The following is a 90,037-nucleotide window of genomic DNA, read 5'->3' as shown; positions in this document are numbered from 1 at the left end:
AGCGTGGGACATGAGGGCCTCCGGTCGGGTGAAGCGGTTCCTAGACAGCTCCACTTCACAACCGGAGGCCTTCGTCTGTCAGACAGGCTCACCGATGCCGGGCGGTACAACCTCCCTGGACATCACACCTAGCCAGCCCGGCCCGCTGTCTGGGGCAGCTTGCGCAGCGTGGGCTTGTCGATCTTGCCGACCGGGTTCTTCGGGATCTCGTCCAGGACCAGGACCTCGACGGGCAGCTTGAACTTCCCGAGCTTGCCGGCCAGCTCCGCCAGCAGGCTCTCCGGGGTGGTCGTGGCGCCCTCGTTGAACGCGACGTACGCCAGCGGCACCTCGCCGAGGACGTCGTGCGGCCGGGCGACCACCGCGGTCTCGAAGACGTCGGGGTTCTCGTAGATCGCCGCCTCGATCTCCTTGGGGTAGATGTTCTCCCCGCCGCGGATGATCATGTCCTTCACCCGGTCGACCAGCACGAGGTAGCCGTCCTCGTCGAACCGGCCGACGTCACCGGTGTGCAGCCAGCCGTCGACGAGCACCTTCGCGGTGTCCTCGGGCCGGTTGAGGTAGCCCTGCATCACGACCGGGCCCTTGATCAGCACCTCGCCCGCCTCGCCCGGTGCCGCCTCGGCGCCGTTCTCGGCCGCGATCTTGATCTGCTGGCCGGGCAGCACCGTGCCGACGGTCCCCGGCTTCCGCAGGCCCTCGACCGGGTTGATCGAGGAGGCGGTGGTGGTCTCGGAGAGGCCGTAGCCCTCGACGAGCGGTACGCCGTACCGCTGCTCGAACTTCGCGATCAGCTCGGCGGGCATCGGCGCCGCGCCACAGACGACCAGACGCAGCGAGCTGGTGTCGGGCTTCACCTCCGCTGGGAGCGCGGTGAGCATGGCGTAGATCGCCGGCACCGCGGAGAAGTACGTCGGCCGGTGCTTCTCCACCGCGGCGAAGAAGGTGTCGGCCTTGAAGCGCCCCACGATGGTCGCCTGGCCGCCGGCGCGCAGCGGGGTGAGCGTGCCGAGCACGACGCCGTTGGCGTGGAAGAGCGGCAGCACCAGCAGGCTGTGGTCGTCGGCGGTGAAGGAGAAGTGCTCGATGAACGACTCCGTCATCGCGTCGATGTTGCCGTGGCTGGTCATCACCCCCTTGGGCTTGCCCGTCGTACCGGCGGTGTAGATCAGCAGCGCCAGGTCGGTGGGCGCGACGTCGACGGCGGGCGGCGGGTCGGCCGGTGCCGGGCCGCCGATGCCGAGGTCGTCGACGCCGACCCCGGCGATGCCCTCGACCGGGGAGCCGCCGTCGGCGGTGACGAGCACCGTGGCGCCGGCGTCGGTGGCCTGGTGGGCGACCTCGGCGTCGGTGAGCACCGGGTTGATCGGCGTCACGGCCGCGCCCAGCCGCCATGACGCGAGCAGGGCGATGATCAGCGCGGCCCGGTTGGGCAGCAGCAGGCCGACGACGTCCCCACGGCCGACGCCCTGGTCGCGGAGCCGGGCGGCCGCCGCGGTGACGGCGGCGTCGAGGCCGGCGTTGTCGAGCTCGAGCTCGTCGTCACGCAGGGCCGGCGCGTGCGGCGCCTCGGCGGCGCGGGTGGCGGGAAGAGAGGCAACAATCACGGTGACACCTTCGAATCTGTTGTGGGATGGGCGATCGGCGCTCAGAACATGTAGCCGCCGCTGCACACGACGGTCTGCGCGCTGATGTAGTCCGACTCGGGCAGGCAGAGCAGGTAGACGGCACCGGCCGCCTCGGCAGGCGTCCCGGCGCGGCCGAGCGGGATGCCGGCCTCCAGCGAGGCGAGCACGTCGGGGTTCACACCGACCTTGATCTCCTTCTCCCCGACCGCGATCGATCCGGCACCGGCGGCCGCCTCGGTCAGCCGGGTCCGGATCAGGCCGAAGGCGACGGCGTTCACGTTGACCTTGTAGCGCCCCCACTCCTTGGCCAGGACCCGTGTGAGACCGGTGATCCCGGCCTTGGCGGCGCCGTACCCGGCCTGGCCGGCGTTGCCGCCGACGCCGGCGAGGGAGGAGACGTTGACGACCTTGCGGAAGACCTCGCGGCCCTCGGCCGCCTCCTGCCGGACCGCGTCCCGGAGGTACGGCGCCGCGGCCCGCAGCACCCGGAAGGGGGCCGTCATGTGCACGTCGAGCATCGCGTACCACTGCTCGTCGGTCGTCTTCTGGATGACGTTGTCCCAGGTGTAGCCGGCGTTGTTGACGACGATGTCGATCCCGCCGAAGGCGTCGACGGCCGTCGTCACGAAACGCTCGCCGAAGTCCTCGTCGGTGACGCTGCCGACGCAGGCGACCGCGTCGGCGCCCGCCGCCCTGAGGCCGGCGACGGTCTCGTCGGCGAGCTGGTCGTCGAGGTCGTTGACCACGACGCGGGCACCGTCCGCGGCGAGCCGCAGCGCGATCTCGCGCCCGATGCCGCGCCCGGACCCGGAGACCAGCGCGACCTTCCCCTCGAGCCTGCTCATGACGTCCCTGCTTCCGTGGTGGTGGGGGCCAGGAAGGTGCCGACCAGGTCGGCGGTCTCCCGGGCCGAGGCGATGATGAAGAGATGGCCGTCGTCCAGCACGTGCAGCCGGGCGTCGGGCAGCAGCGCGGCGATCAACCGCAGGTTGGCGGGCCGCACCACGCGGTCGTCGCGGCCGGCGAGGACGAGGGTGGGCTGACGGACCAGCGGCAGCCAGGGCGCGCTCGTCCAGCCCCACAGCGCCATCTGCTGCAGCAGGTAGCCACGCCGGCTGGTCCCGCCGAAGCCCTCCAGCACGCCGGGCTCGACCGCCTTGCCGCCGTAGATCCTCCCCGCGACCTGGTGCAGGTACGCCGGGTCGTTGTGCCGTCGCGGGGTCAGGAACGCCTTCAGCACCGACCAGCGCGGCGGCAGCATCACCATCCCCGCGGTGGTCGCGGCGAGGACCAGGCGTCGGCAGCGGTGCGGGTTCTGCAGGGCGAACTGCTGCGCGGCGGCGCCGCCCCAGGACACCCCGAGCACGTCGACCCGGTCGACCTCCAGCTCGTCGAGGACGCGGCCCACGACCACGCCGAGCATCCACAGCCGGTACGGCACCGGGGGCGCCTCCGACTCCCCCGCCCCCGGTACGTCGAAGGCGATCACCGTCGTGCCGCTCATCTCGTCGGCGAAGGGCGCCAGCATCTCCAGCCCGGCGCCGATCCCGTTGAAGACCAGCAGCGGGGGCTGAGGGCGCTCGCCCCGCCACACCGCGACCCGGATGCTGAGGCCGAGCACGTCGACGACCCGGATCTCGACGTCGCGGGCTCCCAGCCGTCGTACCGGTCCGGTCATGGGTGCCGCGCTCATGCCCGCTCGTGCACGTAGGTGCCCGGCGCGTCGCCCAGGGGCGGGTGGTCGGCGTCGCCGGGCTCGGACGGGCTCCCGACCTCCGGGCCGGAGCGCTCGGTGACCCACGCGACGTAGTGCGGCCACCAGCTGCCCTGGTGGGCCTCGGACGCGGCGAGCCACTCCTCGGGGGTGCCGGTCGGTGCCGGCCCGGTCGAGTAGCTGGCCTTGGGGCTGTCGAGCGGGCTGACGATGGTCTGGATGTGGCCGCTGTTGCCGAGCACGAACTCGGTCGAGGGCCCCAGCAGCTGGGCGCTGCGGTGGACGCCCTGCCAGATGCAGAGGTGGTCGTTCCTCGCGCCGAGGACGAAGCTGTCGAAGCCCAGCGCACCGATGTCGGCGATCGGCTCGCCACGGACCGTCATCGCGCCCGGGGTGACGAAGGGGTTGTCCTCGACGAAGGCGCTGAAGTCGCGGTTGAAGCCGGCGGTCATGCCGGTGCCGTCGGCGTTCCAGTAGAGGACGTCGAAGGCGGGTGGCTTCTTGCCGAGCAGGTAGCCGTTGACCCAGGCGCTCCAGATCATCTCGTTGGAGCGCAGCATCGCGAACAGGAGCGTGAAGTCGCGGGCGCTCATCCGCCGGCCCGCGGCCGCCTTGCCGAGCGCCTCGGGCACGGCGGGCTCGTCCTTGTCGATGAACGCGCCGATGCCCGGGGCGTGCGACATCGCCTCGGTGTCCAGCGGCGAGACGACCAGCAGCAACGAGCTGATCCGGTCGGCGCCGCGCGCCGCGTCGTACGCCGCCAGGGAGACCACGACCGGCCCGGCACCGCAGACCGCCCACAGGTTCACCTTGTCGGCCCCGGTGATGGCCCGTGCCGCGTCGATGCCGGTGTCGACCGCGTCCTGGTACTGCGCCATCCCCCAGCGGTCGTGCCGCTTCTGCGGGTTGCGCCAGACCAGGACGAGGACGGTGAGGCCCTGCTGGACCATGTGCTCGACGACGCTGCGGCCCGGGGCGAGGTCGAAGACGTAGTACTTGTTGACGATCGAGGGCACCAGGAGCACCGGCCGGGCGCGCACCGTCGGCGTCTGTGCGGCGTACTGGATCAGCTCGAACATCTCGGTGCGCAGCACCACCGCCCCCGGCGTGACGGCCAGGTTGCCGCCGACCTCGAACTCGCTCTCGTCGACCGTCGAGGGCAGTGGCCGCCGGTGCCAGGCGTCGCCGAGCAGGTTGCGGCCGCCGCGGAGCAGGCTCAGCCCGCGGGTGTCGAGGGCGGTGCGGATCGCCTGGGGGTTGCCGAGCAGGAAGTTGGTCGGCGCGACGGCGTTGCCGACCTGGTCCAGCAGGAACCGCCGGCGCTCCTGCTCGCGCTCGCTGCCGCCCGAGCGCAGGGCGTACTCGTGCAGCGAGCCCTGGAGCGAGAGGTAGCCCAGCAGCAGCCGGCGGTAGAAGGGGTTGTCCTGCCAGGCCGGGTCCGCGAAGCGGCGGTCGCCGTGCGCGGGGGTCCGGTCCGACGTGCCGGCGAGGACGGCGGGGAGCTCGGCGAGGAAGCCCGCCGTCGTCGCGGCGGCCACCCCCGGCCGGCGGATCCCCTGCGCGAGCAGCGACCTCGCCGTGCCGAAGAGGTCCGAGGGCCGGAAGTCGCCCATCACCTGCTGGCCGAGCACGTTGTCGACCGTGCTCTCGGCGCTGGCTCCCACCTGGGTCGTCATGCGTCCTCCCTCACCCGGTCCGTGCTCAGGTCGGGACGCTACCTGTCTTTGGACAGTTGTCAAGGATTTTCTTGACGACTGTCCAGATTCGGCGAATCCGCGATCGATGGCAACCGATGCACCCCCCGACTGCGTCTGACCGGGCATGTGGTCCCGATCGAGCGAGCACGACGGCCCGTCCTCGGACTCCCCCGGGCGGCCGCCGCGGGACCGGCGCGCCCTGACCCTGCTCCTGATCGCCACCTGCCTGGCCGTCGTCGCCGTCGCGCTCAGCCCCACGCTCGGCCGGGCCGTGCCGTCAGGTCGCTACCGCCCGACGCTGCCGCCGGACACGATCGCGCTCGGCTGCTACCCGCTGCCGGCCGGGCTGACCCTCGACTTCCCCTACCAGGTGCGCTCCGACGGCGACCTGCACGGGCAGCGGGTGCTCGTGCTGCAGTGGGACGAGCTCGACGCGGCCGAGGTACGACGCCTGCTCGACGCCGCGCTCGCCCGCGCCGGGCTGCCGCGCCGGACCGCAGCCGTCACGTCGTACCCGGATGCCGGACCGGGGACGATCGTGCGCGGCACCGTGGTGCTCCGGCTGCCGGTGGTGCGGCTGGCCAGCGACGACCCGGCCTGCCGCGACCCCGCGACGAGCAAGAGGTTCCCGGCCGACTGGGCTCCGTCGACGGAGTACGGATGACGGCAGCCGTGGTCCGCGCGCTGCGCAGGGATCCCCTGCTGAGCGCGCTCGTCGTGCTCGCCCTCCTCGCCAAGGTCGCGTTGTTCGCGCGCGTCGCGGACCTGCCGCTGCGTGGCGACGAGGTCGCCTACCGCGACGCCGGGTGCGCGCTCGCCAACCTCGTGCGCGACCTGGCCGCCCTGCACGGGCCGGACGGCGCCGAGCTGTCCCGCAACGTGGTGGGCAGCGGCTGGTTCATGCCCGGCATGGGCCTGGTCCTCGCCCCGCTCTACCTGGTCGCGCCACACGCCGACGACACCACGGCGCGGGCCTGGCTGGGCCTCGTCTCCGGGGTCGTCTTCGTGCTCGCGGTGCTCGCCGCGCGTCGTTCCCTGGGCCGGCCGTTCGCTATCGCGCTGAGCCTCTTCCCCGCGCTCGTGCCCGTCTGGGTGCTGCTCTCCCTGACGGCGTACGGCGACCTGCTGGCCGGCCTGGTGCTGGTCCTCCTGGTGTGCCGGCTCGTCGACGCGGTCCGGGCCAGCCGGCAGGGCACCCCGCCCACGCTGCGCGAGGGCGCCCGGCTCGGGCTGCTCGCGATCACCGTCGTCTACCTGCGCTCCAGCGCCGTGCTGGCCGTCGTGGCGATCGCGGTCACCGCTGTCGCCGTCCTGCTCCCCGCGCTGCACCGGCGCGCGCACTGGCCCGCCGTACGACGGGCCGGCCCGGCGCTGGTCGCGGCGGCCGCCGTGTTCGCCGGCGTGCTGCTGCCGTGGTCGGTCGCGGCCTCCGTCGTGCTCGAGAGCCGGGTCGTCACGACCACGTCGGTGCCCACCGCCCTGGCGAACACCTTCGGGGACCGCGGCCAGGTCTGCTACGGCCCCTGCGACCCGGGCAGCACCGTGTGGTTCGCGCCGGTCCGCTACGCCCGGGAGGTCTCCCGGGCCACCGGCGAGGGCGAGGTGGCGGTGCTCGACCAGATGTCCGGCCACGCCCGGGAGGACGTGACCCCGCACGGCTACGCCCGCGACGTGGTGGCCAACGTCGGCCGCTACCTGTCGGTCGACGGCTTCGGCTCGCTGCTCAAGCCGCCGGGCACGCCGCACGACCGGGGCTTCGCGCAGTGGGTCGCGCGCGACCTCAGCCGCGGGATCTTCCTGCCCGTCGCGGCCCTCGTGCTGGCCGCGCTGCTGGTCGTCAGCCGCCGCCGCTTCAGCGACCAGGTGGTCGCCGTCCTGGTCAAGGTGGGCCTGCTCGCGCTGCTCACCCAGCCCTTCGTGCACCTCGCCGGGTCGCGCTACTGGACCACCGCCGGCACGCTCGCCGGGCTGGCGCTCGTCGTGCTGGGCCGGGTCGTGGCCGGTGCCGTGCGTCCCGGTCCACCCGACGCGGGCGACGAGCCGTCCCGGTGGCTCACCGGCGTCCAGTGGGCCCTGTCCGGAGCCACCGTCGCGGCCGTGGCCACGGTGGCGGCGCTGGCCGCCTGACTACGTGCGCAGGCGGCGGTTGGCCCGGCCGCCGGCGCGCGCGACGACGTCCTCGCCGCGGCAGACCCGGACCACGAAGAGGTCCTCCTTCGGCATCCGTTCGGCCACCTCGGCCGTCGCGACCAGCTCGTCGCCGGCCCGCGCCGGGCTGAGGTAGTCGATGTGCACCGAGCTGACCACGCCGGAGTGCTCCGCGTCGTTGGCCGCCGCGGCGAGCGCGACGCCGGCCAGCGAGAACAGGAACGAGCCGTGCGCCGTCCCGTGCGGGTTGAGGTGGTCCTCGCCCACCCGGACCCGGGCGGTGGCCCGGCCGCCGCCGTGGCCGGTGACGTCGACGCCGAGCAGGGCGGCGTAGGCGTCGGCGCGCGGGGCGCTCATCGCGGGTCCACGAAGATGTCGAGCTCCAGGTCGTCCCCGCCGCCGTACGACGACAGGTCGGTCACGCCCGCCTGCCGCAGCACGTCCACGTCGAGCAGCGCCTCGCCGGTCTGCTCGCGCGAGGGCCGGGTGAGGATCTCGATCGCCGCGTCGGCGACGATCTCGGGGGTGCGCGCCCGGGCGACCGCCTCGTCGCCGCCGAGCAGGTTCTGCACCGCGGCGGTCGCGATGAGCGTCTCGGGCCACAGGCAGTTGGCGGCGACGCCGTCCTCGGCGTACTCCGCGGCCCAGCCCAGGGTGAGCAGGGACATGCCGTACTTCGCGAGGGTGTACGCCGGGTGCTTGCCCAACCACTCCGGGGAGAGGTTGAGCGGCGGGCTGAGCGAGAGGATGTGCGGGTTCGTGCCCTCCCGCAGGTGCGGCAGGCAGGCCCGGGTCAGCAGGTAGGTGCCGCGCAGCTGGATCTGGGTCATCAGGTCGAAGCGCTTGACGGGCAGCTCGGCAGTGGGGGCGAGCGCGATCGCGGAGGCGTTGTTGACGCAGATGTCGATGCCCCCGAAGCGCTCGACGGCCTGCGCGACCGCGCCGTCGACCGACGCCTCGTCGCGGACGTCGCCGACGACGGCCAGCGCCTGTCCGCCCGCGGCCTCGATCTCGGCCGCTGCCGTGTGGACCGTGCCGGGCAGCCGGGGGTCGGGCGTGTCGGTCTTGGCGAGGAGGACGACGTTCGCGCCCTCCCGGGCGGCCGCGAGGCCGATGGCCAGGCCGATCCCCCGGCTGCCGCCGGACATCATGAGCGTGCGCCCGACGAGGCGGGCGGTGGGCGTGGTCGTCATGGCGTCACTATTACGGAACGTCGACGGCCGAGCCAAGAGTGTTAGACATAGGTCACAACAGTTTCCCGCCAGCCGTCCGCGACGCGTAACATCACGCACGCCATGCCGACGCTCAAGCCCGTCACCACCCGCTCCGCCCTGCTCACCCTGATGCTGGCCGCGGAGGTGCCGAGCCTGACCACCCGCGAGATGGTCGCCGCGGCCTCGGTGGTCGGCTTCGCCGAGCCCGCCGTGCGGGTCGCACTCTCCCGGATGAGCGCCGGCGGCGACGTGGTCCGCGACGAGGACGGGCGCTACCGGCTCGCCGACCGGCTGCTCGAGCGCCAGCGCCGGCAGGAGCAGGCGACCCACCCGCGGCGCAGGGCGTGGGACGGGGACTGGGAGCTCGTCGCGGTCACCACCGCCGGGCGCACCGCCGCCGAGCGCGCCGACCTGCGCGCCACCCTCACCGGGCTGCGCCTCGCCGAGCTGCGCGAGGGCGTGTGGACCCGGCCGGCCAACCTCGACCTCACCTGGCCCGCCGCGGTCGACGAGGTGTGCGAGCGCTTCACCGCCACCCCGGAGACCCGGCCCGAGCAGCTCGCCGCCCGGCTGTGGGACCTCGACGCCTGGGCACGTACGGCGCGCGACCTGCTCGCCGCGACGCACACCGACGACCCCGTGCTGCGGTTCACCGCGTGCGCGACCTCGGGCCGCCACCTGCTCACCGACCCCGTGCTCCCCGCCGCGCTGCTGCCCGACGACTGGCCCGGCGAGGAGCTCCGTGCCGAGCACGTGGCCTACAAGGCGTGGATCAACGAGGTGCGCCGCGCGCACGGCGCGAAATGAGAAGAACCGGCAGGTCGGGGTCGACCTGCCGGTTCTTCTCTGCGCTGGTGGAGCTGAGGGGATTCGAACCCCTGACCTTCTCATTGCGAACGAGACGCGCTACCAACTGCGCCACAGCCCCAAGCGAGGGGAAACGTTAGCACCCGCGTCCGAGCCGCACCCAATCCGGGTGCGCCCGCTCATTCCGCGTCGTCGAGGGTCTCGGGGCGCTCGCCGTAGCCCGTCGTGGGCGGCTCGGCGTCCTCGTCGGGCTCGTCGAAGACGGTAGACTCACCGCGGGCGGACTCCGCGCTGGAGGTCGCCCCGTCGGCGGCGGCACGGGGGTCCGCACGCTGGGTGTCGGGGCTGACGGCGCTCGCGGAGTCGCCGTACTTCTTCTCCTGCTCGCGGGCCTGCTGGGCGGCCTGGCGGTCGGCTGCGCTCTCTTCGGTCATGACCGGGCGTTACCCGGCGCGGAGCGCGTCAGTCAGGAGCCGGAGGCGCGGCGCTCGACGTCGGCGTCCGCCTCGGTCTGGGCGCGCTGGGCGTCGGCCTCGCGGGCGAGCTGGGAGTCGGCCTCGTTGCGGCCCGAGCTCCAGACCCCGGTGGAGTCGAGGTCGATGGTGCGCACGGTGCGGCCGGCGGGCGCCTTCGCGACGTACGTCGGCAGGGTGACCGGCACCGGCGTCCAGCCCTCGACGACCGGGCCGGCGACGGGCTCCTCGTCGATCACCTCGGCCACCACGACCGGGATCTCGTCGGTGTCGTCGCTGAGGGCCAGGGGCTCCTCGGCGACGTCCTCGGCCTCGATCACCTCGTCGGCGAGGGTACGACGGCGCTTGCGCACCGCCGCGACGCGCGCGGCCCGCTCACGGCGGACCATCAGCCGGCACGCGACCAGCCAGGCCACCAGCAGGGTCGCGGGCACGGCCACCAGGGCGACCGGGGCGATCTTGCCGACGGCGAGGGCGACGAGCACGACGTTCGCGAGCAGCAGGACGCTCAGCACGCGGCGGCGGCGCTGGGCCGCGCTGGTGGTCCGCGCCGGACGCGGGGCACGCGGCGCAGGGGTGGGCGCCGCGGGCTCCTCGTCGGCCACGGCTGGCATCTCGCCGGACACCAGCACGGACTCCGACGCCGAGACGGCGTCGCGCCGCGCCAGCACCCGGAGCCGGTCGGAGAAGCCCTCGACCGAGCGGCTGTCGGTCTCCTCCTCGTGGCTGCGCAGCGCCTTGGGAACGAGGTAGACCGCCCACGCCACGAAGAGTGCGACGAAGATCAGGCTGCTCAGGTCCACACCGAGAGGTTAGGAGCGCTAGCGCACGGTGGGGCGCATGTCCATCGGTGTGTCACAGATTGATTGCTGTGACGCATGTGATCTCAGGTCGACGGGTCGAGCCGGGCCAGCATCCCGCGGGGTGCCTCCTCGCGGGTCACCGCGAAGATCCGGTGGTCGCGCCACTCCCCGTCGATGTGCAGGAACAGCGGCGCGTAGCCGACCTCGCGCAGCTCCAGCTTCTCCACCACCCGCAGCGAGTTGGTGTTCTCCGGACGGATGCAGATCTCGATGCGGTGCAGGCCGGCGACGAAGAAGCAGTGGTCGATGACCATCGCGACGGCACGCGGGATCACCCCGCGCCCCGCGAACTCCTGGTCGATCCAGTAGCCCACCGAGGCGAACTGCGCCGAGCCGCGGACGATGTTGTTGACGCTCACCTGACCGGCGAAGCGACCGTCCACCTCCACCACGAAGGGGTACGTCGTCCCCTGCCGGGCCGCCCGGCGCAGCCGCGTGACGAGGGCCCGGAAGGACGCCGGACGGGCGTCGGCACCGGGCGGCGCGGTGGCGTCCCAGCGGGCCAGCCAGAGCGCGTTGCGGCGCCGGGCCGAGCGCCACGCGCGGGCGTCACGCCGGCTGATCGGGCGCAGCCGCACCACCGGGTCGGTGCCGGAGGTGAGGTGGTTGGGCCAGGCCCGGCCGGGGACGCCGACGAGCATCCGCTCCCGCGCCGGCGGGGTGGTGCCGCTCAATGGTCGCTCCCGACGACCTGCTCCACCGCGTGCCCGAGGACCGGCTCGAGGACGCCGAGCGCGTCCTTCACCCCGCCGCGCGAGCCCGGCAGGTTGACGACCAGCGCCCGGCCGGCCACCCCGGCGAGGCCGCGCGAGAGCACGGCGGTGGGGACGCCCTGGGCCACACCGGCGGCCCGGATCGCCTCGGCGATGCCGGGGACCTCGCGGTCCAGCAGCGGCCGGGTCACCTCGGGCGTGCGGTCGGTCGGGGTGAGCCCGGTGCCGCCGGTGGTGAGCACGACCCGGGCACCGCCGTCGACGGCCGCCGCGATCGCGAGACCGACCGGCTCGCCGTCCGGACACACGACGGGGTCGCCGACGGCGAAGCCCCACGCGCGCAGGGCCTCGACGATGAGCGGGCCGGTCGTGTCGTCGTAGACCCCGGCGGCGGCGCGGTTCGACGCGACCACGACGGTGGCGGGCAGGCCCGTCATCGCTGCCAGTCCCCGGACTTGCCGCCGGACTTGGCCTCGACCCGGACGTCGGTGATCACGGCCGCCTTGTCGACGGCCTTGACCATGTCGACGACCGTGAGCGCGGCGACGGACACGGCGGTGAGCGCCTCCATCTCGACACCGGTGCGGTCGGTGGTCTTGACGGTCGCGGCGATCTCGACGGCGTCGTCGGCGACCGCGAGGTCGACCGTCACGCCGGAGACGGCCAGCGGGTGGCACAGCGGGATCAGCGCCGGGGTCTGCTTGGCGCCCATGATCCCCGCGATCCGCGCGACCGCGAGCGCGTCGCCCTTGGGCACGCCCTCGCCGCGCAGCAGCGCGACCACCTCCGCCGAGACGAGCACGCGTCCCGACGCCCGGGCGACCCGGGCGGTGACGTCCTTCGCCGAGACGTCGACCATCCGCGCGGCGCCGCTCTCGTCGACGTGCGTCAGTCGATCAGCCATGTCCGTCCTCCTCCGGGTGCAGCGCGAGCACCTCGACCTCCTCGCCCTCGGGGACCACCCTGTCCGATGCCGGTACGACGAGCAACGCGTCGGCTCGCGCCAGCAGCCCCTGGGCGTGCCCCACGTGCCCCGGCAGGGGCGCGATCCGGCCCCGCCCGTCGTACCGCCCGGGCAGCAGGACGGTCCGGTCCCCCGCTTGCACGGGCGCGGCGAGCACCGCCGTCCGGGTCCGCGGCGGCAGGCCGGCGAGCGCACGGACGGCGGGCAGGACGTAGAGCAGGAAGGAGGCGTACGCCGCGACCGGCGTGCCGGGCAGGGTGACCACGGGCACCCGTCGCCCCGCCACGTCGAGGGCGCCGCAGCCCTGGGGCCGGCCGGGCTTCATCGCGACCGGGCCGAACCAGAAGCCCGGCTCGGCGCGCAGCACCGCCTTGACCACGTCGTGGTCGCCCGCGGAGACGCCACCGGTGGTGACGACGAGGTCGGACGCCGCCGCGGCGTCGTGCAGTGCGGCGCGGAAGGCGTCCGGGTCGTCGGCGACCGGGCCGAACCGGCGTACCGCCGCGCCGGCGGCCTCCCCCGCGGCCAGCAGCGTCGCGCTGTTGCTGTCGGGCACGTGCCCGGCGACCAGCTCGGCACCGGTCGAGAGCACGCCCAGCCGCGGGCGGGGGTGCACCGGCACGGTCGCCGCACCGACGGAGGTGAGCAGACCCAGGTGCACCGGGCCGAGCCGGGTGCCGGCGGACACCGCCACCGCGCCGGCGGCCACGTCCTCGCCGGTGCGCCGGACGTGCCGGCCGGAGGCCGCCGTGCGGAGCACCCGCACCGGGTCGGTGCCGCTCGTCCACTCGAAGGGCACCACCAGGTCCGCACCCGGGGGCAGCTCGGCGCCGGTCATGATCCGGATCGCGGAGCCGGGCTCCAGCCGCGGCACGGCGTCGCCGGCCGCGACCACGCCCGCCACCGGCAGCTCGACCGGGACGTCCGCGACGTCGGCGGCACGCACCGCGAAGCCGTCCATGGCCGCGTGGTCGAAGGGTGGTACGGCGAGGCGGCCCACCACGTCCGCCGCGAGCACCCGCCCGCGCGCCTCGGCGAGGGGCACCTCGACCGGCGCGAGGGCGGTGACCTCCGCGAGGACCCGGCGCCGGTGCTCGGCGACCGAGGGGTCAGTCATCCCCGGAGAGCACCTCGCCGGCCGGGACCCGCTGGGCGCCCTTGCCGTCGAGCGCGACGTCGCCCACGACCTGCACGCCGTGGCCGAACGTCCAGTCGCCGCCGACCTTCAGCGAGGTCGCCTTGGCGAGCGAGGGAGCGCCCTCGGGGAAGCGCTTGTCGAACTCACCGACGACCTTGTAGTGGTCGGTGTCCAGGTCGACGTACGGCACGTCGCTCGCGACCTGGGTGAGCGCGAAGTCCTCGCCGATCTCGTAGACGTCCGAGCGCAGCACCAGCAGGTCGTTGGTGGTCTTCACCGGGATGAACCGGTCGCGGCCGACCTCGATCAGCCGGGCCCCCTCGAAGACCTCGATCGCCGCTCCCATCGCGGTCTCCACCTGGATCACCTTCGGGCTGCTCGGGTCGGCGGGGTCGACGGTCTTCTCGTTGCGGATCAGCGGCAGCCCGAGCACGCCGTCGCGCTCGTCGAGCTTCGCCTTCATCGCGACCAGGTCGAACCACAGGTTGTTGGTCGAGCAGAACCTGTGCCGGCTCAGGTCCGCCAGCGCCTCGCGGTCCTCGGGCAGGGTCTGCGCGGTCTCGCGGAGCACGATCCGGCCGTCGGCCTTGCGCCGCGCGAAGTGACCGCCCTTCTTGTCCGAGGGGGTGCGCCGCACCGCCTCGATCGCGAAGGGCGCCCCCGAGGCCGCGAACCACCCGGCCACCCGCGGCGCCGGCACGGCACCCAGGTTGTCGGAGTTTGAGACGAACGCGTAGCGGTAGCCCTCCGCGATCAGCCGGTCGAGCAGGCCGGTGCCGCGCAGCGCGGTGTAGATGTCGCCGTGCCCGGGCGGACACCACTCCAGGTCAGGCTCCTTGGGCCACTCCACCGGCTTGAGGCTGTCGGCGAGGAGCTTGGGCTCCTTGTTCTGCAGGAACTCGATCGGCAGGTCACCCGCCGCCAGCTCGTCGTAGCGGCCCAGGGCGTGGAGCGTGTCGGCCGAGGTGCGGAAGGAGTTCATGAAGATCAGCGGCAGCCGGGCGTCGTACGCCGTGCGCAGGTGCAGCGCCTGCCGCGCGATGATGTCGAGGAAGTTCAGCCCGCGCCGCACGCACAGCAGCGACTTCGCGCGCTCCATGCCCATCGAGGTGCCGAGGCCGCCGTTCAGCTTGATCGCGACCGTCTTGCCGATCGCGTCCGCGGCCACGTCGTCGGGCACGTCGGCGTCGGCCAGGCTCTCGATGTCGACCGGGTCGATCGAGGCCTCCGGGATCATCCCGGTCTCGCCGTGCTCGAGGAGCCGGTAGTAGTGCGCGAACGTCTCGATCGCCACCGGGTCGACCCCGGCGTCGGCCATCTTGGCGCGCGCCATCTCCAGGCCGCTGCTCCGGCCACTCATACCCATGCTCCCGATCGTAGGCTTGTCAGGTGACCGGTCCGCAACCGCACCAAGGCGCGGGCGGCAAGCTCGCCGTCCGCGACCAGCTGCTGACGGCCCGCCGGCGCCGTCCGCTGGCCGAGGTCGGCGCGGCCGCGCGCGACCTGGCCGAGGTGGTCCTGGCGGTCCCGGAGGTGCGCCGCGCCGCCACCGTCGCCTGCTACGTCTCGGCCGGCACCGAGCCCGGCAGCACCCTGCTGCTCGACCGCCTGCGCGCCGCGGGCAAGCGGGTCATCGTGCCCGTCCTGCTCCCTGACGACGACCTCGACTGGGCGGCCTACGACGGCGACCTGGTCCCCGCCCGGCGTGGCCTGCTCGAGCCCGTCGGACCGGCGCTGGGGGTCGCGGCGGTCGCGACCGCCGACGCGGTGCTGGTGCCCGGGCTGGCCGCCGGCGCCGACGGCACCCGCCTGGGCCGCGGCGGCGGCTCCTACGACCGGGCGCTCGGCCGGGTGCCGGTCGGCACCTTCACCTGCGTCCTGCTCTACGACGACGAGCTGCTCCCCGTCGTACCGACCGAGCCGCACGACCGGCCGGTCACCGCCGCGGCGACCCCCACCGGGCTCACCCGCTTCCGTTGACTTGGGGTTTCCCACCGTCGAGTTGTGGGTTCCCACCGTTGAGTTGTGAGTTCCCACCGACGACGGGGTGACGCGCCCCCGCAGCTCGACGGTGGGAAACCCCAACTCGTGGGTGGGAAACCCCAACTCGCGGGTGGGAAACCCCAAGTCAACGGGCGGGGGTGAGGGTCAGCACGTCCTCGCCGGCCTTGTCGACCGCGTCCTCGGAGAACGCCCAGGCCAGCGTCCCGCCCTCGGCCCACAGGTCGGTCTGGTCGGTGTAGTGCGCGTTGAAGGCGTGCCCGGAGGCGCCGGTCAGGTTGACCCAGCGGGCCCGGTCGAGGTCGTCCATCGGCACGACCATCCGCATCGAGGGAGCGGTCTCGACGGTGTACCCCTCGCGGGCGTCCCAGCCGGTCGCGTCGACCAGCGACCCGCCGCCGCCGACCTTCCACGGGCCCCGGTTGAAGAGCCACTCGATCGGCGCGATGCCGGACTCGCCGAGGGTCGCCGAGCGCAGGTCGAGCCGGTGCAGGGCGCCCCAGGTCCACTCGTCGGCGTTGGGCGACTGCTTCGCGGTGAGCTCGTCGCGCGCGGCGATCATCGCCTCGCGCAGGATGTCGTCACGACGCTCGACCGTCTCCTCCGACTCCACGTCGTCCCACCAGTGGTCGGCCGCGCGCGGCAGGATCGAGGAGACCACCGAGAACCACCGGTCGCCGCCGTCGGGCTCCAGCACGTCGGGCAGCTCGTCGGCGAAGGTCCGCTGCAGCAGCTGGCGCCACACCACGTTGAAGTACGCCGCCGCGGCGCTGTCGGCGCCCTGCCGGTAGTTCCACGAGCGGAGCAGCCGCTGGCCGTCGGAGTAGTAGCCCTTCGGCAGCTCCACCCGCAGCAGGTACGGCGTGAGCGCCTCCGCGATCGCGCTCCAGTTGTCGAGCTGGATGGATCCCATGTCGTCGACGCTGAGCTCGTCGTCGGCCGCGAGCAGCTCGTTGATCCGGGTGGAGCGGTAGCCCTGGTCCCAGTCGTCGGTGAGGAAGGGCGGGTAGCGCCGCGGGTCGATCACCGCCTGGTTGGCGGTGGCGATGATCCCGGACTCCGGGTCGAGGACGTGCGGCAGCGCGTCGTAGGGCACGAAGCGACCGGTCCAGCCGGTGTCCGGCAGCCAGCCCGCGGCCGGCGTCCGGCCGTCGTTGCCGCGACCGCGGATCGGCACCAGGCCGGTGGCCTGGTAGCCGATGTGGCCGCGGGTGTCGGCGTAGACGACGTTCTGCCCGGGTGCGGCGAAGTCGCTGAGCGCGGCCCGGAAGGACTTCCAGTCGGTGGCGAGGTCCAGGGCGAGCAGCGCGTCGGCCGTGGGGTGCGGCTGGAGCGCGGTCCAGGAGAGCGAGACGCCCACGTCCCAGGGGTCACCGGCGGCGCCCTCGTCGGCGTCCCCGACCGCGGCCAGCTGGTCGACCAGCCCGTCGTCGGTCAGGTCGACCGCGTCGAGCCGGTCGTCGACCGCCGCGAGGTCCGAGAGCAGCGGGCCGTGGTCGGTCGAGCGCACGGTGATCTCGACCGGGTCGCCGCCGCGGACCTTGATCGTCTCGTCCCGCTTGAGCAGCGGGCGGGTCTTCCCGTCGTACTGCCACCCGTCGTCGGTGACCCGCTCGACGTACAGGTCGGTGACGTCGGGGCCGAGGTTGGTGAAGCCCCAGGCGATGTCGCGGTTGTGGCCGATCACCACCCCGGGCACGCCGGAGAAGCTGAAGCCGGCGACGTCCATCGGGCACTCGGCGGAGATGGTGCGGCAGTGCAGGCCCACCTGGGTCCACACGCCGGGCAGGGAGACGCCCAGGTGCGGGTCGTTGGCGAGGATCGGCGCGCCGGTGCTGGTGTGGTCGCCGTCGACGACCCAGCTGTTGCTGCCGAGTCCGTCGCCCTTCCCGAGCAGCGCCGGTACGCCGGCCAGCGCCCCCTTGACCGCGGCGAGCGCCGCGAGCGTGCGGTGACCGCCGGGAGCGGGCCGCCGCAGCGGCGCGGAGCCGGTGCCGTCGGCGTCCTGGTCGAACTGCTTGCCGACCAGGCCACCCTGCTGGACGATCGGCGGGTGCCGCTGGAAGGGGTACGCCGGGTAGAGCTCCGCGGCGTCCTCCTCCCCCACGGCAGCCGTCGTCAGCGCCCGGCCGATCTCCTCCTCGAGGTTGCCGCGCAGGTCCCAGGCCATCGCCTTGAGCCAGGCGATGGAGTCGACGGCCGTCCACTTCTCCGGCGTGTAGTCGAGCCCGGTCACACCGAGCAGGGTGTACTCCAGCGCCATCTCGGAGGTGGAGCGATCGGCGAGGTAGGCGTTGACACCCTCGGCGTAGGCGTCGAGCGCGCTGCGGGTCGCCGGCCGGAGCATGGTCAGCTCCTGCTCGGCCACCCGGCGCCAGCCCAGGGTGCGCACCACGAGGTCGCTCTCCAGGCCGGCCTCGCCGAACAGCTCGGAGAGCCGGCCCGCGGTGGCGTGGCGGCGGACGTCCATCTCGAAGAACCGGTCCTGGGCGGCCACGAAGCCCTGGGCCATCATCAGGTCGTGCATCGAGTCGGCGTAGATCTGCGGGATGCCGGCGCCGTCGCGGACCACCCGCGCCTCGCCCTCGAGGCCGGAGAGCTCCAGCGTGCCGCTGGTCTGCGGCCACGGCCGGCGGACGACGACGACCGCGGTGACCAGGCCGGCGACGAGCACCAGCACCAGGAGCACGGCGAGGCCGGCCATCCAGCGCAGCGGTCGTGACCACGCACGGAACCCCCGCCGCGAGCGGTCCGCCGGCGCCGCGACGGGCGTGTCCTCGTTGCTGCTGCTTCCCTCCACCATGGTGGCGCCATTGTGCCGGGTGGGTCCGGCACGATGCCCACGGACTCCCGGGCGTGCCGTACCATTGGCACTCGAAAGTCGAGAGTGCCAACACGGAGTTCGCCGATGCCCACCTATCAGTACCTCTGCACCGCGTGCGGTCACGCGTTCGAGCAGTTCCAGAGCTTCAGCGACGACGCCCTCACGGTCTGCCCGGAGTGCGACGGCCGGCTGCGCAAGGTCTTCAACTCGGTCGGCGTGGTCTTCAAGGGCTCCGGCTTCTACAAGACCGACAGCCGCTCCTCGAGCTCGTCCACCGAGACCAGCAGCACCAGCAGCACCGGCTCGTCGACCTCGGCGACCCCCTCGACGCCGGCCGCGAGCTCCTCGGACAGCTCCTCGGCCAAGCCGGCCAGCACCTCGTCGAGCAGCTCCTCCAGCACCGGCGCGGCGGCTTCCTCCGCCTGAGGTCCGGGGGCCTGTGGATGAGGCCCGCACGCCCACGCTGACCGGCCTAGCGTGCCGGGCATGGACACCTCCCGGCGCCGTGCCGCCACCGCCCTGACCGAGCTCCGCCGCCGCGTGCTGCGCCGGCGCCGCCCGCTCGCCGCCCTGCTCGCCGCCGGCGCCGTCGCCGCGGGCCTCCACGCGCTCGCCCCGCCCGACCCGCCGAGCGTCGGCGTGCTGGTCGCCGGCCACGACCTGCCCGCCGGCCACGTGCTCGCCAGCGGCGACCTCACCGAGGTGACGGTGCCCGCGGGCGTCGTCCCGGCGGGCGCGGTGGGCCGCCCCGAGGGCCGGACGCTGGCGGCGCCGCTGCGTGCGGGCGAGCCGGTCACCGACGTACGCCTGGTGGGTGCGGGACTGGCCGACGCCCAGCCCGCCGGGACCGTCGCGGCACCGGTCCGGCTCTCCGACCCGGGCCAGGCGACGCTGCTCACGGTGGGCGACCGGATCGACCTCCTGGCCACCGACCCGCGCGGCGGGAACGCCCGCCCGCTGGCCGCCGACGCCCTGGTGCTGGCCCTCCCCGAGGCCGGTACGACGAGCGACGGCGCCCTGCCGGGACGGCTCGTCGTGCTCGCCCTGCCCGTCGCGGACGTGGAGGAGGTCACCTCGGCCTCGGTCGCGTCGTACGTGACTTATACGTGGCGTCGCAGATAGGTTGCCATGCTGAGTAGCACCACCACCGCCATATGTCTCGGAATTGAGGAGAAACCCATGTCCGGCTTCAAGAAGTTCCTGCTCCAGGGCAACTTGGTCGACCTGGCCGTTGCGTTCATCATCGGCACCGCGTTCGCCGCCGTCGTCACCACCTTCACGGCGACGCTGCTCGGCTTCATCGGCAAGGTCTTCGACCAGCCCGACTTCAGCTCGGCCACGATCGCCGACGTCAACGTCGGCCTCTTCATCAACGCCGTGATCGCCTTCGTGATCATGGCGGCCGTCGTCTACTTCCTGGTGGTCACGCCCTACACCAAGGCGAAGGAGAAGTTTTTCCCCGACCAGCCCGAGGCCGAGGCCCCCGACATCGTGCTGCTCACCCAGATCCGGGACGCGCTCACCACCCGCTGACCGTCCGTACGACCGACAGGTGCCGTCTCACCCTCCGTGGTGGGGCGGCACCTGGTCCTTGAGCCACTTCTCCGCGGCCGGCTCCGCGCCCGGCGCGGACTCGTCCTTCTCGTCGCGGGTCACCGAGGGCTCGACGTCGCCGAAGATCTCGGCGAGGCGCTGCTTGCGCTTCCAGTCGGGCTCGTCGGCGCCGGCCATCAGCACAGACCGGCCGCCGCGCGGCCTTCCTCGGACAGGCCGCCGTCGTCGGTGGCGCCGTCGGTCGGCGTGCCGGTGGCCCCGTCGGTGGCCTTGCCCGTCGCCGAGCCGCTGGGGGTGCCGGAGGACGAGGGCGCACCGGCGGAGGACGAGCCACCAGCGGACGGCGTGCCGTCCGGCTTGTCGCCGGCGCTGAGCGCGTCCTTGAGGAACTCCGCCGTCAGCGGCTTGTCCCGGCGGACCAGGCGCCACAGCTTCTGCACCTCGGGCGTCCACTCGATGCCGGCGCTCACCTTGTCGGAGTAGACCCATGGGGTGGTGACGAACTTGATGTTGTCGGCGCCGATGCCGCGCGCGGTGTTGGCGATGTCGGCGATGTCGGCGATGTCGAGGTCCGACTGCAGCGAGGACGTCGCGGCGTTCATGAACCGGATCAGCCGGTCCGGGCGGGCCAGCATGCCGGCGGTGAGCGCCTTGTTGATCATCGAGCCGATGAACGCCTGCTGGCGGCGGGTGCGGTTGGGGTCGGTGCCGTCGCCGATCCGGTATCGGGCGCGGACGTAGGTCAGCGCCTCCTTGCCCTTGATCTCGCGCGTGCCCGCCTTGAGGTGGACGTCGTGGTTGGGGTCGTCGATGTCCTGGGGGATGCAGACCTCGACGCCGTCGAGCGCGTTGACCATGTCCTTGAACTGGTTGAAGTCGACGACGACGTAGTGGTCGATCCGGACCCGGGTCAGCTGCTCGACCTGGCGCGCGGTGCACGCGGGGCCACCGGAGGCGAACGCCTCGTTCCACTTCACGTAGCCGCCGCTGCCGGGGATCTCCGCGCCGTTCTCGCGGTAGCAGACCGGGCGGACGACGGCGGTGTCGCGCGGGATCGAGATGCCGTAGGCGAACTCGCGGTCGGCAGAGAGGTGGAACAGGATCGTGGTGTCGGACAGCCCGCCGCCGGACTCGCCGTCGATGCCGTTGCCCTCACCCGAGCGGCTGTCGGAGCCCATCACGAGGACGTTGAGCGGCTCCTCGGAGCCCCCGACCTCCTCCTTCTCCGGCCGGTCGTCGCCGAGCTGGGCGGCGATCTCCTTGTGGTCGATGTTGCCGTCGAGGTTGTTGTAGAGCACGACGACGCCCACGCCGGTGAGCAGGGCCAGGCCGAGCAGGCTCGACACGATCACCTTGAAGACGAGCTTGCCGGGCTGCGGCGCCTTGCGGCGGCCGCCGCCGCGCGAGCCCCGCGGACGTCGTACGGCGCGGGAGGTCGAGACTCGGCGGGCCCGGCTGCCGGGCTCGCTCGGTCCTCCCGGTCGCGGCCGGGACGGGTTGTCCTGCGTCATCGATCACCTGGTCGTGCGGCCGCCTCGGGGCGGGGTTGCGTGGTCTTGCCGTTCGCCTTGCCGAGTCAGCGACCGTACGACGCTCGCGCGTCGCCCCCACCGTACGGACCCGGGCAAGCCCGGCGGGTCCCACGTCCGTGACCAGTGGTATGAGCGTCATTGTTCCCGCTCACCCCGCCCTGCGCCGAATCCTGTGGCGCGCACCTGACAAGATGGACCGCCGTACGCCCCCGTAGCTCAGTGGATAGAGCAGCCGCCTCCTAAGCGAAAGGTCGTAGGTTCGACTCCTACCGGGGGCACTCCTCAGCCGTCGTGCCGAGCAGCGTGGCGGTGACGAAGTCGGCGGCCGCGCGCTCGAAGGTGCGGTGCTCGGCGAGCATCGCGTGCTTCCCGCCGGGTACGTCGACGAAGTCGACCTGGTTGCGCCGGGCCAGCCGCGCGGCGAGGCCGCGGGCCCGCTGCACCGGGGCGATCCGGTCGCGCAGGCCGTGCACGAAGAGGATCCGGCGATCGCGCAGCGCGAGCCGGTCGGCGTCGTTCGGGTAGACGAAGGCGGCCAGGGCGACGACGCCCCGGACCGAGGACCGGCCGGCGGCGAGGATCGCGGCCCGCCCGCCGAGGGAGTGGCCCACCAGGCAGACCGGCACGTCGCCGTACCGCTCGGCGACCTGGTCGAGCGCCCAGTGCGCGTCCTCGACCGGGGTGTGCCGGGTGTCCCAGCCGCGGTAGGAGTTGAGCACCCGGTAGACCGCGATCCGGCGCCGGCCGGCGCGCGCGATCCGGCGGGCGACGGGGATCATCCGCAGCACCGAGAGCTGGGCGGGGCTGACCATCATCTCGCCACGGCGGGCCGCCCCGCCGTGCAGGACGACCACGACGCCCTCGGCGCCGAGCGGCTGCCGGACCGGGACCAGGCGGGGCTTGCTCACGCTACGCGCGGTACCCGCGGGAGGAGACTTCGATTCGGAGGCAACCGATCGGTCCTGCGCCGCGTCTGTAGTGACGTGATCTGGATCGCCGCTGCCGCCATGTGGACCTTCGTGCTGCTCACCCTCGCCGTGGCGATGGCTCGTCGTACGCCCCGCTGACGCGGGGTGGCTCAGGCCGGCGTGCGGCCGGCCCGCAGCCTCGCCAGCAGGATGAGCGCGCAGGCCGGGGTGATCAACAGGTTCGGGATCGCGATGGGGAGCAGGTCGTTGGCGAAGCCGTAGACGATCCACGCGGCACCTTGGATCGTCGCGATGGTCCAGGTCCACACGCTCAGCCCGCGCAGCGCGGCGTGGTCGTGGCGGCGGCCGAGGGTGTGCCGGGTCTGCGGGAGGAACTGGCCGACGTCGATGATCCCGACCAGCCAGCCGAGCGCCGCGGTCACGTCGCCGCCCCACGGCGGGTGCCGGTGACGATGGCCCAGAGGATCACGCTGGCGCACACCAGGTTGACCACGCCGGCCAGCACGACGGGGCGGGCGTGCTCCAGCGAGCCGTACGTCGCGAGCAGGATGTTGAACACGATCGCGACCGTGTACGTCGTCCGGCTCAGCGAGGCGAGGGCGCCCGGGTCGGCGCGGTGCCGGACCGCCCGCACCGCCTGCGGCAGCCACATGGTGGCGGCGCCGGCGCTGCCGACGTAGCCGATCGCCTCGATCACGGCCGGGGTCGACCGAGGAGGGCGACGGCGGCGCCGTAGCCCTCGGGGACGCGGACGTCGTGCACGGCCCAACCGGCGATGCTCCGGCCGGGTGCCTCGTCGGTGCCGAGGTAGTCGAGGTGGGGGTCGCGGCCCAGGCCGATCCCGATGCCCTTGAGGTAGGCCTCGGTGCGCGACCAGGCGCGGGTGAAGCGGACGGTGGCGCGACCGCCGTCGAGGGTGCCGTGGGCGGCGGCGGTGATCTCCTCGGTCTCGCGCGGGTGCAGCAGGCCGGAGAGCGCGACCGGGTCGTCGGGGTGACGCTCCACGTCCACCCCCACCGGTCCGTCGGCGACGGCGATCAGCACCTGGCCGGGCGTGTGCGACAGCGAGAACTCCACCGGCGCACCCTCCGCCCGCGGCCGGCCGTGCCGCTCCCCGCAGCCCGGGCACGCGTGGCGACCCCACACGACGTCCGCGGGCGCGACGCCGGTCGCGGCGCCGAGCACCAGCCGGGCGGCGGCGTGGGCGAGGACGTAGGCGCGGCGCAGCTCGGCCCGCACGTACGACGAGGCCTGCCGGCGCTCCGCCTCGTCGAGCCAGGTCGCGCCGAGGTCGAGCTCGTCGTCGCCGAAGCGCTCGGTCTCCATCCGCCACACGCCGAGCGAGCCGTCGGCACGGGCCTCGGGCACGGCCTGCAGGGATGCGAGCGTCACGGGCTCGACCGGGACCGCCGACCGATCCGGCACCGCCTCCGCAACGTCTCGACTCATCAACGCTGAGGCTAACAAGGTGCTGGTCAGCCGGCTCCGTCGGTGCGGGCCGCCTTCGCGACGGCGTTCTCGACGACGGAATTGAACCGCGAGCCGTTGGGCCAGCCGTCGTAGTGGCAGGCCAGGATGACCAGCTCGCGCAACGCCGTCGCGTCGAGCTCGCCGTTCGCGAGCGCGGCGGGCACCTGGATGCCGAGCACGTCGTCGGCACGCTGGCCGACGAGCAGGCCGATCAGGAACAGCCTCCGGTCACGGTCGCTCAGCCCCGGTCGCTGCCAGATGTCGCCGAACACGTGCTCGGCGGTGTAGCGGAAGAAGTCGCCGTCGCCGTCGGTCATGTCGAAGCCGTAGACCTGCTCCATCTTCTCCAGGCCGCGCCGCCGCGCCTCCGGGAGGTCGTCGAACTTGCCCATCAGGTCCCCAGTCCCTTCCGCAGGCGCGGGAGCGCCTCGCGTGCCAGTGGTACGTCGACCCCGAGCTCGTCCGCGAGCGCGACCGCGAAGCCCAGGTCCTTCTCCCCCAGCGCGGCGACGTGGGAGAAGACGCCGTGCCAGAAGTCGTCGGCCGCGATCGGCGCCGCCGTCGCGCGGTGCATGATCGCGCCGGGGCCCCCGGTGATCGCGTCGGTGTGCCGCACGACCTCGCCGAGCGCGACGAGGTCGAGGCCCGCCGCCTCGGCCAGGCGCTGCGCCTCGGTGACGGCGGTGAAGGCGACGAAGTGGATCAGGTTGCGGGCCAGCTTCATCCGGGTGCCGGAGCCGAGCGGGCCGGCGTGGACGACCCTGGTGCCCATCGCCTCCAGCGCCGGACGGGCCGTGGCGAAGGCGTCCTCGTCGCCGCCGACCATGATCGCCAGGCTGCCGTCGGCGGCGCCCATCGGTCCGCCGCTGACCGGTGCGTCGAGGACCCGGCGGCCGCTCGCCGCCAAGTCCGCGGGAGTGCTCGGGGCGACGGTCGAGTGGACGACGAGCACCGGGCCCCGCGGTCCCTGAGCCTGTCGAAGGGCATCCGCCACGTCGCGGACCTGCTCGTCGTCGCGGACCATCACGCAGACCACCTCGGCGTCGATCTCGGCGATCGAGCCGACGGCGGTGGCGCCCGCGGCGACCAGCTCGGCGACGGGATCGGGCGCGACGTCGTACACCTGGAGGTCGACGGCCTCGGCGGCGGCGAGCTGGAGCGCCATCGGCTTGCCGATGTTGCCGAGCCCGACGAAGCCCACCCGGAGCGCGGCCATCACAGGCGGAAGGTCTGGCCGCCGTCGACCGCCAGGATCTGGCCGGTCACCCAGGAGGCGTCGTCGGAGAGCAGGAAGAGCAGCGCGCCGACCATGTCGTCCACGGCGCCCATCCGCTTGATGGCGAGGCTGTTGCGGACGATGTCCTTGGCCGCGTCGCCCGCCTGCGTGCGGGTGGCCTCGGTGTCGGTCGGGCCCGGCGCGATCGCGTTGACCCGGATCCGCTGGCCGCCGAGCTCGTGCGCGAGCTGCTGGGTGAGGCTGTTGATGCCGGCCTTGGCGAGGCCGTAGAAGCCGGAGTAGAGGTACGCCGCCGTCGAGCTCTGGTTGACGACGGCACCGCCGCCGCGCTTGGCGATCTCGGGGTAGACGGCCCGGGTCATCACGAGCGCGCCGTCGAGGTTCACGCTCATGAACTTCCGGTAGTAGTCCCAGTCGACGGAGATCAGCAGGTTGAACTCCATGTCGCCGTAGATGGCGGCGTTGTTGACCAGGTGGTCGATGCCGCCGAGCTCCTCGACGGTCCGCGCGACCAGCGCCTCGGCCGACTCCGCCGAGGAGACGTCGCAGGCGACGAAGATCGCGCGGCCGCCGTCCTCCTCGATGCCGGCAGCCACCTTCGCCCCGGCTTCCTCGTTCAGGTCGGCGACGACGACCGCCGCGCCCTCCTTCGCCAGCGCCCGCGCGTAGGCCTCGCCGATGCCCTGCGCCGCGCCGGTGACGACGACGACCTTGTCCTCGAATCTCATGTTGCTTCCTCCCTGTCGTTGATCGAGTAGCCGCGAGGAACGAGCGGCGTGTCGAGATCACTCGGTTTCGACGCGCGCTTGCTCAACCCGCTGGCCCTGTTCCCGGCGTTCGCAGGCTCACGCCGGGAACGCCAGCGTCTTGGTCTCCAGGTACTCCTCGAACCCGGCGACACCCATCTCCCGGCCGATGCCGGACTGCTTGTAGCCCCCGAACGGGGCGTCGGGGCTGAACCACACGCCCCCGTTGACCGCGAGCGTCCCGGTCCGGATCCGCGCGGCCACCGCCTTGGCCCGCTCCAGGTCGCCCGAGTCGACGGAGCCGGAGAGCCCGTACGCCGAGTCGTTGGCGATCCGGACCGCGTCGTCGTCGCCGTCGTGCGGGATCACCACGAGCACGGGGCCGAAGATCTCCTCCTGCGCCAGGCGCGAGGAGTTGTCGAGGCCCGCCACCACGGTCGGCTCGACCCAGAAGCCGTCCTGGTCGATCACCGTGCCGCCGGTCGCGAACGTCCCGCCCTCCTCCCGCGCCACCGAGAAGTAGGAGGCGACCCGGTCCCGCTGGACCGCCGAGATCACCGGCCCGCAGATGGCGCCGGGGTCGGCGGGGTCCTTGGCGCCGATCGACTCCATCGTCTGCGCGGCGACCTGGACCGCCTCGTCGTACCGGTCACGCGGGACGATCAGCCGGGTCGTGATCGCGCAGCCCTGGCCGGCGTGGATGCAGGCGGCGAAGGCGGTGCCGCCCGCGACCGCGGCCACGTCGGCGTCGTCGAGGGCGATCGCGGCGGACTTGCCGCCGAGCTCCAGGAAGACCTTCTTCAGCGTGGGCGCGGCCGCCGCCATGATCGCCCGTCCCACCGCGGTCGAGCCGGTGAAGGACACCATGTCGATCCGCGGGTCGGTCGAGAGCACGGACGCGACCTCGTTGGACCGCGGCGTGACGACGTTGAAGACACCGGCGGGGATGTCGGTGTGCTCGGCGACGAGCCGACCCAGCTCGGCCGCCACCCACGGGGTGTCCGGGGCCGGCTTGAGCACCACGGTGCAGCCGGCCGCGAGGGCCGGGCCGACCTTGGCGAGGTTGATCTGGGTCGGCACGTTCCACGGCGTGATCGCGGCGACGACGCCGACCGGCTCGCGTCGCACCGTGCGCCGGGAGGGGATCCCCATCGGCGAGGCGACCCCGAGGTCGGTCTCGAAGGCGTAGGACTCCAGCAGGTCGGTCACCCACCTCAGCCCGTCCACCGGCACGTCGAAGCCGGCCGCGCCCATCATGAAGCCCGGCATCCCGACCTCGGCCGTGGTGAGCGCGCGGAAGGCGTCGGCGTCCTCCAGCAGCGCGGCGTGGAGCTGCCGCAGGCAGCGCACGCGCAGGTCCCGGTCGGTCGACCAGCCCGACTCGTCGAAGGCCCGGCGGGCGGCTGCGATCGCGGCGTCCACGTCGTCGGCGGTGCCGTCGGGTGCGACCCCGATCTCCCGCCCGTTCGCCGGGTTCAGGACCGGGTACGTCGCGCCGTCGGAGGCCGCGACCAGCTTGCCGTCGACCAGCTGCTGGGCCGGCGGCGGGAGCGCGGTCACCGGGCGGGCTCCTGGGTGACGTACCGCCCGGCCTCGACCGGCGGCGGCCACACCGTGGAGGGCAGCTCGTCGTGGTGGTAGTGCCCGGGCACGCCGTGCCCGGAGACCGACATCCGCTTCAGCAGGGTGTCCGGCGCCTTCCCGGCCTGGATGATCTCCAGGAAGGTGTGCGCGGTCGAGGGCATGTCGAACCAGTCGCGCTGCCACACGATCTTGACGCCCTCGTCGGTGCGCCCGACGCCGAACCAGGAGCCGCCGAGACCGAGGATCTCGTACTCCTTGCCGGCGTCGTCGAGGATCCCCGAGCGCTGCTTCCAGAAGCCGACGATCATCGCCTTCTGCTCGTCGATCACGGTGCACACGTAGTCGTAGTGCCAGCCGTCGAGGCCGTCCATCTCGATGCCGATCGCCCAGTCCCGGATCTGCTCGCGGCCCACGGCCATGAAGTGCTCGTCGGGGGCGTACATCCAGCCGTACGTCGCGTCCACGGCGTACCACTCGGCCATCACCCGCCAGTCGCCGCTCTGCTCGGCGCGGCGGTTGACGTCGAGCCAGGACGCCCAGAACTCCTCGATCTCCGCCCCGCTCAGGGGCGCGCTCAGGTCACTCATCAGTCCTCCTCGATCGAAAGGGCGAAAGCGGGGCAGTACTTCACGGCCGTGGTGACGTCGGCGCGCAGGGCCTCGTCGGGGTGCTCGTCGAGCAGCTCGACGACGTCGGCGGACTCGTCGAAGCCGAAGACGGTGGGCGCCTCGCCCTGGCAGAGCTGGTGGCCCTGGCAGATGCCGGCGTCGGCGACGACCCTCATCGGAGCCGCCGGCGGTAGCGGACCCTGGCCGGCTGCGCGAGCTGGATCACCATCTTGGTGACGTCGTCGCGGTAGGAGTCGAGCTCCTGCACCGGCTCGAAGGAGAAGTCGCGCAGGATGACGGAGAAGATCGCCTTCATCTGCATCATCGCGAAGGCGTTGCCGACGCAGCGGTGCTTGCCGGCACCGAAGGGGATCCAGGTCCAGCGGTTCTGCAGGTCCTCCTGACGCGGGTCGACGTACCGGCCGGGGTCGAAGGCGTCGGCCTTCGGGAAGTCCTCCTCGATCCGGTTCGACACCCGCGGCGAGGCCGCGAGCACCGTGCCGGCGGGGATCGTGCGGCCGAGCAGGTCGAAGTCCTCCTGCACCAGGCGCATCAGGATGACCAGCGGCGGGTGCAGCCGCAGGGTCTCCTTCAGCGCCGCCTCCAGGACCGGGATCGAGCGCAGCGCCTGGAAGGAGACCTCGCTGCCGTCGGCGTAGAGCGCGTCCAGCTCGGCGACCACGTCGCCCATCACGTCGGGGTTGCGGAGCAGCTCGATCATCGCCCAGGACGCGGTGCCGGACGAGGTGTGGTGCCCGGCGAACATCATCGAGATGAAGATGCCGGTGACCATCTCGGCGTCGTAGCCGACCGCGATGAGGACGTCGAGCAGGTCCCTGTCCTCACGCGGGATCTCGCCCTGGCCGACCCGCGCGGCGATGATCGCCTGCACCTTCGCGACCAGCTCCTCACGGGCCTGGTCGCGGATCCGGAAGTTCTCGATGTCGGCGTACGGGTCGACGTAGGCGATGGCGTCGGTGCCGTGCTCGAGGCGGTGGTAGATCTCGGCGAACGACCCGTCGAGCTGGTCGCGGAAGGGCTTGCCGATCAGGCACGAGGAGGTCGTGTAGATCGTCAGCTCGGCGAAGAAGTCGAGCAGGTCGATCTCGCCCTCGTCGCCCCAGCCGGCCACCATCCGGCGGATCTCGGCCTCGATGGTCTGCGCGTGCCCGCGCATCATGTCCCCGCGCAATGCCTGGTTCTTCAGCATCTGCTGGCGCTCCTCGGGCGAGGCGTCGAAGACCACGCCCTTGCCGAAGATCGGCGTCATGAAGGGGTACGCCGCCGCCTGGTCGAGCACGCTCTCGGGCGCCCGGAAGAAGGCCTCGTTGGCCTCCGCGCCGGTGACGAGGACGACCTGCTTGTCGGCGAGCCGGAAGCGGCCGATGTCGCCGCACTCGTCGCGGACGCGGTGGAAGAGCGCGATCGGGTCGACCCGCATCTCCGGCAGGTGCCCGGTGCCCTTGATGATCGCCGGGACGCCGGCGTCCTGGTCGTCGAGGACCGTCGAGACCTCAGGGATGGCGTCGAGGCCGGGGATGTCGTCGTCGGGGGTCGAGCCTGTCGAGACCATCACTTCTTCTCCAAGGGTGCTTCGGGGTTCACGTCGACGGGACTGAGGTGCACGCCGCGCGGCGCGCTGACGACCGTGACGATCGCGTCCGCGATCGCGGTGGCCTTGAGGAAGTGCGAGTGCCGGGCGTGCCCCCACTTGATCCACTCGGTGAGGACCTTCGCGCCGGCGTCGGCGTCCCAGTCCGAGCCCATCTCCGACCACGTCGGCCCGGGCCGTACGACGGACGCGCGCACCCCGCTGCCCTCGAGCTCCATCTGCAGCGCCTCCACCAGGCCCTCCAGCCCGGACTTGGTGGCGCTGTAGCCGCGCATGAACGGGCGCGCACGCAGGGCGGTGTCGGAGGAGACGAACACCAGGTCGCCGCGCTGCCGCTCGACCATCCCGGTGCCGAAGGCGCGGACTAGGCGGTGCGCGCCGAGCACGTTGACGTCGAACTCGGCGGCCAGCTCCTCGGTGGTGGCGTCGAGCAGGGCGCCGGGTGCGAGCAGGCCGGCGTTGCACACGACGACCTCGGCCTCCCCGAGGCCGGCACTCACGGCGGCGGCGAACTTCTCGACCGACGCCGAGGAGGCCACGTCGAGGGCGTGCACGAACGCCTCTCCCCCGGCCTCGCGGATCTCCCCGGCGAGCTCCTCCAGGCGATCCACCCGGCGGGCGCCGAGGGCGACCGGGAAGCCGGCGGCGGCGAGAGCACGGGCGGTCTCGGCACCGATCCCGGAGGAGGCACCGGCGACGACGGCGGGACGCCGGTCGGGGTGGACGGGCTTGCGTGACCCAGCCATCACGCGCTCCTGACCGTGAACGAGACCGGCAGGGACGCGAAGCCGCGCACGCTGGTGGAGTGCACCCGGACCGCACGGTCGGCGTGCACCTCGAAGTGCTCGACCCGGCGGACCAGCTCCTCCAGCACCACCCGCGCCTCCAGCCGGGCCAGGTTGGCGCCGAGGCAGAAGTGCCGTCCCGTGCCGAAGCTGAGGATCTGCGCCAGCTCGGCCTTGTCGCGGGCGATGTCGTAGACCGTCGGGTCGGTGAAGACCCGCTCGTCGCGGTTCGCGCTGCCGAGCAGGACCAGCGCCTTCGAGCCCGCGGGGATGCGGGTCCCGCCGACCTGGGCGTCCCGGACGACGTACCGCGCGAGCATCTGGCTGGAGGTGTCGTGGCGCAGGGTCTCCTCGATCCACGCCGGCACCAGGCCGGGGTCGGCGAGCACCCGGGCCTGCTGCTCGGGGTGCGCGGACAGGTGGAAGAGCGCGTTGCCGAGCAGCTTGGTGGTGGTCTCGTTGCCCGCGACCACCATGAGGAAGAGGAAGGCCATGATCTCGCCGTCGGTGAGCCGGTCGCCGTCGAGCTCGGCCGCGACCAGCGCGGAGGTCAGGTCCTCGCCCGGCGTACGACGGCACCGCGCGACCATCTCGCCGTAGTACTCGAAGAGCGCGAAGGACGCCTCCATGCCGGCCTGCGGCACGTCGCGCACGCCCTCCTCGCGGTGGACGACGAGGTCGGCCAGGCGTCGTACCTCGTCCCGGTCGGCCACCGGCACACCCATCATCTCGGAGATGACGTCCATCGGGAGCAGGCCGGCGAGGTCGCCGATCCAGTCGGCCTCACCGTGCTCGGCGTCGGCGGCGAAGGTGCGCTCCAGGTAGCGCGCGGTGAGCGCCTCGACCTCCGGCGTCAGCTCGCGCACGCGGCGCGGGGTGAAGGCCGCGGAGACCAGCTTGCGGATCCGCGACTGCTCGGGGCCGTCGAGGCCGAGGAAGCTCATCACCCGGTGCGCCTCGGGGTTCCACGCGGAGGCGTCGAGGGAGACGCCCATCCGGTTGGAGAAGGTCTCGTCGTCGCGCAGCGCCGCGAACACGTCGGCGTGCCGGGAGATCACCCAGATGTCGTCGGCGGCGGCGTGGTGGACGGGGTCCTCGTCGCGCAGCCACTGGTACGTCGGGTACGGGTCGTCCTGGAAGGCGTAGTCGTAGGGGTCGAAGAACCGGGCGCTGGTCGAGGCTCCGGTGGTCGAGCCTCCGGTGGTCGAGCCTGCCGAGACCATCAGTGGCCCCGGAGGATCACGGCGACCGCCGAGACCAGCCGCTCGGCGATCTCGTCGTAGGTCATCAGCCCCATGCCCGCCTGCAGCAGCGCGCCGGAGAACGTCAGCACCAGCACCTCCAGCACGGCCGGGTCGGCCTGCTCCCCCATCGCCGCCTCGAACCGGGCGAGGAACTCCGCGCCGATCCGCAGCCGCAGCCGGGCCACGTCGGGGTCGGTGCCGAGCAGGGCCGGGGTGACCGCGGCGGCGAGCTCGGGCTCCTCGACGATCCGGGCGGTGAGCGCCCGCATGGTGGCCTGCAGCCGTGTGGTGGCGCTGTCGCCGGCCGCCGCGGGCGCGGCGTCAGAGGTGAGGTGGCGCCAGAACAGCTCGGCGAACAGGTGGTTCTTCGAGGCCAGGTAGGTGTACGCCGTCGCCGGCGAGACCCCGGCCCGCTGCGCGACCGTGCGCACGGTCAACGCCTCGTGGCCCACCGCCCGCAGCTCCTCGAGCCCGGCGACGAGCAGCTTCTCCACGGTCTCGGCCTGGCGCGGGTTCAATCCCTGCCGCGGCGCCTCGAACACTTGACTGGACACGTGTCCAACATAGGAGACGTTCGATCCGAGCGCAAGCATTTTCCTAGAACACGTTCTAGTCTTCTGCCATGCGCAACGGGATCGTCCTCTTCACCTCCGACCGCGGCATCACGCCGGCGCGTCTGGCCAAGGCCGCCGAGGACCGCGGCTTCGACACCATCTACGTGCCCGAGCACACCCACATCCCGGTACGCCGCGACGCACTGCACCCCACCGGCGGCGAGGACCTGCCCGACGACCGCTACCTGCGCACCCTCGACCCGTGGGTCTCGCTCGCGACCTGCGCCGCGGTGACCGAGCGGATCGGGCTCTCGACCGCGGTCGCGCTGCCGGTCGAGTCCGACCCGATCACCCTGGCCAAGACGCTGGCCACCCTCGACCACCTCTCCGGCGGCCGGGTCACCATCGGCGCCGGGTTCGGCTGGAACACCGACGAGCTGACCGACCACCACGTGCCCGCCGGCAAGCGGCGCACCGTGCTCAAGGAGTACCTGGAGGCGATGCGGGCGCTGTGGACCGAGGAGGAGGCGGCCTACGACGGCGAATTCGTCTCCTTCGGCCCCAGCTGGGCCTACCCGAAGCCCCCGCAGGGCCGGATCCCGGTCATCATCGGCGCCGGTGCGGGGCCGAAGACCTTCGCCTGGATCGCCGCGCACGCCGACGGCTGGATGACCACGCCGACCACGAGCGACGTCGCGGCCAACGCCGACAAGCTGCGCAAGGCCTGGGCCGACGCCGGGCGCGAAGGACAGCCGGACGTGCGGATCCTGGTGGCCAAGCGGCCCGACGAGTCGGACTTCGCGGACTGGATGGCCGCCGGGCCCAGCGAGCTGATCTGGGGCGTCCCGGACTCCGACGAGGACAAGGTGCTCGCCTACCTCGACAAGCTGGCGGGCCGGCTGGGGCTGGCGTGAGCAGGTACGCCGACCTCTCCCGCGCGGAGCTCGCGGCCGTCGTACCGGAGCTGTTGCTGATGGGCCAGCTCATCGACCGCTCCGGGATGGCCTGGTGCATCGCGGCCTTCGGGCGCGAGGAGATGCTGCAGGTCGCGATCGAGGAGTGGGCGGCGGCGAGCCCGGTCTACACCCGGCGGATGCAGGCGGCGCTCGGCTACGCCCCCGACGTACCGGGGCAGGGCGACGTGGTCACGATCTTCAAGGGCCTGCAGCTCGACATCGGCGCGCCGCCGCAGTTCATGGACTTCCGCTACACGGTGCACGACCCGTGGCACGGCGAGTTCCGGCTCGACCACTGCGGCGCGCTGATGGACGTGGAGCCGATGGGCGAGGACTACGTGCGTGGCATGTGCCACGACATCGAGGACCCGACCTTCGACGCCACCGCGATCGCCTCCAACCCGCACGCCCAGGTCCGCCCCATCCACCGTCCGCCGCGCACGCCCGTCGACCGGCACCCGCACTGCGCGTGGACCGTCGTGATCGACGACGCGCACCCCGAGCCCGAGCCGGTGCCCGCGCTCGCCGTCGTCGAGCGCTCCCGTGCGGCCACGCTCGCCCTGGCACCGGTGGACGCCTCCGACGAGGGCCGCTCCGACTACGCCGGGCCGCTGCTCTCCGACCTCGACTTCTCCACCTTCTCGCACTCCGCGCTGGTGCGCATCGCCGACGAGGTCTGCCTGCAGATGCACCTGCTGGACCGCTCGTTCGCGCTCGCCGTCGCCGAGCGCACCGAGACCGACGCCGAGCTGCTCAAGCTGCGCCGCAAGCAGCTCGTCGGCGTCGCGGGCATCGGGGCCGAGCGGCTCGGCCGGGCACTGGGCCTCGACCGGCTCGACCCGGTCGAGGGCGCGCCGCGGCTGCTCGCCGCGCACCCCCTGCTCAACCCCGCCGAGTACGTCGACGCCGAGGTCTCCGGCGACACGCTCGTCGTGCGCCCCGGCCCCGCCGACGAGGACGGCGCCTGGATCTCGCTGTGCGGCCCGCACTGGACCGCCGCGCTCCAGGCGGTGGTCCGCGGCCTGGATGCGCACCTCGACGTCGAGGTCTCCCCGCTGGCCGGGGAGGCGGGCTGGCAGGCGCTCGTCGTACGCCGGGACGAACCGGCGCCGGAGGCGTCCGAGGTGGCGGTGGTGCGCTTCAGCACCGGCGCGGCCTTCGAGTTCCAGCCGCGCCGGTCGCTGCCGATCACCCCGGTCTAGGCCACCGCCCGCCCGGGCTTGTAACTCGGTGTTCGGGCATCCACCACGGACTCGTGACCGGTCAGGACCCCGTGGTAGATGCCCGAACACCGAGTTACAAGCGGGCTGGGTCAGGCGACCTCGTCGAGCCGGCCGGTCGCGACGTCGAACACGAACCCGCGGATGCTGTCCTTGACCGGGATGAACGGCGAGGCCGCGATCCGGTTGATCGACTGCCGCACGTCGGCGGCCGCGTCCGGGAAGGCCTCGCTCTCCCAGGCCGGCTTGATGCCGGTGTCCTGCTCGATGTCGGCCTTGAAGGCGTCGTCGGTGAAGGTGACCATGCCGCAGTCGGTGTGGTGGATGAGGATGATCTCCTTCGTGCCGAGCAGCCGCTGGCTGATCGTCAGCGAGCGGATCTCGTCCTCGGTGATGACGCCGCCGGCGTTGCGGATGACGTGCGCCTCGCCCTCGGCGAGCCCGAGCACGCCGTAGACGTTGATGCGGGCGTCCATGCACGCAACCACGGCGACCTGCTTGGCGGGCGGGAGGGGCAGGGGGCCGGAGAAGGAGGCGGCGTACGCCTCGTTGTTGCGCAGCAGCTCGTCGGTGACGGACATGGTGGAGCACCTTTCGTCGGATGCTCCTCACGCTAGTTATCCGATCGACTTCCTCCTAGATCCCGCCATGCAGCCTTCTGCGCGAAAAGTGAAAGGTTCCGGCGAGGCCTGGCTCCTACCCGTGTCCCACCCGCACCACCGAGGGAGCCCGATGTGCCGATCCACCCCTGTGACCCGCCCGATCTCCGTACGATCGCGCCATGACCCCCGCGGGTGCGCTCCCCGACGCGGACCTGGTCACCGGTGTGCTGGCCGGCGACCGGCTGGCGTTCGCCGGCGTCTACGAGCGGTACGCCGACCGGCTGCACGACTTCGCCTTCTCGATGCTCCGCAACCGCGAGGAGGCCGCGGACTGCGTGGCCGACTCGTTCGTGGTGATGGCCGAGAAGCTCGCCCAGCTGCGCGACCGCTCGCGGCTGCGGCCGTGGCTGTACTCCGTGGTCCGCAACGAGTGCCTGCGCACCTTGCGCGCACGTGCCCGCGAGGCGCACGACGACGAGTGGCTGGAAGCCATGCCTGACCAGGCCAGCGGGCCCGAGGACCAGGTCGCCGACGCCGAGGTCACCGAGGAGCTGCAGGCCCTCGTCTGGTCGGCGGTCGAGGGCCTCAACGACCGCGACCGCGCGCTCATCGACCTGCACCTGCGCCAGGGGCTGGAGGGCGCCGAGCTCGCCGCCGCCATGGACGTCACCCCGGCCAACGCCTACGTGATGCTCAGCCGCGCCCGCGACCAGGTCGAGCGTGCGCTCGGGGCGCTGCTCGTCGCGCGGCGCGGATCGGACGACTGCGACGAGCTGGCGAGCGTGCTGAGTGGCTGGGACGGCACCTTCTCACCGCTGATCCGCAAGCGGGTGGCCCGGCACATCGACGGCTGCGAGACCTGCACCGGCCGGCGCCGGCTGATGGTGAGCCCGCTGGCCCTGCTCGCCGGCGTGCCCGCCTTCGCGGCGCCGCTCGCGCTGCGGGAGCGGGTGCTCGACGACGAGCGGCTGGTGGCCTTCTACGTCGACCTGCCGGTCGTCGGGCCGCCTGCCGCCCGCAGCCGGCGCGGGCTGGCCGCGGTCGGCGGCGTGCTGCTGCTCCTGCTCGGGGTGCTCGCCGTCGTGCTGCTGTGGCCCGACGGCGCCGACACCGAGAACGCCGTCGACCCGTTGCCGACGTCGTCCGCACCGACCACCCCGCCGGTCACCGCCACCACCGCGGCGCCGGCGGCGTCGGCCGTCGCCACACCCGATGCCCCCTCGTCCTCCGCGCCCACGACCGCCTCCTCGGCGCCGAGCTCGGCACCCACCTCGCTCGCCGCCGCACCCGGCGACCTGCGCGCCTCCACCCGGTCGGTCGACCTCGGCGGCAGCGGTACGTCGCGGACGGTCCGGCTCACCAACGCCGGCGGCAGCCCGGTCCCCTTCACCGCCCGCTCCCGTGCCTCCTGGCTCTCGGTCCCCACCGCCGGCGGCACCGTCGCCGCCGGGTCGTCCGCCGGCCTGCGGGTGGTCGCGAGCCGGGCCGGGCTCGGTGAGGGCACCCACCGCGGCGAGGTGGCCGTCACCTGGTCCGGCGGCACGATCGTGGTCACCGTGACGCTCAGCGTGAACCGGCCGCCGGTCGTGGACGCGATCGCCACGAGCGGCACGGACTGCACGATCACCGTCAGCGCCCAGGTCACCGACGGCAGCGGCGTCCGGTCCGTCCAGGTGCGCTGGTCCGGTGCCGTCAGCGGCCAGAAGGCGGCCGGGCACAGCGGCAGCACCTGGTCCACCTCGATCGGCCCCATCGGCACCGGTGGCGCGCTCACGGTGACCTTCACCGCGACCGACCGCGGCGGGCTGACCAGCAGCCGGTCGCGGACGTTCACCGTGAACCCCTGCCCCGGCTGACTTCCTGCAAGGTCCGGGCCGCCCGTTGCTCCTAGGAGCATGCGCAAGCTCCTCGCCGACAGCGTCGCCGTCCTCGCCCTCCTCGCGGGGACGGCGGGTGCCGTCGCCGCCCTGCACTCCCCCGACCCGGCCCCCGCGCCGCACGAGGTCCGCACGATCACGCTGCCGCCGGCGCCCGACCGGCCGGCGGCGCCCGTGCCCGTCGTACGGGTGGGGGCGCCGACGCGGATCGAGGTCCCCGCGATCGGCGTCGACGAGCCGCTCACCGGGCGCGGCCTGAAGCCCGACGGCGCGCTCGACACCCCCGCCTTCGGCGCCGCCTCCTGGTACGCCCCCGGCCCCCGCCCCGGCGAGCCCGGCGGCGCGGTCGTCGTCGCCCACGTGCACGGCCCCGACGGACCCGACGTGTTCTGGGACCTGGCCACGCTGCGCCCCGGCGACGTCGTCCGCGTCCACCGGCCCGGCAACGTCGCCGTCTTCGTCGTCGACACGGTCGAGGACGTGCCGAAGGAGCGCCTGCCCTACGACCGGATCTGGCCCGCCACCGACGAGCCGCTGCTGCGGCTGGTCACCTGTGGTGGGACGCGGACCGCGACGGGCTATCCCGACAACACGATCGTCTTCGCGCACCTGGCCGGCACCGCGTCGTTGCCCTGAGCCGCGGGCGGCCCGTGCGGGGCTGACGCGATGACCGCGTCCCCGGACTGCTACGCCACGCTGCTCGCGGGCGGGCTCGACCTCGAGCCGATCACCGTCCGGGTCGTCACCGGCGCCACCGCCGACGAGGTGGCCGCCGCGCTTCGTGTCGACACCTCCGCCGAGCCGACCGAGCATCCGCAGTCGGCGGACGAGGACATCGAGTACGCCGACCGGGTCCCCCGAGCTGCGCCCGCTCTTCTCCGACGACGAAGACGAACAGGTCGCGAAAAGAATCTCGGAAAATCTGCAAGAACTCTGGCCCGGGCGGCTCCTACTCCCAACGGAACCACCCACCACCGACCAGGGAGTCACCATGAACAGCACCACCCGCACCGCCCTCCGCCTGCTCCTCGCCACCCCGATCGCGGTCGGCGCGATCGCCTTCGGCGGCGCCACCGCCCACGCCGACGGCATCCCGGCCGGGCCCGGCGTGATCGTCGCCCCGCCGCCGAGCGGGGACCCGACGCCCCACGGCCCCGGCGAGATCGCCCTGCCCGAGCCGAAGCCGGACCCGAAGCCGCAGGGCCCCGGTGACATCACCAACCCCGAGCCCAAGCCCGACCCCGACCCGCACGGCCCGGGCGACATCACCAACCCGGACCCGAAGCCCGACCCCAAGCCGCACGGCCCCGGCGACCTCGCCATCCCGGACCCGCAGGACAAGCCGGACGACGAGCCGGCCGAGCCCGGTGACGCGCCGAAGCCGGGCCCGAAGGGCGGCCACCAGACCACCCCCGTGGACGACGAGCCGGCCGTGGAGGTCGCGAACAAGACCGGTGCGATCGACGTCCCGAGCCGGATCGACGCCGGCGCCGGCTCCGCGGTCGCCGTGGACGACGAGCAGGGTCTCGACCTGATGTGGCTGCTGGCCGGCGGCGGTGCGCTCACCGCGGCGGGCTCGGTGCTCGCGCGGCAGCGGCTCGCGCGTCGTACCCGCTGAGGGACCGCGAGCAGGCGGGCTGGGGAGTGGGGTCCCAGCCCGCCTGCTCAGCGTCGTTCGAAGACGATCCCGGCCCGCTGCAGGCGGGCCAGCAGCGCGTCGCCCATCGCGGTCGCGGTGGTGACCTGGCCGGAGACGTTGGGGTTGTCGTCGAGGGCGAGGCACTGGGCCGACTCGGCCAGCATCTTCGCGGTCTCGCTGTAGCCCGGGTCGCCGCCGGAGACCCGGGTGTGCACCTTCGCGCCGGCGCTCTCCGCGACGAAGTCCACGGTGAACCACGACTTCGCGCGACGGCTCTCCGAGGGCCCCTCGCCCTGCGGCACCCGCTTGAGCAGCGCCTTGCGCAGCGGCGGCACCTGCGAGGCCAGGGTCAGCCCACCGACGCCGACCGCACCACCCGCGGCGTAGCGCAGGGTCTGCGTGCCGGCGTAGTGGGAGTAGGTGAACGCCGGCCCGTACGACGACAGCGCGGCCCCGCTGCGCGCGACCACGAACGGATCGATGGTCGGCAGCGGCAGCAGCCAGTAGCCGAGGTCGGAGTCGCGGCGCGGTGAGCCGACCGAGGCCCGCGAACGACGCCCCTCGGGCCGCGGCTCCATCCGGCGCCGTGCCCCGGAGGCCTCCTTCATCTGCCGGGCCCGCGAGAAAGCGGTGAGCGCGGAGTGGAAGGTCCCGCCGGAGAAGCCCGCCTTGGAGCGGACCACACCGCGCATCGTGACCGGCGCGGTGATCTCGCCGCCGGCCTCCTTCGCGAGCTCCTGGATCGTGAAGTACGCCCCGATGTCGTGCGGGATCGAGTCGAAGCCGCACGCGTGCACGATCCGGGCGCCGGAGCCCTCGGCGGTGGCGTTGTGCTCGACGTAGGACCGGTCGACGAACTCCGGCTCGCCGGTCAGGTCGACGTAGTCGGTGCCGGCTGCCGCGCACGCGGCGACCAGCGGGCCGCCGAACTGGATGTAGGGCCCGACGGTGGTCGCGACGACCTTGGTGGTGCGGACCACCTCGGCGAGCGAGTCCGCGTCACCGGCGTCCGCGATCAGCAGCGGCAGGTCCGCCAGCGCCGGGTTGATGCCGGCGAGCCGCTCGCGCACGGCCTCCAGCTTCTGCTCGCTGCGCCCGGCGATCGCCCACCGGAGGCCCGGGTCGCCGTGCTCGGCGAGGTAGTCGGCGGTGAGCCCGCCGGTGAATCCGGTCGCGCCGAAGAGGACCACGTCGTACGGACGGGAGCTGTCTGCCATGCCCCGGAGTCTTTCATTGCCGATGGAACCCAGCGCAAGCCTCGTCCCGTCGTAGGTTCAGCAGATCGATCGGGGGACGAGGCATCCGTGGAACCAGAGCACGAGACGGCGTACGCCGACTACGTCGAGCAGAGCTGGCCCTCGCTCGTCCGCGCCGCCGTCTTCCTGGGCGCGCGGCCGGACGAGGCGGAGGACCTGGCGCAGACGACGTTGGTGCGCTGCTACACCGCCTGGGAGCGGGTCAGCGCCGTCGACAACCGCGACGCCTACGTCTACCGGATGCTGCTCAACTGCCTGCGTGACACGCGTCGCACCCGCTGGTGGAAGGACCGCCAGTACGACGCACCCGACGCCGTCGAGCGGCCCACCACCGAGCGCGGCGGTGATGCCGCCGAGCGGGTCGCGGTCGCCGACGCCGTGCACCGCGCGCTCGGCACCCTGACGAAGCCGAACCGGGACGTGGTGGTGCTGCGCTACTTCGTCCAGCTCTCCGAGAAGCAGACCGCCGAGGCGCTCGGCGTGCCCGCCGGGACCGTCAAGAGCCGGCTCTCGCGGGCGCTGGCCCACCTCGCCGCCAACGACCACCTCCTCGACCTGTCCGGAGGGACGAAGTGACCGACCTCGAACGACTCTGGGACGACTACGACGCCGGCCGCGCGCCCGTCACCGCGATCCTCGCCGCCGCCGCGGGCGAGCGGCACCGGCGCCGCCGGCTGCTCGTGCGCCCGCTGCTCACCGCCGGTGTGGTCACCGGCCTCGCCGGCGCCTTCGTCGCCGGCACGCTCGTCGACGGCTCCGGCCCCAGTACGCCGCCCGGCACCGAGGCGCTGCCGGAGCGGGTCGCCTTCCAGGCGGACCTGGAGCCGGCGAGGTCGTGCGCGGACCTGCTCTCGACGTACCGGGCCCGGGCGAGGACCGTCGTCGGTCCGTGGGGATGGGGTGACCACAGGACGGTCGCGCTGTCGAAGAGCCTCAACGACTACAGCGCCCTGGACTCGATCGTCGGTGCCGCCAAGCCGCGCAGCGCGGCAGTCCCGCAGACCGATCGCGTGACCAACAGCGAGACCGGCACCAACGTCCAGGAGACCGGCATCGACGAGCCGGACACCGTCAAGACCGACGGCAAGGTGCTGGCCACCGTGCGCGACGACCGGCTGACGATCTACGACGTCACCGGCACCTCGACGACCACCCTCGGCTCGCTGGCCCTGCCGGGCATCGGGCACGCCGAGATCCTGCTGTCGGGCGACACCGTCGTGGCGATCGGCGACGACGGCAAGGGCGAGCCGGAGCACCCCGGCACCCGGGTGCTGACGATCTCGATCGCCGACCCGAAGGACCCGAAGGTCGCCGACGACGTCCGCTACGACGCCGCGAGCCTCTCCGCTCGCCAGCACGGCTCGGCGATCCGGCTGGTGCTCGCCTCCGGCCTGCCGGACCTGGACTTCGTCTCCCCGGGCGGCAAGCGCAGCGCGGAGCAGGCGCTGCGCGAGAACCGCGCCGTCATCGACAAGACCACCATCGAGGACTGGCTGCCGAGCGTCACCAGCGACGGGAAGACCCGGCCGCTGCTGGACTGCACCGACGTCGCCGTGCCGTCCGACGACCTGGTGGTCGACACGACCAGCATCGTCGGCTTCGACGCCGGCCAGCCGACCCGCCTGGACGCGATCGGGCTGGCGGGGCGCACCGGGATCGCCTACGAGTCGGCGGACCACCTCTACCTCGCGACGCAGAGCGCGCAGGGTCTCTGGGACCGCCGCGTCCTCGACTGCGTCGGGCCGTGCGAGGGGCCGGTCGTCGGCAAGGACACCGGGTCGTCGTACCTCTTCGACTTCGCGCTCGACGGCACCGCCGCCACCCACGTGGCCTCGGGCGAGGTGGAGGGCTCGATCCGCGACCGCTGGTCGATGGACGAGGCCGGCGACGTGCTGCGGGTCGCGGTCGGGCCGACCGAGCAGACCGGGGCCTTCAACTCCGTCGTCACCTTCCGCCGCCAGGGCACCGAGCTGGTCGAGGACGGCCGGCTGGACGGCCTGGGCCCCAACGAGGACCTGAAGTCGGTGCGGTGGTTCGACGACCTGGCCGTGCTGGTGACCTTCCGCAAGGTGGACCCGCTCTACGCCGTGAACCTCACCGACACCGCCCACCCGCGGCTGATCGGCAAGCTGAAGGTCCCCGGCTTCTCCACCTACCTGCACCCGCTGGGCAGCTGGCGGATGGTCGGCGTCGGCGAGGGCCCGAGCAAGGACGGCTGGGGTGCCCAGGTCGGTCTCTTCGACGTCCGGGACATCACCAAGGTCCGCCAGCTCGACTCCTTCGCCTTCGGCCGCGGCTTCCAGGCGCTGGCCGGGACGGACCCGCGGGCGTTCACCTGGCTGCCCGAGAAGCGCGCCGTCATCACCGTGCTGGAGCGCTACGCCGGCCGCCGGATCGGCTACGTCGCGGTGTTCCGCCTCTCCGGGGGCCAGCTCTACCCCAAGCTCGTCCAGGTGGAGTACGGCGACGACGTGGACGACGTGCGCGCCGTACCGATGCCGGACGGGCGGGTCGTGCTGGTCACCGGCGACAAGGCGCAGTTCTTCGAGCTCTGAGCGGGGTAGGGTCCCGACGACGACCGACGCTCGGGAGGAAACGTGGCGGACCAGCACCTGACGCTCGACCAGATCAGGCAGGCGGTCGCCTCCGTCCTCGCCACGCTCGCGCTGCTGCTGCTCGGGCTCGGGCTGTTCCTGCCGATCGCGACGGTGGAGGCGGGCGAGTCCTACCGCGCCCAGGAGAGCGCCCTGACGCTGTGGCAGGAGGCCATCGACGACGGCTTCACCGACGGTGGCGGAGCGGGCACGGTGACCTGGGGGGTGGTGCTCCTGGTCATCACCCTGGCCGCACTGGCGGGCGCCTGGTCCGCGGCGTTGATGTTCGGAGGCGGGATCGGCCCGACCGGCGGACGGGTCGCCCGGGTGGCGGGCGCGGTGCTGCTCGTCGGAGCGACCTGGATGGCGTTCCGGGCGGACCGGCTGGCCGAGCTGGCGCAGGAGTGGAACGACCCCCGCGACTCCTCCGTGACCGCCGGAGCGGGCGTGTGGTGGTTGCTCGCCGGCGCGGTCGTCCTCGCCGCGGCGACGCTGCCGCCGTCGGTCCAGCGGCTGTGGCGAGCCGAGGAGCGGCAGCCGACCGGCTGAGCCGACGCCGCGCGCGGCGTACCGTGGAGGCATGTGCCGCAACATCCGCCCGCTCAACAACTTCGAGCCGCCGGCGACGTCCGCCGAGGTGAGCGCCGCCGCCCTGCAGTTCGTGCGCAAGGTCAGCGGGACCACGAAGCCGAGCCAGGCCAACCAGGCCGCCTTCGACGAGGCCGTCCACGAGATCGCCCACATCACCCAGCACCTGCTCGACCAGCTCGTCACGACCGCGCCGCCGAAGAACCGCGAGGTCGAGGCGGAGAAGGCCCGCGAGCGGGCCCGGCTGCGCTACGGCGCATGACCCTGCTCGAGCCGAACGCGATGGTGGTCGCGACCGACGCGGCCCTCGCCCGCTGCGCCGAGGGGCCGCTCGTCGTGCTCACCGGCGCCGGGCTCTCCACGGACTCGGGCATCCCCGACTACCGCGGACCGGGCGCGCCGGTGCGGATGCCGATGACCTACCAGGAGTTCGTCTCCGGGCCGGCCGCGCAGCAGCGCTACTGGGCGCGCAGCCACCTCGGCTGGTCGCGCATGCGACGGGCCGAGCCGAACGCCGGCCACCGCGCCGTCGCCGCCCTCGGCGCCGACCTGGTCATCACCCAGAACGTCGACGGGCTCCACGAGTCCGCCGGCACGCCCCGCACCATCGCCCTGCACGGGCGCATCGCCGACGTCGTCTGCCTGACCTGCCGCCGTACGACGCCGCGCGCCGCCCTCCAGCAGCGCCTGGAGGACGCCAACCCCGGCTGGGCCGCGCGGCACGCCGACGTCGCGGTGCGCCCGGACGGCGACGTCGACCTCGACGACACGGCCGGCTTCGTCGTACCGGGCTGCGCGGGCTGTGGCGGCATCCTCAAGCCGGACGTCGTCTTCTTCGGCGAGAACGTCCCCAAGCCCCGGGTCGAGCGCTGCTACGCCGCCGTGGAGTCCCTCGGTGAGCGCGACGGGACCCTCCTCGTCGCCGGATCGAGCCTGACCGTGATGAGCGGCCTGCGGTTCGTCCGACGCGCGGCGCAGCACGGCACGCCGGTGGTGATCGTCAACCGCGGCGCGACGCGCGGGGACGACCTGGCGACGTACAAGGTCGACGCGGGGACCAGCGAGTGGCTGGCTGCCCTCGCCGCGGCCCGCCGCTGAGGCCTACAACCGCTTCACGAAGATGTGGTCGGCCGCCTCGGGGAAGATCTCGGCGGTCTCGCCGCCGGAGCCGACCAGCACCCCGTCGGGCGTCGCCTGGATGGTGACCGTCTTGTCCGGCAGCGCGCCGACGCGGTGCATGGCGCTCATCAGCGCCTCGTCCTTCTGCATCTCCTCCGAGATCCGGCGCACGAGCGCCAGCGAGCTCTCCTTGGACGCGGCCCGCGAGAGCGGCTCGACGTCGTCCATGAAGTCCTCGGCGGTCTTGTCCTCGCCGAGCTCGTCGAGCCCGGGGATCGGGTTGCCGTACGGCGACTCGGTCGGGTGGTCGAGCAGGTCGAGCAGCCGGCGCTCGACGGTCTCGGACATGACGTGCTCCCAGCGGCACGCCTCCTCGTGGACCTGCTCCCAGTCGAGGCCGATCACGTCGACGAGCAGCCGCTCGGCGAGCCGGTGCTTGCGCATCACGCGGGTGGCGAGCCGGCGCCCGTCGTCGGTGAGCTCGAGGTGGCGGTCGCCCTCGACGGTGAGCAGGCCGTCGCGCTCCATCCGGGCCACGGTCTGCGACACGGTCGGGCCGCTCTGGTGGAGGCGCTCGGCGATCCGGGCACGCAGCGGGACGATCCCCTCCTCGATCAGCTCGTAGATCGTGCGGAGGTACATCTCGGTGGTGTCGATCAGGTCGCTCACCACTCCATTGTTGCGCATGGGGCTGGCAGGCTGGATGTCGTGACCACCCTGCTCGTCCCCCACCGCTTCAACGGCCCCCCGCGCTCCGGCAACGGAGGCTGGGTCGCCGGCGCCCTCGCCGCCCGTCTGCCGGGCCAGGGGCTCGGCCGCCCGGTCACCGTCACCCTGCGCCGACCGCCCCCGCTGGAGACCCCGCTGGAGCTGACCGCGACCGGACGCGGCGCCGTCCTGAGCCACGACGGGCACCCCGTCGCCGAGGCGGTGTACGCCGAGCAGCAGCTGGCCCCGGTCGAGCCGGTCACCGCGAGCGAGGCGGCCGCCGCCGAGGAGCGGTACGCCGGCCACCGGGTGCACCCGTTCCCCTCCTGCTTCGTGTGCGGCACCGCGCGCCGCCCGGGCGACGGCCTGCGGATCTTCCCCGGACCGGTCCAGGGCGAGCGCGTGGCGGCCACCTGGACGCCGTACGAGAGCAGCGTGGCGGTCGCCTGGGCCGCGCTCGACTGCCCGGGCGGCTGGTCCTCGGACCTGGAGGGCCGCCCGTCGGTGCTGGGCCGGATCACGGTCGAGGTGCGTCACCTGCCGCACACCTCCGAGCGGTACGTCGTGGTCGGCGAGCAGCGCGTGCTCGACGGCCGCAAGACGCACACCGCCGCCACCCTCTACGGCCCGGGCGACGAGGTCGTCGCCACGGCCGAGCACACCTGGATCGCGATCGACCCCGAGGAGTTCCGATGACCACGAGCCCCCACCCCTGGTGGTACGACGCCGTCGTCTACCAGGTCTACGTCCGCAGCTTCGCCGACGGCATGCCCACGCCCGGCGACGGCATCGGCGACCTGGCCGGCATCACCTCGCGGCTGCCGTACCTGCGCGCGCTCGGCGTGGACGCGCTGTGGATCACCCCGTTCTACCGCTCGCCCCAGAAGGACCACGGCTACGACGTCGCCGACTACCGCGACGTCGACCCGCTCTTCGGCTCCCTCGCCGACTTCGACGGCCTGCTCGCGACCGCGCACGACCTGGGCCTGCGGGTGATCGTCGACCTGGTCCCCAACCACACCAGCGACCAGCACGCCTGGTTCCAGGCGGCGCTCGCCGCCGCACCGGGCTCTCCGGAGCGGGCCCGCTACCTCTTCCGCGAGGGCAGGGGGAAGGACGGCGGCGAGCCGCCCAACAACTGGCAGTCGATCTTCGGCGGTCCCGCCTGGACCCGGGTGCCCGACGAGGGCGGCAGCGTGGCGGGAGGCGATCGCCGGCAGCTTGCTGCCCCGCCATCGCCGGAGACGCGCTCGCCCCAGAAGGCGCAGTGGTACCTGCACCTGTTCGACAGCTCGCAGCCGGACCTCGACTGGCGCAACCCCGAGGTCGGCGACATGTTCGAGGACGTGCTGCGGTTCTGGCTCGACCGCGGGGTCGACGGCTTCCGGGTCGACGTGGCGCACGGGCTGTTCAAGGAGGAGTCGCTGCGCGACCAGGTCCTGCCCGAGAAGACCGGGGGCGCGGAGGAGCAGGCCGAGCCGAAGCAGGCCGAGTCGATGGTCGAGCGGGTCGTGCGCGACGAGCCGATGTGGGAGCAGCCGGAGGTGCACGAGGTCTACCGCCGCTGGCGCGAGGTCCTCGACTCCTACCCCGGCGACCGGATGGCCGTCGCCGAGGCGTGGACCCAGACCCCGGAGGCGATGGCGGAGTTCATCCGCCCCGACGAGCTGGACCAGGCGTTCAACTTCGCCTGGCTGACCACGCCGTGGTCGGCGGAGGAGTTCGCCGAGGTGATCGCGGGCTCGATCGCCGCGGTCGCGACCGCCGAGGCCGCGCCCACCTGGGTGCTGTCCAACCACGACGTGGTCCGCCACCCGACCCGGTACGGCGGCGGGCCGGCCGGTGTCGCCCGCGGCCGCGCCGCGACGCTCGCCATGCTGGCGCTGCCCGGCTCGGCGTACCTCTACCAGGGCGAGGAGCTCGGCCTGGAGCAGGTCGACGTGCCGCCCGAGGCGCGCCAGGACCCCTCGTGGTTCCGCACCGGGGAGCCGGGACGCGACGGCTGCCGGGTGCCGCTCCCGTGGTCGGGCTCGGCGCCGCCGTACGGCTTCGGGGGCGCGGACGGGACGCAGCCGTGGATCCCGCAGCCGGACGGCTGGTCAGGGCTCACCGTCGCGGCCCAGGACGCCGACCCCGACTCGACGCTCGCGTTCTACCGCCGCGCGCTGGCGACCCGTCGCGAGGTGTTCGCCGGTGCCGACGAGGCGACGGCGGCGGAGGCCGACGAGGACGTGCTCGTCGTACGGCGCGCGGGCGTCACGGTGGTGGTCAACACCGGCGTGGAGCCGGTGGCGCTGCCGTCGGGCGAGGTGCTGATCAGCAGCGGGCCGTTGCCCGGCGGGGTGCTCCCGCCGGACACGGCCGCGTGGGTGCGCTGAGGCCTCAGCAGCCGTCGCCCGGCTCGCTGAGCGCCTCGTTGTAGCGGTGCAGCGAGGCCGCGAAGGCCCGCATCTCCTCCGGGGACCACTCCCCCAAGCGCTCGACGAGCAGGGCCCGCCGGTCGTCGGCGACCTGCTCGAGGCGTCGTACGGCGTCCTCGCTGGCGGTCAGCAGGGTCGCCCGGCCGTCCTCGGGGTCCGGCGAGCGGTCGATCAGGCCGAGGTCGATGAGGTGCTGGACCTGGCGGCTGATCGCGCCCTTGTCGATGTCGAGCACCTGGCCCACGGCCGAGGCCCGCACCGGGCCGTGGTCGCGGACGTAGCCCAGCATCAGGTACGACGACGGGAGCAGGTCCGGGTGCACGGCCCGGGCCCGCTCGCCGATCACCCGGCGCACGCGGCGGATGAGCACGCCGACCTCCGACTCCAGCTCGCGCAGCGCGTCGCTGCGCGAGCCGGTCGCGACGGTGGTCATCGCCGGTTCCCCACCTGCGCGTCGTCGCCCTCGACGTCGTAGGCCGGGTAGTCGACGGCCTCGCTGGTGGCGACCACGCCCGCCTGGATCTCCGACTCGGCGACGCTCGGGCCGTTGGTGGTCCGCAGCGGCACCTCCTTGATGAACAGGATGCAGAGGAAGGCCACGACCGCGAACGGCGCGGCGACCATGAACAGGTGTCCCACGGCGTCACCGAACGACGCCTCGTAGAGCGAGCGGATCGGGCCGGGGAGCGCGCTCAGCTGGGGGATGTCGCCGGTCGAGTGCTGCATCTCGGCGAGCTGCTCGGGGCTGATCTTGCCGGCGGCGACCAGCTGCTTGACGCCGTCCGTGACGTGGCTGCTGACCTGGTGGGCGAGCACCGCGCCGAGCGCGGCGACCCCGGCGGAGCCGCCGATCGAGCGGAACATCGCGACCACCGAGCTCGCCGCACCGAGGTCCTCGGGGGCGGTGTTGTTCTGCACCGAGAGCACCAGGTTCTGCATGGTGGCGCCGAGGCCGACGCCGACGATCGCCATGAAGAGACCGACCACGACCAGCGGGGTCTCCGCGTCGATCGTGCCGAGCAGCGAGATGCCGGCGATGACCAGCACCATGCCGCCGACGAGCCACCGCTTCCACAGGCCGGTCTGGGTGATCACCCGGCCGCTGATGATGCTGGAGACGAGCAGGCCGCCGACCATTGCGATCGACATCAGGCCCGCCTCGGTGGGGCTCATGCCGCGGGCGAGCTGGAAGTACTGGCTCAGGTAGACCGTGGCGCCGAACATCGCGACACCGATCATCACCGACGCGGCGGTGGCCAGCGCGGTGGTGCGGTCGCGGAAGAGGCGCAGCGGGATGACCGGCTCGGCGGCGACCTTGGCCTCGACCCACAGGGCCGCGCCGATCAGGGCGATGCTGCCGGCGACGAGCGCGGCAGACGTGCCGGAGATCCAGTCGAAGTTGGTGCCGGCCAGGCTGACCCAGACGAGGATCAGGCTGATGCCGCTCATGATCAAGGTGGCGCCGGCGTAGTCGATCTTGACCTCGCGCTTGATCGTCGGCAGGTGCAGGGTCTTCTGCAGCACGACGAAGGCGACCACGGCGACCGGGATGCCGACGATGAAGCAACCGCGCCAGCCCAGCGGGCTGTCCACGACCAGGCCGCCGAGCAGCGGGCCGCTGACGGTGGCGGTGGCGAAGACCGCGCCGATGTAGCCGCTGTAGCGGCCGCGCTCGCGCGGGGAGACCATCGAGGCGATGACGACCTGGACCAGCGCGGTGAGACCACCGACGCCGAGGCCCTGGAAGGCGCGCGCGCCGATGAGGACGCCCATGTTGGGCGCCGCGGCGGCGACGACGGAGCCGATGGAGAAGATGACCAGCGCGGCCTGGACCAGCAGCTTCTTGCTGAACAGGTCGGCCAGCTTGCCCCAGATCGGGGTGGTGGCGGTCATGGTGAGCAGGGTGGCGACGACGACCCACGTGTAGCCGGTCTGGCTGCCGTGCAGGTCGGTCACGATCGCGGGCAGCGCGTTGCTGACCACGGTGCTGGAGAGCATGGCCACGAACATCGCCAGGAGCAGCCCGGTCAGGGCCTCCAGGATCTCGCGGTGGGTCATCTGACCCGGTTCGGCGGTGGCCGGAGAACTAGTTGACATGTATCAACCATATGCCGATTGGTTGACGACGGCAACTTTCTGTGACGCGGAACACCGCGGGGCGGCACCGCTGGGAAATGCAGCGACCCGCAGGTGCGGCTCGTCGGAGCCTCACCCGGCGGATGGACCGGGCTCACCTGCGGGTCGGGTGGCTGCTGTTGGATTCGCGGGCAGCCGCATCCTTGGAGTGCAGGCTGCTAGCGAGCAGCCACCTCACGCATCCGATGAGAAATCATTCTTCGGACCACCTCCTTTCCCGTGTGCGAAAAGACTAGGTCGCGCTCCGGCGCCGCACAACGGATTTCTCGGGGATCGCGACCTAGGGGTTCGAGATCGCGACCGACGATGACATCGAGGTCCACGACCCGCCGACCTCGATGGTGTCACCGGCCAGGATGTCGAGCGTCACGCACATCGCGCCGGACGGCGGCACCGCCGCGTCGACGACCAGGCCGGAGGCGCCCCAGACCGGCGCGAAGCGCTGGGTCGAGGTGTGGAAGGTGCCGTTGATGACCCCGGTCAGGCGGAAGGTGCAGCCCGCGCAGCTCAGGCTCAGCCTGACGTTCTTCAGACGCGCCGGCCAGACCGACCACGAGGTCCAGTCGCCGGTGATGGCGAGCGTCCATGTGCCGACGGGAGTCGTGGTGACTGGACCACAGAGGGACTGGTTGCAGATGCCGGATCCCATCTGGCTCAGGGCGACCATGTCGGCGCCGTAGGCCCGGCTGGTGCCCGAGGAGGAGACGGTCCCGTAGAGGTTCAGCGACCCACAGGAGACGGTCTGCGCGGCCTCGATGTCGGTGAAGGAGAGGCCGCTGCTGACAAACGACACGGCGCCACCCGTGGGCGTGTACGTCGTCGCCGCGCGCGCCGGGCCGGGCATCGACAGGATCAGCGCGATCGTGAGCAGGGCGACGACGAGGCCGCTCACCCCCGCCCTCGACGTGCGCACGTTTCGCAGGGGCTGCATGGGATGTCCTCTCGCCGGCGTTGCCCTGCACGCTGCGCGCCCTCCTCCGGCCGGTCAAGCCCGGCGGGCGTGCGGCACCCGAGATCCGGACGGGCGACCGGATCCGGCCGCGTTGCGCCGGTCACACCGGGGAATGCCTGCCCGGCACCCCTCCTTGAGCCGACCGTCGGGAACACCAACCCCGATTAATCGGATTGAGTTACTTGCCTTTAAGGTGGGCGACTCATCGGCCACCCGCCGCCCCTCGGCGCGACCACCCTCGCGCCCCGAAGAAGAGGAAGACGATGTCGGACCAGACTCCCCTCATCGAAGCCCCCAAGTCCCGCGTGCCGCTGATCGCCGCCGTCGTCGTGGTCGTGCTCGCCATCGTCGGCGTGGTGACCTTCCTCGTCGTCCGCGGCGGGGACGACGCCCCGCGCGCGACCGGTGGCGACAAGGCGCCCGCCCTGTCGAAGGACAAGCCGGTCAAGGTCGTCATCGGCGCGGTCAACGCCAGTGAGCCCTACTGGGACACCTTCAAGGCGCGCGCCAAGGACGCCGGCATCGACCTGGAGATCAAGGACTTCGCCGACTACACCCAGGCCAACCCGGCGCTGAGCCAGGGCGAGCTGGACGTCAACCAGTTCCAGCACCTCGTCTACCTCGCGCAGTACAACGTCGCCAACGACGACGACATCGTGCCGATCGGCGCGACCGCGATCTTCCCGCTGGGCCTGTACTCGCAGAAGTACGAGGACGTGGCGGACATCCCCGACGGCTCGACCGTCGTGGTCCCCGACGACGACTCCAACCAGGCCCGCGGCCTGCTCGTGCTGCAGTCCGCCGGCCTGGTGAAGCTCAAGGACGGCGGCTCGGCGTTCTCCACCGTCGCCGACGTGGACGAGTCCGCCTCGCGAGTCAAGGTCAAGGCGCTGCAGGCCGACCTGACGGCCACCTCGCTGCCCGACGTGGCCGCGGCGATCATCAACAACGACTTCGTCACCGACGCCGGCCTGAAGTTCTCCGACGCGATCGCCAAGGACGACCCGAAGGACCCGAAGGCGCTGCCCTACGTCAACGTCTTCGCCGCGCGCGCCGAGGACAAGGACAACGCGGTCCTGCAGAAGCTCGTCGAGGTGTTCCAGCAGAGCCAGGACGTCCTCGACGGCGCCGACAAGGCCTCCGGCGGCACCGCGCAGTTCCTCACCACCAGCCCGGCCGAGCTCCAGGCCAGCCTGGACGAGGTCGAGACGCAGCTGCGCGCCACCAAGAAGTGATCCCGTGGTGAGCACCGCACTGGTCGAGCTGCGCGAGGTCGTCAAGGAGTTCCCGGGCGCTGGGCGGGGCAAGCCCGCCCAGCGCGCGGTGGACGGCGTCGACCTGCGCGTGGAGCGGGGCGAGATCTTCGCGATCATCGGCTACTCCGGCGCGGGCAAGTCCACGCTGGTGCGGCTGGTCAACGCGCTGGAGCCGGTCACCTCGGGGAGCGTGGTCGTCGACGGCGTCGACGTCACCACGCTCTCCGAGCGGGCCCTGCGCGAGCTGCGCCAGGGCATCGGCATGATCTTCCAGCAGTTCAACCTGATGGAGTCGCGCACGGTCTGGGGCAACCTCGCGTTCCCGCTGACCGTCGCGGGGGTCTCCAAGGCCGAGCAGCAGAAGCGGATCTCCGAGCTGCTGCACTTCGTCGGCCTCGCCGACAAGGCGCACGCCCGGGTCACCGATCTCTCCGGCGGGCAGAAGCAGCGCGTCGGCATCGCCCGGGCGCTCGCCACCAACCCCCGGCTGCTGCTGGCCGACGAGGCCACCAGCGCGCTCGACCCGGACACCACCCGCGACGTGCTCGACCTGCTCGCCAAGGTCAACCGGGAGCTCGGCATCACCATCCTGCTGATCACCCACGAGATGGACGCCGTACGACGCATCGCCCACCGGGTCGCGGTGATGGAGTCCGGCAAGGTCGTCGAGTCCGGCCCCGTGCTCGACGTCTTCACCGCGCCGGAGCACCCGGTGACCCGGCGCTTCGTCAGCACCGTCGTCGACGACCTGCCGCCCGAGGACGTGGTCGCCGCCCTGCGCGAGACCCACGACGGACGCTTCGTCCGGCTCGCCTTCCGCGACCGGTCGGTGCGCCAGTCCGAGGCGTTCGCGGCGTTCTTGCGCCACGACGTCTCCTTCGAGCTGGTCTACGGCGGCATCGAGGAGGTGCAGGGCAACAGCTTCGGCAACCTGACCCTGGCCCTCACCGGCACCGACGCGGCCATCGACGCCGCGCTGGCCGACCTCGACGGCGTCGTGCCGTGGACGGAGGTGGCGCGATGAGCGCGCTCGCGAGCGACACCCGGCTGTGGGACCTGCAGCCGGAGTTCTGGGCGGCCGCGGGCGAGACCGTCGTCATGGCGTCCATCGCGCTGGTGCTCGGCGGGCTGCTCGGCCTCGGCCTCGGCCTCGGCCTGTACCTCACCCGCAAGGGCGGGCTCTACGCCAACCGGCCGGTGTTCTGGATCCTCAACGTGGTCGTCAACTGCTTCCGGCCGATCCCGTTCGTCATCTTCATCGCCGCGCTGCAGCCGCTCGCGCGCGACGTCGTCGGCACGGGCATCGGCATCAAGGCGGCGACCTTCGGCATCACCGTCGCGGCGATCTTCGGGATCAGCCGGATCGCCGAGCAGAACCTCGTCACGGTCAGCCCCGGCGTCATCGAGGCGGCCCGCGCGATGGGCGCCAGCCGGGCGCGGATCACGCTCACCGTGCTCGTGCCGGAGGCACTCGGGCCGCTGGTCCTCGGCTTCACCTTCGCCTTCGTCGCGATCGTCGACATGACGGCGATCGCGGGCGTGGTGGCCGGCGGCGGCCTGGGCTCCTTCGCCCAGCGCTTCGGCTTCCGCCAGTTCGACTACCTGCTGATGTGGGCTGCCATCCTGGTCCTGGTCGCCATGGTCATGGTGATCCAGGTGGCCGGCAACCTGCTGGCGCGCCGGATCCTGCGCCGCTGAGAACCGATCGGGCCTCCCGGGCGTCGGACCAACAGACCGATCGCCCCGGGAGGCCCGATGTTCCGCTCCGCCGCACCCCTCGTCCTGCTGCTGGCCCTGACCGGCTGCGGCTCCACCGACGACGAGCCCACCGCCGAGCCCACCGCCGAGGCGTCACCGACGGCGCCGGCGAGCTCCGCGGGTCCCACGACGGCGGTGCCGCCGAAGGCCTCCGCCAAGGCCGAGGAGACCCTGGACCTCGACATCGCCCCCGGCATGCTCGGCGAGGTCCGGGTCGGGATGACCCGCGCGGCGTGGCAGCGCACCGGCCAGCTCGAGGACGGCGCCTCCGTGTGCGCGGAGAAGGCCCGCTGGACCGGCAACCCCAAGGGCATCGTCGTGATCACCGACGACCAGGCCACCGTGCGGCAGATCCTCGTCAGCGTGCGGGGGCCGCGCACCGACCACGGCGGCATCGGCGTCGGCTCGACCTACGGCGAGCTGCGCGCGGCGTACCCGGACCTCACCCCGCTGGTCGCCGACGGCTACGACGGCGCGTCGACGTACCCGCCCGGCGAGGAGGACGGCAAGGCCTACCTCGGCTTCCTGCTCGGCGTGCCGCCCGCGGAGGTCACCGACAGCACCCCGATCACCTCGATCGCGGTGACCGGCGGCGAGCGGGCGTACTTCCAGTACGACTGCTAGGAGATCAGCTCGTCGATCCGGGTGTACGCCGAGGCGTCCCCCGCCACCACGACCGAGCGCCGTCCGTCGATGCCCACCGGGACGGCGCCCTGGACGGTGATCCGGCGCATCTCGCGCGGCTGGGTGTCGAAGTCCGCGACGGCGTAGTGCTGGGTGGCGCGGTTGTCCCACATCGCCACGTCGCCGGGCGCCCAGCGCCAGCGCACGGTGTTCTCCAGCTTGGTGACGCGGTTCTGCAGGAGCTGGAAGAGCGCGATCGACTCGGTCGAGGTGAGACCGACGAAGTCCTTCACGAAGTGGCCGAGCAGCAGCGACCGCTCCCCCGTCTCCGGGTGCACGTGCACGACCGGGTGGCGGGTCTCGAAGATCTGCGAGGCGAAGTCCGCGCGGGTGTAGTTCGCGTCCGGCTCGTCGTGCTCCTCGTCGCGCTGGGCGTAGTCGTAGGAGTTGGTGTGGTGGGCCCACAGCTCGTCGACGAGGGCGCGCAGCGGCGCCGGCAGGCCGTCGTACGCCGCCGCCGTGTTGGCCCACACCGTGTTGCCGCCGAAGTCGGGCAGGGTGACCGCGCGCAGCACGCTGATCGCCGGCACCCGGTCCACGAAGGAGACGTCGGTGTGCCACGAGTTGGCGGCCATCCCGCGGTTGGCGGTGACCCGCAGGACGCGGGCGCTGCCGGTGTTGACGGTCGGGTGCGCGGTCGTCAGGTCGCCGAGCAGCTCGGCGAAGGCGGCGTGCGCCTCGTCGTCGAGGTGGTGCTGGCCGCGGAAGAAGACGACCTTGTGGCGCAGCAGCGCGGCGCGCACCTGCTCGACGACGTCCGGCGCCAGGTCACCGCCGAGCCGGACGCCGGAGATCTCGGCGCCGAGCCGGCCGCCGACCTGGCGGACCTCGACGGGCTGGCGGGCGGTGGAGTGGGTGGGGCTGGTGGGGTGGACGGCCAGGGTCACGACGACCTCCTCGGGACGGCGGCGACCGAACAGTCTTACTTGAGTAAGACTATAGACATTAACCCCACAATGGTCAGGCGTGCTGCCCGCCGAGCTCGAGCAGCACCACGCCGACCACCACGAACGCCAGCCCGGCGACCTGCACCAGGCTCAGCGACTCACGGAAGATCACCAGCCCCAGCAGCGCGATGGCCGCCACGCCCACGCCCGACCACACGGCGTACGCCGTGCCGAGCTGCATGCCGCGCACCAGCGACTGCGACAGGGCGTAGAACGCCACGACGTACCCCAGCAGGACCACGATCGAGGGCGCCAGGCGGGAGAACCCCTCCGACGCCCGCAGCGACAGGGTCGCCACGACCTCGCTCCCGATGGCCAGCACCAGCCACCACCACATGCTCACACCGCCGCGGCCGCGAACTGCGCGGCGTGCAGCCGGGCGAAGGCGCCGTCGCGCTCCAGCAGCTCGGCGTGCGAGCCCTGCTCGACGATCCGGCCGTGCTCCATGACCAGGATCAGGTCCGCGTCGCGGATCGTGGAGAGCCGGTGCGCGATCACGAACGACGTCCGGTCGGTGCGCAGGGCCGCCATCGCCTGCTGGAGCAGCAGCTCGGTGCGGGTGTCGACCGAGGAGGTCGCCTCGTCGAGGATCAGCAGCGCCGGCTGGGCCAGGAACGCCCGGGCGATGGTGATCAGCTGCCGCTCGCCGGCCGAGAGGTTCGAGCCCTCGTCGTCCACCTTGGTGTCGTAGCCCTCGGGCAGCGAGTGCACGAACCGGTCGACGTACGTCGCCCGCGCGGCCGCACGGATCTCCTCCTCCGTCGCGTCCGGCCGCCCGTAGGCGATGTTGTCGCGGATGGTGCCCTCGAACAGCCAGGTGTCCTGCAGCACCATCCCGATCCGGCTGCGCAGCTCGGCGCGGCTCATCGCGGTGACGTCGCGCCCGTCGACCAGGATCCGGCCGCCGTCGAGCTCGTAGAAGCGCATGATCAGGTTGACCAGCGTGGTCTTGCCGGCGCCGGTCGGGCCGACGATCGCCACCATCTGGCCGGGGTGCGCGACGAGCGAGAGGTCCGCGATGAGCGGCTCCTCGTCGTAGGAGAACGAGACGTGCTCGAAGCGCACCTCGCCGCGGGTCTCGGTGCGCGCCGGCTCGGTCTCCAGGGAGGACGGGGCGACCTCCTCCTCGGCGTCGAGCAGCTCGAAGACGCGCTCGGCGGAGGCGACGCCGGACTGCAGCAGGTTGGCCATCGAGGCGATCTGGGTGATCGGCTGGGTGAACATCCGCGTGTACTGGATGAACGCCTGCACCTCGCCCAGGCTCAGCGAGCCGGACGCGACCCGCAGGCCGCCGACGACGGCGATCACGACGTAGTTGAGGTTGCCGATCAGCATCATCATCGGCATCACCAGGCCGCTGATGAACTGGGCCCGGTACGACGACTCGTAGAGCTCCTCGTTCGCCTCGGCGAAGCCCTTCTCCACCGCACCGCGCTGGCCGAACACCGTCACCAGGGCGTGCCCCGAGATCGACTCCTCCACCTGCGCGTTGAGCTTGCCGGTCATCCGCCACTGGTTGATGAACTGGCTCTGCGAGCGCTTCATGATCCGGCCCGTGGCGAACATCGCGATCGGCACCGAGACCAGCGCGATCAGCGCCAGCAGCGGCGAGACCCAGAACATCATCCCGAGCACGCCGACCACCATGAGCAGCGACGTGAGCAGCTGGCTCATCGTCTGCTGGAGGTTCTGCGCGACGTTGTCGATGTCGTTGGTGACCCGGCTGAGCAGCTCACCGCGCGGCTGGCGGTCGAAGTACGACAGCGGCAGGCGGTGGACCTTCTCCTCCACGTCGGTGCGCATCCGCCGCACCGTCGCCTGCACGATGTCGTTGACGAGGAAGCCCTGCAACCAGCCGAGGACCTGCCCGCCGACGTAGATCAGCAGCGTGATCATCAGCAGGTGGCCGACCCGGTCGAAGTCGACGCCCTGGCCCGGCACGAAGTCGAGGCCGCGCAGGAAGTCGGCCAGGCCGCCGTCGCCGCGTGCCTCGGCACCGGCGACCGCGTCGGCCTTGGTGGTGCCGGGCTCCAGCCGGCCGCCGATGTAGCCGTTGAAGACGGCGTCGGTGGCCTTGCCGAGCAGGTACGGGCCGACCACGACCGAGGCGACCGAGCCGATGCCCAGCAGCAGGACGGCGATCGCGCGGCCGCGGGCGGGGCGCAGCATGCCGAGCAGCCGGCGCGCGGACGTGCCGAAGTCGTCGGCCTTCTGGCCGACCATGCCGCCCATCGGGCCGCGGCCGGGGCCGCCCTGCTGGACGATCCGCTCGGTCTGCTTCATCCGCCCGCCGGTCGAGCCTGTCGAGACCTTGCCCGCCCCGCCACCGTTGGTCGAGCCGCCACCGTTGGTCGAGCCGCCACCGTTGGTCGAGCCTGTCGAGACCTCACTCATGCCGGCACCTCCTCTGCCTTGATGCCCTGGGACGCGGCGATCTCCCGGTACGTCGGGTTGTCCCGCAACAGCTCGTCGTGCGTGCCCTGGCCGACCACCCGCCCGTCCTCCAGCACGAGGATCACGTCGGCGTCGCGGATGGTGGCGATCCGCTGTCCGACCACGATCACCGTCGCGTCCCGGGTCACCGGCCTCAGCGCCGCCCGCAGGCGGGCGTCGGTGGCGACGTCGAGCGCGGAGAAGGCGTCGTCGAACAGGTAGATCTCCGGGCGCCGGACCAGGGCCCGGGCGATGGCGAGGCGCTGGCGCTGGCCGCCGGAGACCGTCGTACCGCCCTGGGCGACGGGGGTGTCGAGACCCTCGGGCATCTCGCGGACGAAGTCCGCGCCCTGCGCGATCTCCAGTGCCTGCCACAGCTCCTCGTCGGTCGCGTCCGGGCGGCCGTAGCGCAGGTTCGTCGCGATGGTGCCCGAGAAAAGGAACGCCCGCTGCGGCACCAGCCCGATCTTCGACCACAGCAGGTCGGGGTCGAGCGCGCGGACGTCGACGCCGTCCACGGAGACCGTGCCCTCGGTGGCGTCGAGCAGCCGCGGCACCAGGTTGACCAGGGTCGTCTTGCCGGCGCCGGTCGAGCCGATCAGCGCGACCGTCTGGCCCGGTCGCGCCGAGAAGGAGACCCCCGTCAGCACGGGCGCCTCGGCGCCGGGATAGGTCAGGCCGACGTCCTCGAGGTCGAGGTGGCCGGAGAGCGCGACCTCGGTGACCGGGGCCGCCGGCGGCACGACGCTCGTGTCGGTCGCCAGCACCTCGCTGACCCGGTCGGCGCTGACCGCCGCGCGCGGGATCATCATCAGCATGAAGGTGCCCATCATCACCGACATCAGGATCTGCATCAGGTAGGACAGGAACGCCGTCAGCGCGCCCACCTCCATCTGCCCGCTGTCGACGCGGTGGCCGCCGAACCAGATCACGCCCACGCTGGCGACGTTCGAGACCGCCATGACGAGCGGGAACATCAGCGCCATCCAGCGCCCCGCCCGCAGCGAGACCTCCGTCAGGTCGCCGTTGGCGGCGTCGAAGCGCTTGGTCTCGTAGGGCTCGCGCACGAAGGCGCGGACCACCCGGATGCCGGTGATCTGCTCGCGCAGGATGCGGTTGACGTCGTCGAGGCGCTCCTGGACCTGGCGGAACGCCGGCACCATCTGCGAGACCACGATGCCGATGCAGACGAAGAGCACGGGGACGACGGCGACCACCAGCCAGGACAGGCCGAAGTCCTCGCGCATCGCCATCACCACGCCGCCGACCATCATGATCGGGATGGTCACGGCCATCAGGCAGGTCATCATCGCCAGCATCTGCACCTGCTGGACGTCGTTCGTCGCGCGGGTGATCAGCGACGGGGCGCCGAAGCCGGACACCTCCCGGGCCGAGAAGCTGCCGATCCGGTGGAACACGCGGCCGCGGACGTCGCGGCCGAACGCCATCGCCGTACGACCGCCGAAGTAGGCCGCCGTCATCGAGCAGGCCGCCTGGAGCAGCGAGAAGGCGAGCATGACCGCGCCGATCCGCAGCACGTAGCCGTTGTCGCCGCGGGCGATGCCCTTGTCGATGATGTCGGCGTTGAGGTGGGGCAGGTAGAGCATCGCCGCGGTCGAGGTGAGCTGGAGCACCACGATGATGCCCAGCCAGCGGCGGTACGGCGCGAGGTAGGTGCGCAGCAAGGTGAACAGCATCAGCCGTCCGTCCTCTCCACACCGTGCAGCACGGTGTCGACGATCTGGGCAGGGGTCAGCAGGTCGTCGTCGGCGATCTCGCGGTGGGAGCCGGCGAACGTCAGCAGGCGCCACACGTGCAGCACCCGCTCGGGGGTCATGGTGAGGCGGTCGGCGTCCGGCTCGATCAGGGCGAGCAGGCGGCGTCGTACCTCCTCCAGGCCGGTGACGATCTCCGGCCGGTCGTGCAGGTGCTGCGGCGGCCCGACCGCCCCCAGCGCGCGCATCAGCTCGAAGATCGCGAGGAAGCGCTGCTGCAGGATCGAGGTCATCGCCAGCAGCCGCTCCCGAAGGGGCAGCCCCGGGTCGATCTCGTCGAGCCGGTGCAGCACGTCGCCGGGCGCGAAGGCGCGCGCGATCGTCTCGTCGATCAGCGCGTCCTTGGACTCGAAGACCCGGAAGATCGTGCCCTCCGCGACGCCCGCCGCCTCCGCGATCAGCTTGGTCGTGACGGCGCGCCCGTGCTCGTAGAGCAGCGGACGGGTGGCCCGGACCAGGGCTTCACGACGGTCCTCGGGCGAGAGCGGGGCAGCGCGGGGTGGCACGCCGGCAAGTATGAATGAGTGAGCACTCACTCACAAGCGATTATCCGCCGCCTCTCCGTCGACTTGGGGTTTCCCACCCGTGAGTCGGCAGTTCCCACCCGTGAGTTGGCGGTTCCCCCCCGGCGGAGTCGTCGCCGAGTCCCAAGTCGCGGGTGGGAAGCCCCAAGTCGCGGGTGGGAAACCCCAAGTCAACGGAGGGACAGGTCGCTGCCGGGCAGCACCGGGAGCCGCAGCCGGGCTCCGTCGAGGCCACCGATCCGCACCGAGTGCAGCCCGGGCAGGGCGAGCGGGGAGGCGAGCGACGTACCGACGAGCTGGACACGGATGCGGTGGCCGGCGCGGAAGCGGTTGCCGACGGGCCAGAGCTCGACCTGGTAGCGGCGGAACTCCCCAGGGCCGGCGGCGGAGGGGTGGGTGTAGTCGCCGTACGGCGAGACGACGCGGCCGACCTGGTCGGTGAGCGAGCGGGCCGGGTCGATCCCGGGATAGCTCGTCGAGAGCCGGCCGACGGTGAGCGGGTGGGCACTGCCGTCGGGGGCGACGTCGGACAGGACGGCCCAGATCCCGGAGCCGGGGGTGGTCGTGGCCATCGTCAGGTCGAGGGCGACGGGGCCCGCGAGGTCGGCGTCCGCGGCGAGTGGGCGGGTGGTGAAGGACTGGCCGGTGAGCCCGTCGAGGGCCGCCAGGTCCGACCGGGCGAGCAGCGGGAGCGCGCCGGTGAGGGCGCTGAGCCCGCCGGCCTCCAGCAGCGCGATGTTCGGTACGTCGGTCATGGTGGGCAGCGTCGGCACGGTCAGGTACGACGCGACGGAGCGCGCCGACGGCACGGCACCGGTCAGCGCCCGGCCCGGCGCCAGCGCCAGCTCCGCCCACCGGGTCCCGGGCACGGGCCAGTCGGAGGCGGTGACGGTGGTGTGCTGCCCCGCGAGGTACGACGCCCGCGAGCCCTGCGCGAGGGTCAGGCTCACCCGGGGCGTGGCCTCGACGCCGTTGTCGACGCCGCGCACGTAGTGGTCGAGCCAGGCGGCGGCCTCACCGCGCCCGCCGTCGGTGCCGGCGGGCACGCCGTCGTGGCCGCCCTCCATGACGAGGTGGGCGCCGTCGGCGCGCAACGCCTGGTAGGCCTGGAAGGCGCCGCGCGACTCGACGTCGTAGAAGCCGTTGATCATCAGCACCGGGATGTCGTTGGCGTCCCCGCGCCAGCCACGCTGGCGCCACCAGTCGTCGAGGGTGGGATGGGCGAGCACGTCGACACCGGTGCTGAACAGCCCGCCGACGACGTCGAGCGAGGAGCCGGGGTCGCGCTCGAGGCGGTCGATGCCCTGCAGCAGCGCGGGAGCGCCGATCAGGCCGAGGACGCCGGCACCGGGAAGGAGGTTGAGGATGCCGCCGGGGACCAGCAGGTCGCGGTAGAGCTCGTGGGTGCCGGACTTGAGGATCGCGGCCTTCACGCAGGGCAGCCGCTGGTGCCAGGAGTTGTAGAGCACGATCGCGCTGGCGGAGAAGCCGTTGAGCGCGAGCCGGCCGTCGCTGAACGGCTGGTCGCAGGCCCACCGCAGGGTCTCCACGACGTCGGCCTGGCTGCGCGGCCCGAGCGCGTCGAACGAGCCGTCGCTGTCGCCGGTGCCGCGGACCTGGACCAGCAGGAAGTTGTAGTCGGCGCTCACGTCGAGGGTCTGGCTGCCGTCGCCGTACGGCGAGAACTCCACCACCGTCGGCTTGGCGCTCACCGGCCCGGTGCTGGTGAGCGTGGTCTGCAGCTCGACGCCGTCGGAGGTGGTGAACCGCTGCTCGACGACGACCCGCACGGGCTCCTCGGCGCGGGCCGGAGCCGGCGTGGCGACCAGGCCCGTGCCGGTGACGGCGGTCGCGAGCAGGACCGCTGCGATGCGCTTGTCCATGGTGGCCCAACGAGACCACGCGCCCGCGGCTATGCCGACCCCGGGACAATGGGGCCATGGCACGCGTCGCTCTCGTCCTCGGCTCCGGTGGTGCGCGCGGCTACGCCCACCTCGGCGCGGTCGAGGAGCTGCGCGCCCGTGGGCACGAGGTCGTCGCCGTGTCCGGTACGTCGATGGGCGCCGTCGTCGGCGGCCTGATCGCCGCCGGCAAGGACGAGGAGTTCGCCGACTGGGCGGCCACGCTGACCCAGCGCCGCGTGGTGCGGCTGGCCGACCCGACCTGGGGCGGCGGGGGCGCGGCGAGCGCGGAACGGCTGATGGCGAGCCTCGACGAGCTGGTCGGCGAGGTGATGATCGAGGACCTGCCGATCCCGTTCACCGCGGTGGCGACCGACCTCGCGGCGCGCCGCGAGGTGTGGTTCCAGCGCGGTCCGCTGATCCCCGCGATCCGCGCCTCGATCGCCATCCCCGGGCTGTTCACCCCGGCGGTCGTCGACGGCCGCGTCCTCGTCGACGGCGGCCTGCTCAACCCGCTGCCGCTGGAGCCGACGGCCGCCGCGGCGGCCGACTTCACCCTCGCCGTGTCCCTGCAGGGACCGCGCGAGCCGCACGAGCCGTCCTCGCCCGCCCGTGGCTTCTCGGTACGACGGGCCGAGTGGGCCGCCGACCTGCGCCGGCGCTTCCGGCGCGGGGACGACCTGGCGGAGGTCGTGCCGATCGGGGCGCCGGAGGCACCGGCGCAGGCGCCGGCCGAGGCCGAGGTGCGCCCCGACGTACGGACCTCGGAGGTCGTCGCGCAGTCCTTCGACGCGATGCAGAGCCTGATCACGCGCTACCGGCTGGCCGCGCTGCCGCCGGACGTGCTGGTCACCGTGCCGCTGGGCGCGGCGCGGACCCTGGACTTCCACCGCGCCGAGGAGCTGGTCGACCTCGGCCGTGAGCTGACCCGCCAGGCGCTGGACGACGCCGAGCGCTGATCGGCCGCGCCGGCCGGTCGCGGCGGTCAGTCGCGCCGGGCGAGGTCCTCGGCACGCTCGAGCAGCGCGCTGACGACCTTCGCGTGCGTCGCGGCGATCGCCCGGGGATCGGTGACCGGGTTGTCGCGATCGATGACGAGCACCGTGACGAGCAGGTTGTCCCGGCGGACCGCGTCCGTGCCGAGGTAGCCGCCCACGCCGCCGTCGCCGCGCGGGTCGGTCCACGACGTCTCCCGGTGCAGGCCCTCGGCCCACCAGCCCTCGGTCGCGCTCTCGTGACCGGCGCCCTGCTCGGCGCCGTCGTCCTGGTAGTCGGCGACGTCGATCGACGCCAGCCGCTCGAAGTCCTCGTCGGGCACGTCCTCGCCGAAGAGCTCCAGCTCGACGCTGATGCTCAGCGTCCGCCCGTCCTGGGCGCCGAGCTCGATCCCGCACACCCGGGTGGCGTCCCGGCCCGTGCCCTCCACGGTCTCCTCGGCGCTCACCGTCATCCCGGGGTACGACGAGCGCACCAGCGCCGGCGCGCCGAGCCCGTCGCAGACCGCCTCCGCCAGGCCCGTGTACGGCGGGTCGCCGGCACCGCACGCCGCCAGCGGCACCAGCAGCAGCGGGGCGAGCAGGCCCGCGCGACGCATCGCGCTCACCCGTCGTGCAGCGGCGAGTTGTGGTAGTAGAACTCGCCGGGCGCGGCGCCGTCGGCCAGGTCCGGCCGCGGCGGGAAGAAGGGCTTGTCGGTGGGCATGCTGGCGATGATGCCGCTCAGCCGGCTGACCCGGCGGCTCTGCAACGAGTCCCAGTGCGCGTCGTAGCGCTCCAGCAGGGTGGTCACCTTGCCGTTCATGCCGGTGACGATCTGCTCCGCCGTGGTGGCGGTGAACTCCTCGGTCTTGCCCAGCTCGACGCCCTTCTCGGCGAAGCCGATCATCGTGCTGGTCACGCTCAGCGCCTCCTCGACGGACTCGGGGAGCTTGAAGACACCGAGCAGCTCGGCGACGTTGCTGGCGATCATCAAGATCGTGGACAGCTCGGCGACGCCGCTGTGCTGGCCGGGCCGAGCGAGCAGCTGGGACTTGAGCGCGTCGCGGGTCGTGCAGACGGTGTTCATCAGGCTGTGCTGGGCGGACTTGACGATGCCGCCGGCGGCCGCGGAGATCACCCCGCAGGCCTTGGCGACGAAGATCTGGTTCTCCCGCGCGGCACCGAACCGGTCGACGTAGCCGGTCTGGAAGGCCTCTGCGGTGCTCCCCCAGAACTGCTCGATGCCCAGGTCGAGCGCGGTCGACAGCTCCTCGGGCACGGTCGTGCTCAGCGCGTCGGCGACGTCGGTCTTGAGCCGCTCCGCACCGGTGACGAAGGTCGCCGCGATCGGCTGGGTGATGTCGTCGACCCGGCCGCGCAGGCTGGAGAACTCGCCGCTCGCCCAGGTCGAGGCCGTCTCCACCAGGCCCTGCAGGTGCTGCTCGACACCGTCGGCCCAGCCCTGGGTCGCGAGCGAGGCCGGTTGGCGGATGGAGAAGTTGAACGGGTAGGTCCAGCCCAGCCGGATGCTGATGGTGTCGGTCGGTCCGTAGACCTCGTTGGGGCTCGGGTACGTCGCGTCGCTCTCCAGGTAGTCGACGGCGAGGTCGAGGTAGCGCAGCTCGGCGGCCAGCTTCATGCTCTCGTTGACCGCGTCCCAGAAGCCGGTGGGGTCCCAGGGGGTCTCGTTGGCGTTGTCTCCCATGGTCGTCCCCTCAGTCCGTGCTGCCGTAGTCGCCGTCGGACCCGCCCGAACCGCCGTCGTCGTCGGGCAGGTCGACGTCCGGACCGTCCCGGTCGGGCAGCTCGTCCAGCTCCGGCGGGGTCTCCGAGGGCGGGATGTAGGGCAGCGGGTCGTCGGCGTTCGGGGGGTCCGGGATCGTCGGCGGACCACCGGTGAAGTCGGTCTGGTCGTCGAGGTCGCGGATCCGCTGGTTGAACGCCTCCTGCGCCTCGCGGTCGGTGCCGGCGTAGTCGAGCGCGATCTGGGACAGCGCGGTGCCGCAGTCGCGCACGCTGATCGTGGTGGTGCGCAGCGCGACCTGCAGGTCGTCGATCAGCTCGGCGAGCCCGGTGAGCGCGGGCGGGTTGCCGGCGGCCGGCCCCTGGCCCTGCACGTAGGTCGCCGTGGTGTGGGTCGTCCACGTCATCGCGGAGTAGCGCTGCGCGATGCCGGGCATCTCGATCTGGCCGGCCTTGTAGAGGGAGTAGAGCGCCGCGCCGAAGCCGGGGCCGTGACCCACGTCCGGCAGACCCGAGCTCGGGTCGTAGGTCGCCAGGTCGTTGTCGTCGTAGCCGTCGGCCACGGTGTCCTCCCGAGATCGGATGCGGAGAGTGGAGCAGGAGTGGGTGCCCCCTCACCGTCCCCGGACGCGGCCGCGGCAAACAACGTTATTGTCGGGACACACGACGAAGGGGGAGCACCCGTGCCACGTCTCGGGTTCCGCGCGCTGCGCATCCTCGGCACCGGCGCGGTGGTGCCGGACGAGGCCGTGACCAGCGCCGCGATGGACGAGCGGCTCGGCCTCGCGCCGGGCACGGTCGAGGCCAGGACCGGCGTCCGGGTGCGCTACGTCGAGCGCGGCTCCGCCGCCGACCTGGGCGCCCGCGCAGCCCGCAAGGCCGTCGCCGCGGCCGGCCTGGACCTCGACGACGTGGACGTGATCATCGGCGCCAGCGGCACCCCCGACCAGCCGCTGCCGTGCAACGCCGCGCTCATGCACGAGGCCCTCGCGCCCGGGCGGCCGATCCCCGCGTGGGACGTCAACGCCAGCTGCATGAGCTTCCTGGTCGCGCTCGACCTCGCCGCGACCCTGGTCACCGCCGGCCGCTACCGCCACGTCCTCATCGTCTCCAGCGACCTGGCCTCGGTCGGGCTGGACTGGTCGGACCTGGGCGCGTCCGGGATCTTCGGCGACGGCGCCGCCGCGGCCGTGGTGGGCCCGGCCGGTGACACCGGCTCCGGCGTGCTGTCGGCCGGCTTCGAGACCTACAGCGAGGGCGCGCACACCTGCGAGATCCGCGGCGGCGGCTCGCGCTGGGCGCCCGACCGGGTCGAGGGCGACTACGCCGAGTGGGGGCGCTTCCGGATGGACGGCGGCGCCGTCTTCCGGCTCGCCTTCAAGCACCTGCCGCGCTTCGTCGACGAGCTGCTCGACGAGGCCGGGCTCGCGATGGCGGACCTGCCGGTCGTCGTGCCCCACCAGGCGAGCCACCACGGGCTCGACTGGGTGCGCCAGCAGTTCGGCGTCGAGGACCGCCTCGTCGACATCTACGCCGACCACGGCAACCAGGTCGCGGCCTCGCTCCCGTCCGCGCTGCACGCCGCGATCGAGAGCGGCCGGCTGCGCCGGGGCGACCACGCCCTGCTGCTCGGCACCGGTGCCGGGATCAGCCTGGGCGGAGTGGTGCTGTGCTACTGACCGACCAGCCCGAGGTCACCTTCCACTGGCTGCGCGTGGGCCACTGCAAGGGCCCGGAGGCGATGGCCCGCCAGGGTGGCCGGCTGCGCCTGATCGAGTTCCCGTCGTACGTCGGCGCGCTGCACCACCCACGGCACGGGTGGACGCTCTTCGACACCGGCTACTCCCAGCACTTCTTCGACGCGACCCGCCGGCTGCCGGAGTGGCTCTACCGCAGCACCCTGCCGGTGACCCTGCCCGAGGCGGAGCACCTGCCGCGACAGCTCGCAGCGCTCGACATCGACCCGGCCGACGTACGACGGATCGTGGTGTCGCACTTCCACGGCGACCACGTCGGCGGCCTCCTCGACCACCCGCGGGCGCGGATCGTCGCGGGTGCGTCCGGCGCGGAGCACGCGCTCTCGCTGCGCGGCCTCACCGCGACCCGGCACGCCATCCTGCCCGCCCTGCTGCCCGACGACCTGCGCGAGCGGCTCGACCCGGTCGAGTCCTTCGCCCGCGCCGACGTGGCCGGCCTGACCGCGTGGGACCTGCTCGGCGACCGGAGCCTGCTGGCGGTGGACCTGCCCGGGCACATGCCGGGGCACCTTGGCCTGCTCTTCACCTCCGGCGGCCGGCAGGTGCTGCTGGTCGGGGACGCGGCCTGGACGACCCGCTCCTACAAGGACCTCAAGCCGCCGTCCCGCCTGGCGAAGAACGTCATGCACGACTGGCCGACCACGCTCTCCACGCTCGCGGCGCTGCACGCGCTCGACGCCGCGCACCCCGACCTGCTGATCCTCCCGGCGCACTGCCCCGAGGGTCACGCGGCCTGGTACGCCGGAGCCTGAGTTGGCCGGTTCCCAGGCGGCGGTGGCCGCCGCGTTCGCCCGCGAGCGCTGGCTCCTCCCCCACCGTTACGACGCCGCGCGCACCCGCGCCCTCGACCGCTTCCTGCGCGAGGACCTGCCCCGGGCGTCCTTCTACGCAGGCTTCGCGGGCCGGCCCCTGGCGCAGCTGCCGATCGTCGACAAGCGCACCGTGCTGGCCGACTTCGCGGCGTTCAACCGCTACGGGATCACCCTCGACCAGGCGCTGTCGGTGGCCGAGGCCGCCGAGCGCTCCCGCGACTTCACCGACACCCTGCCCGGTGGAGTGACGGTGGGGCTGTCCTCCGGCACGACCGGCACCCGCGGCGTCTTCCTGGTCTCGGAGGAGGAGAGCCGGCTGTGGGCGGGCATCCTGCTCGGGCAGATGATGGCGCCCGCCTCGCTGCGCGTGCTCGCCCGCCGGCCGCTGCGGGTCGCGCTCTTCCTGCGCGCCAACAGCAACCTCTACGAGACCCTCGACAGCCGACGGGTGCGCTTCTCCTGGCACGACCTGACCGTGCCGGTCGAGGACCACCTGCCCGACCTGCCCGGCACCGACGTGCTCGTCGCGCCGGCCAGCGTGCTGCGCCGGATCGCCGAGGCGAAGCCGGTGGGGCTGCGGCCGGTGCAGGTGATCTCGGTCGCCGAGACCCTCGACCCCGAGGACGAGGCGGTGATCAGCAGCGCCTTCGGCCGGCCGGTCGAGCAGATCTACCAGGCCACCGAGGGGCTGCTCGCGGTCAGCTGTCCCGCCGGGCGGCTGCACCTCAACGAGGGGCACGTCCACATCGAGCCGGAGTGGCTGGACCACCGGCGCTTCCGGCCGCTGGTCACCGACTTCACCCGCACCACCCAGTACGTCGTCCGGCACCGGCTCGACGACGTCCTGCTCGCCGCGCCGGGACCCTGCCCCTGCGGACGGCCGGGCCGCAGCATCGCCGCCGTGCTCGGGCGGGCCGACGACGTGCTGGTGCTCGGCGACGTCCCGGTCTACCCGGACGTGCTGCGGCACGCCGTCGCGCTGGCCGGCGAGCTCGGCGACTACCGGATCGAGCAGCACGGCACCGAGTGGCGGATCGCCGTCACCGGTCTCCCGGCGGGGATCCCCCGGGTCGCGGTGGAGGTCGAGCGGCTGGCGGCGCGGCTGCGGGCGCAGCCGCCCACCGTCGTGCCGATGGGGTGGCCGGTGGAGGCGCCGGACCAGAAGCGGCGACGGATCAGGAGGGTGTCATGAGGGTGCTGGTGACCGGCGCGTCCGGCTTCGTCGGCGGGCGGACCGTCGCGCTGGCGAAGGAGGCCGGCCACGAGGTGTTCGGCATCGGCCGGCGCCGGCTGGACCGGCCCGACTACGCCAGCGTCGACCTCGGCCGGACCGCGCCGGAGGAGCTGCCGCAGCTGCCCTGGCGGCCCGATGCGGTGATCCACTGCGCGGCCCGCGCGACGCCGTACGCCAAGCGGGCAGACTACGACCGCGACAACGTCGTCGCCACGCAGACCGTCCTCGACTGGTGCGCGGCGCTGGGCGACCCGCGGCTGGTGCACGTGTCGTCGTCCTCGGTGCTCTACCGCGACGGCGACCAGCTCGACCTCACCGAGGACACCCCGCTGCCCGCCACCTTCGCCAACGACTACGCCCGCACCAAGGCCGCCTCGGAGCGGCTCGTGCGCACCTACGCCGGCCCCTGGGTGATCGGGCGCCCGCGCGCGGTCTTCGGCCCCGAGGACACCGTGCTCTTCCCGCGCATCATCGCCGCCGCCAAGGCGGGCCGCATCCCGCGGCTGACCGGGCGCACCGAGCCCGCCGTCGGCGACCTCGTCTATGTCGACAACCTGGCCGACCACCTGCTCCAGCTCGCCGCACGGCCCGAGCTCACCGGGGTCTACCACCTCACCAACGCCGAGCCGGTGGAGATCCAGGCGCTGTTGCTCGACGTGATCGCCCGGCTCGGCTTCGACCCGCCGTCGCGGGAGGTCAGCCTGACCACCGCGATGCGCGCGGCGGGCGTGCTGGAGCGGGTCTGGCGGGTGCTGCACCTGCCGGGCGAGCCGCCCATCACGCCCTACGGCGTGGGGGTGCTGAGCTGGTCCAAGACGTTCGTGCCCGACAAGATGCTGCGCGACCTCGGCCCGCCCCGGATCTCCGTCGCCGAGGGCGTGGACGCCTTCGTGACCTGGCAGAAGGAGCGGCTGTGAGCCGCGGCCTGACCGCCGCCGCGGTGGGCTACCTGGGCCTGCAGGGAGCGAAGGCCGCGGTGACGCTGCGCAACGCGGCACAGGCGCCGCCCGCCACCGAGCCCGGCGACATCGGCAAGGTCGTCGTCGTGCAGCCGATCCTGTCCGGCGACCCCGGACTGGAGGACGCGCTGCGCGACAACCTGCTCTCCCTCGACGGCGCCCGCTTCTGCTGGCTGGTCGACGAGGACGACGCCGAGGCGCAGCGGGTCGTCGCGCGGATCGGCCCGGTCGAGCGGCTCGAGGTGCGCCTCTGCCCGCCCGCACCGGAGGGGGTCAACCCCAAGCTCGCCAAGCTGCAGCCCGCCCTCGACGCGGCGGCCGGCGACGAGGTCCTCCTCGTGCTCGACGACGACACCCGGCTGCCCCGGGCCAGCCTCGGCGCTCTGCTCGGCGGGTTGGAGCGAGCGACGCTGGCGACCGGCCTGCCGGCGTACCTGCCGGGGAGCAACGTGTGGGCGCGGCTGGTCGAGCAGTTCGTCGACAACAACGCCGCGATGACCTACCTGACGTTGGCCCCCGTGACGATCAACGGGATGACCTGGGCGATGCGGGTCGCCGACCTGCGCGCGATCGGCGGGTTCACCCCACTGATGCGCCACCTGACCGACGACCTGGCCGTCGCGGGCGCGGTGCTCGCCAGCGGCGGCACGATCTGCCAGACCGCCTCGCCCCAGTGGCTCACCACCACGATCGACGGACCCGGTCACTACACCCGGCTGATGCACCGCTGGATGCTCTTCGCCAACCTGCTGCTGCGCCGCCAGCCGGCGCGCACCGTCGCCGCGATCAGCCTCCTGCACGGCGTGCACCCGAACCTGCTCGCGCTGGTCCTCGCCGGCTCCGTGCGCGAACGGCGGCTGCTGCCGCTCGTCGCCGTGCTCGGCGGCCGCGCGCTGCTGCTGCGGCACGTGCAGCGGAGGATCTACGGCCGCCCCCTGCACCGGCCCGGCGTCTCGCTCGCCTCCGAGCTGGTCCAGCCGCTGCACCTCGGGCACGGCGCCGTGCAGCGCACCATCCAGTGGCGCACCCGCACCTACCGGGTGCGCGCCGACGACGACTTCGAGGCCGTGCGATGAGGCTCCAGGTGCTCTACCTGACCGGCCAGAGCGACCCGCGCAGCTGCGCGCTGTCCCCCGTCCAGGACGCCTTCCTCGACGCGCTGCCGGTCCCGGAGGCCGCGAAGATCCGGCTCAACTTCCCCTACGACGGCGCACTGGCGCCTCCCCATGGATCGGAGTGGCGGAAGGTGCCGATCTGGCTCGGCAGCCTGCGCCACCTCGTGCTCTTCGTGCGGATCCGGCTGCTGATGACCGGCTGGGCCGCACGGCACCGGCCCGGGGTCGAGGCGCAGCTGGCCCGCGCCGAGCACACCCTCGTCCTGGCCGGCTCGATCGGGCTCGACCTGCTCGGCCGGCTGGACCTGCCGCGCGAGGTGCTCGACCGGCTGACCGTGGTCGCCTACGGCGCGGTCGCGACCCGGCCGCCGCGGTGCCGGACCATCCGGGTCGCCAGCAGCAGCGACCACCTGGCCCGCTGGTGGCCGCGCGACGTGGAGGTCCGCTCGGGACACCTGGACTACCTCGACTCCCCCGAGCTGGCCGCCCTGTGCCACCGGCTCGCGACGGAGCTCGGCGAGGACGCCGCGTGAGGGTCGACCTCGTCGCACCGCCCATGGCCGGGCACCTCCACCCGGTCCTCGGCATCGCCGCCCGGCTCACCGCGGAGCCCGGCCTGGAGGTGCGGGTGATCAGCACGGCGCGTGCGCTGGCGGTCACCGAGGCCTCCGGGGTGCGCGGGGTCGCGCTGCTCGAGGGCGCGGACGAGGTGATCGAGACGGTGGTCGACCCGCCGTACCGGATCGGCAGCCACCCGCGGAAGCTGCTGCGGCAGTTCCACGCCGCAGTCGGCCTCCAGCGCGACTTCCAGGCCGAGCTGCTGGAGCTGTGGCGCCCGGCGCCGCCGGACCTGGTGATCGCGGACTTCACCATGGGCGCGGTCGGTCCCGCCGCCGACGCGGTCGGGGCACCGTGGTGGACGGTCCACCCCTCGCCGTGCGCGATCGAGGGGCGGAGCGGCCCGCCGTCGTACCTCGGTGGGTGGCGGCCGGGTCGCACCCCGCTCGGCCGGGCCCGCGACGCCGTCGGCCGGCGCTGGGTGCGTGCCTTCAAGCGGGTCGCGCCGCGGCTGGCCGGCGTCCGGCTGGCCGACGTCGGCCTGCCCCGGATCTACCGCGCCGACGGCTCGGAGGCGATCTACTCCGCCGAGCGGGTCTTCGCGCTGACGCCGGGGGCGGTGGAGTACGAGCGCGACCTCCCGCCCGCCGTCCGGTACGCCGGCCCGGTGCTCTTCACCCCGCCCACCGACGCCGCTCCGCCGGACCTCGACCCGCGCCACCGGCACGTGCTGATCACCGCCGGCACCCACCTGCCCTGGCACAAGCAGGCGCTCCTGGCGGCGGCCGCGCGCGCCGTCGCCACGCTGCCCGACGACGTCCGGGTGCACGTGAGCCTGGGCTCGCCCGTGGCGGTGGCGCCGCCGGACGGGGTGGTCGTGCACGACTACGTCAGCTACGCCCGCGACCTGGCCCGCTTCGACGCGGTCGTCCACCACGGTGGGGCGGGCGTCCTCGGGCACACCCTGGCGGCCGGCCTGCCGGCGGTGGTGTGGCCGGTCGACTACGACCAGTACGACCACGCCGTGCGCCTGGAGGACGCCGGCGTGGCGGTCCGGACGCGGCGGGGCGAGGACCTCGGGGCCCTCGTGGCACGGGTGCTCGACGAGCCGTCGTACCGCTCGGCGGCGGCGGGGATCGCCGCCCGGATCGCCGCCGAGCCGGCCGTGGAGACGATCGCCGCCGAGGTGCGGGCCCGGCTCGGCTGACACCACGGGTTATCGGATTCGGCTACGAAGACGCCACGATCGCGGGATCATGCGCCCATGGACATGGGGCATCCGTCGAGTGCGCGCGCCCACCTCGACGCGCTGATCGCCACGACCGCGCCCGACCCGCTCCCGGCCGACCAGGCCATCGCGCTGCTGCAGCTGCTGGGCGAGACGGACGCGGCGGTCCTCGGGAGACTCGCCTACCACGCACTGACCGGAGTGGACCCGGGCGAGGGCGATCCCGCCCCGCCCGCCGAGGTCGTGCCGGGCTTCCCGCCGTTCGCGGCCGAGGTGCTGATGCGCGCGATCTCCGGCCCCGACCACCGGCGGCCGACGGCCCAGGCGCTGCTGATCGTGCTGGACACGGTGCCGGCCGCGTCGTGGCCGAGCGCCGCGCCGGTGGAGCTCGCACCCGAGCCGGAGCCGGTCGCCGAGGTCGAGCCGGAACCGGAGCCCGAGCCGGTCGCCGAGCCCGAGCCGGCCCTGGAGCCCGAGCCCGAGCGAGAGCCCGAGCGAGAGCCCGAGCCGGAGCCGGTCGTCGAGCGGGTCGAGCACGACGAGTTCCGCAGCCTGCTCACCCCGTCGCGCACGGTCCCCCGCTTCGACCCGTTGACGGACCCGCTGACCGACCCCTGGGTCCCCGACGACGCCGACGACCTCCCGCCCCTCGACCTGTCCCGCGTCACCGGGACCGCGTACGTCCGGGTCGAGCCGGTCCGCGAGCCCGCCCCCGAGCCGGAGCCGGAGCCGAACCCGGAGCCCGTCGCCGCGGTCGAGCCGGAGCCCGATCCGGACGTCGAGCCGGACGTCGAGCCGGACGTCGAGGCAGACATCGAGCCGGACGTCGAGGCAGAGGACGATGGCCGGGGCATGCACGACGAGTTCCGCAACTTCGTCTCACCGACCTTCGCGGTCCCGCACTTCGAGCCGCTCGAGGGCGAGCTGCCGGCCGGCAGCGACCGGGTCCGCCGCCGACGTACGCGCGGCCGGGACAAGGCCCGCGCCGAGAAGGCCGCCCGGCGCGCCGCGAAGGCCGCGCCGCAACCGGCCGAGGAGGCCGCACCCGTCGAGGAGCCGAAGGCGGCCGAGGAGGCCAAGAAGCCGAAGAGGACCAAGCAGCCCAAGCCGGAGAAGGTCGCCTACGACGCCTCCTCCGACGACCGCCACCAGACCCTGCTGCTCGTCGCGGTGATCGTGGTGCTGGTCGTGCTGGGCGTGGTCTACGCGGCGTCGCGGGACTCCGACGACGGCGGCGACGACAACGACTCGCCTCAGGGAGCCAGCCGGTCGATGGTCCAGCCGGCCTCGGTGGCGGTGTAGCGCAGCCGGTCGTGCATGCGGCCGGGCCGGCCCTGCCAGAACTCGAAGCGGTCCGGCACGACGCGGTAGCCGCCCCACTCCGGCGGCACCGGCACGTCCTGCGCGGCGAAGCGCTCCTCGACCTCGCGGTAGCGCACGTCGAGCTCGTCGCGCCCGGCCACGACCTGCGACTGCGGCGAGGCCCAGGCGCCGACCTGGGAGCCGCGCGGGCGGGAGGCGAAGTAGGCCGCGACATCCTCCTCCGACAGCGGTACGGCGACCCCCTCCACCCGCACCTGGCGCTCCAGCGGGTGCCACGGGAAGAGCAGGGCACAGCCGGCGTGCACGGCCAGGGCGGCGCCCTTGCGGGAGGCGGTGTTGGTGAAGAAGCGGAAGCCGTCCGGCCCGACGCCCTTGAGCAGGACGGTGCGCGCGGAGGGCCGGCCGTCGGCGTCGACGGTCGCGACCACCATCGCGTTCGGCTCGTGCAGCCCGGCCGCCACGGCGTCGTCGAACCACCGGCGCCACTGGGCCCACGGGTCGGGGTCGGCGCTCAGCTCGTCGAGCCCGGCGACGCCGTACTCGGCCCGGAGGGTGGCGAGGTCGGGACTCTGCTCGGCGTCGGGCATGCGTCCAACCTAGGGGACGCGGGGGCGGCCCCGAGAGCGTGCGGCAGAATGCGAGTGGCCTGCGGGCCCGCCGGGTGTCCGGCGGACCCCCCACGCAACGAAGGAGTCGCCGATGCCTGAGGTACACCACGGACTGGAGGGCGTCGTCGCCTTCGAGACCCAGATCGCGGAGCCGGACAAGGAAGGCTCGGCGCTGCGCTACCGCGGCGTCGACATCGAGGACCTGGCCGGCCGCGTCCCGTTCGAGAACGTGTGGGGTCTGCTGATCGACGGCTCGTTCACCCCCGGCCTGCCGCCGGCGGAGGCCTTCAGCCTGCCGGTGCACACCGGTGACGTCCGGGTGGACGTCCAGGCAGCCATCGCGATGCTCGCGCCGGCGTTCGGCTTCGGCCAGAGCTACGACATCACCGACGAGCAGGCCCGCGCCGACCTCGCCCGGGTCGCCGTCATGGTGCTGTCGTACGCCGGCCAGTCGGCCCGCGACCTCCACCTGCCCGTCGTACCGCAGAAGACGGTGGACGAGGGCAGGACCCTGGCCGAGAAGTTCCTCATCCGCTGGCGCGGCGAGGCGGACCCCAAGCACGCGCACGCGATCGACGCCTACTGGTCGTCCGCGGCCGAGCACGGCATGAACGCCTCGACCTTCACCGCGCGGGTGATTACCTCCACCGGCGCCGACGTCGCGGCCGCCTTCTCCGGCGCCATCGGCGCGATGAGCGGTCCGCTGCACGGCGGCGCCCCCTCCCGCGTGCTCGGCATGATCGAGGAGGTCGAGAAGTCCGGCGACGCCCGGGCCTACGTCAAGGGCCTGCTCGACTCCGGCGAGCGACTGATGGGCTTCGGCCACCGGGTCTACCGGGCCGAGGACCCGCGGGCGCGCGTGCTGCGCCGCACGGCCAAGGAGCTGGGCGCCGCCCGCTACGAGGTCGCCGAGGCGCTGGAGCAGGCCGCGCTGGCCGAGCTCCGCGAGCGCCGGCCGGACCGGGTGCTGGAGACGAACGTGGAGTTCTGGGCGGCGATCGTCCTCGACTTCGCCGAGGTGCCGGCCAACATGTTCACCTCGATGTTCACCTGCGCCCGCACCGGCGGCTGGTCGGCGCACATCCTCGAGCAGAAGCGCACCGGGCGCCTGATCCGCCCCTCGGCCGTCTACACCGGGCCGTCGACCCGCCCCGCGAGCGACATCGAGGGCTGGAACGCCGACTGGGCGAAGTGAGCCTCGTACTCACGCGGACGTAGTTGATGGGAGGGATGCCGAAAGGCGCCCCTCCCATCACTTCTCTCACAGGGGTCACATCGTGTCCTTCCGGCTACGAGCCCTGTGGACAGAGATCCCGGAGCGCGACGGTTCCGGGTGAGACTCGGGGGCATGTCCGTGGCCGAGGAGCTCGCCCGCCTGGGTGGCGTCGCCTCGCGTGCCAGCCTGCTCCGGCTGACGACCCGGGCCGAGGTGGACGCCGCGCTGCGGGCGGGCGAGGTCGTCCGGCTCGCCCGCGGCCGCTACGCCATGCCCACCACTGACGGCGCCCGCGCCGCCGCGCACGCACTCAGCGGCGTGCTCTGCCTGACCAGTGCCGCGCTGCACTGGGGCTGGGCCGTCAAGCTCCCACCCGAGCGGCCCCAGGTCGCGGTGCCGCGTCGGCGCGTGGTCGCACCGGAGCGGACACGCCGGGTCGAGCTGCGCCGCCTCGACCTCCGCCCGGACGACGTCGTCGACGGCGTCACCAGTCGTGACCGGACCCTGGTCGACTGCCTGCGCCACCTCCCGTACGACGCCGCACTGGCCGTCGCCGACTCCGCCCTGCGCGAGGGTCACTCACCGACCCGGCTCCAGGCGCTGGTCCGCGACGCCCGCGGACCCCACGCGGTGCGCATGCGGCAGGTGGCCTCGCGGGCCAACCCCGACGCGGCCAACCCGTTCGAGTCGGTGCTGCGCGCGATCGCGCTCGGGGTGCCCGGCCTCGACGTCCGCCCGCAGGTGTCCGTGCGCGTGCCCGCGCCCGGCGGCGGCACGACCTTCCTCGGCCGCGCCGACCTGGTCGACGAGGGGCTCGGGATCGTCCTGGAGGCGGACTCGTTCGCCTGGCACGGCGACCGCGCCGCCCTGCGTTCGGACGCCCGGCGCTACAACGCGTTCGCCGCCCACGGCTGGCTCGTGCTGCGGTTCAGCTGGGAGGACGTGATGTTCGAGCAGGAACGGGTGCGCGCGACGCTCACAGCCGCCCGGCGTACCAGGACGTGTGCCCCTGCCCCGCGCCCCGCGTGAGCGAGACGTGCAGGTGGTCGCGGTGGCGCAGGGTGGGCGAGCAGCGGGCCAGCGTGCGGCACGACGACGACAGGTAGGGGCGCGGCTGGAAGCCGTCCCACGCGGAGTAGATCCGGTCGTTCCAGATCAGGTACATGATGCCCATCCGCCGGGCCAGGGCGTCCGGGTTGCCGGCGCCGTCGGTGGCGAAGAGCGCGAGCATCAGCCGCGCGACCCGGAGCCGGTCCGCCGGACGCCGTACGTCGGCTGCCCAGTCGAACGCGCGCCCCTCCTGGTGCTCGGAGCGGCTGCCGCCGCAGGCCCGGGAGATGCCGATCAGCCGGCCGCCGTAGCGGCCCACGGTCCAGCGGGCGAGGACCTGCGTGCCGGGCTTCGCGGCGGGGGCGCAGCGCGTGGCGGGCTGGTACGGCGCGTAGGCCTCGATCGGCGCCCGCGACCAGGCGGCGGCGGGGACGAGGAGGGTGGTGGCGACGAGGGCGGCGAGCAGGCGGCGTACGACCATGACCGGTGCTCATCGGCGGTCCGGCCGCGCACCTGAGCCGCGGGCTCAGCGCTCCACGTGGTCGAGCAGCTCGGCGGCGGCCACCGCGGCGGCGGGTGCGTCGCCGCTGCGGATCGCCTCCAGGACCGCGTCGTGCTCGGCGGCCAGGGTGTCGGAGCCGTCGGCGGGGTCGTCGATGCTCGCCCGCAGGGTCTCGACCAGCCCGTCGTACAGCTCGGCGAGGAGGGGGTTGTGGGCGGTGGCGACGACCGCGACGTGGAAGTCGACGTCGGCGTCGACGAAGGCGGGCCCGTCGCTCGCGACCACCGCGTCCCGGCGGCGCGCGATGATCGCGTCGAGGACCGCCAGGTCGGCGTCGGTACGACGAGCCGCGGCCAGGGTCGTGGCCTGCACCTCGATCGCGTGCCGCACCTCCAGCAGGTGGGCCAGGTCGACCCGCTCGGCCTGGCGGCGCATGAGCGCCCGCATCTCGGTGACGGCGGCGACGTAGGTGCCGTCGCCGCGGCGTACCTCCAGCACGCCGACGTGGGCGAGCGCCTTGACCGCCTCGCGGACGGTGTTGCGGCTGACGCCGAGCGAGGCGGCGAGCTGCGGCTCCGGCGGGATCCGGGTGCCGACCGTCCACTCCCCGCTGGCGAGGAGCGCGCGCATGCCGTCGATCGCCTGGTCGACGAGCGAGGCTGAGGTAGCCGGTGCCAGGGGCATCTTTCGTCCAATCATCCGATGTCTGCCATACTAAGCGACATGGCCAGCGTCGCCCGCGCGCACCCCACCGGTGCGACCGCACCATCTTCGCAGTCGCACCGGCGCGCGGGCGTCGGCCTGGTCGTGGCGGTCCTCCTCGTCGCGCTCAACCTGCGGATCGCGGTCACCAGCCTCGGCGCCCTGCTCGACCGCCTCGGCGAGATCGGCGTCTCCCCCACCGTCCAGGGCCTGCTCACCTCGCTGCCGGTGCTCTGCTTCGCGATGGTCGGCGCCACCGCGATGTCGGTCACCCGCCGGATCGGCGTCGACCGCGGTCTCGCGCTGGCGCTCGTCGTGCTCGCCGCCGGCCTGGTCCTGCGCGTCCTCGACGGCACCCCCGCGCTCGTCGCCGGCACCTTCGTCGCGTGCGCCGGCATCGCGCTGGCCAACGTGCTCGTGCCGGCCATCGTCAAGGAGCACTTCCCCGGCAAGGTCGGCGCGATGACCGGGGCCTACACGGCGGTGCTCTCGATCGGCTCCGCCGCGGGCGCCGCGCTCGCCGTCCCGCTCACCGACGCGACCGACTCCTGGCGCCTCGGCCTCGGCCTGTGGGCGCTCGTCGCGGTGGCCGCGCTGCTCGCCTGGCTGCCGTTCGCGCGTGGTCGCGTCGTGCGGCGTACGACGGTCAAGGGCGCCGCGCTGTGGCGCAGCCCCACCGCCTGGGCGGTCACCGTCCTCTTCGGCACGCAGTCGCTGTTCGCCTACGTGATGATGAGCTGGCTCCCCAGCCTGTACGCCGACGCCGGCTTCAGCGACGCGACCGCCGGCCTGCTGCTCGCGGTGAGCATCATCATCGGCGTCCCGTTCTTCTTCCTCGCACCCAGCCTCGCCGGCCGGATGCGGCACCAGGGCCACCTGATCGCCGCGCTGACCGCGCTCACCGCCGTCGGCTGGGCCGGCCTGGGCCTGGCCCCCGAGGGCGGCGCCTGGCTCTGGGCCGCCCTGCTCGGCGCGGGCGGAGCCGTCTTCCCGATCGCGCTGCTCTGCTTCGCGCTGCGCACCACCAGCACCGCCGACACCGCGGCCCTGTCGACGATGGGCCAGAGCGTCGGCTACCTCATCGCGGCCGGCGGCCCCTTCGTCGTCGGCGTCCTGCACCACGCCACCGACTCCTGGGCCCTGCCCTGCGCGCTGCTGGTCGGCCTCGGCGTCGTCCAGGTCAGCGTCGGCTACCTCGCCGGGCGCCCGGTCAAGATCGGCGCTCCGGAGCGCTTGTAACTACGTGTTATGGCCTCTACCAGGGTGGTAGACCACCCTGGTAGATACACCAACACCCTGGTAGATGCTCCGGCGGCAGCCGACGCTGACCGATACGGCGCGTCCTCCACGGAGCATGCTCGGGACCGGCACACCGACATCTACCCGGGCGTTGTGGCATCTACCCGGGTGGTCTACCACCCTGGTAGATACATGAACACGTAGTTACAAGCGATCGAGCGCGCCGACGAGGACGTCGAGCGCCCGGTCGAGCTCGGCGTCGGTGGGGCCGCCGAAGCCGACGACCAGGCCGCTGAGGCGGGCCGTGCGGCAGTAGTCGCGCAGCAGGTTCACCCGGAAGCCGGCGTCCTCGGCGGCCGCACGGACCCGCACCGCGCGGGCGTGCGGGAGCAGCCAGGTGGAGTACATGCCGGCGACCGGGCCCGCGAGCTCGGCGTACGGCGACAGGGCGGCGACGACCCGGGGCGCGCGCTCGGCGTAGACCCGGCGCGCGGAGCGGACCACCGCGTCGACGTACCCGTCGCGCAGGAGGGTGACCATCGCCCGCTGCACCGGCCAGGGCGGCGCGTCGTGGGTGAGCCGGCGGTGCGCGTCGAAGGCCCGCACCCGATCGTCCGGTACGACGGCCCAGCCCAGCCGCAGCGAGGGCAGGATCGATTTCGACGCCGTGCCCAGGTATGCCACCCGGTCGCGATCGAGCGAGGCGAGCGCGGGGACCGGCGCGACGTCGTAGCGGAACTCCGAGTCGTAGTCGTCCTCCACCACCAGCGCCTCGTCCCGCCGGGCAGTGGCGAGCAGGGTGAGCCGGTTGGCGGCGGGCATCACCCGGCCGAGCGGGTGCTGGTGGGCCGGGGTGACGTACGCCGCCGCGCAGCCCGCGAGGTCGTCCACCGGCTCCAGCGCGGGCAGGTCCCGGACGGTGCGTCCGGACTCGTGGACGGCGGCGACGGCGGCCCGGTAGCCGGGGTCCTCCAGCGCGATCGGGGCGCGCGGCAGGATCGCCAGCACGTGGCGCAGACCGGCGCCGATGCCACCGGTGATGCGGACCTGGTCGGCGTCCACCGCGAGCCCGCGGGTCCGGCCGAGCCGTTCGGCGACGAGCGCGCGCAGGGCGGGCAGGCCGCGGGGGTCGTCGTACCCGCGCGGGGGTGTGGCGGTCGAGACCTCCCGCCACGCCCGGCGCCAGGTCCCCTCGTGGCGCGGGTCGATCCACGGGGTGCCGGCGTCGAGCATGACCAGCGGCCGCTCGGGCGCCGGCACGCCGCGGCGGGCGGAGGCCCGGGCCCGGTGCGCCACGCCGTCGGCGACCCAGGTGCCGGCGCCCTGCCGCGCCTCCAGCCAGCCCTCGGCGAGCAGCTGGTCGAAGGCCTGCTCGACGACCGAGCGGGAGACGCCGAGGTCGGCGGCGAGCCGCCGGGAGGCCGGCAGCCGGTCGCCGCCCGCGAGCGCGCCGGAGAGCACCAGTGCGCGCATCTGGTCGGCGAGCTGGGTGCCGAGCGGTTGCGGGTCGGCGCGGTCGAGCCGGACGGGAAGCAAAGTGGCCTGCCAGAGTCGTCGTGGAGTGGCCCGTGCACCCAGGCCACTTGTCATCCACGATGGTGCCATGACGTCCACGCTGGAGCCCACCGCACGCACCCGGGTCAACCGCGGCCGCAACCGCGCCGTCAGCGAGCGCGCCGAGCTGCTGGCCTTCCTCGACGAGGCCCTCGTCGCGCACCTCGGTGTGCAGGTGGGCGACCACCCGCTGGTGCTGCCGACGGCGTACGCCGTGGACATCGACGGCCCCGACGCCGACGGCACCCTCTACTTCCACGGCTCGGTGGCGGCGCGCTGGCTGCAGGGCTCGGCCGGCGCGACCGTGTGCGTGACGGTCACCGAGCTCGACGGGTTCGTCGCCGGACGCTCGGCGTTCCACCACTCCATGAACTACCGCTCGGCGGTCGTCATCGGCACCGCCCGGCTCGTGGACGACCCCGACGAGCGGATCCACGCGCTCGACCTGATCGTGGACCACATGATCCCCGGGCGGGCGGCCACGATGCGGCCCAGCACCCGCAAGGAGCTCGCGGCGACGGCGGTGCTCGCCGTACCGCTGCGGGAGGCCTCGATGAAGGCCCGCGCCGGCGACCCGGTCGACGAGCCCGAGGACGTCGCCGCGGGCGTCTGGGGCGGGCACGTGCCCATCACCCGGACCATCGGTACGCCGGTCGGCGCCGCCGACAACCTGCCCGGCCTCAGCGTCCCGGCGGACGTCGCAGCCCGGACTCGATAGCGAAGACGACCAGCTGCGCGCGGTCGCGCGCCTGGAGCTTCACCATCGCCCGGCTCACGTGCGTGCGGACGGTGTCCGGGCTGACGACCAGCGCCGCAGCGATCTCGGCGTTCGACATCCCGGTGGTGACCCAGCCGAGGATCTCCACCTCGCGCTCGGTCAGGTCGCCCAGCCGGGGGTGCGGCCGGGCGGCACGACTCGCACCGAAGTGGTCGATCACCCGCCGGGTGACCGACGGTGCCAGCAGCGAGCCACCGTCGGCGACCACCCGGACCGCGTCGAGGATCGCCGTCGGCTCGGCGTCCTTGAGCAGGAAGCCGCTGGCGCCGTGGCGCAGCGCCTCGAAGACGTACTCGTCCAGCTCGAAGGTCGTCAGGACCACCACCCGCACCGCAGCCAGCGCCGGGTCGGCGGCCACCTCGGCCAGCAGCGCGAGGCCGTCCATGACCGGCATCCGGATGTCGCAGAGCACCACGTCGGGCGTCGTACGACGCAGCAGGGCCAGGGCCTCGCGCCCGTCGGCGGCCTCGCCGGCCAGCGCCAGGTCCGGCTCGCTCTCGATCAGCGTGGCCAGGCCCATCCGGACCAGCGGCTGGTCGTCGACGAGGGCCACCCTGATCGGCCCGGTCATGCGGGCAGCACCGCGCTGACCTCGAACCCGCCCTGCGGCACCGGCCCGGCGCGGAACGTCCCCCCGAGCGCCTCCACCCGGGAACGCATGCCGCTGATGCCCATGCCCTCATCCTGCACCGCGCCGCCCTGCCCGTCGTCGGACACCCGCAGCGCGACCGTGTCGGCGCCGCGCTCCCACACCACGGTGGCCGTGCTCGCCGCGGCGTGCCGGAGCACGTTCGTCAGCGACTCCTGCAGCACGGCGTACGCCGCCGCGCCGACCGGCGGGGTCAGCTCACCCGGCTCGCCGATCACCTCCAGCCGGAGCCCCGCGGAGCGCACCCGCTCGACCAGCGCCGGGATCGCCTCGACCCCGGTGGCAGGCCGCCGCGGCGCCGCCTCCCCCGCGATCGTCGCGAGCTCCACGCGCAGCGCGTCCAGCGCCTCCCGGCTGGTCGCGCGGATCGCCTCCAGGCTCTCGCGGACCTTGCCCGAGCGGTCCGCGTCCTTGTCGAGCACGTGCAGCGCGACGCCCGCCTGCATCGCGATCACGGCGAGCCCGTGACCGACGCCGTCGTGCAGGTCCTGGGCCATCCGCAGCCGCTCCTCGGCGGCGGCGCGCGACGTGCGGTCCACCCAGGCGGCCCGGCCCTGGCGCAGCATCGTGCCGATCGCGGCGGCCGAGGAGACCAGGGCACCGATCCCGATCGACTGCCAGGCGCCGACGACGAGGTCGTCCCAGCGCAGCCCGCGCACCAGCAGCCCGGCCCAGATCAGCACGGCCGCGACGACCAGCAGCGGGAACCACGACCGGAACGGCCGCCGGGTCGCCAGCACGAAGGAGGCGACGATCAGCGCGAAGAAGATCGGGCCGTTCTCGCCACCCACCGCGAAGTAGCCGCCGCTCGCAGCCCCGGTCACGAGCAGCAGGGCCGGGCAGCGGTCGAGCAGCAGCAGCGAGCCCGCGGCGACCGCCGCGAGCACGACCGAGAGCACCCGGCCGACGACGCCGGCGTCGACGTGCCCGTCGTGCCCGAGGTTCACCGCCACCGACCCGCCGACGATGATGATCGCGACCGGAATCAGCCACCAGCGCTTGGCCAGCCACATGTTCGAGTCCATGCCCCCGAACCTAGGCGAGCCCGGCCGCCTCGTCGTACGACGACGAGAGCCTCGTGCGTACGCAGTTCTGCGTACGCACGCGCCGCCCTCCGGCGGACGCGCCTGGGCCGGCTCGCGACCAGCCTGGACACCATGAACGCACAGACCACGGTGGCCTCCACCGACAACCTCACGAAGGTCTACGGCGACCGGGTCGCCGTCGACAAGGTGAGCATGAGCGTCCGGCGCGGCGAGGTGTACGGCTTCCTGGGGCCCAACGGCGCCGGCAAGACGACCACCCTGCGCATGCTGCTGGGCCTGATCCGCCCGACGTCCGGCACGGCGAGCGCGATCCCACCCGTCGGCGCCCTCATCGAGGGCCCCGGCTTCTTCCCCTACCTCTCCGGCCGCGCGAACCTGCGCACCCTGGCCCGGCACCGCGGCTTCGCGGACGCCGAGGTCGAGCGGGTGCTCGAGCGGGTCGACCTCGCCTCCCGCGGGGACGACCGGTTCAAGGGCTACTCCCTCGGCATGAAGCAGCGGCTCGGCGTCGCGGCAGCGCTGATGGGCGACCCGGACCTGATCGTGCTCGACGAGCCGACCAACGGCCTCGACCCGGCCGGCATGGCGGACATGCGGGCACTGGTCGTCGACCTCGCGCGGGGCGGGCAGACCGTGCTGCTGTCCAGCCACATGCTCTCCGAGGTGCAGGAGATCTGCGACCGCGTCGGCGTCATCGACGACGGCCGCCTGCTGCGCGAGGCCGGCGTCGCCGAGCTGCGCGGCGGGGTCTCGATCCGGCTGCGCGCGACACCCGAGCCGGCGGCGCTCGCGGTGGCGATGCGGCTCGCGGGCGACGACGGCGTGCGTCGTACCGAGGACGGGGCGCTGCTGCTCGCGCTGCCACCTGACGCCGCTCCGCACGTCGCCCGCTCGCTCGTCGAGGAGGGCGTCGACGTCCACGAGATCACCGCTGCCGAGCGCAGCCTCGAAGAGGTCTTCTTCGAGATGACCACCCGCAAGAACGAGGAGATGGCGTCATGAACGCGACCCTGCGCAGCACCCGTGCCGAGCTGGCGCGGCTGCGGGCCTGGCCGGCGGTGTGGATCACCCTCGGCGCGTGGCTCGCGCTGAGCCTGATGTTCGGCTACCTGTTCACCTACCTGTCCTACACCAGCGGGGAGGCGTCCTTCACCGACGAGGGCACCACCCGGGCCCAGCAGCTCGCCCAGCTGCTGCCGGACGCCGTGCCGGACGTGTTCCTGCAGGGCATGCCGATGTTCGGCGGTGCACTGATGATGGTGCTCGGCGCGCTGGTGGCCGGCAACGGCTACGGCTGGGGCACCTGGAAGACCCTCTTCTCCCAGGGCGTACGACGCACGCCCGCCGTGCTCGGCTCGGTGGCCGCGCTGACCGTCTTCGTGCTCGCCACCCTGGTCGTCACGCTCGGCTTCGACCTCGGCATCTCGCTCATCATCACCGCCTCCGAGGGCCAGGACGTCGTCCTGCCGTCGGCCGGGTCGGTGGTGCAGGCCCTCGGGGCGGGCTTCCTGGTGCTGGAGATGTGGGCGGTGCTCGGCTTCGCGCTCGGCACCATCGCGCGCGGCCCGGCGCTCTCCGTCGGCCTCGGCCTGGTCTGGGCGCTCGTCGTGGAGAACCTCCTGCGCGGCGTGGGCCAGCTGCTCGACTGGGTGGACGCGCTGACCGCCGTCCTGCCCGGCACGTCGGCCGGCTCGCTGATCGGCTCGATCGTCGGCACCGGCGAGGGGGACGGGACGCCCGGCGTCCTCGACACGGTGGCCGGTGGTCAGGCCACGGTCACCGTCGCGGTGTACGTCGCGCTCGCGGTCGTCGTGAGCGTCGTCCTCGTACGGCGGCGCGACGTCAGCTGAGCCGCTTGCCGAAGCACCGCGAGAGCGGGGCGTCGGCGTAGAAGCCGAAGCCCTCGACCTCCTCGTAGCCGGCGCTGCGGTAGAGCTCGATGGCCTCCGGCTGCCGGGTCCCGGTCTCCAGCAGGACCAGGTCGTGGCCGGCGGCCAGCGCGCTGCGCTCCAGCTCGGCCAGCACGGCACGGGCGTGGCCCCGGCCCCGGCGCTCGGGGACGACGTACATCCGCTTGACCTCCACCGCGCTCGTCCCGCCGAGGCGGCTCACGGGCGAGCGACGCCAGGCGCCGGTCGCGACCGGGTCCGGGCCGTCGTACCCGACCAGGAAGAGGCCCTCCGGCAGGTCGAAGACGGCCGGGTCGACGGGGCTCTCGTCGGGCGAGCCGTAGCGCTCGACGTACTCCTCCTGGACGCGGGCCACGAGCACCGCCGCGTCGGGGTGCAGGTAGCCCACCGGGCGGAGGTCGAGGGAGGCTTGCATCGCGAAACTGATTGAACACCGGCGTGATCGGCCTGTCACACTGGGGACATCTCTGACAACGTCGTCAGCCTGTCCTCTCCCGCGCCCGATCGAGAAGGTTGACCTCGTGACCGACATCCAGATCCCCGCAGCGCTCAAGCCCGCCGACGGCCGCTTCGGTGCGGGCCCGTCGAAGATCCAGACCAGCCACCTCGACGCGCTCGCGGCGACCGGCGACTCCCTGCTCGGCACGTCGCACCGCCAGGCCCCGGTCAAGGACACCGTCGGCCGCGTGCTCCAGGGCCTCGCCGACCTGTTCTCGCTGCCCGAGGGCTACGAGGTCGTCGTCGGCAACGGCGGCGCGACGGCGTTCTGGGACATCGCGGCGTTCGGGCTGATCGAGCAGAAGTCGCAGCACCTGACGTTCGGCGAGTTCTCCTCGAAGTTCGCCTCCTCGGTCAAGGCCGCGCCCTGGCTGGACGCGCCGTCGGTCATCGCCGCCGACCCGGGCTCGCGCCCGGACGCGGTCGCCGAGGCGGGCGTGGACGTCTACGGCTGGGCGCACAACGAGACCTCGACCGCGGTGATGGCACCCGTCGTACGGCCGTCGGGTGCCGACGACGGCGCGCTGGTGCTGATCGACGCCACCTCGGGCGCCGGCGGCTTGCCCGTCGACCTCACCGAGACCGACGTCTACTACTTCGCCCCGCAGAAGTGCTTCGCCTCCGACGGCGGCCTGTGGTTCGGCGTCTTCTCGCCCGCGGCGATCGAGCGCGCCGAGCGGATCGCAGCCTCGGACCGCTACATCCCGCCGTTCTTCAACCTGAAGACCGCCATCGACAACAGCCGCCTCAACCAGACCTACAACACCCCCTCGGTCGCCACCCTCTTCCTGATGGCCGAGCAGCTGGACTGGATGAACGGCCAGGGCGGGCTCAAGGGCATGGTCGAGCGGACCACCGCCTCCTCGGACGCGCTCTACGGCTGGGCCGAGCGGACGTCGTACACCACGCCGTACGTCGCGGACCCCGAGCACCGCTCGCTCGTCATCGGCACCATCGACTTCGAGGAGTCGATCGACGCGGCGCAGGTCGCGAAGGTGCTGCGCGCCAACGGGATCGTCGACACCGAGCCCTACCGCAAGCTCGGCCGCAACCAGCTCCGGATCGCGATGTACCCCGCGATCGACCCGGCCGACGTGGAGGCGCTGACCGCGTCGATCGACTTCGTGGTCGAGGCCCTCCAGGGCGCCTAGGCCATCACGTCGACCCGCGGGGCCCCCAGCGCGACCATCAGCTCACGCCGGGCCTCGCCGGAGACGGCGCCGGGGGTCGAGAGCGCCTCGGCGACCGAGCGGCGCAGGTCCTTGTGCTCGTGGAAGTGGTGCAGCGCGGCCGAGCGCCACTCGTCGGCGCTCGGGGCAGCGGCGGGCAGCACGACGACCTGCTCACGGCCGCGGGCCAGGAAGGCCACGCAGAGGAAGGCGACGGCGACCAGCAGGGCTGCTGAGGTGAGCTCGATCGGCATGGTCCGCACCTTTCGTCCGGCGGTGTGCTGGGGTTGCCGGACCAACGACGCCGCGGCGCCGACAGTGACGTTCGGTCACCGAATTCGGGACGAAGTCCCGGGTCAGAGCCGCCCCGCGACCAGCTCGTACGCCGAGCGCCCGAACGCCACCATCCGCACCCGCTCCACCGCGGTCGGCGTCGCGCGCAGGGTCTCCAGGGCCGCGTCCACCGCGTCCTCCTTCGGCCAGCCGTAGGCGCCCGCACTGATCAGCGGGAAGGCGATCGAGCGAGCGCCGAGCTCGTCGGCGACCTCCAGGGCGCGGCGGTAGCAGGACGTCAGCAGGCCGCGGTCGGTCTCGCCGGCGTTGCGGTTGGGGCCGACGACGTGGATCACCCAGCGCGCGGGCATCTCCCCCGCGGTGGTCCAGCCCGCGTCGCCGGTGGCCAGGCCGTGCGGGAAGCGGCGCCGGCAGTCGTCCAGCACCGCCGGGCCGCCGGCGCGGTGGATCGCGCCGTCCACGCCCGCCCCGCCGCGCATCGCCCGGTTGGCGGCGTTGACCACGGCGTCCACGTCCTGCTGGGTGATGTCGCCCTCGACGACCTCGATCTCCATGCGCCCGATCCTGTCACCGGCGCCCGCCGAGCAACCGCAGCGTCGCCCGCTCCAGCACCGCCCGGCGCTCGTCGCCGTCGTCCTCCGGCGCACGTCGTACGGCGGCCCGGATCGTCCGCCCCTCCTGGTAGGCGTCGACCACCCGCGGGTCGACGTACGACGACCGGGCCAGCGCCGGGGTGTTGCCCAGGAACTCCGAGACCTCCTTCATCGCGCCAGCGACCGCGCGCTTGCGGGCGGTCTTCGACGCCTCCGGCCCGGGCGCCTCGGCGAGCGCGGCGGCCGCGAGCACGGTGCCGTGCCAGGTGCGGAAGTCCTTCGCGGTCACGTCGAGCCCGCTCGCCTCGCGCAGGTACTCGTTCACGTCCGAGCCGTCGACGTCCAGCAGCCGGCGGTCCTTGCGCCGCCGCCGGCGCCGCTTGTCGAGCGCCTCGACGGCCTGCGGGTCGTCGATCTCGACGTGGTGCTCGACGCCGGACTTCCCGACGAACTCGAAGACGAGCACGTCCCCGGACCGGCGCACGTGCTGGCGCTCGAGGGTGGTCAGGCCGAAGGAGCCGTACTCCTCGGCGTACACGTCGTTGCCGATCCGGAAGCAGCCGAGGTCGATCAGCCGCACCGCGAGCGCGCAGGTGGCCCGGGTCGCGAGGTCGTCGGTGGCGAGGTCGGCGAGCACCTCCTCGCGCAGCCGCGGCAGCCGGCGCCCCAGCCGGACCACCCGCGCGTGCTTCTCCTCCGAGCGGCGCTCGACCCACACCGGGTGGTAGAGGTACTGCCGACGGCCGGCGTCGTCGACGCCGACGGCCTGCAGGTGCCCGTTCGGGTACGGGCTGATCCACACGTCCTGCCAGGCCGGCGGGATCACCAGCGCCTTGCAGCGCGCGGCGTCCTCGGGCGGCAGCGGCTTCCCGTGCTCGTCGAGGTGGACGAAGCCGCGCCCGGACCGGCGCCGCGTCCAGCCCGGCTGATCGGGTGAGGTACGACGCAGGCGGGCCACGATCGCTAGGTTCCCCGACCGCGCCGGCTCAGACCGGTGACCCCGGCCACGACCGCCACCACGACCGCTCCGCCGAGCGCCCACGGCCACCAGGACCGCTCGTCGTCGGCCTTCGTGACGGGTGAGGCCTGCTCCGCGGCGGGTGCCTCCAGCTCGCCCTGCACCGCGGCCGGCAGCTCGACCCGCAGCACGTCGGCCTCCTTGCCCTCCGAGCTGAGCAGGATCGCGCCGTCCTCGCGCACCGCCAGCCCCTCGCCCTGCTGCTGCGCGGGCAGGTCCAGCAGGGCGACCCGGCGCAGCCCCGGCCAGGTGTAGAGCGCCGCCTGCGTGTAGTTGCGGATGATCACGTGCTTGCCGTCCGGCAGGAAGGACCCGTCGGTCGCGATGCCGAGGACCTCCTTGACCGGGGTGAGCTCGTTGGGCCCGTCCGGGTCGAGCCGCTCCGGGGCGGCGTACACCTGGCCGATGAAGGCCTTCGCCACGACGTACAACCGGCCGGTCGCGGGGTCGGTCAGCAACGTCTCCGCGTCGTGCGGGCCGTCGGGGTAGACCAGCTCGTACGTCGTCGCGCGCACCTCGCGCTCGCCCCGCCCGAACGGGACCTTCGCGACCTCCACCGACTTCCGTGAGCCGGCGTTGTCGCCGATGTCGCCGACGTAGACCTCGCCGTCGCCCGCTGGCGCCAGGGCCTCGTTGTCGGCCCCGTCCCCCTGCCAGCGGGTGACTCCGACGGTGTCGCCGGTGGCGGGGTCGACGGTGAAGACCCGGTTGCTGTCGCCGGAGTCGTTGACGGTCACGACCAGCCCGTCGCGCGCGACCAGCCCGCTGGACTCGACGACGTCGGGGTCGGTGAAGTGGAAGACGACCTCCGAGGCGATCGGCTCGGTGGCCGCGCCCGGCGCGAGGAGACCGATGCCGAAGGGCAGGGGCAGCAGGAGGAACAGCAGCTTCTCCACGCGGCTCACCGACCCAGCAGCTCGCCGAGGCGGGGGTGCAGGTCCCAGGTGGCCACCAGGTCGTCGTACTCCTCGGGGGTGGTGGCGGCGCCGGTCCGCACCGCGCGCAGCAGCGTGTTGCGGGGGGTGTGCGCGCTGTCGACGAACTCCATCACGTCCACCCGGTAGCCCCGCCCGCGCAGCAGCAGCGCCCGCAGCGCGTCGGTGAGGGTGTCGGCGAAGCGCTCGCGCAGGATGCCGTCGCGCACCATCGCCTGGTACGGCGCGGGCGGGGTGCCGCGGCGCAGCTGGGCCGCGATGTCGTGGTGGCAGCACGGAGCGGCCAGCACCAGCGGCGCCTCCCACTCCACGGCGCGGGCGAGCGCGTCGTCGGTCGCGGTGTCGCAGGCGTGCAGCGCCAGCACCACGTCCGGGCGCTCCGGCAGCACGGCCTCGCCGATCGTCCCGGCGACGAAGGTCGCCTCGATGCCCAGCTCGGCGGCGACGGCGCTGTTGTGGTCGCGCGACTGCTCCTTGACGTCCACCCCGGTGAGCCGCACCGGCAGCCCGCGGCGCTCGGTGAGGAAGCGCTGGGCGGCGAAGGTGAGGTAGCCGTTGCCGCAGCCCAGGTCGACCACCCGCAGCGGGTCCTCGGTGGTGGGCGTGCGGACGTGGCCCTTGGCGATCGCGTCGGTGACCGAGCGGTCCAGGATCCGCAGGAAGTCCTCCACCTGGCGGTACTTCGCGCGCCGGGTCGGCTTGATCCGCCCCTGCGCGTCGCTGAGCCCGAGCGCGGCGAAGAGCGGGTCGTCCTCGGCGAGCATCCGGTCCTTGGCCCGGTCGTGCTCGGCACTGGCCTGCACCGGCGCCTGACGGGTCGAGGTGTGCAGCGCGGCGTCACCCTTCTTGGTGACCCGCAGCGACAGCAGGTGGGCGGTGGTCTCGACGGTCCAGTTGCCGAACGGCTCGGCCAGCAGGCCCTCCACCTCCGCCCGGGCCGCGTCGCCGAGCAGGTGGTTGGACGTGTGCGCCTGCGTGGCGTCGTACCGGACGACCTGGAGGTGGCGGCCGGCCTTGAGGTCCACCCAGCGCAGCTCGACCCGCCGCCACGGCGGGGTGCCCGTACGCCGCCGGCCCGACGCGACCGCGCGCACCAGGCGGTCCTCGGCCAGCAGGTCCTCCGCCACCTGGGCGAGGCCCCGCTCGAGCGTCTCGGTCCGGCTGCTCACTTCGCCAGGGCCGCCAC

Annotated in this window: 96 protein-coding genes and 2 tRNA genes; 40 read left to right on the top strand and 58 right to left on the bottom strand. The window is 73.3% G+C overall.

Going from position 1 to position 90,037, the window contains the following annotated elements; genetic code table 11:
• Positions 1-128 precede the first annotated feature (128 nt).
• Genes MRBLML1_RS21020 through MRBLML1_RS21005 form a run of 4 tightly spaced genes read right to left on the bottom strand, consistent with a single transcriptional unit; the run spans position 129 to position 5,018 of the window.
• A complete protein-coding gene (locus MRBLML1_RS21020; protein ID WP_364519707.1) occupies positions 129-1,607 on the bottom strand; it encodes a class I adenylate-forming enzyme family protein in 1,479 nt (492 codons plus the stop codon).
• Positions 1,608-1,648: 41 nt separating this feature from the next.
• Complete coding sequence (locus MRBLML1_RS21015) at positions 1,649-2,473, bottom strand: SDR family NAD(P)-dependent oxidoreductase (protein WP_364519705.1); 825 nt, start codon at positions 2,471-2,473, stop codon at positions 1,649-1,651.
• Positions 2,470-3,321 (bottom strand): alpha/beta fold hydrolase, encoded by an 852-nt coding sequence (locus tag MRBLML1_RS21010; RefSeq protein WP_364519702.1) that lies wholly within the window; start codon positions 3,319-3,321, stop codon positions 2,470-2,472. Before MRBLML1_RS21010 ends, MRBLML1_RS21015 begins: the two co-directional genes overlap by 4 nt.
• Positions 3,318-5,018 (bottom strand): PHA/PHB synthase family protein, encoded by a 1,701-nt coding sequence (locus MRBLML1_RS21005; protein ID WP_364519700.1) that lies wholly within the window; start codon positions 5,016-5,018, stop codon positions 3,318-3,320. The genes MRBLML1_RS21010 and MRBLML1_RS21005 overlap by 4 nt, the downstream gene beginning before the upstream one ends.
• Before the next feature lie 145 nt (positions 5,019-5,163).
• On the opposite strand from MRBLML1_RS21005, the gene MRBLML1_RS21000 reads away from it, so the two are divergent.
• Both MRBLML1_RS21000 and MRBLML1_RS20995 read left to right on the top strand, forming a co-directional pair.
• A complete protein-coding gene (locus MRBLML1_RS21000) occupies positions 5,164-5,703 on the top strand; it encodes a hypothetical protein (protein ID WP_364519698.1) in 540 nt (179 codons plus the stop codon).
• The gene (locus tag MRBLML1_RS20995) at positions 5,700-7,166 is read left to right on the top strand and encodes a hypothetical protein (protein ID WP_364519696.1); all 1,467 of its coding nucleotides are present in this window, start codon (positions 5,700-5,702) and stop codon (positions 7,164-7,166) included. Before MRBLML1_RS21000 ends, MRBLML1_RS20995 begins: the two co-directional genes overlap by 4 nt.
• Here MRBLML1_RS20995 and MRBLML1_RS20990 read toward each other — a convergent pair whose 3' ends face one another.
• Both MRBLML1_RS20990 and MRBLML1_RS20985 read right to left on the bottom strand, forming a co-directional pair.
• Positions 7,167-7,544 carry a hotdog fold thioesterase gene (locus tag MRBLML1_RS20990; protein ID WP_364519694.1) on the bottom strand — a complete coding sequence of 126 codons (378 nt, stop codon included), beginning with the start codon at positions 7,542-7,544 and terminating at the stop codon, positions 7,167-7,169.
• The gene (locus tag MRBLML1_RS20985) at positions 7,541-8,380 is read right to left on the bottom strand and encodes an SDR family oxidoreductase (protein WP_364519692.1); all 840 of its coding nucleotides are present in this window, start codon (positions 8,378-8,380) and stop codon (positions 7,541-7,543) included. Before MRBLML1_RS20985 ends, MRBLML1_RS20990 begins: the two co-directional genes overlap by 4 nt.
• 102 nt (positions 8,381-8,482) lie before the next feature.
• On the opposite strand from MRBLML1_RS20985, the gene MRBLML1_RS20980 reads away from it, so the two are divergent.
• A complete protein-coding gene (locus MRBLML1_RS20980; protein ID WP_364519690.1) occupies positions 8,483-9,208 on the top strand; it encodes a PaaX family transcriptional regulator C-terminal domain-containing protein in 726 nt (241 codons plus the stop codon).
• 45 nt (positions 9,209-9,253) lie between these two features.
• Here MRBLML1_RS20980 and MRBLML1_RS20975 read toward each other — a convergent pair.
• The 8 genes from MRBLML1_RS20975 to MRBLML1_RS20940 all read right to left on the bottom strand — a co-directional run bounded on the left by MRBLML1_RS20975 (position 9,254) and on the right by MRBLML1_RS20940 (position 14,719).
• A tRNA-Ala gene (locus tag MRBLML1_RS20975) sits at positions 9,254-9,329 on the bottom strand.
• A 58-nt stretch (positions 9,330-9,387) separates the two neighbouring features.
• On the bottom strand, positions 9,388-9,642 hold the full coding sequence (locus MRBLML1_RS20970) for a hypothetical protein (protein ID WP_364519688.1): 255 nt from the start codon (positions 9,640-9,642) through the stop codon (positions 9,388-9,390).
• Between the two features lie 32 nt (positions 9,643-9,674).
• Positions 9,675-10,484: a hypothetical protein gene (locus tag MRBLML1_RS20965; protein WP_364519686.1), complete on the bottom strand. Its 810-nt coding sequence runs from the start codon at positions 10,482-10,484 to the stop codon at positions 9,675-9,677.
• A gap of 83 nt (positions 10,485-10,567) precedes the next feature.
• On the bottom strand, positions 10,568-11,218 hold the full coding sequence (locus MRBLML1_RS20960; RefSeq protein ID WP_364519684.1) for a GNAT family N-acetyltransferase: 651 nt from the start codon (positions 11,216-11,218) through the stop codon (positions 10,568-10,570).
• Positions 11,215-11,694, bottom strand: coding sequence for a MogA/MoaB family molybdenum cofactor biosynthesis protein (locus tag MRBLML1_RS20955; RefSeq protein WP_364519682.1), 480 nt, complete (start codon positions 11,692-11,694; stop codon positions 11,215-11,217). Before MRBLML1_RS20955 ends, MRBLML1_RS20960 begins: the two co-directional genes overlap by 4 nt.
• Positions 11,691-12,161 carry a cyclic pyranopterin monophosphate synthase MoaC gene (gene moaC, locus MRBLML1_RS20950; RefSeq protein ID WP_364519680.1) on the bottom strand — a complete coding sequence of 157 codons (471 nt, stop codon included), beginning with the start codon at positions 12,159-12,161 and terminating at the stop codon, positions 11,691-11,693. Before moaC ends, MRBLML1_RS20955 begins: the two co-directional genes overlap by 4 nt.
• The gene (glp, locus tag MRBLML1_RS20945) at positions 12,154-13,338 is read right to left on the bottom strand and encodes a gephyrin-like molybdotransferase Glp (protein WP_364519678.1); all 1,185 of its coding nucleotides are present in this window, start codon (positions 13,336-13,338) and stop codon (positions 12,154-12,156) included. The genes moaC and glp overlap by 8 nt, the downstream gene beginning before the upstream one ends.
• Complete coding sequence (locus tag MRBLML1_RS20940) at positions 13,331-14,719, bottom strand: UTP--glucose-1-phosphate uridylyltransferase (RefSeq protein ID WP_364519734.1); 1,389 nt, start codon at positions 14,717-14,719, stop codon at positions 13,331-13,333. Before MRBLML1_RS20940 ends, glp begins: the two co-directional genes overlap by 8 nt.
• A 29-nt stretch (positions 14,720-14,748) precedes the next feature.
• On the opposite strand from MRBLML1_RS20940, the gene MRBLML1_RS20935 reads away from it, so the two are divergent.
• Positions 14,749-15,339: a 5-formyltetrahydrofolate cyclo-ligase gene (locus MRBLML1_RS20935; RefSeq protein ID WP_364519676.1), complete on the top strand. Its 591-nt coding sequence runs from the start codon at positions 14,749-14,751 to the stop codon at positions 15,337-15,339.
• Between the two features lie 148 nt (positions 15,340-15,487).
• Here MRBLML1_RS20935 and MRBLML1_RS20930 read toward each other — a convergent pair whose 3' ends face one another.
• The gene (locus tag MRBLML1_RS20930; RefSeq protein ID WP_364519674.1) at positions 15,488-18,163 is read right to left on the bottom strand and encodes a penicillin acylase family protein; all 2,676 of its coding nucleotides are present in this window, start codon (positions 18,161-18,163) and stop codon (positions 15,488-15,490) included.
• Between the two features lie 105 nt (positions 18,164-18,268).
• On the opposite strand from MRBLML1_RS20930, the gene MRBLML1_RS20925 reads away from it, so the two are divergent.
• Genes MRBLML1_RS20925 through mscL form a run of 3 tightly spaced genes read left to right on the top strand, consistent with a single transcriptional unit; the run spans position 18,269 to position 19,717 of the window.
• Positions 18,269-18,610: an FmdB family zinc ribbon protein gene (locus MRBLML1_RS20925; RefSeq protein WP_364519672.1), complete on the top strand. Its 342-nt coding sequence runs from the start codon at positions 18,269-18,271 to the stop codon at positions 18,608-18,610.
• A gap of 60 nt (positions 18,611-18,670) precedes the next feature.
• Positions 18,671-19,306, top strand: a complete 636-nt coding sequence (locus MRBLML1_RS20920; RefSeq protein ID WP_364519670.1) for an SAF domain-containing protein — start codon at positions 18,671-18,673, stop codon at positions 19,304-19,306.
• A 57-nt stretch (positions 19,307-19,363) separates the two neighbouring features.
• On the top strand, positions 19,364-19,717 hold the full coding sequence (gene mscL, locus MRBLML1_RS20915; protein ID WP_364519668.1) for a large conductance mechanosensitive channel protein MscL: 354 nt from the start codon (positions 19,364-19,366) through the stop codon (positions 19,715-19,717).
• A 27-nt stretch (positions 19,718-19,744) separates the two neighbouring features.
• Here mscL and MRBLML1_RS20910 read toward each other — a convergent pair whose 3' ends face one another.
• Both MRBLML1_RS20910 and MRBLML1_RS20905 read right to left on the bottom strand, forming a co-directional pair.
• Entirely contained in the window at positions 19,745-19,915 is a 171-nt protein-coding gene (locus MRBLML1_RS20910; RefSeq protein WP_364519666.1) for a hypothetical protein, read from the bottom strand.
• Positions 19,915-21,249 (bottom strand): LCP family protein, encoded by a 1,335-nt coding sequence (locus MRBLML1_RS20905; RefSeq protein WP_364519664.1) that lies wholly within the window; start codon positions 21,247-21,249, stop codon positions 19,915-19,917. The genes MRBLML1_RS20910 and MRBLML1_RS20905 overlap by 1 nt, the downstream gene beginning before the upstream one ends.
• A 226-nt stretch (positions 21,250-21,475) precedes the next feature.
• Between MRBLML1_RS20905 and MRBLML1_RS20900 the strand changes: the two genes are divergently transcribed.
• Positions 21,476-21,548: transfer RNA gene (locus MRBLML1_RS20900), tRNA-Arg, on the top strand.
• Here the strand turns inward: MRBLML1_RS20900 and MRBLML1_RS20895 are convergent.
• The 14 genes from MRBLML1_RS20895 to MRBLML1_RS20830 form a co-directional block, all read right to left on the bottom strand.
• Positions 21,537-22,178, bottom strand: a complete 642-nt coding sequence (locus MRBLML1_RS20895; protein ID WP_364519662.1) for an alpha/beta hydrolase — start codon at positions 22,176-22,178, stop codon at positions 21,537-21,539. The genes MRBLML1_RS20900 and MRBLML1_RS20895 overlap by 12 nt on opposite strands.
• Before the next feature lie 170 nt (positions 22,179-22,348).
• Positions 22,349-22,621 (bottom strand): hypothetical protein, encoded by a 273-nt coding sequence (locus tag MRBLML1_RS20890; protein WP_364519660.1) that lies wholly within the window; start codon positions 22,619-22,621, stop codon positions 22,349-22,351.
• Positions 22,618-22,896, bottom strand: a complete 279-nt coding sequence (locus tag MRBLML1_RS20885; RefSeq protein WP_364519658.1) for a hypothetical protein — start codon at positions 22,894-22,896, stop codon at positions 22,618-22,620. The genes MRBLML1_RS20890 and MRBLML1_RS20885 overlap by 4 nt, the downstream gene beginning before the upstream one ends.
• Entirely contained in the window at positions 22,893-23,591 is a 699-nt protein-coding gene (locus MRBLML1_RS20880) for a 4'-phosphopantetheinyl transferase family protein (protein WP_364519656.1), read from the bottom strand. Before MRBLML1_RS20880 ends, MRBLML1_RS20885 begins: the two co-directional genes overlap by 4 nt.
• 83 nt (positions 23,592-23,674) lie before the next feature.
• Positions 23,675-24,061, bottom strand: coding sequence for a carboxymuconolactone decarboxylase family protein (locus MRBLML1_RS20875; protein WP_364519654.1), 387 nt, complete (start codon positions 24,059-24,061; stop codon positions 23,675-23,677).
• Positions 24,061-24,885, bottom strand: coding sequence for an NAD(P)-dependent oxidoreductase (locus MRBLML1_RS20870; protein ID WP_364519732.1), 825 nt, complete (start codon positions 24,883-24,885; stop codon positions 24,061-24,063). Before MRBLML1_RS20870 ends, MRBLML1_RS20875 begins: the two co-directional genes overlap by 1 nt.
• Positions 24,885-25,634, bottom strand: a complete 750-nt coding sequence (locus tag MRBLML1_RS20865) for an SDR family oxidoreductase (RefSeq protein WP_364519652.1) — start codon at positions 25,632-25,634, stop codon at positions 24,885-24,887. Before MRBLML1_RS20865 ends, MRBLML1_RS20870 begins: the two co-directional genes overlap by 1 nt.
• A gap of 117 nt (positions 25,635-25,751) precedes the next feature.
• Entirely contained in the window at positions 25,752-27,212 is a 1,461-nt protein-coding gene (locus tag MRBLML1_RS20860) for an aldehyde dehydrogenase (RefSeq protein ID WP_364519650.1), read from the bottom strand.
• The gene (locus MRBLML1_RS20855) at positions 27,209-27,823 is read right to left on the bottom strand and encodes a hypothetical protein (protein WP_364519648.1); all 615 of its coding nucleotides are present in this window, start codon (positions 27,821-27,823) and stop codon (positions 27,209-27,211) included. The genes MRBLML1_RS20860 and MRBLML1_RS20855 overlap by 4 nt, the downstream gene beginning before the upstream one ends.
• Complete coding sequence (locus tag MRBLML1_RS20850) at positions 27,823-28,020, bottom strand: ferredoxin (RefSeq protein WP_364519646.1); 198 nt, start codon at positions 28,018-28,020, stop codon at positions 27,823-27,825. The genes MRBLML1_RS20855 and MRBLML1_RS20850 overlap by 1 nt, the downstream gene beginning before the upstream one ends.
• A complete protein-coding gene (locus tag MRBLML1_RS20845; protein ID WP_364519644.1) occupies positions 28,017-29,417 on the bottom strand; it encodes a cytochrome P450 in 1,401 nt (466 codons plus the stop codon). Before MRBLML1_RS20845 ends, MRBLML1_RS20850 begins: the two co-directional genes overlap by 4 nt.
• Positions 29,417-30,202 carry an SDR family oxidoreductase gene (locus tag MRBLML1_RS20840; RefSeq protein WP_364519641.1) on the bottom strand — a complete coding sequence of 262 codons (786 nt, stop codon included), beginning with the start codon at positions 30,200-30,202 and terminating at the stop codon, positions 29,417-29,419. Before MRBLML1_RS20840 ends, MRBLML1_RS20845 begins: the two co-directional genes overlap by 1 nt.
• Positions 30,202-31,464, bottom strand: a complete 1,263-nt coding sequence (locus MRBLML1_RS20835; RefSeq protein ID WP_364519639.1) for a cytochrome P450 — start codon at positions 31,462-31,464, stop codon at positions 30,202-30,204. Before MRBLML1_RS20835 ends, MRBLML1_RS20840 begins: the two co-directional genes overlap by 1 nt.
• The gene (locus tag MRBLML1_RS20830; protein ID WP_364519637.1) at positions 31,464-32,039 is read right to left on the bottom strand and encodes a TetR/AcrR family transcriptional regulator; all 576 of its coding nucleotides are present in this window, start codon (positions 32,037-32,039) and stop codon (positions 31,464-31,466) included. The genes MRBLML1_RS20835 and MRBLML1_RS20830 overlap by 1 nt, the downstream gene beginning before the upstream one ends.
• 68 nt (positions 32,040-32,107) lie before the next feature.
• Here MRBLML1_RS20830 and MRBLML1_RS20825 point away from each other — a divergent pair, with 68 nt between their 5' ends.
• Together MRBLML1_RS20825 and MRBLML1_RS20820 are read left to right on the top strand one after the other, a co-directional pair.
• The gene (locus tag MRBLML1_RS20825; protein WP_364519635.1) at positions 32,108-32,953 is read left to right on the top strand and encodes an LLM class F420-dependent oxidoreductase; all 846 of its coding nucleotides are present in this window, start codon (positions 32,108-32,110) and stop codon (positions 32,951-32,953) included.
• Positions 32,950-34,197 carry a hypothetical protein gene (locus MRBLML1_RS20820; RefSeq protein ID WP_364519633.1) on the top strand — a complete coding sequence of 416 codons (1,248 nt, stop codon included), beginning with the start codon at positions 32,950-32,952 and terminating at the stop codon, positions 34,195-34,197. Before MRBLML1_RS20825 ends, MRBLML1_RS20820 begins: the two co-directional genes overlap by 4 nt.
• 110 nt (positions 34,198-34,307) lie before the next feature.
• Here MRBLML1_RS20820 and MRBLML1_RS20815 read toward each other — a convergent pair whose 3' ends face one another.
• Entirely contained in the window at positions 34,308-34,796 is a 489-nt protein-coding gene (locus MRBLML1_RS20815; RefSeq protein ID WP_364519631.1) for a beta-class carbonic anhydrase, read from the bottom strand.
• Between the two features lie 200 nt (positions 34,797-34,996).
• Between MRBLML1_RS20815 and MRBLML1_RS20810 the strand changes: the two genes are divergently transcribed.
• The 3 genes from MRBLML1_RS20810 (at position 34,997) to MRBLML1_RS20800 (ending at position 38,312) form a co-directional block, all read left to right on the top strand.
• Complete coding sequence (locus MRBLML1_RS20810) at positions 34,997-36,673, top strand: sigma-70 family RNA polymerase sigma factor (RefSeq protein ID WP_364519629.1); 1,677 nt, start codon at positions 34,997-34,999, stop codon at positions 36,671-36,673.
• A gap of 39 nt (positions 36,674-36,712) precedes the next feature.
• Positions 36,713-37,330 carry a sortase domain-bontaining protein gene (locus MRBLML1_RS20805; RefSeq protein ID WP_364519627.1) on the top strand — a complete coding sequence of 206 codons (618 nt, stop codon included), beginning with the start codon at positions 36,713-36,715 and terminating at the stop codon, positions 37,328-37,330.
• 355 nt (positions 37,331-37,685) lie between these two features.
• On the top strand, positions 37,686-38,312 hold the full coding sequence (locus tag MRBLML1_RS20800; protein ID WP_364519625.1) for a hypothetical protein: 627 nt from the start codon (positions 37,686-37,688) through the stop codon (positions 38,310-38,312).
• Positions 38,313-38,359: 47 nt separating this feature from the next.
• Here MRBLML1_RS20800 and MRBLML1_RS20795 read toward each other — a convergent pair whose 3' ends face one another.
• Complete coding sequence (locus MRBLML1_RS20795; RefSeq protein WP_364519623.1) at positions 38,360-39,550, bottom strand: saccharopine dehydrogenase family protein; 1,191 nt, start codon at positions 39,548-39,550, stop codon at positions 38,360-38,362.
• An 87-nt stretch (positions 39,551-39,637) separates the two neighbouring features.
• Between MRBLML1_RS20795 and MRBLML1_RS20790 the strand changes: the two genes are divergently transcribed.
• Genes MRBLML1_RS20790 through MRBLML1_RS20770 form a run of 5 tightly spaced genes read left to right on the top strand, consistent with a single transcriptional unit; the run spans position 39,638 to position 43,869 of the window.
• Positions 39,638-40,165: an RNA polymerase sigma factor gene (locus tag MRBLML1_RS20790; RefSeq protein ID WP_364519621.1), complete on the top strand. Its 528-nt coding sequence runs from the start codon at positions 39,638-39,640 to the stop codon at positions 40,163-40,165.
• Positions 40,162-42,144, top strand: a complete 1,983-nt coding sequence (locus MRBLML1_RS20785; RefSeq protein WP_364519619.1) for a beta-propeller domain-containing protein — start codon at positions 40,162-40,164, stop codon at positions 42,142-42,144. Before MRBLML1_RS20790 ends, MRBLML1_RS20785 begins: the two co-directional genes overlap by 4 nt.
• A gap of 42 nt (positions 42,145-42,186) precedes the next feature.
• Positions 42,187-42,732 (top strand): hypothetical protein, encoded by a 546-nt coding sequence (locus MRBLML1_RS20780; protein ID WP_364519617.1) that lies wholly within the window; start codon positions 42,187-42,189, stop codon positions 42,730-42,732.
• 31 nt (positions 42,733-42,763) lie between these two features.
• Positions 42,764-43,033, top strand: coding sequence for a DUF2277 domain-containing protein (locus tag MRBLML1_RS20775; protein WP_364519615.1), 270 nt, complete (start codon positions 42,764-42,766; stop codon positions 43,031-43,033).
• Positions 43,030-43,869, top strand: coding sequence for a Sir2 family NAD-dependent protein deacetylase (locus MRBLML1_RS20770; RefSeq protein WP_364519613.1), 840 nt, complete (start codon positions 43,030-43,032; stop codon positions 43,867-43,869). The genes MRBLML1_RS20775 and MRBLML1_RS20770 overlap by 4 nt, the downstream gene beginning before the upstream one ends.
• A gap of 3 nt (positions 43,870-43,872) precedes the next feature.
• Here MRBLML1_RS20770 and MRBLML1_RS20765 read toward each other — a convergent pair whose 3' ends face one another.
• A complete protein-coding gene (locus MRBLML1_RS20765) occupies positions 43,873-44,559 on the bottom strand; it encodes a metal-dependent transcriptional regulator (protein ID WP_364519611.1) in 687 nt (228 codons plus the stop codon).
• 39 nt (positions 44,560-44,598) lie between these two features.
• On the opposite strand from MRBLML1_RS20765, the gene MRBLML1_RS20760 reads away from it, so the two are divergent.
• Both MRBLML1_RS20760 and MRBLML1_RS20755 read left to right on the top strand, forming a co-directional pair.
• Positions 44,599-45,294 (top strand): hypothetical protein, encoded by a 696-nt coding sequence (locus MRBLML1_RS20760; protein ID WP_364519609.1) that lies wholly within the window; start codon positions 44,599-44,601, stop codon positions 45,292-45,294.
• Positions 45,291-46,976, top strand: coding sequence for a glycoside hydrolase family 13 protein (locus MRBLML1_RS20755; protein WP_364519607.1), 1,686 nt, complete (start codon positions 45,291-45,293; stop codon positions 46,974-46,976). The genes MRBLML1_RS20760 and MRBLML1_RS20755 overlap by 4 nt, the downstream gene beginning before the upstream one ends.
• A gap of 4 nt (positions 46,977-46,980) precedes the next feature.
• Here MRBLML1_RS20755 and MRBLML1_RS20750 read toward each other — a convergent pair whose 3' ends face one another.
• From MRBLML1_RS20750 to MRBLML1_RS20740, 3 genes are all read right to left on the bottom strand, one after another.
• Positions 46,981-47,451, bottom strand: coding sequence for a MarR family winged helix-turn-helix transcriptional regulator (locus tag MRBLML1_RS20750; protein ID WP_364519605.1), 471 nt, complete (start codon positions 47,449-47,451; stop codon positions 46,981-46,983).
• Positions 47,448-49,076 (bottom strand): MDR family MFS transporter, encoded by a 1,629-nt coding sequence (locus MRBLML1_RS20745; RefSeq protein WP_364519603.1) that lies wholly within the window; start codon positions 49,074-49,076, stop codon positions 47,448-47,450. Before MRBLML1_RS20745 ends, MRBLML1_RS20750 begins: the two co-directional genes overlap by 4 nt.
• Positions 49,077-49,434: 358 nt before the next feature.
• The gene (locus MRBLML1_RS20740; RefSeq protein ID WP_364519601.1) at positions 49,435-50,085 is read right to left on the bottom strand and encodes a hypothetical protein; all 651 of its coding nucleotides are present in this window, start codon (positions 50,083-50,085) and stop codon (positions 49,435-49,437) included.
• A 284-nt stretch (positions 50,086-50,369) separates the two neighbouring features.
• Between MRBLML1_RS20740 and MRBLML1_RS20735 the strand changes: the two genes are divergently transcribed.
• From MRBLML1_RS20735 to MRBLML1_RS20720, 4 genes are read left to right on the top strand one after another with little or no spacing between them, the layout of a single operon-like run.
• Positions 50,370-51,341, top strand: coding sequence for a MetQ/NlpA family ABC transporter substrate-binding protein (locus MRBLML1_RS20735; RefSeq protein ID WP_364519599.1), 972 nt, complete (start codon positions 50,370-50,372; stop codon positions 51,339-51,341).
• A gap of 4 nt (positions 51,342-51,345) precedes the next feature.
• Positions 51,346-52,386: a methionine ABC transporter ATP-binding protein gene (locus MRBLML1_RS20730; RefSeq protein WP_364519597.1), complete on the top strand. Its 1,041-nt coding sequence runs from the start codon at positions 51,346-51,348 to the stop codon at positions 52,384-52,386.
• Positions 52,383-53,060 (top strand): methionine ABC transporter permease, encoded by a 678-nt coding sequence (locus tag MRBLML1_RS20725; protein WP_414691289.1) that lies wholly within the window; start codon positions 52,383-52,385, stop codon positions 53,058-53,060. The genes MRBLML1_RS20730 and MRBLML1_RS20725 overlap by 4 nt, the downstream gene beginning before the upstream one ends.
• A gap of 57 nt (positions 53,061-53,117) precedes the next feature.
• Positions 53,118-53,744, top strand: coding sequence for a hypothetical protein (locus MRBLML1_RS20720; RefSeq protein WP_364519595.1), 627 nt, complete (start codon positions 53,118-53,120; stop codon positions 53,742-53,744).
• On the opposite strand, the gene MRBLML1_RS20715 is transcribed toward MRBLML1_RS20720, so the two are convergent.
• The 6 genes from MRBLML1_RS20715 to MRBLML1_RS20690 form a co-directional block, all read right to left on the bottom strand.
• Entirely contained in the window at positions 53,741-54,691 is a 951-nt protein-coding gene (locus tag MRBLML1_RS20715; RefSeq protein WP_364519593.1) for a TauD/TfdA dioxygenase family protein, read from the bottom strand. The genes MRBLML1_RS20720 and MRBLML1_RS20715 overlap by 4 nt on opposite strands.
• A gap of 73 nt (positions 54,692-54,764) precedes the next feature.
• The gene (locus MRBLML1_RS20710; protein ID WP_364519591.1) at positions 54,765-55,088 is read right to left on the bottom strand and encodes a DMT family transporter; all 324 of its coding nucleotides are present in this window, start codon (positions 55,086-55,088) and stop codon (positions 54,765-54,767) included.
• 2 nt (positions 55,089-55,090) lie between these two features.
• Positions 55,091-57,145 carry an ABC transporter ATP-binding protein gene (locus MRBLML1_RS20705; RefSeq protein ID WP_414691287.1) on the bottom strand — a complete coding sequence of 685 codons (2,055 nt, stop codon included), beginning with the start codon at positions 57,143-57,145 and terminating at the stop codon, positions 55,091-55,093.
• Complete coding sequence (locus tag MRBLML1_RS20700; protein WP_364519589.1) at positions 57,142-58,881, bottom strand: ABC transporter ATP-binding protein; 1,740 nt, start codon at positions 58,879-58,881, stop codon at positions 57,142-57,144. The genes MRBLML1_RS20705 and MRBLML1_RS20700 overlap by 4 nt, the downstream gene beginning before the upstream one ends.
• Complete coding sequence (locus MRBLML1_RS20695) at positions 58,881-59,465, bottom strand: TetR/AcrR family transcriptional regulator (RefSeq protein ID WP_364519587.1); 585 nt, start codon at positions 59,463-59,465, stop codon at positions 58,881-58,883. Before MRBLML1_RS20695 ends, MRBLML1_RS20700 begins: the two co-directional genes overlap by 1 nt.
• 188 nt (positions 59,466-59,653) lie before the next feature.
• Complete coding sequence (locus MRBLML1_RS20690) at positions 59,654-61,366, bottom strand: CocE/NonD family hydrolase (RefSeq protein WP_364519585.1); 1,713 nt, start codon at positions 61,364-61,366, stop codon at positions 59,654-59,656.
• 56 nt (positions 61,367-61,422) lie between these two features.
• On the opposite strand from MRBLML1_RS20690, the gene MRBLML1_RS20685 reads away from it, so the two are divergent.
• Positions 61,423-62,343 carry a patatin-like phospholipase family protein gene (locus MRBLML1_RS20685; RefSeq protein WP_364519583.1) on the top strand — a complete coding sequence of 307 codons (921 nt, stop codon included), beginning with the start codon at positions 61,423-61,425 and terminating at the stop codon, positions 62,341-62,343.
• Between the two features lie 26 nt (positions 62,344-62,369).
• On the opposite strand, the gene MRBLML1_RS20680 is transcribed toward MRBLML1_RS20685, so the two are convergent.
• The 3 genes from MRBLML1_RS20680 to MRBLML1_RS20670 are packed head-to-tail and all read right to left on the bottom strand — an operon-like array spanning position 62,370 to position 64,667.
• On the bottom strand, positions 62,370-62,978 hold the full coding sequence (locus MRBLML1_RS20680; RefSeq protein ID WP_364519581.1) for a hypothetical protein: 609 nt from the start codon (positions 62,976-62,978) through the stop codon (positions 62,370-62,372).
• 5 nt (positions 62,979-62,983) lie between these two features.
• The gene (locus tag MRBLML1_RS20675; RefSeq protein WP_364519579.1) at positions 62,984-64,066 is read right to left on the bottom strand and encodes a hypothetical protein; all 1,083 of its coding nucleotides are present in this window, start codon (positions 64,064-64,066) and stop codon (positions 62,984-62,986) included.
• 10 nt (positions 64,067-64,076) lie between these two features.
• On the bottom strand, positions 64,077-64,667 hold the full coding sequence (locus MRBLML1_RS20670) for a hypothetical protein (protein WP_364519577.1): 591 nt from the start codon (positions 64,665-64,667) through the stop codon (positions 64,077-64,079).
• A 120-nt stretch (positions 64,668-64,787) separates the two neighbouring features.
• Here MRBLML1_RS20670 and MRBLML1_RS20665 point away from each other — a divergent pair, with 120 nt between their 5' ends.
• From MRBLML1_RS20665 to MRBLML1_RS20630, 8 genes are read left to right on the top strand one after another with little or no spacing between them, the layout of a single operon-like run.
• Positions 64,788-65,783, top strand: a complete 996-nt coding sequence (locus MRBLML1_RS20665; protein ID WP_364519575.1) for a 3-oxoacyl-[acyl-carrier-protein] synthase III C-terminal domain-containing protein — start codon at positions 64,788-64,790, stop codon at positions 65,781-65,783.
• Positions 65,774-66,613, top strand: a complete 840-nt coding sequence (locus MRBLML1_RS20660) for an MBL fold metallo-hydrolase (protein WP_364519573.1) — start codon at positions 65,774-65,776, stop codon at positions 66,611-66,613. The genes MRBLML1_RS20665 and MRBLML1_RS20660 overlap by 10 nt, the downstream gene beginning before the upstream one ends.
• Position 66,614: 1 nt before the next feature.
• Positions 66,615-67,865, top strand: coding sequence for a F390 synthetase-related protein (locus MRBLML1_RS20655; protein ID WP_364519571.1), 1,251 nt, complete (start codon positions 66,615-66,617; stop codon positions 67,863-67,865).
• Positions 67,862-68,824: an NAD-dependent epimerase/dehydratase family protein gene (locus MRBLML1_RS20650; protein WP_364519569.1), complete on the top strand. Its 963-nt coding sequence runs from the start codon at positions 67,862-67,864 to the stop codon at positions 68,822-68,824. The genes MRBLML1_RS20655 and MRBLML1_RS20650 overlap by 4 nt, the downstream gene beginning before the upstream one ends.
• Positions 68,821-69,942, top strand: a complete 1,122-nt coding sequence (locus tag MRBLML1_RS20645) for a glycosyltransferase (RefSeq protein WP_364519567.1) — start codon at positions 68,821-68,823, stop codon at positions 69,940-69,942. The genes MRBLML1_RS20650 and MRBLML1_RS20645 overlap by 4 nt, the downstream gene beginning before the upstream one ends.
• A complete protein-coding gene (locus MRBLML1_RS20640; protein ID WP_364519565.1) occupies positions 69,939-70,514 on the top strand; it encodes a hypothetical protein in 576 nt (191 codons plus the stop codon). Before MRBLML1_RS20645 ends, MRBLML1_RS20640 begins: the two co-directional genes overlap by 4 nt.
• Positions 70,511-71,746 (top strand): glycosyltransferase, encoded by a 1,236-nt coding sequence (locus tag MRBLML1_RS20635; RefSeq protein WP_364519563.1) that lies wholly within the window; start codon positions 70,511-70,513, stop codon positions 71,744-71,746. Before MRBLML1_RS20640 ends, MRBLML1_RS20635 begins: the two co-directional genes overlap by 4 nt.
• A 57-nt stretch (positions 71,747-71,803) precedes the next feature.
• Complete coding sequence (locus MRBLML1_RS20630) at positions 71,804-73,069, top strand: hypothetical protein (RefSeq protein ID WP_364519561.1); 1,266 nt, start codon at positions 71,804-71,806, stop codon at positions 73,067-73,069.
• Here MRBLML1_RS20630 and pdxH read toward each other — a convergent pair.
• Positions 73,021-73,677: a pyridoxamine 5'-phosphate oxidase gene (gene pdxH / locus MRBLML1_RS20625; RefSeq protein ID WP_364519559.1), complete on the bottom strand. Its 657-nt coding sequence runs from the start codon at positions 73,675-73,677 to the stop codon at positions 73,021-73,023. The genes MRBLML1_RS20630 and pdxH overlap by 49 nt on opposite strands.
• 112 nt (positions 73,678-73,789) lie before the next feature.
• Between pdxH and MRBLML1_RS20620 the strand changes: the two genes are divergently transcribed.
• Together MRBLML1_RS20620 and MRBLML1_RS20615 are read left to right on the top strand one after the other, a co-directional pair.
• Positions 73,790-74,893, top strand: coding sequence for a citrate synthase 2 (locus tag MRBLML1_RS20620; protein WP_364519557.1), 1,104 nt, complete (start codon positions 73,790-73,792; stop codon positions 74,891-74,893).
• A 153-nt stretch (positions 74,894-75,046) separates the two neighbouring features.
• A complete protein-coding gene (locus MRBLML1_RS20615) occupies positions 75,047-75,943 on the top strand; it encodes a DUF559 domain-containing protein (protein ID WP_364519555.1) in 897 nt (298 codons plus the stop codon).
• Here MRBLML1_RS20615 and MRBLML1_RS20610 read toward each other — a convergent pair.
• Positions 75,891-76,445 (bottom strand): hypothetical protein, encoded by a 555-nt coding sequence (locus MRBLML1_RS20610; protein ID WP_364519553.1) that lies wholly within the window; start codon positions 76,443-76,445, stop codon positions 75,891-75,893. The genes MRBLML1_RS20615 and MRBLML1_RS20610 overlap by 53 nt on opposite strands.
• A 45-nt stretch (positions 76,446-76,490) precedes the next feature.
• Positions 76,491-77,150: a FadR/GntR family transcriptional regulator gene (locus MRBLML1_RS20605; RefSeq protein WP_364519551.1), complete on the bottom strand. Its 660-nt coding sequence runs from the start codon at positions 77,148-77,150 to the stop codon at positions 76,491-76,493.
• A 39-nt stretch (positions 77,151-77,189) separates the two neighbouring features.
• Here MRBLML1_RS20605 and MRBLML1_RS20600 point away from each other — a divergent pair, with 39 nt between their 5' ends.
• Positions 77,190-78,407: an MFS transporter gene (locus MRBLML1_RS20600; RefSeq protein ID WP_364519549.1), complete on the top strand. Its 1,218-nt coding sequence runs from the start codon at positions 77,190-77,192 to the stop codon at positions 78,405-78,407.
• 204 nt (positions 78,408-78,611) lie between these two features.
• On the opposite strand, the gene MRBLML1_RS20595 is transcribed toward MRBLML1_RS20600, so the two are convergent.
• Positions 78,612-79,943 carry a PLP-dependent aminotransferase family protein gene (locus tag MRBLML1_RS20595; RefSeq protein WP_364519547.1) on the bottom strand — a complete coding sequence of 444 codons (1,332 nt, stop codon included), beginning with the start codon at positions 79,941-79,943 and terminating at the stop codon, positions 78,612-78,614.
• A 67-nt stretch (positions 79,944-80,010) separates the two neighbouring features.
• Between MRBLML1_RS20595 and MRBLML1_RS20590 the strand changes: the two genes are divergently transcribed.
• Complete coding sequence (locus MRBLML1_RS20590; protein WP_364519545.1) at positions 80,011-80,679, top strand: pyridoxamine 5'-phosphate oxidase family protein; 669 nt, start codon at positions 80,011-80,013, stop codon at positions 80,677-80,679.
• On the opposite strand, the gene MRBLML1_RS20585 is transcribed toward MRBLML1_RS20590, so the two are convergent.
• Positions 80,642-81,310 carry a response regulator transcription factor gene (locus MRBLML1_RS20585; protein ID WP_364519543.1) on the bottom strand — a complete coding sequence of 223 codons (669 nt, stop codon included), beginning with the start codon at positions 81,308-81,310 and terminating at the stop codon, positions 80,642-80,644. The two genes, MRBLML1_RS20590 and MRBLML1_RS20585, sit on opposite strands and share 38 nt — an antisense overlap.
• Positions 81,307-82,413 carry a sensor histidine kinase gene (locus tag MRBLML1_RS20580; protein WP_364519541.1) on the bottom strand — a complete coding sequence of 369 codons (1,107 nt, stop codon included), beginning with the start codon at positions 82,411-82,413 and terminating at the stop codon, positions 81,307-81,309. Before MRBLML1_RS20580 ends, MRBLML1_RS20585 begins: the two co-directional genes overlap by 4 nt.
• 132 nt (positions 82,414-82,545) lie before the next feature.
• On the opposite strand from MRBLML1_RS20580, the gene MRBLML1_RS20575 reads away from it, so the two are divergent.
• Entirely contained in the window at positions 82,546-83,436 is an 891-nt protein-coding gene (locus MRBLML1_RS20575) for an ABC transporter ATP-binding protein (protein ID WP_364519539.1), read from the top strand.
• Positions 83,433-84,284 carry an ABC transporter permease gene (locus MRBLML1_RS20570; RefSeq protein ID WP_364519537.1) on the top strand — a complete coding sequence of 284 codons (852 nt, stop codon included), beginning with the start codon at positions 83,433-83,435 and terminating at the stop codon, positions 84,282-84,284. The genes MRBLML1_RS20575 and MRBLML1_RS20570 overlap by 4 nt, the downstream gene beginning before the upstream one ends.
• Here MRBLML1_RS20570 and MRBLML1_RS20565 read toward each other — a convergent pair.
• Positions 84,277-84,759: a GNAT family N-acetyltransferase gene (locus MRBLML1_RS20565; RefSeq protein ID WP_364519535.1), complete on the bottom strand. Its 483-nt coding sequence runs from the start codon at positions 84,757-84,759 to the stop codon at positions 84,277-84,279. The two genes, MRBLML1_RS20570 and MRBLML1_RS20565, sit on opposite strands and share 8 nt — an antisense overlap.
• Positions 84,760-84,865: 106 nt before the next feature.
• On the opposite strand from MRBLML1_RS20565, the gene serC reads away from it, so the two are divergent.
• Complete coding sequence (gene serC / locus MRBLML1_RS20560) at positions 84,866-85,993, top strand: phosphoserine transaminase (protein ID WP_364519533.1); 1,128 nt, start codon at positions 84,866-84,868, stop codon at positions 85,991-85,993.
• On the opposite strand, the gene MRBLML1_RS20555 is transcribed toward serC, so the two are convergent.
• The 5 genes from MRBLML1_RS20555 to MRBLML1_RS20535 form a co-directional block, all read right to left on the bottom strand.
• On the bottom strand, positions 85,990-86,265 hold the full coding sequence (locus MRBLML1_RS20555) for a hypothetical protein (protein WP_364519531.1): 276 nt from the start codon (positions 86,263-86,265) through the stop codon (positions 85,990-85,992). The two genes, serC and MRBLML1_RS20555, sit on opposite strands and share 4 nt — an antisense overlap.
• 102 nt (positions 86,266-86,367) lie before the next feature.
• Complete coding sequence (locus MRBLML1_RS20550) at positions 86,368-86,859, bottom strand: O-acetyl-ADP-ribose deacetylase (protein ID WP_364519529.1); 492 nt, start codon at positions 86,857-86,859, stop codon at positions 86,368-86,370.
• Positions 86,860-86,872: 13 nt separating this feature from the next.
• Entirely contained in the window at positions 86,873-87,856 is a 984-nt protein-coding gene (locus tag MRBLML1_RS20545) for a DNA topoisomerase IB (protein WP_364519527.1), read from the bottom strand.
• Positions 87,857-87,861: 5 nt separating this feature from the next.
• Positions 87,862-88,812 carry a hypothetical protein gene (locus MRBLML1_RS20540; protein WP_364519525.1) on the bottom strand — a complete coding sequence of 317 codons (951 nt, stop codon included), beginning with the start codon at positions 88,810-88,812 and terminating at the stop codon, positions 87,862-87,864.
• Positions 88,813-88,817: 5 nt separating this feature from the next.
• Entirely contained in the window at positions 88,818-90,020 is a 1,203-nt protein-coding gene (locus MRBLML1_RS20535; protein WP_364519523.1) for a class I SAM-dependent methyltransferase, read from the bottom strand.
• Positions 90,021-90,037 lie beyond the last annotated feature (17 nt).

The organism is Nocardioides sp. LML1-1-1.1 (assembly GCF_040676175.1).
Classification (GTDB): domain Bacteria; phylum Actinomycetota; class Actinomycetes; order Propionibacteriales; family Nocardioidaceae; genus Nocardioides.
Note: the sequence above shows the minus strand (reverse complement) of the source record. Positions and strands in the feature narration are given on the sequence as shown.

What these genes read in the sequence shown, in the direction of transcription:
- MRBLML1_RS20605 (WP_364519551.1), bottom strand. Translation starts at nt 77,150, where the DNA reads ATGCCCCTGGCACCGGCTACCTCAGCCTCGCTCGTCGACCAGGCGATC.
- MRBLML1_RS20680 (WP_364519581.1), bottom strand. Translation starts at nt 62,978, where the DNA reads ATGCGTCGCGCGGGCCTGCTCGCCCCGCTGCTGCTGGTGCCGCTGGCG.
- pdxH (WP_364519559.1), bottom strand. Translation starts at nt 73,677, where the DNA reads ATGCCCGACGCCGAGCAGAGTCCCGACCTCGCCACCCTCCGGGCCGAG.
- MRBLML1_RS20810 (WP_364519629.1), top strand. Translation starts at nt 34,997, where the DNA reads ATGACCCCCGCGGGTGCGCTCCCCGACGCGGACCTGGTCACCGGTGTG.
- MRBLML1_RS20675 (WP_364519579.1), bottom strand. Translation starts at nt 64,066, where the DNA reads ATGGGAGACAACGCCAACGAGACCCCCTGGGACCCCACCGGCTTCTGG.
- MRBLML1_RS20565 (WP_364519535.1), bottom strand. Translation starts at nt 84,759, where the DNA reads ATGCAAGCCTCCCTCGACCTCCGCCCGGTGGGCTACCTGCACCCCGAC.
- MRBLML1_RS20740 (WP_364519601.1), bottom strand. Translation starts at nt 50,085, where the DNA reads ATGCAGCCCCTGCGAAACGTGCGCACGTCGAGGGCGGGGGTGAGCGGC.
- MRBLML1_RS20550 (WP_364519529.1), bottom strand. Translation starts at nt 86,859, where the DNA reads ATGGAGATCGAGGTCGTCGAGGGCGACATCACCCAGCAGGACGTGGAC.
- MRBLML1_RS20930 (WP_364519674.1), bottom strand. Translation starts at nt 18,163, where the DNA reads ATGGTGGAGGGAAGCAGCAGCAACGAGGACACGCCCGTCGCGGCGCCG.
- MRBLML1_RS20980 (WP_364519690.1), top strand. Translation starts at nt 8,483, where the DNA reads ATGCCGACGCTCAAGCCCGTCACCACCCGCTCCGCCCTGCTCACCCTG.
- MRBLML1_RS20555 (WP_364519531.1), bottom strand. Translation starts at nt 86,265, where the DNA reads ATGCCGATCGAGCTCACCTCAGCAGCCCTGCTGGTCGCCGTCGCCTTC.
- MRBLML1_RS20700 (WP_364519589.1), bottom strand. Translation starts at nt 58,881, where the DNA reads ATGCTGTTCACCTTGCTGCGCACCTACCTCGCGCCGTACCGCCGCTGG.
- MRBLML1_RS20925 (WP_364519672.1), top strand. Translation starts at nt 18,269, where the DNA reads ATGCCCACCTATCAGTACCTCTGCACCGCGTGCGGTCACGCGTTCGAG.
- MRBLML1_RS20770 (WP_364519613.1), top strand. Translation starts at nt 43,030, where the DNA reads ATGACCCTGCTCGAGCCGAACGCGATGGTGGTCGCGACCGACGCGGCC.
- MRBLML1_RS20850 (WP_364519646.1), bottom strand. Translation starts at nt 28,020, where the DNA reads ATGAGGGTCGTCGCCGACGCCGGCATCTGCCAGGGCCACCAGCTCTGC.
- MRBLML1_RS20805 (WP_364519627.1), top strand. Translation starts at nt 36,713, where the DNA reads ATGCGCAAGCTCCTCGCCGACAGCGTCGCCGTCCTCGCCCTCCTCGCG.
- MRBLML1_RS20720 (WP_364519595.1), top strand. Translation starts at nt 53,118, where the DNA reads ATGTTCCGCTCCGCCGCACCCCTCGTCCTGCTGCTGGCCCTGACCGGC.
- MRBLML1_RS20590 (WP_364519545.1), top strand. Translation starts at nt 80,011, where the DNA reads ATGACGTCCACGCTGGAGCCCACCGCACGCACCCGGGTCAACCGCGGC.
- MRBLML1_RS20585 (WP_364519543.1), bottom strand. Translation starts at nt 81,310, where the DNA reads ATGACCGGGCCGATCAGGGTGGCCCTCGTCGACGACCAGCCGCTGGTC.
- MRBLML1_RS21000 (WP_364519698.1), top strand. Translation starts at nt 5,164, where the DNA reads ATGTGGTCCCGATCGAGCGAGCACGACGGCCCGTCCTCGGACTCCCCC.
- MRBLML1_RS20600 (WP_364519549.1), top strand. Translation starts at nt 77,190, where the DNA reads ATGGCCAGCGTCGCCCGCGCGCACCCCACCGGTGCGACCGCACCATCT.
- MRBLML1_RS20630 (WP_364519561.1), top strand. Translation starts at nt 71,804, where the DNA reads ATGGACATGGGGCATCCGTCGAGTGCGCGCGCCCACCTCGACGCGCTG.
- MRBLML1_RS20815 (WP_364519631.1), bottom strand. Translation starts at nt 34,796, where the DNA reads ATGTCCGTCACCGACGAGCTGCTGCGCAACAACGAGGCGTACGCCGCC.
- MRBLML1_RS20970 (WP_364519688.1), bottom strand. Translation starts at nt 9,642, where the DNA reads ATGACCGAAGAGAGCGCAGCCGACCGCCAGGCCGCCCAGCAGGCCCGC.
- MRBLML1_RS20755 (WP_364519607.1), top strand. Translation starts at nt 45,291, where the DNA reads ATGACCACGAGCCCCCACCCCTGGTGGTACGACGCCGTCGTCTACCAG.
- MRBLML1_RS20940 (WP_364519734.1), bottom strand. Translation starts at nt 14,719, where the DNA reads ATGAGTGGCCGGAGCAGCGGCCTGGAGATGGCGCGCGCCAAGATGGCC.
- MRBLML1_RS20745 (WP_364519603.1), bottom strand. Translation starts at nt 49,076, where the DNA reads ATGACCCACCGCGAGATCCTGGAGGCCCTGACCGGGCTGCTCCTGGCG.
- MRBLML1_RS20845 (WP_364519644.1), bottom strand. Translation starts at nt 29,417, where the DNA reads ATGGTCTCGACAGGCTCGACCCCCGACGACGACATCCCCGGCCTCGAC.
- MRBLML1_RS20835 (WP_364519639.1), bottom strand. Translation starts at nt 31,464, where the DNA reads ATGGTCTCGGCAGGCTCGACCACCGGAGGCTCGACCACCGGAGCCTCG.
- MRBLML1_RS20855 (WP_364519648.1), bottom strand. Translation starts at nt 27,823, where the DNA reads ATGAGTGACCTGAGCGCGCCCCTGAGCGGGGCGGAGATCGAGGAGTTC.
- MRBLML1_RS20610 (WP_364519553.1), bottom strand. Translation starts at nt 76,445, where the DNA reads ATGGTCGTACGCCGCCTGCTCGCCGCCCTCGTCGCCACCACCCTCCTC.
- MRBLML1_RS20865 (WP_364519652.1), bottom strand. Translation starts at nt 25,634, where the DNA reads ATGAGATTCGAGGACAAGGTCGTCGTCGTCACCGGCGCGGCGCAGGGC.
- MRBLML1_RS20905 (WP_364519664.1), bottom strand. Translation starts at nt 21,249, where the DNA reads ATGACGCAGGACAACCCGTCCCGGCCGCGACCGGGAGGACCGAGCGAG.
- MRBLML1_RS20795 (WP_364519623.1), bottom strand. Translation starts at nt 39,550, where the DNA reads ATGGCAGACAGCTCCCGTCCGTACGACGTGGTCCTCTTCGGCGCGACC.
- MRBLML1_RS21005 (WP_364519700.1), bottom strand. Translation starts at nt 5,018, where the DNA reads ATGACGACCCAGGTGGGAGCCAGCGCCGAGAGCACGGTCGACAACGTG.
- glp (WP_364519678.1), bottom strand. Translation starts at nt 13,338, where the DNA reads ATGACTGACCCCTCGGTCGCCGAGCACCGGCGCCGGGTCCTCGCGGAG.
- moaC (WP_364519680.1), bottom strand. Translation starts at nt 12,161, where the DNA reads ATGGCTGATCGACTGACGCACGTCGACGAGAGCGGCGCCGCGCGGATG.
- MRBLML1_RS20800 (WP_364519625.1), top strand. Translation starts at nt 37,686, where the DNA reads ATGAACAGCACCACCCGCACCGCCCTCCGCCTGCTCCTCGCCACCCCG.
- MRBLML1_RS20910 (WP_364519666.1), bottom strand. Translation starts at nt 19,915, where the DNA reads ATGGCCGGCGCCGACGAGCCCGACTGGAAGCGCAAGCAGCGCCTCGCC.
- MRBLML1_RS20570 (WP_364519537.1), top strand. Translation starts at nt 83,433, where the DNA reads ATGAACGCGACCCTGCGCAGCACCCGTGCCGAGCTGGCGCGGCTGCGG.
- MRBLML1_RS20690 (WP_364519585.1), bottom strand. Translation starts at nt 61,366, where the DNA reads ATGGACAAGCGCATCGCAGCGGTCCTGCTCGCGACCGCCGTCACCGGC.
- MRBLML1_RS20875 (WP_364519654.1), bottom strand. Translation starts at nt 24,061, where the DNA reads ATGGGCAAGTTCGACGACCTCCCGGAGGCGCGGCGGCGCGGCCTGGAG.
- mscL (WP_364519668.1), top strand. Translation starts at nt 19,364, where the DNA reads ATGTCCGGCTTCAAGAAGTTCCTGCTCCAGGGCAACTTGGTCGACCTG.
- MRBLML1_RS20920 (WP_364519670.1), top strand. Translation starts at nt 18,671, where the DNA reads ATGGACACCTCCCGGCGCCGTGCCGCCACCGCCCTGACCGAGCTCCGC.
- MRBLML1_RS20955 (WP_364519682.1), bottom strand. Translation starts at nt 11,694, where the DNA reads ATGACGGGCCTGCCCGCCACCGTCGTGGTCGCGTCGAACCGCGCCGCC.
- MRBLML1_RS21010 (WP_364519702.1), bottom strand. Translation starts at nt 3,321, where the DNA reads ATGAGCGCGGCACCCATGACCGGACCGGTACGACGGCTGGGAGCCCGC.
- MRBLML1_RS20870 (WP_364519732.1), bottom strand. Translation starts at nt 24,885, where the DNA reads ATGGCCGCGCTCCGGGTGGGCTTCGTCGGGCTCGGCAACATCGGCAAG.
- MRBLML1_RS20615 (WP_364519555.1), top strand. Translation starts at nt 75,047, where the DNA reads ATGTCCGTGGCCGAGGAGCTCGCCCGCCTGGGTGGCGTCGCCTCGCGT.
- MRBLML1_RS20725 (WP_414691289.1), top strand. Translation starts at nt 52,383, where the DNA reads ATGAGCGCGCTCGCGAGCGACACCCGGCTGTGGGACCTGCAGCCGGAG.
- MRBLML1_RS20710 (WP_364519591.1), bottom strand. Translation starts at nt 55,088, where the DNA reads ATGTGGTGGTGGCTGGTGCTGGCCATCGGGAGCGAGGTCGTGGCGACC.
- MRBLML1_RS20995 (WP_364519696.1), top strand. Translation starts at nt 5,700, where the DNA reads ATGACGGCAGCCGTGGTCCGCGCGCTGCGCAGGGATCCCCTGCTGAGC.
- MRBLML1_RS20650 (WP_364519569.1), top strand. Translation starts at nt 67,862, where the DNA reads ATGAGGGTGCTGGTGACCGGCGCGTCCGGCTTCGTCGGCGGGCGGACC.
- MRBLML1_RS20825 (WP_364519635.1), top strand. Translation starts at nt 32,108, where the DNA reads ATGCGCAACGGGATCGTCCTCTTCACCTCCGACCGCGGCATCACGCCG.
- MRBLML1_RS21015 (WP_364519705.1), bottom strand. Translation starts at nt 2,473, where the DNA reads ATGAGCAGGCTCGAGGGGAAGGTCGCGCTGGTCTCCGGGTCCGGGCGC.
- MRBLML1_RS20620 (WP_364519557.1), top strand. Translation starts at nt 73,790, where the DNA reads ATGCCTGAGGTACACCACGGACTGGAGGGCGTCGTCGCCTTCGAGACC.
- MRBLML1_RS20705 (WP_414691287.1), bottom strand. Translation starts at nt 57,145, where the DNA reads ATGAGTGAGGTCTCGACAGGCTCGACCAACGGTGGCGGCTCGACCAAC.
- MRBLML1_RS20775 (WP_364519615.1), top strand. Translation starts at nt 42,764, where the DNA reads ATGTGCCGCAACATCCGCCCGCTCAACAACTTCGAGCCGCCGGCGACG.
- MRBLML1_RS20640 (WP_364519565.1), top strand. Translation starts at nt 69,939, where the DNA reads ATGAGGCTCCAGGTGCTCTACCTGACCGGCCAGAGCGACCCGCGCAGC.
- MRBLML1_RS20750 (WP_364519605.1), bottom strand. Translation starts at nt 47,451, where the DNA reads ATGACCACCGTCGCGACCGGCTCGCGCAGCGACGCGCTGCGCGAGCTG.
- MRBLML1_RS20985 (WP_364519692.1), bottom strand. Translation starts at nt 8,380, where the DNA reads ATGACGACCACGCCCACCGCCCGCCTCGTCGGGCGCACGCTCATGATG.
- MRBLML1_RS20580 (WP_364519541.1), bottom strand. Translation starts at nt 82,413, where the DNA reads ATGGACTCGAACATGTGGCTGGCCAAGCGCTGGTGGCTGATTCCGGTC.
- MRBLML1_RS20735 (WP_364519599.1), top strand. Translation starts at nt 50,370, where the DNA reads ATGTCGGACCAGACTCCCCTCATCGAAGCCCCCAAGTCCCGCGTGCCG.
- MRBLML1_RS20575 (WP_364519539.1), top strand. Translation starts at nt 82,546, where the DNA reads ATGAACGCACAGACCACGGTGGCCTCCACCGACAACCTCACGAAGGTC.
- MRBLML1_RS20990 (WP_364519694.1), bottom strand. Translation starts at nt 7,544, where the DNA reads ATGAGCGCCCCGCGCGCCGACGCCTACGCCGCCCTGCTCGGCGTCGAC.
- MRBLML1_RS20685 (WP_364519583.1), top strand. Translation starts at nt 61,423, where the DNA reads ATGGCACGCGTCGCTCTCGTCCTCGGCTCCGGTGGTGCGCGCGGCTAC.
- MRBLML1_RS20840 (WP_364519641.1), bottom strand. Translation starts at nt 30,202, where the DNA reads ATGGCTGGGTCACGCAAGCCCGTCCACCCCGACCGGCGTCCCGCCGTC.